This window comes from Paraburkholderia phenazinium (assembly GCF_900100735.1).
Lineage (GTDB): Bacteria > Pseudomonadota > Gammaproteobacteria > Burkholderiales > Burkholderiaceae > Paraburkholderia > Paraburkholderia phenazinia.
Map to the genome: position 1 here is coordinate 162,220 of NZ_FNCJ01000006.1, position 114,707 is coordinate 276,926.

A 114,707-nucleotide genomic window follows, 5' to 3' on the forward strand; every position below is an offset into this window, starting at 1 on the left:
AGCACGCGCTCCTTGCCGACAACGCCCGGACTGTCCAGATCGTCGCTCTCCCGCTTGACCAGGCACCCGAAGAGAGCGCTACGGGCGATGGCGTTGGGGGTCATCCGCTCGTCGTTCGGCCACGGCCGGGTGGTGCTGACCTGACTGTCGTTGACCACGACACCGCTGGTGACGATCGGCGCGACCGTCAGCACGTTCTCGCGCGAGGCACCTTTGGTTTTCGTCGCACCGCTGGGCCCGCGCAACGGCACCACCACGGCCGGTTCAGGATTCGCCGTCCTGGTCAGCACGTTCGAACGATGGGGAAAGACGGGGCGGCTCATGCTGCACCCCGCACCGTCACGGCCTTCGTCGCCCGCCCTTCGAGCCAGGCGTCGCCCAGGGCGTCCCACAACCCGGGGATTCCGTTCATGTTCGCGATCCCAGCGGTCAGCAAGGCGCGCATCACGGCGGCACGCTCCCGACCAAGGGTGACACTCACAGCCCGGAGTGCCTCGTACGCCTCGTCGAGCATCGAGCCGCGCGCGTTCACCCGGTCGATCAGCTTGACCCGGGCGGGTTCGGCGTCGAGCACGGCTTGCCAGGCGCCGCTCAGGGCGGGCGCGGCCAGGACCTGTTCGGCCAGCACGCCGTTGAAGCGGCTGGGGGCCAACTGGTAGTAGGTGGCCAGCTCGTCGAGGCGAGCAGCCATGGCTCCCGTCACGGACGTCTGCACGAACATGCGGGGTGGGCTCATGATGCAGGACATGCGAGACCTCGTGGTGATCTACGCGCCAGGCTGCGGCGCTGCACAACCAGGCTCTCGTACATCCGGGTCCACGTAAAATACGAACGTAATAAAACCGGGGGCAAGCGCGATGATATTTCGCTATAGGCGAGAGGCATCTATAGCCGTGCCTTGGCACGCCGTCGATCAGCGGCGCGAGCGGATCTTGTAGGCCGCGTGCCTGTTGAGATACCACCGGGTGAGCCAGAACGACCACAAGGTGGCGAACGGAAGGTCTTCGCCCCGTTGTCGGGCGATGTCCTTCGCCCAGGTCGCCATGGGACGAGTCGGACGGCGCAGCACGACGATGGCCACGAACAGGGCGAGAACGGCAACGATAGGGGTGGGCAGCACGGTTGAACTCCTGGGTTGGCGCAACGGCGCCACCTTTAGCAGGTCCTGCGCGTCCGTCAACATCCGACGGGGTTCACCGCACGTTCCTGACCCGTGCCCCGATGCCCATCATCAGCCCGGCCACGCGCACCAGCACGGGCCTGCCCTCGCTCGGGAGCGCGACGCCGGAGCCGCTGGCGCCCAGCACCGCGTCCAGGCGACGGTTGACCACGCCGGCGACGCCGTAGCAGCCGTTCGAGATCGCGGAAACGCCCGGAACGGTCGACTCCGGGATCCGGTCGCAGACCATGGTCATGCCCTGGCTGAACGCTGCCAGGGAGGTCGGCAGGGAGATCTCGCCGCCCAGGACCGCGGAGGTCGTGGCGATGGTGGACAGCAGGATCAGGGGTTTGATGACGCGCATCGTGGGGTCTCCTCGGGGTGGTGCCGGTGCGTCCGGCTTCTGCAACGACCTTAGCAGTCGTTGGGGTGGTGTCAAACGGTGGGGCCGTGCGTTGGCACGGGTTGCCCCGGGGTGTGGCACGGTGACCACATCCGGTCGTCCGGAGGTCAAGCGGCGCTCACGTGGTCGCCGTACAATCGTGGCCCATGCCCCGCGCAGCCCCGTCGAAGGACCCTCGAATGAGCACCACCCCAGCCACCATCGCGACGTTTCCGGACCTGTTCACCCCGGCCGAGAGCAAGGCCCTCGCCGACGCCCCGCTCCAGCCCAGCGGCACGCGCCACCCCACCTGGTTCCCGCTGCACAGCCATGAGCCGCGGGTGATCGACATGCTGGTTCGCGAAGCGGTCCCACGGATCGCCCTGGAGGCCGGCGGCGAGGTGTGGCTGCGCGACCTGGCGCCCCGCCTGAGCGATTTCGCCGACGACCGCAACGCCTCGTCCTCGCTCGCGGAGATCCGCGCCTACGGCGGGCTGCTCGAAGCGGGGTTCAACGTCGCGCCGATTCCCCGGACGTCCAGCGCAACGCCGGACTTCACGGTGGACGTCGGCGACGGCCCGGTGACCGTCGAGGTGTTCTCCAAGCACCAGGACGAAGTGCAGGACGCGCTCATGGCCGCGGTGGCCTCGCCGGACGGTGAGCATGAGCTGGGCATCGAGCGCTCCTCCGCCACCCATGGCAACCGGCGCGTGAGCACGGCCATAACGGTGCTGACGCCCGGTGGCCATCCGGACCCGGACAGCAAATGGGACAGCGTGCAGGCCAACCTGATCAGCAAAGTGTGCAGCATGAAGCGCGACGAGACCCAGGTGGACCCGGAGCGTCCGTGCGTGCTGATCGCCGACTTCTGCCATTTTGGCGGCCCGAATGTAGCCGCGCTGCTAGAGCCACGCCAGACCGCCCCGTTGATCAGTGGCCATCACGGCCTGTGCAGCGGCGCCATGTGGTACGGCGTTTACGGTTGGCGTGATGCACGTATTTTCGAAGAACTTCTGCCGGACCCACTCCGCATGGGGCACGACGGGCGGTTCCGGCTCGCCGGAAAAAAGAAGAGCCGCCTGTCGGCGATCCTGTTCATCTTCCACGGTGCCGCCGTGCTGCTTGAGAACCCTTGGGCCGACAAGCCGTTGACACCGCTCACGCGCCTGGCGTTCGGCCGCTATCCGTGGTTCGACCTGGTGCATTCGGTGGCGGACTGGCACCCGGGCGATGCCCTGGCGCTGGTCGCGTTGCAGCGACGGATGGTCGAGGCGTTCGACGTCTGAGCGGTTCCGTTGGGAAGACCCCGGCTTGCCACCGTGGCGGCCGGGTGAGCGCCCATAAAAAAAGCGGCCCACGTGGGGCCGCCAAACACTACACGCGCGCCTTCCGAGGGCCTGCTGCTGCGCGCGATCCTTTGATTCTAACGTGCTGGGCACGGCCTCCTTCAGGGCAGAAATGCGCTCAACATGGCCCCGAGGTTGGATTCCAGGTTCACCCCACCGTCCGAGGTCAGCAGGAGCAGCGGTGCACCGGCGTAGGTGAAACCGGCGGCGTTGAAGGTCTGATCGAACGCGGTGCTCAGCGACGGGCTCACCGTGCCGTTCGGGGACGCGCAGGTGTTGAACTGACCTGCCGGCAGGCCGACCGTGGTGTACGCCGGTTCGGTCACCCCGGTCGGGATCGCCTGCGCGCAGGCGGCCATCGCCTTGGTCTTGAAGGCGTCCACCAGGCTGCGCATCGAGGTCAAGGGAAAGCCCAGTCCTCCCGTGGCCGTGCTGCCGGTCATGAGCGAGATCGTCGCCTCGTACGCGGGGTAGACGTTGCCGTTGGTGTTCAGGTTGGCGTCGCTGATCAGGTCGTTGCTGCTGACGTCGCTCAGGATGGTCGCCTTGGACGGCATCGGAAGCTGGCTCAGGGTGGTGGCCATGCCCTCCTGGAACCAGGTGGGCAAGGCGGTGAAGGGTTCGGTCTCCGCGAAGAGCAGCGCATGTACGGCCTCGTGCCGTGACAGGTCATAAAAGCTGTTCCCGACCGGCAGCTTGTAATCCGTGGCGTCCCAGTTCGGGCTGTCCGCCGAGACCAGTTGCATCACCGGTCCAACGCTGCTTCCGGTCTGCCCCACCACGGACGTGCCGGTTTCGCTGTCGGACGCGCCCAGGGTTGGGTCCACGCAGAGCTGGAGCCGGTTGCCCGACCCGTCGAAGCCCGTGCCGTTGACCGGCCAGTTCAGGGCCGTGCGGTCCTGCGCGATCGCCTGCTCCATCAGGTCGGCCTCAAGCTGCTGCGCTTTCAAGGAAGCCCCCGCCGAGAACACCAGCAGGTCCGGCAGGACGATCACGGTGCTGCTGACCTTCGCGGGATCGCCGCAGTTCGATTGAATCGCCGACGTCCCGACGTTGAACGCTGGTCCGGTGTACGAGGTCTGCGTCGCGGCCGTGATGGACGCCGGAACGGTGTAGGCCGCCAGGAGGGCTGCGCCCCCACTGGTGGTGCTGGTGGTCGTGCCGCTGCCGGTCCCGCTGCTGGTGCCCGACGGTGCGCCGGAGGACCCGCCTCCGCCCCCACCGCATGCGGCCAGGGCCAGGGTCAGGACGGTGAGGCTGAGCGCGGTGAGCGCGCGATGGGTCGTGCGTGTGCGTTTCATGATGGGGTGGTCCCTCGTGCTGTTGGTCTTGTCGTGGTCGTGCGCGGCTTACTGGACGCGCCAGCCGTCGCTCGTCTTTTGCAGCACCGCTTCGTCGGCGGCCGGGGCGGTCATGCCCGCGAGCCGGGGATACTTGTCGCGCTCGACCCAGCCCGGCAGGTCGTCGTATTGCCATGTGTATTTCACGTCGGTCACGTTCTCGTCGCCCTTGCCGGGGATCGTGAACTCGTTCACGTCCTTGACGTGCCGTGTGCCGACGCAGAAGCCCTTCTGCGGGTCCCAAGCGTTGGCGGACTTGCCCTTGTCCGTCAGATCGACGGTCATGACCATCATCGGTATGCCGTTCTGGTTGAACGGGCCGGTGGTGACGGTGGCGATGCCGGAGCGGTTGATCCCGTCGATCACGCCGAGCTGCTCCTGGGTCATGCCGTTCATCGGGACGCGAAGCGGCCAGCTCACGTTGGCGTTGTTGTCCACGGCCCAGCAGGCCTGGACGGGATGCGCCTTGTCCTGGGCCTCGAGCCCGTCCTTGAGGTCGCCCTTGGACGGTCCGCCGTTGCCGCAAGCGGCGAGCAGGACGGTGAGCGACAGGGCCATGCCCGCCGCGATGGTTTTGGTGCGTGTTTGCATGGGAGTTTTCCCCGGTTTCTGCTGTTGTCGTGTGAACTGCGCCAGCGAAAGGCCCGGGGCAGTACCGGGCGACGATGGGTGCCGCCCTGGCCGGAGTTTACGAACAAAGGCAGCGGAACACAACCGTTTGAATCATTCGATGATCCAGAATGCACATGGTCGGATCCTCGTTTGATGCGTTTCGCATCAATGATCTAGGGGTGCGGTGGCACCCTCAAGGTTCTTCCTAACCCGTGCCAACGCACGGATTAACTACAGGTCACGCCGGGCTGAGGCGTCGCGCGGACGCTTGCCCGTAGAAGCCTTCCGCCTGCAGGACTGTTCCCGCCAGGTTCGCGAGCACCGTTGCGTTTGGGCCACTGGGGAAGTCGCACCGCCAGGCGCCCAGGAGGGAGAACGCCACCGGTTCGCTGGGTCGTTCGTAGTCGGCCATCAGGTGGGTGCCCAGGCGTGGGCCGATGAAGGTCCGGCCGGTGACCTCGATCCGGTCGAAGACGTACGGGAGGAGGCAGCGCTGGTAGTCGGTGGCGATGTCGGCGTGGATCATGAGAAAGCTCCTGGGCGTGGATGGGTCCTTCGTGGGCGAGGCCGTGCCCCGCCCGTCGGGTTCAGCGTTGATCCGTGGTGCTGGTGGGTTTGACCGTGGCCTGGGCGGCCTGGGCCTTCACGTACGCCGTGATCGCCCGCTTGGCCCCGAGCAACGTCTTGCGCGGCACGAGGTCGAACCCGCCGTCCGGGTGGCTGAGCTGGACCTTGATCTCCTCCTTGCTGCTGCGATCGGCGATGCTGATGTGGATGGTGTGACCGCGGTATCCAAAGCTGTGAAACATGGTGTTCTCCTGTGTTGAAAGCGAACCGGCTCCTGGTGGCGGCCCGCCGTTGATCTGGCTTGTGGTTCGGTTGAGCCGCTGCGCTTTGGGTTGCTGCGCACCGTTTTCCTCATGTCCGACCCGGGCCTGATGGGGCGACGAACGCACGGGTGATCCAGGGTTGAAGCGGGACGGTGGTGCGGGCCGGAGCGACGCGACCACCCGGCGTCACGCGCCTGGAACAGCAGGACGGTTGGTGCCAAGGTCCCGGTGTTGGTCGGCATGGAAGCGGTGCGCGGAACGGGCGGCGATGCCGAACGCCTCGCGGCGAGCGGGTGGCAGGGGGTGCCTTGGGGGGGGTAGAGCTGGATCCGTGCGTTGGCACGGATGGAGGTGCTGATGGGATGGGTGCCCAAGGTGAGGCTTTACGGGAACCTGCGGGCCACCCAAACGGGCTCACGCCCGCACGCCCCTCCGGGCCATGGCCGCGGGCGGAGGGATCTTGTCCTGAGCCTGTCCGGGCGCTAACGCTCCTGACCAGGCTGGCCCAGGGGCGATCCGTTGGACCCTGGACGGGTGCAGAGCTTTTCCCAGCATGGGTTTTGCCCTTCCCTGCCCGGGTGTCCAGGGTCAATCCTTGATCCTCACGTGAGAGGTAGGGCTGAGCCAGGGCTGAGCCCTCTGTACTAGTACAGCAGGGATCGCTGGCCCGCGGTGCCGTTCGTCGCGCTGCGCTCCACCAGCGCTCATCGGCCCGGACACCTGGACACCCTGGCCACCGGCCCGCCAACGCCCGGACGGGCAAGGGATCTCCGCCCGTGGTCGGTCCAGGCCCAAGCCCGTCGCGCCCTGGACATCCCTTCCCCAGCGCATGGACCGCCCCGCTCCGGCCGTCCGGCGGGTTCTCGGGGCGTGAGGCCCTTGGGCCAGGTGGGGGGTGGTCGCCGCTTCACGGGAGGTCCGAGGCCCCGGCGGGAGGTCACCGGTCCGTGAGTCTCGCCCCCGCCCAGGGAGCGTGCTCCCGATGACTCAACCGACGTCGCCCACGGGGCGACCATTCGTCCTGTGCAGCGCTGCTGGGCCCCGAAGTAAAAGCAGCGACGCTCAACGAAGCGAATGAGAGCAAGGGATCGACGATGGCCTACCAACCGACCAATGGTGTGAAACCGACCGGCACGCGCAAGGCGACGAAGGGGAAGGACTCGGCGGAGCTGTTCTACGCTGAACGGCTTGCCAAGGACCTTGACCTTGCGGTCGGCAGTGGGGAAACGCCCGAGCTGTTCCGTTGGAACAGCGTTTACTGGGAAGCCCAGCGCGACGTTGTGCTGGAGCAGGACGCGCTGGCGCAGCTTGCCCAGATCGACCCGTCGAAGTACAGCGTGCGCAAGGCCCGCTCGATGGTCGAAACGGCCGTGACCCGGTTGTCCGGGCAGAAGGCGCTCCCGGTGCATGCCGCCAAGGCTGGGGTGCTGGTGCCGCTGAAGGACGGCGTGCTCGAAGTGTTGCGATCCGGCATCGTCAAGGCCCACAAGCCCCAGAAGTCGTTCGGCGTGACGCATGCGATCAACGCGACCATCGACTGGACGCGTGTCGGCAACGATGGGGTGTATTCGTTGCTGCCGCTCAAAAGCGACAGCCGGTTCGGCCGCTTCCTCGAACAGGTCCAGCCGAACCCGGCGATGCGCGACTACCTCGCCGAATGCTTCGGCTCGACCCTGAGCACCATGAACGTGCAGAAGGCGATCATTCTGGAAGGGTCCGGGGCCAACGGTAAGAGCTTGTGCCTGCAGGTTCTGTCCGCTTTCCACGCCAACCCGGTGGCGTTCGACCTCTCGAAGCTGGACGGCGAGTTCAACACGGAACCGCTGGTCCATGCCACGCTGATCACCGTGTCGGAAGCGCCGCCGCGCAAGCGCCCGATCAACGAGAACCTGTTCAAGGCGTGGGTCGCCCGTGACCCGGTGTCCGTGAACCGGAAGAACCGCGTGCCGTTGACGATCAAGCCGCGCGCTTCGTGGGTGCTGGCGATGAACGAAGCCATGGGTTTCTCGGACATGTCGCACGGCTTTCTGCGCCGCATCGCCAACGTTCCGTTCAGCCAGACGATCCGTGCCGAAGACCAGATCCCGGACCTCGACCGCCTGATCACGGAGTCCGCGGAGGAAATGGCGATCGCGCTGGACTGGCTGCTTTCCGGGCTCATCGCGCTGACGAAGCGCGGGCGTTTCATGAGCGACGACGAGCAGCCGGAGGAGGTCCGCACGCACAAGGTCTCCCTGCGCAAGTCGAACGATACGGCGCTGGATTGGGCGGAGATCGTGGACGCCGATCAGGCGAACGAATGGGCCGACAAGGTGGTGGTGTACAACGCCTACCGCGACTTTTGTGCGGAATCTGGGCGCCACGCGGTCGAAGCGAACGAGTTCTGGAAGCGCCTGCGCCGTGATCTGCTCGCGTCGAAGGGCTTCGACCTCGGGGCGCCGGAGAACAACCGCCGCGCCCCGAAGGACCGGGACGGCAACCGTGCGCGTCTGGTGCGCATGCGCGCCGACGGGGTGCCGACGGTGCTCGTGACCGGTGGCCCCGCCTCCACCCCGGTCAAGCCGATGCAGCATGCACCGTCCGCGGTGCCCGCGCTGACGGTGGTGGAGGACCTGTCGGAGGTTTTCGGCAAGCCGTCCGACCATGGCCACGGGGCAACGCCCGCGTAACGCGCCCTCCCCCTCGTCCATCAAGCCCGGCCCTGTGCCGGGCTTTTTCATGGTCGCACCAGGGTGGCCCAAGCCCCACTCGGCCATGCCCTCGTGTAGCATTCCGGCAGCACGGCCGGTCCACCGGCCGGCATCGCACACGGGGGCACCATGGCGCGTCAGGCGCAACGCATCAACGACTTTCTGATCCACACGCTGGGCCTGACGGTCACGAACCGCACCTGGTCGTGGGACGCCTACGACCACGACTGGCCCAACGACGTGGTGGTCATGAAGCTCTGGTCCCGGCGGTTCTTCACGGACCCCGACGGCACGCAGCGGATCGAAGTGTGGGCCCCACCGCCTTGGGCGAAGCCGGCGACGAACGCCCGACGGGAGCGCCGCAAAAACATCGCCCGGTTGCAGAACGGCGCCCCGACCTACGCGGTGCTGCGCGACGGCGAAGGGTCGGAGAACCCCCAACCGTATCTGTACGACGCGGACGTGCTCTACAAGCTCAGCGGTGTGGTCACCGACGCGCAGGGCTACGAGTTCGCGATCGTGGAAAGCCGGGTTCCGGTGGCGGAGTTTCTCGCCGGCCGTCCGGGGCTCGAGCAGGACCTCGCCGCGATCGCCGAACGCTACCCCGACAACCCCACGACGCGCGAGCGGCTGGTTCAGGCTCGCCTGGGCCAGGGCAAGTACCGCGCCGCGCTGCTGGCGTTGTGGGACGACGCCTGCGCCGTCACCGGGTGCGGCCTGGCCCCTGTGCTGGTCGCCTCGCACGCGAAGCCGTGGGCGGACTCGACCGACGACGAGCGGCTGGACCCGCACAACGGCCTGCCCCTGGTGGGCACGCTGGACCGGCTGTTCGACACGGGGCTGATCGGCTTCGACCCGGCTACGGGGACCATGCACGTCGCCGACGCGGTGGATGAGCAGGACCAGGTGCTGTTCGGGATCCCCGCACCGCTGCGCCGCAAGCCCGGGCGGAAGCTGGCAGCGTATCTCCAGCACCATCTGGACCACGTGTTCCAGGGCGAACGCGAGGACGACGAAGCGGAGGCTTGAGGAGGTTTGACGGCGGGCGGTCCCGCTCGCCGATCCCGGACGCCCTGCCCTGCGCGGGGCGTTTTCACATCCGCTCTTCGCCGCCTTCCCCGTGCCCTGGCACGTCCGCGATGCCCCGTCGATTTTTATTGGTCCGCCCTGTTGACTGGAGGCCATGCCCTGCTACGGTGGTTCTATGCAGGTTGTGCAAAGCACGGCCGCCCACCACCAGGCACGAGGAGACAAGCCATGCCCGCTCACACGTTCGACGGTCTCGACGACGACGGTCTGCTCACCAAAACCCGGATCCGGCAGCTCGCGGAAGCCTACCGGGTGGAGCGGATGCTGAGGGAGCCCAAGGCGTCACGGACGCGCAACCTGGCGGTGCGGATGGGCGAGCGGGAACAGACGGCGAACCGCCAAGCCTGGCGCAACGAGGCCAGCGCCAAGCGGGACTTTGCCGCGATCGCCGCACGCTGAACAGAATCCTGAGGGGGATTCGCAGCGCTTCCTCGGGGGAGGTGCTGCGGTGTTCGAGGGGGCGCAATGCCCCCTCATTCTCGTCCAACGTTCGAGCCCATCGACCCGTGCCCTGGCACGGTGTAGCTTTTTGTCGCCAGGGGCTTGCACGCCCCGAAAAAGCCGCTAGTGTGGTGGAATCCGGGCCGCGTTGACGTGCCCGCAACCGTTCCGGGAGGGAGACATGGCAGACAATCGGGGAATGTTCGAATCGGTGCAGGAACGGGTGGCGAAGCTGTGGGGCCGGGTGCGGCAGATCCGCCAGGTGGAAGCCACGCGATCGTCCGGCTCTCGGACCTCGAAGCCGAAGGTGGAGCGTTCTCGCGAGGAGGACGTGTTTGAGCTGACGGTCATGTCTGCCACCGACCGTTCGGAGAAAGAGTTGAAGCGGTATATGGATCGCTTTGATGCCTCCCCCACCGCCGAATGGCTGCGCCAGCACCACCCGGACGGCCCGGAGGCGTTTGCCCGGGAGCTGAACGCCGCCGTGAAAACTGCCCAAGCAGATGCGCTTCGGAAGAACCTGATCAGTGATTTCCCAACCGCCGAAACCCTCGACGTCTTTTTGACCAACGACGTCCCGGACCGGTTGCAGGATGCACTCCATCATGCGATCGGTAACAAGTTCGTCGATCCCGTCGCGCAACAACAGGGTCTCGAATCCTTCAGTTCGCAGGCATCGGCCGTGTTCGACCAGTATCGCGTTGACGCACCTGAATCCTGGTCGTCGGAACACTCCTGGGAGATCTCCGAAATCGCAGAGTGGATGCCGGAGTCCCTGTTGGTTGACCTCGCCGACGTCCTGAGCGAGGCTGAGCGTGCACGGTTCGACGAGCACCGTGCCGCTGTCGCTCAAGAGGCGGTGGCCTGGGTGTTCGATGCACGTCCCGTGCCCACGCCGGGTGCGTCGATCTACAGGCAGTTCGAAGATCACGCTGTTGCTGTTATGAAGGATCGCGCGGGTGTTGATCTCGCGCCGCAAATGCACGCGCGGCGTGAAGCCTTTGACGCCCGCGAGGCTCGTCATCGCGAGGTTTGGCCCCGGCAGCAAGAGGTGATGAACAGGTTCGACGAAACGACGACGGGTAAGGCGTTGAGCGACTACAACTACCGCTACAAAAGCAACCCCCGTCACAGTTTTGATGTGATTGAGGCAGCGTTCGAGGGAGCAGAGGACATCATCGCTGCTGGCGTTGTCGTTCCCGAGGGCATGAGCCGCGCCGACCTGTTCGAGCAGCGTTTCAAGGTACGCATGGTCGATGCCCTGGTGCCGTTCCTCGACCAGGTGCCGGCGGACCAGCGTGACGCTGCGCGTGAGCAGGCTGAAAAGGACCTGGCCAGCGCCCTGCGCCCGTCCGACCTGCCCACCCGCCAGGTGGTGGAAGCCGCCGTTGCGAAGGCCTTGGCCCCGCGTGCGGAGCCGGCCGTGGAGCAAGCTGTTCAGACCGAGACCAAGGCTGCGGTTCAGGTCGAAGTCCCGAGCGTCGAGTCCGTGGCGCGTGCTGCGCGTCCGGCCGCTGAGCCGGTTGTTGCCGCCCCGGTTGTTGCTGCCGCTGCGGTGGCCGCGCCTGCTGCGCCAGCCCCGGCCCCTGCCGTTGAGCCGGTCAACAAGGCGCTGTTCGGCGCCTTCCAGAAGCGTGGTGGGTCGTCGACTCCGGCCGATGGCCCGGCGCTCGCCCAAGCCGATGCTTCTGCTGTCGCTGCTGCACCGGCCGCCGGCCAGACCGCGGCGCCCGCCGTTGAGCGTCCGCGCACCGGTCCCTGGGACGACTTCCCCGGCCAGTGGAATCAGAAGCTCTACGAGTCCTGGCGTGCGCGCTACGCCGATGCGGCGAACAACGTGGCCATGAGCCCGCGTGCGGACGCCCCGGATGGGTTCGTGAAGAACGCCAAGGGCGAGCGCAAGGGGCTGTTCGATTCCGAAGCGTTTCTCAAGGGCTTGCCCGACGGGCTGAACCGTGCAGAGCAGTTCAGCGCGCTGGAAAAGGCCTACACCGCCCACCGTGAGGACGTTGCGCACAGCCGGCACGTGAGCCGCACGCAGGGCGACCAGGTGGGCACGGTTCGCCTGGACCTGGTGAAGGGCGCGGAGGACGCATCGTTCCACGCCGAGCGTTCCGCCCTGCTGCGCAGCCGTGAGCCTGGCCTCGTGGCGGAGAACCGCGAGAAGGCCCGTGCAACGTTCGGGGAGCTGTTCTCGTACGACGCGAAGCACGGCCACCCCATCACCGACCCGGACCGGGATCTGAAAACCGGTGGCGCCACCGTCCAGGAGCAGTGGAACTGGCTGGCCCGGAAGGACGTACACAACGACCAGGAGGTGGGTCGCAAACTCCAGGGTACGGAAGCGCTGGGCACGGTCGCCAGCGAGCTGTCCCTGTTCGAAGACCTGATGACCGGTCAGGGCGAGGTCATCGTGGGTCAGCACCGGTCGGCCATCGGCTACAAGCCGTTGCAGGTCACCCCGCTCGAGCGCACCCAGCACGTCGCGCCCCAGGCGATGCGCACCGCGATCGCGACCGAGCACGCCGAGGAGATCGCGGCGAAGAACCAGCTCGCCGCCGAGCTGAAGGACGCCCAGCGTGAGGTCGCTGCCGAGCTTGCAGCGCAGAAGGCCAAGGAAGCTCAGGCCCAGGCCATCCTGCCGTTCACGCCGGAGCCGGACAAGATGCGGACCCGGGACGAGTTTTACGTCCGCGGGACCCTGGTGGAGCACGGTGAGCGTCCGTACCCGAAGCTGGACAATCAGCCCTACCCGTCGGCGACGGTGGCGCTGCGCGACGGCACCACGCACACCCTGTGGGGCAAGGAACTGCCGAACGCCATCCACGCCGGTGGCGTGCAGGCGGGTGATACGGTGGAGCTGCGCGGCCAGACCCCGCAGGCCGGCGACGAGCGCATGAAGCGCGTGAACTGGGTCGCCCAGCACCACGATTTTGCCCAGCACGAGGCCGATCAGCGCACCGCGCACGAGGCCCAGCACGGCAAGGTCCAGGAGGTCGTCTTCAACACCGTTGAAGAGCGCATGGCCTCCTGGCTGGATGTGAACGTCCAGGACCCCGCGCAATACGTGCCCCTGGCGCGGGATCAGCGGGCCCAGCAGGACCAGGCCCAGCCGAAGGTCCTGGCGGACGTGGCCGTGGGTCAGACCAAGACGGTCGCGCACGAGGAAATCACGGGCGAAGCGCAGCGCCAGGCGGACCTGCAGGCGGCGAAGAACGTGCCGCTGTCGAGCCTGAACGCCGACGTGCTGGACGAGGGCATCACCAGCATCCAGGTGAAGGGTTTTACCTCCGACAGCGTGGCGTACAGCTTCACGATGGGCGGCCAGTCGATCGACGGGTTCGCGAAGTGGGACCGTGAGGCCAATGGCCTGGACGGTGCGGCCAGCACCGCGATCGTGAACCTCACCGCCGGGGCTCGTCTGGACCGTGCGATGGGTGGCCCCTTGGGCCTGGACGATCGTGAACTGGTCGATGCCGTGCTGCACGAGCACCTGGAAGCGCAGACCAAACAGTTCGTGCATGAGCACGGGCACCAGGTCGCTCCCATCGAGGTGCTGGCCCCGGACCGCAACATCCTGGCGTCCCGCATCGACGCGCGGGCGCAAGGCCTGCCGCAGGCTGAGCAGGACCAGGGCGAAGCCCAGTCGCAGGGCAAGCAAGGCAAGTCCCAGGGCGGTGCGGGCGCACCGGCTCCCACGGTGCAAGCTGTGGATCCCGGCGCCCCGCGTCCCCTCGCGGGCGGGTTGTCGGACTACCTCGACGAGCGGAGCCGGGCGTTCATGAACGGGGACCCGTCGGTGTCGCGACTCGAGCCGATCTCGGGCAAGCCGGTGCAGACGTTTGCGCAGATCGAGGCGTTGACGGGCCGGCCTGCTGTGGACCGTGCCCCGCGAGCGGAGCGCACCGGCGACGACAAGGCGCTGGACAGCATCACCGCGATGCTGGGTGGTGGCGCCCAGGTCACGGCTGCGCGCAAGGAAATCCTCACCGAGGTCAACCCGGCGCTGCCGCTGGGTCCCCAGGTGCAGGCCCACAACGAGGCGACGCGCAACAGCGACAACAGCATCGAAGCCAAGCGTTTGTGGGAAAGCCTGGGCGTGCGTGGTCCGAAGGCCGACGCGGCGCAACGTGCCCGCCTGGGCCTGCCGGAGGTCGCCACGGCGCAAACCCAAGGGCAGCAGGCGCAGCAGAATGTGCAGGAGCAAAGCCTGGGCCACAGCCTGAGCATCGAGCGCCGCCGCTAATCGAACGACTCCTGCGCCACGCTGCACAGATCCGGCGTGGCGCTCCCCTGACGGGTTACCGTCGGGGGCTTTTTCGTACGTCGTTCGGATCCGCCTGCGGCGACCACCATACCTTGGGCCGCTGCGCGTCCGGGGCGACCCGCTGCGCGCTTGTGCGGCGAGCCGAACCTGTCCTGCTCCCACCGGCGGCAGCGGGTTTCCAGCCCCTGGCTCGGCCAGGAGGTGTTGGTTTCGAGCCGCCCTCGCCCTCCTTTTTAGCCCCAGCTACACGCCCAGGTGTGCGTGCTATGGCACACCTTCAAGATTCTTCCTCTGGAGGCTTGACCTCGCCCAGGGACCTGCTAGATCTGGTGCGTCGGGCCTCCGTTTGGCCCATACCACCTTGGGAGGAACCTGTATGCGAACGCAATCCCTGATCGGCTGGGCCGGTCGTAGTCTCGCCGTTGTCGGTTTGGTCGGGCTGACCGCCTGCTCGACGTTCACCGACATGTCGGAAGGTCTGGGCAACAAAATGGGCATTTCCAACCAGACCGGGGGCGCTGCGGCCGGCGGCGCCGTCCTCGGTTGCCTCGGTGGTGGTGCGGTGGGCGTTGCTATCGGTTTCGCCACCGGTCATGGCCTGGCCGGTGCCGGCATCGGTTGCGCGGGCGGTGCTGTTCTCGGCGGTGGTGGCGCGGCCATCTCGTCCGAAGCCAAACAACTCGCTGAGCAGCGCAAAAACGCTGAGCAGCTCCAGACCCAGCTCCGCCAGACGGACGCCACCGTCCAGGTGCTGGTCGCCACGAAGACCATCCCGGCCCAGCCCGCTGCGAACGGCAAGCCCGCTTCCAAGGAAATGCAGGGATGGGAGAACACCACCGTGGGGCTGACCATGGCTGGCATGCAAACGCACGATCCGAAGGTCGCTGCGTTCATCGCCAAGGCCGGCGAGCTGGCGAGCAAATCCTCCACCCCCGTGATCATCAACGTCTACGTCCTGAAGAAGAACGGGGACTGGGTGCGGGGCATCCTGGACAGCGCGATCCCGGACGGCAACAAGACCGCTGCGTACATCGTGCACACGGTGACGTCGGCTGCGAAGCAGAAGCTGGTGCTGTCGCCGAGCCCGACCTGAGCCGCACGGCTTGACCCCAGGGCGGCGTACGCGTCGCCCTGCCCCCACAACGACACGATACGAGGAGAGAGACATGGACCAGGAAGCGTTGATCGAGGCGGTGGAAAACGCCTGGCACGACCTGTCGAGCCGCATCACGTACGCGGGCAAGGTCGTGAGGGAGTACAACGATCTTGCCGACCGCACGCTGCAGGCGTTCGAAGCGGTCAAGCGCCAGATCGCGTACGTTCAGACGGACGTCAGGATCACCGACGACGAAGCCAGCGCGGTGCTGGCCGAGTTGCGCCGGGAACCCGCGGGGCAGTTGACCGTGGCGTTCCGTGAAAGCAAGGCGCTGGACCAGACTCTGGGTCGGTCCAACGAGGCGGTCAAGCTGTTTGAGGACGCGCGCGACCTCTGGGACGCTGCGAAGTCCGCGGCCAGGGACGCTGGGTGCGACGATTCGTCGGAGACCTTCGAACTGCCCGACGAGTACGTGGAAACGGCCGAGATCATTGATCAGCAAGCGCGTTTCACGCAGCAGATCGACGAGCTTAAGGAGGAGGTCGAAGCGGGGGCCCGGCAGGTGGACGAACGCGTGTCGCGTATGCGTGCGGCCAAGTCCGCTCAGCGGGTTGAGGTAGCGGCCCTGGCTCCGGTGTCCGTCGTGCCGGTGGTGTCGTCTCCGCCGGTCCAGGATGTTACTGACACCGGCGCGGACCCTTACGCGTCGATGCTGGCCGACGTGGCGTCGCCGGCCTCGCCGTCCGAGGATGGTCTGGAACCGGTGGAAAACGATCAGGACGTTCAACCTGCGGCGGGCACGCCCTCCGTTCCGCATCAGGCCGATCCGGTTCTGGCCGGGCCGCCCAAGATTGTCGATGACACCGAGGAGGACGAGAGCCTGGCCCCGCCGGTTCCGCCCAGCGATGGCATGGGCGTGCCGGTGAAACGTGAGGTTCCGGCGAACCCGGGCGCACCCACTTCGAAGCCCCCGGTCGAGGTCACTCCGTTGGCGGCCAAACTGGGGGCGCAGGTCGGGGCCGCCATGGCCGTGGTGATCGAAGGTTACAACGGGCAGGCGCTCGATCCCAATGTGGACCCGGCCGTCCTTGAGGGCTTCGAAAAGGATGTGCTGGCGTTGCAGGCCGCGCTCTACGAGTACGACAAGGAGATTCGCCACCCCGATCCGGAGCTGTGCCGGATCGCTGAAGGCATCGTTCTGGACATGACCGCTAAGATCCAGAAGGCGAAGGACCAGCGGTCGATCAAGTCGGAACTCGATGCCGTCAATGCTGACCTTCACCGGGCGAGCGACGCCATGCATGCGTGGGAAAATGCCGCGGACCCAGCGGCCCGTGCGTCCACGGGCGCGACCTACAAGGCGGCGATCGTAACGTTGATGCAGAGCTTCGCCGCGTTGAAGGAAACGGGCAAAGCCGATCCTGAGTTTCTGACCGGCGTTGCAGAGGCGATCGACGCGGCCGGGTGGCTCCAGGCGAGCATCGCCAACGAAGTGCACGGCGATGTGCACGCCCTCGCTGGGGACGCTGCCCACTACGGTGAGGACGAGCAGCCGTCCAGCGGCTTCAACCCCGCTCACCACGTCAAGGCCATCGGTGGCGGGATCGCCGTCCTGGTGGTCATCGTGGCGGGCCTGTGGATCGGTGTGGGTGGTGGCGGCGATGCGCCGGCCGCTGTGGTGGTCGCACCGCCCAGTGTGTCGGTGCCGTTGACGACGATCCCTGCGCCGGTTCAGCCGGTGGCTCCCGGCCATGCCGGGCCAGCACCCACGCGCGGCGCTTCGCCGACGGCCTCCGGTGCTGCGTCGCATGCGAAGACTCCGGTGGTTCTGCCTGCGGAAGCCGTGGCCCAGGCTCCTGCCCGGGTCGCCCCCCACCCTGCTGCGTCGGTGCATCACGCCGCGCCGGTCCAACGCGTGGTGAGCGAGCAGGCCCAGCTCGACACCGCAAACGCGACGCTCAACGCCTGGGCCAAGGCGCGCGGCGAGCAGTGATCGAAGGGGTGCCGTAGCACCCCTTTTTATGATGATCACGAGGGTTGACTCGCCCCGAAAACCTGTCAAGTTGATCCGACAACGAACGCTCGAGGAGATCCCATGCCCGTCACGCTTCACCCCTTCTGGCTCGGCACCGGTGGCGTGCCCAGCATTCCCGATCCGCAGTTGCTCGCGTTGGCCCTCATGGTCGCCTGTGGCTGGATGGTCCTGCCGTTCATCTGGACGAGCGTTTGATCACGCCCGCCACCCACTACTCACCTTGGAGACCAAGCCTATGACCAGGAACAACGCGAACCCCACCATCACCCCCGTGCGGATCCTCCCGAACGGTGCGCTCTCGGACGAAATCTCCTGGCGCAGCAAGGTGTTCGACAAGATCGGCCGCGTGCTGATCGGTCCGCCCGAAAAGCTGGGGGTGCGGTCGAACTTTTACTTCATCCAGGCGGATCGGGCCCAGTTCTTTAGTCTCGAAACGCTGCGCGAAAACGTGCGCGATCAGTTCGTCCGACGCGAGCTGCGCGCGATGATTTCCCGCCGGATGCTGTTGGTGGGCGCGGTCGTGGTGGTGATCGGGGTTCTCTGCGCGGATGGTGACGCCCTGGCCCTGGCCGGGTCCGTCGCCCACTTCTTGAACTAACTGAACCAACGAAACGGAGGAACGCATGGAGACGAAGGAAACGACCACGTGGAACGTGGGCCCGAAGCTGGACGAAGAGCCGATCGAGAAGGCTACCGCTTTGGCGGTGGCGATGGACCCCACGAAGGTCAAGGCGCCGCCTTACGATCGAAACGCTGCAGCCTTCATCGAAACGTTGGCGGCCGGGATGCGCGCCGACGGGGCGGCAACCCTGGTGTGGAACGGCTCCGTCGATCGCATCCGCAAGAACGTTCTGCGGCAATGCGCCGAGTATTTCGGGCGCAAAGGCGTGAACACCACGGTAGCGCCGTTCGACCTGCAGGATAAGTTGGGCGACTCCGCCGTGTCGAGCAGGGGCGTGCCGCTTGTTCAGGTCATTAAAGTGAACGGTGACGATTGTGAGATCGGACAGGGTGGTTCCAGCATGGCCGAAACCGCCCTGCTCTATGCCCACCCGCTGGTGACCGTCGCGTCTGAAGCCCTTATGGCCGCAGGTCACATGGGCTTGCCCGGTTTCGTGCTGACCCAGGCCTCGTACGCCATCGGCACCCTGGCGTTGCTGGGTCGGAACTGGCGTTACGTGGTCCGCCCGACCGCGCAGTACACCCTGGGTATCACGACGATCCAGACCGCAGCCTCATACTTCCTGGGCGAGTACGCAGGGCCGATCGTCGCCGCGGGCAATGCGTTGATGTTGGCTCGCCCGTTTCTGGAATCGTTCCTCAACAACCGCTCGGGGAAGGAGCGTCAGTTTCAGCTCCCGCCCGGGTACGAGAAGCCCAACGATGCGCCGGACTTGGCGAAGCGTGAAACCCAGGTGCTGAACGCGGCCGATTTCGCGAAGAACGGTCCGGTACTCGTTCTCGCTATCGCCCGTGGGGATATGAAGTTTTTGCATGATCCGCTCGCCCCGGACGCCGGCATGCCGCTCGGCATCTCGGCGCATGAGGATCTCTCGACCCACCTGCTGGTGATCGGTCAGACGGGTTCCGGCAAGACCTACGGGATCATGATCCCTCTGGCCCAGCAGTGGTTGACCATGGGGACGATCCGCAACGGCAAGTTCGAAAACTGCGGTGGCGGGTTTTTCCTGGACGGCAAGGGTCAGCTTCCGGACGTTATCATCGCCGCGCTGATGGAGCAGGGCCTGGACAAGGTGCTGAACATCATTCGGGTCTCCCCGGAGCCGGGCGGCCAGCCGATCGCGTTGCTGCAAGGCATGACGCCCGATGAGGTGACCGCCGCGATGCTCGAGGTCAACAACACGAAGCCCGACGAGCAGGACGATTTCTTCAAGGTCAGCCCGGGTAACTGGCTGAGCCACTCCTCCCTACTCCTGTGGGAGTGCATGCGGCTCGAGCAGCTCCAACTGGAGGCGAAAGCGAAGAAGGCGGGCTTTGCGAACTACCAGGCCTGGTCCGACGCCCTGGACGAGGCTGTGCGCAATAAGAAACCGAAATCCGACGGCTCGTCCTGGGGCTTCACGGGCTGGGAGCAGTACGTGGCGTGGCGTCAGCAGAAGGGCCTGTCCGTGCCCACGCTCTACCAGGACGCCATGCGTCATTTCCGCTGGTATTTTGCCGGTCTGAATGACTTCACCATGTTCTTTATGGAAGATTCGTTGTTCATCAGCGGTATGTCGCCGCCGGCACCGGCCGAAGGTGCCGCGCCGCTGTTGCCGTCCATCGCGCCGCCCGTGCCCGCCGGGAACGGAATCGTGGGCTGGTTGACCACGAACCACCCCGACATGATCGCCGGGAACAGCAACGGCAAGCTCATCCAGCAGTCGTTGACCTTTGCCCGTCGCGAACTCCCTGGTCTGCGCGCCGACTTGCGGTCGGACATCCGTGCCACGCTGTCCTCGTGGTTCACGCCGATCATGCGTTCGACGAAACTCGGGCATTGGGCGTATCTCGAACATGGCTGCGACATCCTCGAGTGCCTGCGCGGTGCCGTGGTTGGTATCTGCCTGCCGGAGACGCTGTACAAGAAGGCTGGGGTGATCATCACCACCTTGGCGAAGAAACGCGTTTTCAATGCGATCCAGGCCCGCCCCGAGGACTGGGAGACGAAGTTCCCTGACCAGCGCCCGTTGCTGTGCATGGCCGACGAAGCTCAACTCCTGGTGTCCGGTGCCAATGCCGACGAGAGAAAAATGTTGTCCATCGCCAGGTCGCTCGGACTGTACTGCGTGTATGCGACCCAAACGGTCAACGAGTTCTCCGGCCGCTTGGGGGATGACAACGCAAAGGCGTTCATGGCGAACTTCGTGTCGTGGGTCACGTTGAAGTCCACCGAGGACTCGAACCGGTGGGCGAACGGCCGCCTGAAAATGCAAAAAGTGTTCAACTACACCTACTACCTCACCGGCGGGTTGAAGACGTTGCTCTCGACCGACTTCCAGCGTCAGCACGAGGCGGCTCTTGACGACCTGGCCACGGGCCAGCGCGAACTGGAACCGGGTAAGCGTCTTGCGCTGTTGAAACGCCTGCGATACGACTTGAGCCGTCCGGCGGACGTCACCCTCTCGAAGAAGGACCGGGAGGCGCTCCACAACGCCGACGACCATTCCGGTCGCCTGCCCATGTCGTTGCTGAAGCTCGCGACGATGTTCACCGTGGGCGCGGTCACGACCAACGTTGTCGAGGCCGTGGTAGGTACCGGGTCGCTGGTGAAGAGCCTGGCCAAGCGCACCGGGAATGCCATGAGCCGGCTGTTCATGGGCGGGACGGTCAAGCACGATGACTACGCACCCCCGTCCTTCAACATCGATAAAAAGAACGGGAAACGGGAGGAGGACATCGATCTGTTCCCCAAAGAGCGATGGGCCCTGCTCGACCAGCCCCGCACCGCCGTCGTCAGCATCAACCGGGGAGGTGTGCCGCGTCGCGACATCGCCACGACGATCGGCAAGCTGTCGATCGCGCAGATCCGTGAGTACGCCCGGTTGCAGGGCATCCCGACGATCTACGACGTCATGGACGCGCGGGCTGCAGCCGAAGCGACGAAACGTGCTGCTTCGGAGGCGAAACGCGGTGGCTCCAACGACCCGACGAAGCAAGCCGCGTAAGCCATGCTGGAGGGCCCGGGTGACCGGGCCTTCCCCGTGCCCTGGCACAGTTTGACATTCACGTCAAACCTGCGAAGGTGGGCGCATCGAAACCTTGGAGGAGGTCCTGCATGAACCCCAACACCCCATCCCGGCACAGCATCCGCTGGCTCGCGCCCTTCCTGTTCGTCGTGCTGCTCGCGGTCGTCCTGCTGGGCGGGTATTTTGTGCTGGGCGCCTGCGCCGTCCTGTTCGTGCTGCTCCTAGCCTCGCTGGCGATCAACGTCCCACCGTACCGACGCGATCAGGATCAGGAGCGCGTCATCACGAAGAACGTCCAGGTCGTCGAGGGGGCGCTCGAGCGGCAGCGCTCGGGGATCGAAAGCGATCGGCCCCGGGGTCAGGACTTCTCGGCCAACGATCTTAAGGAACAGCAGGCCGCTCTCCACGATGTGAAGCAACGGCTGCGTGGCGAGCGGATCGACCTGGGCGTGGTGATCGTTGTGCTGGTGCTCAACGCCTGGCTGTTCAGCGTGGTCCTCGCCGCATGGTGGGCCACCGGCGGCAACGCCTGCCCGTCCCTGACCCTCGCGCGTGCACCGTTCACCGTCATCAGCGCGATGAAGGCCACGGGGTCGCGTGCGGAAAACGCGATGCTCGACGAGACCAAAGCGGCGACATGCTTCTTCGTTCCCAATGCCCAGGGAGGTGCATGATGACCACGATGAAACCTGAATCCCCGATGGCCCAGGCCAAGCCCTACGCCCTGGCCGCCCTCGGGTTCGTGATCCTGTTCGTGCTGGCCATGGCCGTGGGTCGCCACCTGCGGCATGGCCCGGCTGCGCCGACCCCGATCGTGAACAACACGTCGGTGGGCACCACCACGGGGACCCCGGCCACCACCGCATCGCCCGACGGTGGAGCGGTCGAGGCGGACGCGCAGGCGCACCCGGAACGGTACAGGTACAGCCGGACCGAATGCTCGGAGCGGGTCCTGGCGTACGCGATCGCGCGATCGAGCAAGCCGGCCGCCCCCGTTGATGCGTCCGCCCCCACCTCCGGGTGGCAGCAGTACCAGGCGACGCTGCGCGCTGCGCACGACGCCGCGGTGAAAGCGGACCAGGACCTGTGCAACCGGTCGCTCACCCTCACGGACCACCTCGCGATTCTGTGGCTGCGGGTGAACACGTGGGCGTTGCTCCTTCTGATGCCCCACGGGGGCTGAGCGCTCCGTGCCGTGGCCAGGCCACTGAACCGATCAAGCCCAGCTCCACGCTGGGCTTTTTCATGGGCCGCAGAATCTTCTTGCAAAGGGGTTGACGGGTCGGTCGGGTCCACTAAGGTGGTCCTTCAAGGTGAGCGTTTCAGTTCCCCTTGCGCTGCTCCCTTCCAACCGCCCCCGAGGAGATCACCATGACCTGCGTCCGCACCACCAGCCCCGAGCAAGCCCGGCAACGCCTCACCGAACGCATCGCCCAGTTCCAGGCGGAGCGGGCTCAACGCCTGGCCTCACCGCCTGTGCAAGCGCAAGCGGCGCCGTCCGCGCGCTGAGCGGTTCCAACGAACTGGAACAACCTTGGGGGCCTCGCGGCCCCCTTTGCACTCGCTGACGCCCGTTGCCCTGGGCCTGACCTTGGGCTCCAGCCCAACGGCCGGAGGCGCCGTTCCCTGCCTTCTGCTTCCAGGTGTTGGGGTCAGGCGCTCCACCGCGGACCCGTGCCCTGGTCCGGGATCCGCCAGGACTTGCCGTCCCACGACGCGCCCGTCCAGTTCAGGTGCTCCTCGAAAGCCACCCGGGCCGCCAGGTCACGCATGGCTTGCTCGATCGACGACAGTGCGAACAGGTCGGCCATGCCGGCGAAGTTCTCCTGCTCGTTGATGAGCGGCACCACCCGGGCGTTGAACTCCGCCTGGAACCGGGCCAGGGCATCGAGGTCGGCGACCTTGACGGTGCGCTCCACCACGCGCCCGAGCGCCCGCGCCTTGCCCTGGATGTCAGGGTCCGGGAGTTCGGCGACGAACACCTGGTGCTCGTGCTCCCCGATGGTGATGCTCACCAGCACCGACAGCTCCGGGTCGGGCTCCTGCCACGATGCCTCGGGCCGCACGACCTGCACCACCCTGAGGCTGGCCGTGATGCGCTCCAGCGCCCCGGCGAACGTCGCGTCCGCCAACGGCGCCTGGCCCGGGGTGCTGCCCTCACCGGGCGTGACGATTGGCGCGCTGTGCTGCTGGTCGTACGCGTCGCACAACCGTTCGAAGTCGGCCGCGTCGGCCATCGCCTGCGGGTCGTTGGGGGTGATGCTCATGGTCATTTCCTGGGTGGACGCTTGCGAGGATCTTGAGGGAGCGAACGGGCTCGCCGCACGGACGGCCCACCGGGCGCCCCGGCGCGATGCCAGGGTGCCGCCCTTCGTGCGCGCGGCGTGGAGGTGGTTGGGGCGGCACGCGATCATCGGAGCCCGCCCAGGATGCGCTGAATACCCTGCCCCAGTGTGTGCAGACCCGCGGCTTCGGCCGGTTTGTCCTGCAGCGAAAGCTGGCGTTTCACGTCCTCGTGCCGCTCGACGGTGCGGGCGAGCCAGGAGGACAGGGTGAGGCCGTCCAGCCGCGCGACGGCGGTCACCGCACGGTGAACGGCAGGGTCCACACGGCTGGTCATGGCCAGCCGGCCGCGCTTGCGGGTGGGCGATACGGGATCGAGGGTCATGGGGTTCTCCGGTCGGTGGGCAGGTGATCGTCCGTGCCCGGGCACACCTTCCACCCTAGCGATGCTGAGCCGCAATGCAAGAGGGATGAGTACATCCCCTTACGCGTCCAATGGCAAGTTTTTGGCCCGGCTGGGGGCGACGGGCGCCCGATCGATCCCGGATCGTTTGACAAGCCCCAGTAACCTGCGAAGGTGGTTCTGAACCACCCAGCCGGGTGAACCCGTGCCATTGCACGGTATGGACCAACGAGGAGACCGACCCATGGAAAACGAGGAGCACAACGATGCCCTTGACTGCGAGGAAGGGCACTACCCCTACCCGGATGCCTGCGTGAAGCTGGTGATGGGCGTGACGGAGGAGACGGGCTTTCGTTCCGTGCTCGATCCGATGCGATCGATGGTGCTGGTCAGCACGAAGGACGCCGCCGCCGAGGCCTTGTTTAAGCATCGCGTTCCGGGATTCGCACCGCAGGTGGTGTCGTCCCTGGACGATGTGCGCTGGCAGGTCCAGCAGCTTCGCGACATGGAAGCCACCCGGAAGGACGGCTGGTTCCTGCGCAAGCTCCGGGAGCCGCACATGGTGACCTTCCACTGGACCATGGGTGTTCTGCACCGCCGCTTCCTGTTGGCAGGGACGTCGGCCCAGGCCTGCCGCGCCGTGATTCCGCAACCGTACGTGGGCGTTGCCGTGTCCCTGACCGAGCTGGAAGCGCTGCTGGCCCGTATGGAGCGGGCCCGGACCGGCGAGGAGGTGGTTGACTACGCCTGGAGCTACGGCCCCGGTGGGGATTGGCAGCGCAGCGCCGAACGTCGGATCGCGCAATGGACCCCTGAGGAAAAGGCGTGGTCCCACGAACAATACAAGAACTACCTGCGCTATTTCCCCCTAACGGTCAACGAGGAGAAGGTCAACGAGGAGAACCATCATGACTGATCTGACGAACGCTGTCCGCGACGACGAGACGCTCCTCTGCGAAGAAGGCCACTACCCCTACCCGGATGCCTGCGTAAAGGTGGTGATGGCGCTCGAGCTGGGCGGCCATGCCGACATCGCGCGCCTGGCCACTTTGATCCTCGTCAGCACGAAGGACGATGTGGCCGAGTCCTTGTTCAACAATCGCTACCCGGGCTTCTGCGCACACACCGTGTCATCGTTGGACGATGTGCGGTGGCAGGTAAAGCAGCTCCGGGAGCTGGACGCGAAGCGTCGGGACGGCTGGCTCATGCGCAAGCTTCGCAGGCCGTACATGGTCACGTTCCGCTGGACCATGGACGTTCTGCATCGCCGCTTCGTGCTGGCCGTGTCCGCCACGGACGCTCACGACCGCGAGGTCCCCAGGCCCTACGCGGGCATGGCGATGTCGCTGAGCGACCTTGAAACGCTGCTGGCCCGGATGGAGCGCGTCAAAACCGGCGAGGAGTCCGCCGAATACGCCTGGGACTTCAGGAAAGGCGGGGATTTCGATCGCCACGCCAAGCGCCGGTGGACCACGATGCCGCCGGAGGAGAAGGCCTGGTACACCGACGCGATCAAGGCGTTCAAGGAAACGTATCCCGATGAGGTCCGTTCGTCCCACGAGGAGGACCATCATGACTGACCTGACGAACCCTGTGCGTGACGCCCAGGCGCCCCTCTGCGAAGAAGGCGTCTACCCCTACCCCGACGGCTGCGTGAAGCTGGTGATCGGCAACGCTGGCGAGCTTGACGTGCATTCGTCTTTCCAATATGCCCTCCCGATGGTGGTGGTCACCTCGCTGGACGACCTGGCGAATGAAAGGTTCCAAGACCACCACCAGGATGCGCGCCCGCAGACCGTGGACGATCTGAACGACGTGCGTTGGCAGGTCCAGCAGCTCCGTGAGCTGGAGGCCAAACGCACGTCCGGCTGGTTCCTGCGTTGGCTCTTCACCCCGTGCATGGTCGTGCACCGCGGCACCATGGGTTCCATGCACCGCCGTTTCCTGCTGGCCCGTAACGCGGTCCATGCTCGACGCTTGGTCATCCGTAGCCCTTACTCCGGGTACGCCCTGACACTCAAAGAGCTGGAAGCCCTGCTGGCCCGGATGGAGCGCGTGAAGACCGGCGAGGAGCCCGCCGAGTACGCTTGGGATTACAGCGAAGGCGGCGATTTCGATCAGTCCCTGGACCGTTGGTTTGACGAAGGTCCGCCGGAACACCGCGCGTGGGTGCTGCGCAAGCTGGAGGAGCTGAAGCAGTTCGAAGCGGAGGCCGCGAACAACGCCAGCGACGAGCCTCCGCGGTCGGCGTGACGTGACGGAGTTGCATGACGAACGGGGCCCGAGGGCCCCGTTGTGCTTTCCTGGTGCCTCTGCCTGCTCAGCAGAGCTTTCCGCTCAGGAACCCGGAGGCCTGCTGCCACTTTTTGTCGTTGTAGTACGAGAACAGGTAAGCCCCCTTCTTCAGACTGTTGATCATCGGAACGATGACGCCCCGCTGCACCGCGGCGCAGCCCTCGGATTGGGACACGTGGCCCGTAGCCGCCCGCTCGTCGTTCACGTAGTCGGTCCCGTGCAGCCAGATGCCCCGCTCCACCGCGTTGTCGTTCAACCCGTGTTCCAGGCCGACCATCGACATCGCGGGACCGAACTGGCTCTGAAACGGCGTCTGCAGTTCGAAGAGCCCCAGGCTGGACTGGTTGCTGTCGGGCGAGTTGGAGAACGACCGGGCGTAGAGCCCCGTGCCGGATCCCCGCCCGTGCAGGACGTACTCGTTCCAGAGCAGCGTGCCGTTGCGCAGGTCGAAGACCCACAGCCGGCGCGCGGTGCTGGGCAGGCTGTAGTCGATCACCACCAGGCGGTCCTTGTCCCCGTAATGCTTCGCGGCGCAGGCCATCGCCCGCATGGCCAGGTGCAGGGCCTCGGGGTTGAGCGTGGGCGCCAGCGCCTGCAGCCGCTCCTCGCTGACGCGCAACGCGTCGGCGGAGCGCACCGTGACCGGCATGCCGTCCAGGGTGGGACCGAACGCCAGGCTGAGCCGCTGAGGCATGCTCTCGAACCGCGTGAAGCGGGACGACGGATCCACCATGGGTGCCACGGGAGCGACGATCGGCTGCGGGACGTCGAAATCGGTGGGGGCATCGACCAGCGTTTCAGGGCTGGCCATGGGGGCGACGATTGCCCCGGCGTGTGGGTGCCGTGGCACGGCCCCACCGCACGGGGCCTGGATCATCAGGAACGCTGCCGTGCAAGCTGCGGTGAACGCCACCAGACGGTGGGCATGGGTTTTGAGCGTGGGGTTCAATCGATCCTCCAAAGGTGTGGTGGTGCGCCTCCTTGTGGTGTTGTTGGGCGACGGCGGGTGAAGCGAAACGGGCACCGGAGCGACGGTGCCCAGGGTGGTTCAACGGATGCTGAACCGGCGACGCGGGCGGTACTCCTCGAGCCCGTTGTCCTGCTGGTAATCCAGGCTTCCCGGCTTGTTGTGGCGCATGACGCTTGCGGTCGGGCCTGCCCCCGGGCGTTCCGCCAGGTCGAGCCGGCGGATGGTGATCGGTGCTGCGCTGGTGCTGGGCTCGGCCTCGCGTGCTGCGTCGATGCGCTGCCCACGGTTGGCCTGCACGTCCTTCATGCTGAAACGCTTGCGCTCACCGGGAGCGGGCTGCGCCTCGTTCGCGGGATTGACGCGCGGCAGTGGCCGGATCGGGACGATCACCGGGGCGGGCTGCACGGGTCGAGCCATAAGGCTCTCGAGCATGGCGGCCATGAAAACGATCCGCAGAATCTCGTCGATCATGTCCATCATCGATTCGAAGGCGAGCTGAGCCTCGCTTTTCGGCTCGTCGGGGTTCATCTCGGTGGTCCATCGTGCGATGGCGCTGAGCGATTCAAACAGCAGCATGGTCGGTTCCTGGGGGGGTGGGCGTGTGGGGTGTCGGTCTTTTGAGATCTTCTACGTCCACCTTGGCATAACCGACCAGCAAGTCAACCCTCTGAGCCCTTGATTTCCAAGGATTTCCCAGATTTATTTGAAACGGCCTATCCGTGCATTGGCACGGGTTATTTTTCTCGCCCAGATGGGTTGACTGCAGCCAATGCTCTGCTATGGGTGTACGGGTCGGGTCCTCTGAGACCCTTGTCGTCACGGGAGGAGACCCAAATGACGCGAACGAACCGATACCGGTTGAAGCAGCTCGGCGCCCTGTCGCTGGTTGCCCTGACCACCCTCACCGCCCTGCCTGCTTTCGCCCAGAGCGATGCAGAGCGCAACGTTATGGTCAGCAACGGTCAACGCCCGGAAAGTGTGGTGAGCCAACTCGACCAGGACGGGGACATCCCCACGAGCACTTTTCAAGCGCCGGCCGAGTCCAACACGGGTCCGGACATCGCCCCGTCCCAGGAACACCTTCTCGGATCCGTCTCGAGCCCGCTTTTCAACTGGATGGACAACGGGAAGCCGTGGCGCAACTACCTCGCTGTGAACATGGCGTCGATCCACTTCAACCGCGGGGTGCGTGCCGAGTACCACTACAAAGAGTTCAACCCTGGTATCGGCTACGAACGTTCGAACGGGGACTATGGTGTCGCGATTGGTGGTTATCGGAACAGCCTTGGCGTCGAATCGAAGTATGTCCTCTTCATCGCCACGCCGGCGCATCTTGCGGTCGGGTCTGGAAGCAACCAGGTGGTGTTCAGCGCTGGCGGTGCCGTCGGTGGAATCACGGGTTACGTCAAGCGATCGACCTACACACAAAGCTACCGGCAAGTCATCCCGGGCGAGAGCCCTCAGATCGTCCAGCGGACCCGTCAAGTGTCCACCACGAGCCCCCGCCCCATCATTCCCGCCGTCGGTGCGGTCCTGACCGCCGAATGGGGCCTGTGGCGCCTGCGCGCCTTCCTGGTGCCCAGCGTCCACAGCCTCGATGTGGATGGGTTTAGCGGGTTCCAGCTCGAACGCGGGTTCTGATCCGTGCCCTGGCACGACCATGACGGGCCAACCTTGACTTTTCCGGTTGGCCCGTCATGGTGAGCTGCACCAGGTGAACCGCCCAAGGGTGGCCACCAACGGGATGTCCACCCCGCCCCGTGGATCACGTTGTTGCTGAGGAGGATTTCCCGATGAAGACCTTGCCCATGGCCATTCTGGTCACCCTGACCGCCTACGCCGGCTTCGCCAGCCTGGCGATCGCCACGCGGATCACCCCGTTCGCCTACGTTCTCGGTGCTGCCGCCGTACCGGTGGTGCAGGTGCTCCACCTGATGCACTGACGGACCCGGCGGCCCCCCGATCACAACCCACAACCATCCGAGGAGACCACCTTGAAAAGACCATCATGACCGCGGCCCTGCTCGCCTTGTCGCTTTTCGGTGTTGCCCACGGCTCGATGGGACGTACGCGAACGTGTGGGCGTACGAAAAGGCCGCGGTCCCCGTGATCGACGCGCCCTACGTCGCCGGGGCCACGCCGCTTTCGAACGTCGTGCAGTGGTCCCAGGAGGCGCTGTTCGTCCGCTACTGAGCATCCCTGCAGGACCATGCCGCAGGATGCACCAACGCCCCGATCCCGGGGCGTTTCCCATGGCGAGGCCAAGGGCTGTGCGCTCTCCCCCACCCCTGGCCGCTTGCGCGTCCCATCCTCCCGCTGCGCGCTTTGTCGCCAGGGCGGTGCTGCTGTCCCACCGGGCACGGGCCGGAGGCGACCGGATGCCCGGCATCCAGGGTTTTGACGTTCGCATGCGTGCCAGAACCTACTGACAGCCCCGCAAAATCGGGCAGATTCCTCCTTGAATCCACTCGGTTACATGCGTGCTATGGCACGGCTTCAGTGTTTGTCGTTAATCTGCATCTTTTCGTGCTTTCAGGCTTGACAGCCTCGTCCGACCCACTAGGTTGGTCCAGGCACGCCCCACGCCTGCACATCCACAACCATCCTGAGGAGGAGACACCCCATGACGACCGTCGTGAAGCGCAACGCATCCCTGAGCCATCCCCGTCGCAAGGCCCTGAGCCTCGCCGTGATCACCGCCTTGGCGATTGCCGGGCAACCGGCGTACGCCCAGTCCGTGGTCGTGAGCACCTCCACCTCCTCGGTGGACATCGGGGGCGCCACCGGCGCATCGTTTGGACCCGACACCAGCACGGTCATCAACAGCGTGACGAACAGTGGCACCGATGCGGCCACGGGCAGCAACGATGGTGTGGATAGCGCTGCGGCGGTCAACACCTGGGACACCCCCAACGGCTCGAGCATCACGAGCGGGAGCGCCGGTGGCTCGGGCGAGGTCGTGACCGGGAGCGTCGTCACAGAGACGGTCGAAGGGTCCATCAAGGGGCAGGTCAACGGTGTTGTGGTCGGTCCGACCGGATCGATCGAAAGCCTGACCACCAGCAGCACTGGTGTCGTCGCTCCGCAGAGCATGACCGACGCCAACGCTGGACTGTTCAACCAGGGCAACATCAACGAGGTGATCAACCAGGCGGGTGCCTCCATGGGCAGCGCCATGAGCGGGTTGTACGCGATCGAGAACGACGTGAACGCGGACATCCAATCGATCCAGGATTCCGGTGGATTGAAGGTGGGCCTGGGCAACGGCGTCAACCTGGTACTGAACAAAGGCACCGTCGGACTGTTCGAGGAATCGGGCAACGAGTCCGCAACGGCGACGACCATGACGGCGTTGTACGAAAATGCACAAGGCTCCAAGACCGGACAGTTCACGCTGGACGCCGGCGCCTCGATGACGGTCACCGGTTCGAGCGCGATCGGCCTGGACGACCAGGGCGAAGTGGACGGGACGACCATCAATGGGATGATGAAAACGCAGGGCGATGCGATCAAGGTCGGCTCCGCGACGAACACGACGGCTGTTATGGGTCCTCTCGCCATTGGCACGACGGGTACCGTGAGCGGTCAAGGCGGCTCCGGCGGCGGTAACGGCATCAACGTCTTCGGTACGTTCGGTCAGGCGACCGTAGCGGTCGGGGGCATCCTTCAAGGGTCCACAGTCGGCACGGCCGCGTTCAACAACGAAGCGGGTGCCACGGCTGTGGGGCTGAAGGACATGGGCACCTCCACCCAGGAGGGCTACGTCGTACGGAACGCGGGCAATGTGACCGGGACCGTCGAGCTGGGCGGACTCGCCAGCTCGTCGGAGAACAACGCCGTTGCGAATCTCGCCGGGGCCCAGGTGAACGAACTCGACGTCGATCAGGGCGGGACCGTGGAGACGGTTGGCACCGGCAACACCAACTCGACCATCCTCAACGCGCAAGGCGCGACCATCACCACCACCACGATCGCTGGCAACCTCGTGGGCAACAACGTTGCGAACAGCATCGCGTTCGAAAATGAAGGCAATGCGACGACCGTGACGGAAACGAGCACGGGCACGATGTCGGCGAACAACGCCACCGGGGGTGCTTTCGAAAACGGCCCGACCGGCGTCATCCCGACCCTGACGTTGGACGGCGGTGTCTCCAACGCGGCCGGCGACGCTGTGGTGAACAAAGGTCAGATTGTGTCGGCCATCGTCGGCTCCACCGCGTCGATCATCTCCGGCAACGGCAACGCCCTGACGAACGGACTGGGTGCGGACATCGACACCCTGGCCATCGCCGGTCGGGTCGCGTCGAACGGCGGCTCGGGTGCGGGCGTCGCGACCCAAGGCACCATCGGTGCGATGACTGAATCCGGCAGTGACGCACAAATCACGGCGACCACCACCGGCACGGGCGTGTTGATTGGCCCGAGCGGTGAAATCACCAACGGCATCACCGAAACCGGTTCGGCCTCGATCGAGGGCGGTACGGGGATCGACGATGCGGGGATCCTGCCGACGTTGAACATCGGCGTGGGCTCCAACGTCACCGGCACCAGCGTCGCCGGTTTCGTCGGTGAAGCGGATACGACCACGACGCTGAACGTGGCTGGCGCGATCAGCACGGCGAACAACGCGGACGGTGCGGACGTGTACGGGAACGACACGTTCAACCTCACCGGCAACGGTGGGATCTTCGGCGGTGCCACGGGTGGGCCTGGCGCGGGCTTGAACGTCGAGTCCGGTGGGACGGCGACCGCCACGCTGCAAAATAGCAGCGTCATCACGTCGCTGGGGTCGGGCTCCGCTGTGAACGACGAGGGCACGCTGACGATGATCGTTGAGGACAACGCGCAGGTACTGGCTCAAGGCAGCGGCAGCGGGATCAAGTCGTCCGCCGGTTCGACTCTGAACCTGACGATGACGGGGTGGGACGAAGGTTCGCAGCCCACCATCGCTGCTGAAACGCCGGGCGCTTCTGCGATCGACATCGGCGGTGCTGCGACGGTCGTCCTGGACGGTGTGGTTGAGAGCGCCGGTGCGAGCGCGACCGAAGCAGCGATCACGCTGGAAGCGACGTCGAACGTCCCGGTCCTGGCCATGCCCGGCTTCATCATCGGCGAGATCAACAACCTTTCGTCGAATCCGCTGACGATCACCGGCTCGCCGAACTACACGAACGGCAACAGCGCCGCCGGCCAGCAGGGCATCTTGACCGGTGGACCCTCGGGGCAGAGCACGATCAACAACGTGAACTCGGACCTGACGTTCGGTTCGGGCAACATCACGCTCGATGACACCGTGAACGTCGGTACGCACACCGTGCACGTCGCGAGCGGTTCGACCGTGATCGCCTTCGAGCCTGTAGCGGTGAACGGGAACCTCGACGTCGCTGACGGCGGTTCCCTGACCTCGCAGGTGCAAGCGGGGGCCACGACCACAGGGACCTCGAGCGATACGCTCTACGGGCAGTTCAACGTGTCGGGGAACACCACGTTCGACGGGGCGACCCAGATTGCTTTGAAGCCCTTCACCGCGTTTGGTTTTGCAGACGGGCAGCGCTTCCTGGTGGTCTCGACGAGCGGTGTTGCGAACTACAACCTGCCGGGCATCACGGCGACCGTCGCCGGTTACAGCGGGCAGGTCACGACCGCGCAGGTCGGCAACAACCTGGTCGTCGAACTGGGCTCAACCGGTGGCGGTGGCACGACCACCCCGCCGTCGAATCCCGGCGGTGGATCGGGTGGCTCGACCGGACCCACCGGTCCGAGCGGTCCGACGAATCCCACCGGTCCGAGCGGTCCCACGGATCCCTCCAACCCGACGGGCCCCAGCGCGCCGACGAACCCGACAGGTCCGACGTCGCCGTCCAACCCGACGCCGCCTGCGATTCACGTTGGCGTGGCTGGCCTGACGCAGACCTCCGTCGCTGCGACGAACGGGCTGCTGAAATACTCCGGGTGGAACAGCCCGGGCCTGCTGAACGCGGAAAACACGGTCATTGGGATCAAGGCGAACGGTACGGCACGTCAGGTGACGCAAGCCGGTACGCAGCTCGCGCCGATCACGCACGCCCAGGCCGGGGACGCGATCCTGTCGATCAACGACGGCGCGCTGGGCGTGGTCGCCGACCGTGCGCAAGCGCAGCGTGCTGCGACGCAAGCGGGTGCTGCCACCGGCAACGGCTGGCAGTCGTGGGGTCGTGCGTTCGGGGGTTCGGAGCAACGCGGTACGACCTCGGGCGGCACGTTCGGTGAGGTGAGCGGTTCGAACCTGACCTTTGGCGGTCTGGCCGTGGGCGTGGACAAGTCGGTCGGTCCCAACTGGACGGCGGGCGGTGCGTTCTCGTATGCGAACGGTCAAAGCAACGCGAAGGGCGATGCCAGCGGCCAGGACCTGGGCATCAACGCGTTCGGGCTCGCGCTCTACCAGAACTACAACCCGGGCCGCTTCTACGTTGACATCGCAGAAACGGCGAGCATCGACCAGTTCAACTCGAGCCGCTCGGTGAACCTCGCCGGGGTGAACGCCGGCGGTGCCAGCGGCCACTTCTCGGGACAGTCCTACGGTGCCCAGGTGGAAGCCGGTCTGCCGCTGGCGCTGCGTTACGGCTACACCCTGACGCCCTCCGTGCGTCTTGGTGCGCAGCACGTGAACATCGGCAGCTACACGGAGTCGGACGGCGGGTCGGGCGTGGGTCTCGGGGTGAACTCCGCTGCGTACAACTCGGTGCGCACGAGCGTGGGGCTGGAGATCTCGAAGGCTGTGGAGACGAAGGTCGGGACCGTGGTGCCTTACGGGAAGATCGAGTACGAACATGAGTGGGCGGGCAACGTGCCAAACACCACCGCAACGTTCAACGGGGACGCCCTCGGCGCGACCACGTTCACCACCAACAGCGCATCGCCGGTGCGCAACATCGCGGACGTCGTGCTCGGGGCCACGCTCTACCGTGCCAAAGGCCTCTCCCTGGACGCCAACGTGACGGTGCAGGTCGGCAAGGGGTACACCAGTGTTGGTGGTGGCGTGCAGGCGAAGTGGGCGTTCTGATCGCCAACGACAAGCGCTCACTCCGGTGGGCGCTTGCCCGTGCCCTGGCACTGTTTGACAAGCCGGACAGAGCTGCTATGGGTAGTACACGGTCGCCCACCCCGTCGCGTGGGCAACACTGAGGGAGGTAACGTTTATGAAAACGATCGCAATCGCTGGGCTGGTTGTCGTCGGTCTGGCCATCGCAGGGTCGGCAGGCTTTGCGCTGGCCGCTACGCCGACGGTTCATGTTGGGCAGATGACCTTCGCCGATGACACGGTGCACGCGAACGACACCGCACGGTTCGTCGTGCCGGTCACGATGGACCCGAGCAAGGTGGTGCTCAACGGGGTGCCCATCAACACGCCCCTGGCGGCTTTCGCTCCCGAGTGCAAAGGCAAAGGCGATACTACGTCGCCCTGCTGGGTGCCGACGTCGCCGCAAGACGATCCCAAGGCGCCGCAGTTTGTCGAGATCAAGGGACTTCCGGCCGTGAAGGACGCGGACGGCAAGACGGTCGTCTCCCAGACGTTGGCCGTGGTTGACGAGAAGGGCAAGATCAACATCGTCCTGGTGCAGTTCGACCGGCACGAGGTCCTTCAGAACGATTACCGTGCGGTGGCGTCCCTGAGCGAGGCTCTGGGCGCTCCGGCCAAAGCCTCCGCGACCATGGTCGGGTGGATCCAGGCCGGCCACGAGGTGGCGTTGAGGAACGGCACGTTGATCACAGCGAGCAACGTGCCGAAGTGATCGGAAACGCCTGATGTGCAAACGCCCCGGAGGACCGGGGCGTTTCTGTATGCCTGATCTGTATGCCCAGCGTCGGACCTCAGAAGGGCTTGTGGCCCGGGCCTGGGGGCAGCGGTTCGCCCCGCTCCTCCTCCAGCACATCGAACTGCGCCCGGATCTCTGCGTCGTCCTGGCGGACCTGGCTGAGGCGCATGGCCTCCCCCATCACTTCGATGTACGCCTCGTGGAACGGGGTGCGCTCGCGCAGGTTGCGCCAGGGGCGGGTCATGGCCTCGGGCATCGGGAGCCACACCACCTCGAGCGCCCTGTCGTTCAGCCGTGCTTCGAGCATCTCTTCAGAGCCGGTCAGGACGTGCCCCACCAGCTCGTCGGCGCCCCGTTTGACGAACCACGGCTGTTCGTCCAGCAGATCGACCAGCGTCTCGAACTTCAAGGCTTTGCGATCGCGATGCGCTGCCTCCCGTGGGTTGCTGACCTTGTGCGCGTCGCGCCAGGCCCGCAGGTCCTTCATCAGGTACGTGACCCCGGGTCGCCGCCCGGCGTGTTTCGGGCCGCCCTCCTGGACCGCCTGGATGTACTCGGGCCCCCGGCCCTCGCTGCGCATCCGCTCGAGCGTGCTCCTCGATCGACCAAGGAACAGCGCCGCGAGGTCCTCACCGATGCTCTGTTCGTCGTGCAGGCTCGCCACCGCATTGAGCCGCCGAACCAGCACCTCGTCGTCCAACATTTCGATCGTGATCATTCGTCGTCGCCCTCGTCCTCGTCGTCGCTTTCGCCGTCGTCCACCTCCACGACGGCCGTGTTCGGGCCGTTGCGGACCTCAATGCCCGGGCGCGGCTCCGGCCATTTTAGCGGTTCGGGCTCCCACAGGGTCATCGGTGGGTAAGCCGGCGAGGTGGCGATCAGCATGTTGTAAAACGCCGGGTAGGTAGCCAGTATGGTCGACTCCACGGTCTGCATCGCCTCGCGCTTGCGCTCCGCGTCCGGCTCTGTGTACCGGGTCGTGACGTTTGCAAGGTTCTGACGGTTCTGCAACGTGCACGCGACGTTCGGGGTGACCGCATCGGCGGCCTGGATCCGCTGATCGGTTTGCGATCGTGCGTTGGTGAAATGGTTGAGCAGCCGCTTGGTCGTTTCTTCGCTGTAATGGAGGGCGTCGGTAACTCCTGCGAAACCTCTCCGGAGATCATGCATGCCCAACGCCGGCACAGGCACCTGAAAACGCGTGCCGTCCGGATCGGTTTTGATCACCCAGCGGACGATGCCTGCGTCACGGCACAGGTACGAGCGCAACGACTTGCTGTCCTTGTAGTGCGGGGTTTTGCGCAACCGGCTCTCCGATCGCGGGGGGAACACCCAGCGTCGCCGGGAGGCACGGCGCCACGGGTCCGTGTCGGCCGCGGCTTCGTCGTCCCGGATCACCCGCCGTTCTTCCAGGATTTTTCGTGCGCCCACGCAGATGGGCAGGGTGAAATCCAGCCGATTTTTCGTGTCCCGCAACATGACGTAGCCGCTGTCCAGGTCCACGTAGGACACGCGGGTGGCCTCCTCCGGCGTGATGACGTCCAGCCACATAAGGTCGGAAGCTTCCTGCGAACGACACCCCCACAGGGTAGCCAGCAGCAGGTAGTCGCAGCCGGTGCGGTTCTCCTTCCTGCGACCGCAGATCGCGCGAAGCCACGGGCCCAGGCTTGCGTTCAAGGTCAGGGGGCGACGACGGCCCACGGTCTTGTAGTGGTTTTCCAGGTCCTGCCGGGTGCGGTACCGCTCCCGCAAGATGCTGAAGGGGTTGTAGCTCAACACCGGCCGTTCGGAGCGACGTTGCGCCATGCGGGCCTCGGCGTCGATCGCGAACTCGATGGCCGTGCTGGCCCATCGGAAGGTCTGCTCCGCGGTCGTCGGGGTCTTGGCGTTCAGCTCTTCGAATCGCTCGATCACGTCCTCGTCGAGCAGGTCGTTGATCCGCCGGTTCTTCCAGGTTTCCAGTTTTCGCACAGCTTTGTCGTAAGACCTTAAACTGTTGGCTTTCGCCGGGCGTTTTCGATGCACGAGGTCGTGCCGGTAAACGTCCAGCGCCTCGCCCAGCGTGAGGTCCCGTTCATCGCGGTTGCGTTTGTCGGGACCTGGTGCGCGCCCTGTTTCCTCGATGCCGTCCAGCACGTCGTGGGCTTTTTTGCGCGCCTGCTGGACCGTCAGTTCGGTGACACGGCCCAGGGTCGCGCGGATGACCGCGCCAGGCCCTTTCGCGCGCACCCGCTTTTGCACGACGTACGACGCGTTGCCCGCTGTGACCTTGATGCCGAACCCTGTGGGGCCGATGGAGTCGGTCACGAGGTACGGCTGACGTTCAGGGTTGGGCGGCCATTTGTCCGGCGAGAGGCCGGCCACGGGTCGCACGTCGATGTGCAGAGCACCGGCGACGGTTGCGTTGATTTCGATTTTCATGTGTTTGTATGCCCCGATTTGGGCTGTATGCCCAAGAACGACTTCGCAAGCCGATTCTATTACACTGGCATACGCGGGGCATACAAAAATGTGCGGGCTATTGAGGTCTATTGAACCTCAACCAGATCCGTGAAACCGCTTTAGAGGTCCGTGCAGTATGGCTTTGAACGAAATAGACCGCCCGAAACCCAACCTCGGTGAGGGGATAGAATCCCACACGCCGATGATGCAGCAATACCTTCGCATCAAAGCGGATCATCCGGGCACGCTCGTGTTCTACCGGATGGGCGATTTCTATGAGCTGTTTTTCGAGGATGCGGAGAAAGCCGCACGCCTGCTCGATCTGACGCTGACACAGCGCGGCGCGTCGGGCGGCAACCCGATCAAGATGGCGGGCGTGCCGCACCACGCTGTCGAACAGTACCTCGCCAAGCTCGTGAAGCTGGGCGAATCGGTCGCCATCTGCGAACAGATTGGCGATCCGGCCACCTCGAAGGGGCCGGTCGAACGCAAGGTCGTGCGCGTCGTCACGCCGGGCACGCTGACCGATGCCGCCCTGCTGTCGGACAAGAACGACGTGTACCTGCTCGCCGTGTGCGTGGGTCACAACCGGCGCGGCGTCGCCACCAACGTGGGCCTCGCATGGCTCAATCTCGCGAGCGGCGCCTTGCGCCTCGCTGAAGTTGCACCGGACCAGGCCGCCGCAGCACTCGAGCGGATTCGCCCGGCGGAAATTCTGGTCGCCGATGCCCCGTCCGACACCAACACCTGGTCGCCGCCCGCCGGCGCCGGCGCGCTGACGCGCGTCCCCGTGTGGCATTTCGACGTCGCTTCGGGCACCCAGCGCCTGTGCGATCAGATGGACGTGGCAAGCCTCGACGGTTTCGGCGCGCATTCGCTGTCGAGCGCCTGCGGCGCAGCCGGTGCGCTGCTGCTGTACGCCGCAGCGACCCAAGGCCAGCAGTTGCGCCATGTGCGCAGCCTCAAGGTCGAATACGAATCGGAATATATTGGGCTCGACCCCGCCACGCGCCGCAACCTCGAACTCACCGAAACGCTGCGCGGCACCGAAAGCCCGACCCTCTGCTCGCTGCTCGACACCTGCTGCACGACGATGGGCAGCCGCCTGCTGCGCCACTGGCTGCACCATCCACCCCGCGAAGCGGCGATTGCTCAGGCGCGCCAGCAGGCTATCGGCGCACTGCTCGATGCGCCGGCCGGCGCCGGCGTCGACACGCTGCGTGGCGCCCTGCGGCAGATCTCCGATATCGAGCGGATCACCGGGCGTCTCGCCTTGCTATCCGCCCGTCCTCGCGACCTGTCGAGCCTGCGCGACACCTTCATTGCCTTGCCTGAGTTGCGCACGCAACTGGCGGCCGTGACCGGCGCCGCCGATTCGCTTGCACGCATCGACGCCGCGCTCGAACCGCCGGCGCCGTGCGTCGACTTGCTGAAGCTGGCTGTCGCCCCCGAACCGGCGGCGATGGTGCGCGACGGTGGCGTGATCGCACGCGGCTACGATGCCGAGCTCGACGAGCTGCGCGACATCTCCGAGAACTGCGGACAGTTCCTGATCGACCTGGAAACGCGCGAGCGAGCGCGTACCGGTATCGGCAATCTGCGCGTCGAATACAACAAGGTGCATGGCTTCTATATCGAAGTCACGCGCGGCCAGACCGACAAGGTGCCCGACGACTACCGCCGGCGCCAGACGCTGAAAAACGCAGAGCGCTACATCACGCCGGAACTGAAGACCTTCGAAGACAAAGCGCTATCAGCGCAGGAACGGGCACTCGCACGCGAACGCTCGCTTTACGATGCGCTGCTGCAGGCGCTGCTGCCGTTCATCGCCGATTGCCAGCGCGTGGCCGCCGCGCTCGCCGAGCTCGATCTGCTGGCGGCGTTTGCCGAGCGGGCACGTGCACTCGACTGGGTCGCGCCAACGTTTACGGCCACCGCCGGCATCGAAATCGAACAAGGACGCCACCCGGTGGTCGAGGCCCAGGTCGAGCAATTCATCGCCAACGACTGCACGCTCAACCCCGAGCGCAAGCTGCTGTTGATCACCGGTCCGAACATGGGCGGTAAATCGACCTTCATGCGCCAGACCGCCTTGATCGCGCTGATGGCTTACGTGGGCAGCTACGTGCCGGCACGGCGCGCTGCGTTTGGCCCGATCGATCGCATCTTCACGCGCATCGGCGCAGCCGACGATCTGGCAGGCGGCCGCTCGACCTTCATGGTCGAAATGACGGAAGCCGCTGCTATCCTCAACGACGCGACGCCGCAAAGCCTCGTGCTGATGGACGAAATCGGCCGCGGCACCTCGACCTTCGACGGCCTCGCACTCGCCTGGGCGATTGCCCGCCATCTGCTCGCGCACAACGGCTGCCACACGCTGTTCGCCACGCACTACTTTGAGCTGACGCAACTGCCTGCGGAATTTCCGCAAGCCGCCAACGTGCATCTGTCCGCGGTCGAACACGGGCACGGCATCGTGTTCCTGCACGCAGTGAGCGAAGGCCCGGCGAATCAGAGCTACGGTCTGCAGGTCGCGCAACTGGCAGGCGTGCCCGCTGCGGTGATCCGCGCGGCGCGCAAGCACCTCGCACACCTCGAACAGCAATCGGCCGCACAGCCCGCACCGCAGCTCGATCTGTTTGCGGCGCCTCTGATGCTGCAGGACGCCGACGAAGATCACGGCCACACCGCCCCCCCGCCCGCCCCCGCGCTGACGGCGGCCGAGCAGGCGCTCATCGAGCGTTTGCGAGCCATCGATCCGAACGATCTGCGCCCGCGCGAAGCGCTGGACCTGCTGTATGAACTGCATGACATGGCGGCTGCGCCGGATGCGAATCACTGACCGGCGCAGTCACCCGGCGCGTGCGCGCACGACCGTGTGCGCGGCGCTCGCCTGCGCGCTCGTCCTGACTGGCGCCGCGTCGACCTGCGCGCAAGCCGCGCCGATTCGCTACACCTTTGCGGTGATTGCCGGCACGCTGCAAAGCCCCGCCGACGAAGCGCCGACCCAGCGGCTCATCGATGCGATCGGCCGCGAGCGCGACATGTCGTTCATCGTCTATGACGGCAACCTGAAGGGTGGCAAGGAAGCCTGCCGCGACACGTTGTACGAACGCCGCGAGGCACTGCTGGAAGCGGCGCGGCCAGCACTGATCTTTATCCCCGGCCAGCATGACTGGACCGATTGCGGCACAGCCGATGCCGGCGGCTTCGATTCGGTGGAGCGGCTCGATCAGCTCAGGCAGACGCTCTTCGCCGATGCCTCATCGATGGGACAGAACCCGCTTGCGCTGACCCGCGAGAGCGAGGTCTCGCGCTTTCGGCCGTATCGGGAAAATGTGCGCTGGCAACTCGGCGACACCGTGTTCATCGGCCTCAATGCGCCGAGCCCGAACAATCACTATCTGACTGCAGGCGGGCGCAACGGCGAGTTCGAAGATCGGGTGATCGCCAATGCATTCTGGATCGAACACGCAGCCGAGTATGCCAAACGCCGCGAGGCGCGCGCGATTGTGGTGTTCATTCAAGGCGACCCGGACCCGGAACGCTATGAGCGTCCGGACCGCTTCGCGTGGCTGCGCTTTGCACGCAACTCGCGTCGCGACGGGTTTCTGGAGCTCAAGCGCAGCCTCGTCAAAGCGGCGGAGATTTTTCGCGGCCCGATCCTGCTGATCCATAACGACGACCAACGTTCAGCCGGTGGCTTCGTGATCGATCAGCCGCTGCGCAACGACAAGGGAGAGGTGGTGACGAACCTCACGCGCATCGCCTTCGCGCCGCGCGATCGTCTTGACGAGTGGCTGCAGATCGAAGCGGATCTATCACGCCGACCGCCGTTTCGCGTGAGTCTGCGCGAGGTGCCGAAGAACCTGCCGCTGCTGCCGTTCCAACCGGCGCCACAGGTTCAGCCAACGCCAACCCCCGACGAAACCGAGCCCGCGTTGTCCGCGCCGCCGATGCTCAATCCAGCGCCCGGGCAATCGGTGAATCCATCGCTCAACCCGGCCTCGAACCTGCCGCCCTTGCTGCCGACGACACCGCAAGCGGAACCGCCGCTCAACCCGCCGGGCGCAGGCAGCGAGCCACCGGGCATGAATGGCACGCCGGCCGACACACCACCGGCCGGCTCACCCGCCAGCTCAGTGCAGCGTGGGCCCTGACGGCTCTTCGTCGCCTTCGTCGTCATCCTCGTCGAGCACTTCCAGGCCGTCTGCGCCGTGGGCATGCTCGTGCTGGATTTCGTCTTCGGTGGCCGGGCGCACGTCCTTGACGGTCAGCGCGAAACGCAGCGCCATGCCGGCGAGCGGATGGTTGCCGTCGAGCACGACTTTGTCTTCTGCGACATCGGTGACGACATAGACCAGCGAATCGATATCTTCGTCGCCCTCTTCCGGCGTGCCTTCGAATTGCATACCGACTTCGAGCGGCTCGGGGAAGCGAGTGCGCGGCTCGATCTTCACCAGATCGGGATCGTATTCGCCAAACGCGTCTTGCGGTTCCAGCTGGATCTGGGTCTCGAAACCAGCCTCATGGCCGTCGAGCTCTTCCTCGATCTTGGGGAACGTGCCATCATAGCCGCCGTGCAGATAGACCATCGGCTCGTCGCTTTCTTCAATCAGGTTGCCCTGCGCATCCGACAGCTTGTAAGCGACCGACACGACGGTGTTCTTTGCAATTTTCATTCGATTCTCCAGAATACAACTCACATTATACGATGCCCAAGCGGCCCCTTGACCACCCGGCGCACGCAGCTTCTGCGCGGATTTCTGCACCGCTTCTGCCGCCCTCGCCCGACGTGCCGACGCCGCTGCTCGGCAACCTCACTCCAGCGCAATTCATGCGCCGGTACTGGCAAAAAAAGCCGCTGCTGATTCGTCAGGCGATCCCGAACGTGGCCGCGCCGCTCTCGCGCGACGAACTCTTCGAACTCGCCGATCAGGACGAAGTGGAAGCGCGCCTGATCACGCACTTTCGCAACAAATGGCAACTGGAACACGGCCCGTTTGCCGCAGACGAACTGCCAACGCTCAAGCAACGCGCATGGACCCTGCTCGTGCAAGGCGCCGACCTGCACGACGATCGCGCGCGGGCCTTGCTCGACCGCTTCCGCTTCGTGCCGGACGCGCGTCTGGACGACCTGATGATCTCGTACGCCACCGATGGCGGCGGCGTTGGCCCGCATTTCGATTCGTACGACGTATTCCTGCTGCAGGTCCAGGGCAAGCGCCGCTGGCGAATCAGCGCACAGCGCGATCTGTCGCTGCGCCCGGGCGTGCCATTGAAAGTTCTACAAAATTTCGAGCCAGAAGAGGAATGGGTTCTCGAACCGGGCGACATGCTGTATCTTCCGCCGCACATCGCGCATGACGGCGTGGCCGAAGGCGAGTGCATGACCTGTTCGATCGGCTTCAGGGCGCCCTCCTCGAGCGAGCTAACGGCGCAGTTTCTGTATCATCTCGCCGAGCGCGGGGAAAACGCGGCGAGCAGCCAGCATGAGGAGCGCGCGCCGCAGTTGTACCGCGACCCGCACCAACCGGCCGTGGCCCATCCGGCCGAGCTTCCGGCGGCGCTGATCGAGCGTGTAGGCGCGATCCTTGCTCAGGTGAAGTGGAACGAGAAGGACATCGCCTCGTTTCTCGGCGCCTATCTGAGCGAACCGAAGCCGAGTGTGGTATTCGATCCGCCGGAACAGCCGCTCAACGAGGCGCGTTTTATTCAGCGCGCTTCAAAGTTGGGGCTGAGACTCGACCGGAAGACAGTTTTGCTGTACAACAGCCGCTTTTTCTTCTTGAATGGAGAAGAAAACAGGTTTACAGGTCGTAAAAATTGGTTGATTGAATTCGCTGATAGCCGGTGTCTGAGTGCGAAACGCTTTGTAACACTCTCAGACGATTCATCGGTGACAGCATTGCTGCACGAGTGGTATTGTGCGGGCTGGATACAAGTGGGCGAGCTTGTCTAAGCTTGTCTACCTGTTATGAAGTACTGTGAAATTTTGTATGAGAAAGACAACGTATTGACCCCGGATTTGTCGACGGTCGATACGAAAGTGCATATAATTTCCGCCCAAGCCGTAGGGAAGATTCACGCTCTTGTGAAGTGCGTCTCCACCAGCGGCCCAGGTCGGTGTTGGAGCACATTACCGGTATTATTTTGCGCTGTTGCTTACCTTTAACCATAAAAGGACGTGATCATGAAGAAATCCCTCCTCGTAGCATCCCTGTTGGCAGCTGTGGCACTGGCTGCATGCAACAAGAGCAGCGACCAAGCAGCTGCCCCGGCTAGCGATGCAATGGCTGCTTCGGCACCTGCTGCTGCTGCTTCGGATGCAGGCGCTGCTGCTTCGAGCGCTGCTGCTGCGAGCGACGCTGCTGCTTCGGCTACTACCGCTGCTTCGGACGCAACCGCTGCAGCTTCGGACGCTGCTGCTTCGGCTGCTGCTCCGGCTTCGGGCGCAAGCCAGTAAGCTGTCGTACAGGGTTCGCCTCTGGGCGAAAACTACGCGGAAAGATCACTCCGATTTTTCCGCGTGGTAAAGCAAAACGCCACGGATTCACATCCGTGGCGTTTTGCCTTTCTGCGGCCGTTCTTTCTGCGGCTGCTTTTTGTAGCCGTTCCTGTTGCGTTCTTTTGCGGCCGGCTGCCTATTCCACGTCAAATGCGCGGTCGATGTCCAGCAGCCGTGATTCACGGCCGCTCGCCACCCAGAATCAGCTCGCGGACGCCGCGGCGCCCTCCTCAAAGAACTCCCGTACCACATCGATCTCCCGGGTCCGCTTGAAGGGCGGCAGGCTCTGCCATATACGGCGCCCATAGGGTTTGTCGACAAGACGCGTATCGCAGATCATCAGCACACCGCGATCGGTCTCAGCGCGAATCAGACGCCCTGCGCCCTGCTTGAGCGTAATCACCGCCTGCGGCAACTGATGGACCGCAAACGGGCTCAGCCCCTTCTTGGTCAATGCATCGAGCCGGGCCGCCAGTACCGGATCGTCAGGCGGCGCAAACGGCAGCTTGTCGATCACCACGAGCGAGAGCGCATCGCCGCGCACATCCACGCCTTCCCAGAAGCTCTGGCTGCCCACCAGAATCGCGTTGCCATAGCTGCGGAAGCGGTCCAGCAGCTCCGTGCGGCTCGCATCGCCCTGCACCAGCAGCGGATAGTTCCAGCCGCGTGCTTCGATCGTATCGCGCAGCTTCGCGGCAATCCGGTCGACCGCGCGCAAGGTCGTGCAGAGCATGAACACCCCGCCACCCGACGCTTCGATGGCCGGCAACGCGGCCTCAAAGACGGCGTCGGTAAACATTGGCGAGGACGGTTGCGGCAGATTGCGCGGTACGTACAGCAGCCCTTGCGACGGATAGTCGAACGGGCTTGGCAGCGTCATCGAGCGGCGCGCGTTCAGGCCCATCTGCGCCGCATAGTGGGTGAAATCGCCGCGCACCGACAGCGTGGCCGAGGTGAAGATCCACGCCCGCGGCACGCCGGCGCGCTGCTTGGCGAAGATCGGCGCAACCGACAGCGGCGTTTCGTGCAACTGCACGGTATGCGAAAAGACTTCGATCCAGCGCACCTTTTCGTTCGGGTCGGAGGCCTTGGCATCGGCTCCGCCTGCGGCCGCATCGCGCTCCGCTTCGGTGGGCGGCGTGGTCCAGCCCGACAGGATGCCCTGCAACTCGCGCGCGCGGCGCAGACAGGCGCCAATCGATTCGGCGCGCTCCGCCTGGCTCGACAAGGCATCCGCGAGCGCATCCAGCTCCGTTTCGAGCGTTTCGAGCGCAGGAAAGAGCGGATGGTCGTCGGGCAACTGGCCGATCGACAGGCGCACCGAGTCTTCCTTGAAAGCGAGGCGCACGTCGCGCGCCGAGCGTTCGAGCGCCGCACCAAGCTTCACCCAGTCGACCACCTCGCGCGCATGGCCAAGACCCTCGGCCACCGAATCGCGGGCGAGTTCGAGAAACTGTGCAGTCGAGAGCGTCTCGCCGAAAAACAGCGTCGCCGTCTCCGGCAATTGATGCGCTTCGTCGAAGATGATCGTATTGGCGGTGGGCAGCAGTTCGGCCATGCCAGTGTCGCGCAACATGATGTCGGCGAAGAACAGGTGGTGGTTGACCACCACGATGTCGGCCTGCTGCGCCTCACGGCGCGCCTGCATCACAAAGCATTCCTTGTACTGCGGGCACTCCTGGCCGAGGCAATTCTCACGCGTCGAGGTGACCATCGACCACACCGCGGCCGTCTCCGGAACGCTCGCGAGTTCGGCTTTGTCGCCAGTACGCGTGATCTTCGCAAAGCGAATGATGTCCTGCAGATACGAGGTTTCCTGGCGCGACGGCAGTCGGCCATTGTCCGCGGTGCGCTGCAAGTAGTAGTGGCACAGGTAGTTCGCGCGGCCCTTGAGCATCGCCACCGAAACGGGCACCGCGAGAGCGTCGCGCACCGTGGGGATATCGCGCTGGAACAACTGGTCCTGCAAGTGCTTGGTGCCCGTGGAGACGATCACCTTGCCGCCCCATAGCATGGCCGGCACCAGGTACGCATAGGTCTTGCCGGTGCCTGTGCCTGCTTCCACGATCAGCGTGTTCTCGCTGCCGTCGAGACCGCCGGCGGCCTCGCTCATTGCAGCGTCCCCAGACGCGCCCGCCTGCGCCTCGCCTGCGGGCGCCTGCAGGCGCCGGGCCGGCCGCTTCTGCGCCTCGAACATCGCCGGCTCAGGCATCGCACGGCCCGACGCTTCCATCGCAGCGGCAACCGCACGCGCCATCTCGATCTGCGAGGCACGCGAGCGGTAGCCGTCAATCTGGCGCGCCAGCAGGCCATCGGCGGCGAAAATGTCGTCGAGTTCGGTCTTGCGGCGGGGGTTCAGCGCGGCCGCGAGCGCACCCTCAGCGGCGCGTGGCTCGCGCGCGGAAGCTTCGTCATCCGACGAGCTGCGCGAAGAAGAAGAAAGCGGTGAATTCAAGGCAAGCGTTTCCTGCAAAGTCCGGTGCGCGCGTGGCGACCCGGCGCCTGCCAGGTCGCGCGTCTAGGCGCGCGCGTCCGGTTCGAGCTGCAATTGCAGCAAGATGATGGTGTCCTTGACCTTGAGCTTGCGCTTTTTAAGGCGCTGCAATTCAAGGTCGTCGAAGCCGGGCTCATCCGACATTTTGTCGATCAGGCGATCCAGCCCACTGTGTTCCGATTCCAGTTGCAGAATACGGTCCTGAAGTGCGTTCGCGTCGATGACGTGATGGTCGCGCATGCTCGCCTCCTCTCCCTATGCGGCGCAGGCTGCCTCGTGCAGCCCAGACGCCTGAGGTTGCTGTCCGGCTAAAAACGCGTTACGGCTATTGCTGCTGTTGTTGCTGCAGCTTTTGCTGCTCCAGCTGCTGTTGCTGCTGCAACTGCTCCTGCTGTTTCTGCTGCGCCTTCTCGGCCGCCTGCTTCTGGCGCGCCTCGACGTCCTGCCTATGCTGCTCGGCCGTCTGCTGCTTGCGTTCGTAGCTCTGCTGCTTCTCGACGCGCTCCTGCGCCTTTTGCGCCCCCTGCTGACGGGCCTGCTCGAGCTGGGTCTGGAAATTGGCCTGCTTCTGGTCGTACGCCTGCTGGTTCGCGGCCGCCTGCGGCGCGCTGATACCGCGTTGCGCCTGGTCCAGCGCGTGCTGCTGCACCTTCTGCTGATAGGCCTGCTCGTTGGCCGCGCGCTGCGGCGCCTCGGCGGCGCGCTGGGCCTGGTCCAGTTGATGCTGACGCTGCTTCTGTTCGTACGTCTCTACGTTGCTGGCCTCATTCGCTACGCGCTGCGGGGCGTTCGCTTCGTCCTGGGCACGCTGCAACGCCGCCTGCTGGTCGCGCTGCTGCGCGCGCGCCGTACGCTCTTCCGCGTTGAGCGCGAGCTGCTCCTTGCGAATATCGGCCTGCACCACGCGCATCCTGTCGCGCGCCTTGCCGATACAGTAGTTCACGAAAAACTTGCTATAACAGTTATGTTCGTCGACTGCGTAGTTATAGTCGTTCTCCGCGCTGCGGCGGTTCAACACATTCTGGCGCGCATCGAAGCCGTTGTCCGGCGCCTGAGCCCTTCCAGCGTTCGCGCCAGCCGCTCCAGCATCCGACGCGCTCACCGGGCCAACAGCCTTGCCGCCGAGCGTGCTGTCGTCCGGGCGTAGTTCCGTAGCTGAAGCCGCTGAGCCCGCCGAAGCGGCCGACGGCATGGAGGCTGCCAGCTCCGCTCCCGCTGGCTGGTCTTGCGCCAACGCCGGTGCGGACACGGCGAACGAGGTGGCGGCAACGCCGAGCGCAGCGCAAGTGAAAAGCGGCGCGGCAAGCTTGACGGTAAGCGAAGCAAGTGGAAAACGGGAGATCGGCAACGTCGTAGATGGGCAACGGAACATGCCCGAAATTCTATCACCCCGCGGTTGAGCCCTTTGGCATTTATGGCAAAATGCCCCGCTTCAGCAACCCGGTCGCAGCGCGCACGCCTTACGCGTGCGCTCATGCGCGGCCTTAGATTGAGTCCGGCAGGAACACCTAGACCCTATGACGGAAACCGTAGCACTCAAGATCGTACAGCGCATCGCCAGCGAACTCTCCGTCCAGCCGCGCCAGGTCGCGGCGGCGGTGCAACTCCTCGACGAAGGCGCCACCGTTCCGTTTATCGCGCGCTACCGCAAGGAAGTCACCGACAACCTCGACGATACGCAACTGCGTAATCTCGAGGAACGGCTCCTGTATCTGCGCGAACTGGAAGACCGGCGCGCCGCGATCGTCGCTAGCATCGAAGAACAGGGCAAGATGACCGACGAGTTGCGCGTTGCGATCGAAGGCGCGGACAGCAAACAGGTGCTGGAAGACCTCTATCTGCCGTACAAGCCGAAACGCCGCACGCGTGCGCAGATCGCCCGCGAAGCGGGGCTCGAGCCGCTTGCACAGGCGCTGCTGGCCAATCCGCTGCTTGATCCGCAGACCGAAGCCGCGCAATACGTGGACGCCGAAAAGGGCGTGGCCGACGTGAAGGCGGCGTTGGACGGTGCGCGCGACATCCTGTCCGAACAATTCGGCGAAACCGCCGAGCTGCTCGGCAAGCTGCGCGAGTACCTGTTCAACCAGGGCGTGGTGTCGTCGAAAGTGGTGGAAGGCAAGGAAAACGCGGAAGAAGAGAAATTCCGCGATTACTACGACTATTCGGAAACCATCAAGACGGTGCCGTCGCACCGCGCGCTCGCCCTCTTCCGCGGCCGCAACGCCGGCGTGCTAATGGTCAAGCTGGGCCTCGGCGAAGAGCTGGACGCGCAGGTGCCGCATCCGGGCGAGGCGCTGATCGCACGCCACTTCGGCATCGCCAACCAGAACCGCCCGGCCGACAAATGGCTCGCCGATGTATGCCGCTGGTGCTGGCGCGTGAAGGTGCAGCCGCACATCGAAAACGAACTGCTCACCAATCTGCGCGAAGAAGCCGAGCATGAGGCGATCCGCGTGTTTGCGCGCAACCTGAAGGATCTGCTGCTGGCCGCGCCCGCTGGACCGAAGGCCGTGATCGGCCTCGACCCGGGCATGCGTACCGGCGTGAAGGTAGCGGTGGTCGATCGGACCGGCAAGGTACTCACCACGGACGTGATTTATCCGCATGAGCCGCGCCGCGACTGGGACGGCTCGATCGCCAAGCTCGCGCGCATCTGCGCACAGACGCAGGCGGAGCTGATCAGTATCGGCAACGGTACGGCCTCGCGCGAAACCGACAAGCTGGCCAGCGAGCTGATCGCACGCCATCCGGAGTTCAAGCTGCAGAAGATCGTCGTCTCCGAAGCGGGCGCGTCGGTGTATTCGGCCTCGGAACTGGCAGCCAAGGAGTTCCCGGACATGGACGTGTCGCTGCGCGGCGCAGTGTCGATTGCGCGGCGTCTGCAGGACCCGCTCGCCGAACTCGTGAAGATCGAGCCGAAGGCGATCGGCGTCGGCCAGTATCAGCACGACGTGAACCAGCGCGAGCTGGCCCGTTCGCTCGACGCGGTGGTCGAGGACTGCGTGAACGCAGTGGGCGTGGATGCGAATACCGCATCGGTCGCCCTGCTCGCACGCGTCTCCGGGTTGAACGCAACGCTTGCGCGCAATATCGTCGACTTCCGCGATGCCAACGGTCCGTTCCCGTCGCGCGAACATCTGCGCAAGGTGCCGCGTCTGGGCGACAAGACCTTCGAACAGGCCGCCGGCTTCCTGCGCATCAACAACGGCGAGAACCCGCTCGACCGGTCGTCGGTGCACCCGGAAGCGTATCCGGTGGTCGAGCGCATGCTGGCCAGGATCAACAAGCATGTGGGCGAAGTGCTCGGCAATCGTGAGGCGCTGTCGGGCCTGTCGCCGGCTGAGTTCGTCGACGATCGCTTCGGTCTGCCGACCGTGCGCGACATTCTGACCGAACTCGAAAAGCCGGGCCGCGACCCGCGTCCCGAGTTCAAGACCGCTACCTTCCGCGAGGGTGTCGAGAAGATCTCCGACCTGTCGCCGGGCATGGTGCTCGAAGGCGTCGTGACCAACGTGGCGGCCTTCGGCGCGTTTATCGACATCGGCGTGCACCAGGACGGTCTCGTCCACGTGTCGGCCCTGTCGACGAAGTTCATCAAGGACCCGCACGAGGTCGTGAAGGCCGGCCAGATCGTCAAGGTCAAGGTGCTCGAAGTGGACGTGAAGCGTCAGCGTATTTCGCTGACCATGCGCCTCGCCGATGAGTTCGGTGCGACCGGTGCAGCAGGTTCGGCACCGCGCAGCAGCGGCCAGCAGGACCGTGGCGCCGCCCGCTCGGCTGGCAATGGCCGCGGCGCATCGCAGCGCTCGCGTGAGCCGGAACCGGCCGGCGCGATGGCTGCGGCGTTCGCCAAGCTCAAGCGCTAGGACGCGAGGAGCCGGCGGGCGCGCATGCGTTCGCCACCTCGCCGGGCAGCCGGAAGTCGAGCTCAGCGACCCGCACCGCCAACGACGCTCAACAAAAAACCCACGCAATTCACATCTGCGTGGGTTTTTTGTTGGCCGAGGCCCCTTGGTGCCCCGTAGACGGGCACTACCGCCTGAATGCAGCTCAAATCTCGATCTTCGTTCCCAGCTCCACCACACGATTGGCCGGGATGCTGAAGAAATCGGTCGGTTTGGCCGCGTTCTGATGCATCCACGCGAATACCCGCTCGCGCCACACCGACATGCCCGGCAACTGCGTCGGCACCACCGTTTCGCGGGCGAGGAAGAACGATGTATCCATCATCTCGAAGGTCATGTCGTGCGAGCGGCCCACTTCGGCGAGCACCGCCTTCACATCCGGCGTCTCATTGAAGCCATACGCTGCCTTCACGAGGTACAGCCCCCCGCCGATCTCTTTCACGGTGACCCGGTCCGCGTCGTTCACGTATGGAATATCGAGCGTCTTGAAGGTCAGGAAAATGGTGCGCTCGTGCAGCACCTTGTTGTGCTTCAGGTTGTGCAAAAGACTTACCGGCACCAGCACGTCGCTGCCAGTCAGATAAATCGCCGTACCGGACACCCGATGCGGCGGATGCGCAAGCAACCCCTGCAGGAACGGCATCAACGGAATACCGTCGGCCGCCGTGCGCTCCTTGACGATCATCCTGCCCTTGAACCAGGTCATCAGCAGGAAGAACAGTAGCGCGCCGATGCCAAGCGGCAGCCAGCCGCCCTCCTCGACCTTCAGCAGATTGGCGCCAAAGAAGCCCAGATCGACCACCATCAGGCCGCCGATAATCAGCGCGACCAGCAACTTGTTCCACTTCCAGACGTTCACCATCACCACGCAGGCGAGCACAGTGGTGATGACCATGGTGGCCGTCACCGCAATCCCATAGGCAGCCGCGAGATTGTCCGAACTCTTGAAGGCCACCACGATGCACAGGATGATGAACAGCAGCATCCAGTTCACCACCGGCACATAGATCTGTCCGATCGCCAGATCCGAGGTGTGCAGGATCTTCATACGCGGCACGTAGCCGAGCTGGATCGCCTGGCTCGTCAGCGAATACGCGCCGGAAATCACGGCCTGCGAGGCGATCACGGTGGCCACCGTCGACAGCACGACCAGCGGCAGCAGCGCCCAGTCAGGCGCGAGCAGGAAGAAGGGGTTTTCGATGGCCTTCGGGTCGTGCATCAGCAAGGCGCCCTGACCGAAGTAGTTCATCACCAGCGAGGGCATCACGAGGCAATACCAGGCGAGGCGAATCGGCTTGGCGCCGAAGTGGCCCATGTCGGCATACAGCGCTTCGGCGCCGGTCAGCACCAGCACCACCGAACCGAGCACGACATACGCCTGCAGCACGTGCGCCGCCATGAACGAATAGGCGTAGTAGGGATTGAGCGCACGAATCACGGTGGGCGACTGCACGATATGCGCAAGGCCGAGCAGGCCGATCACCACGAACCATAGCACCATGATCGGTCCGAACAGGCGCCCCACCATTGCCGTGCCGTGCCGCTGGATCCAGAACAGCACGATCAGGATCACGATGGTGAGCGGCAGAACCAGATGGGTCAGATTGGGCGCCGCGATCTCCAGCCCTTCGACGGCGGAGATCACCGAGATGGCCGGCGTAATCACCGCATCGCCATAGAACATGCAGGCGCCGAAGATGCCGAGCATCATCAGCAAACCCGCCAGCTTCTTCTTTGGATCGACCGAGCGCAGCGCCAATGCCATCAGCGCCAAGACGCCGCCCTCGCCGTTGTTGTCGGCGCGCATCACGAACAGCACGTACTTGATGCTGACGACGATCACGATCGCCCAGAACAACAGCGAGATCACGCCGAGGATCGATTGTTCGGTGAGCGGGATGCCATGCGCCGGGCTGAACGCCTCTTTCAGCGAATACAGCGGGCTCGTGCCGATATCACCGAACACCACCCCGATCGCAGCCAGTGCGAGGGTGGGCAGAGGCTGTTTGTGCACGTGATGGGTATCTGTCATAAACGCGAGGTATCCGTTCCTGGGCGGAAAAACGAGCGCCATTTTAAACTGACTGTAAGGAATCACCCGGCGTGTTGTGTGCACACCACGTGGGCAGCCCGCGCAGTTTAGCATCGTGCTATGGCCCCGTCAGCCGCTTGTCAGGCGGTGGTCAGGTGTACGGCCAGATTCGTTGTGATCTGCGCCAGACGGGCCGCAACGACCGCCAACACCGGCGTTGCATCGACCATGAACAAACCGCGCGGACGAAAAAAAACGGAGCCCGTAGGCTCCGTTTTTGCGGACGCGCTGCAACGACCCGGACGGGCCGCCACGAATCACTTATCCGAGCGCTCCTGCGCGGTACCGCGCTTGATCCACGCGCCGAGGTTATGCGGGCGCACCGTGTCCCACTCCTCGAACGGCTGATGAATCCACGGATTGGTCGGCAGGAACTGCACGTGGTAGTCAGGCTTGACCTTCGAGCAACCCTTGTACCAGAGCACCGCCGAGCGCACGGCGGTAATCGCCGGATAGCGCTCCTTCAGATGCTGCTGCACCCGTGCCAGCGTCACGCCCGAATCGACCAGGTCGTCGACCAGCAAAACGTTGCCCGACAGCTCGCCGCGCGTCATCGTGATGTACTGCGCAATATCGAGCTCGCCCTGCTCCGTGCCGGCGGCTTCACGGTACGAACTGGTAGCAAGAATCGCCAGCGGCAGATCGTAAATGCGCGAGAGCTGGTCGCCCACGCGCAACCCACCGCGCGCCAGACACAGGATCTTGTCGAACTTCCAGCCCGACTCGTGCACGGACAGCGCCAGCATTTCGATCAGGCGGTGATACTCGTCCCAGCCAACCCACAGGTTCTTGTCGTCATTGCGCGGGTCTTTCATCGCAATCATCGGTACACCCTGCGTCATGAGTTAAACCTTGAACGGGTGGCGAAGCAGAATCGTCTCGTCACGATCCGGACCGGTCGAAACCATGTCGATCGGCACGCCGGCGACTTCCTGCACACGCGTCAGATAGGCGCGTGCATTGGCAGGCAGCTTGTCCCATTCCTTGATGCCGACAGTGCTTTCCTTCCAGCCAGCGAAGGTCTCGTAGACCGGCACGCAACGCGCCACTTCGGTGGCGCCGCGCGGCAGGATATCGCAGTCCTTGCCGTCGACCTTGTAGCCGACGCACAGCTTCACTTCGTCGAGGCCGTCGAGCACGTCGAGTTTGGTCATGCACAGGCCCGAGACGCCGTTGATCTGGATCGAGCGGCGCAGCGCAGCGGCGTCGAGCCAGCCGGTGCGGCGCGGCCTGCCGGTGACCGAGCCGAATTCCTTGCCGACCTTCGCGAGAGTCAGGCCGACTTCTTCCTGGCGATTCGCATTGTCCGCATCGTACAGCTCGCTCGGGAACGGGCCCGAACCGACGCGCGTGCAATACGCCTTGGTGATGCCGAGGATGTAGTTCAGCTTTTGCGGACCGACGCCCGCGCCAGCGGTGGCTGCACCGGCCACGCAGTTGCTTGAGGTGACGTACGGATAGGTACCGTGGTCGATATCGAGCAGCGTGCCTTGTGCGCCTTCGAACAGCAGGTTGTTGCCTGCCGCGTTTTCGTCATACAAACGGCGCGACACGTCGGTCACCATCGGCTTCAGGCGGTCGGCGTAGCTCAGCATCGTGTCGAGCGTTTGCTGGAAGTCGACCGCGTCGACGCCCAGGTACTGGGTCAGCACGAAGTTGTGGTAGTCGAGATTTTCACGCAGGCGTTCGGCGAAGCTTTCCGGCTCGAACAGGTCCTGCACGCGCAAGCCGCGGCGCGCCACCTTGTCTTCATAGGCCGGGCCGATGCCGCGACCGGTGGTGCCGATCTTGGCCGCGCCACGGCGCTTTTCGCGGCCCTGGTCGATGGCGATGTGATACGGCAGGATCAGGGTGGTGGCTTCGGAAATGAAGAGGCGATTCTGAACATCGACCCCGGCGGCTTCGAGTTCGCCAATTTCCTTGAACAGCGCTTCCGGCGACAACACGACGCCATTGCCGATGTAGCACGCGACGCCGGGATGCATGATGCCCGACGGAATCAGACGCAAGATGGTTTTCTTGCCGCCGATGATAAGCGTGTGACCGGCATTGTGACCGCCCTGGAAGCGAACGACGCCTTGAGCGTGGTCCGTCAGCCAGTCGACGATCTTGCCCTTGCCTTCATCACCCCATTGGGTTCCCACGACGACGACGTTGCGTCCGGGGTTCACATTCACAGCGCTGGCAGACATGTTGTTTCGTATGCTGGTTAAAAACGTATTCTACCTATGTTCGCGGAAGCTTCCGAATTTTTCCGTTTCCGCTCAACGGTATGGACGTTATTTTGGGTATAGCGAAATGATGCGGCTGGTCGCCGCACCCATCCTTTTGCAAAGCTCTTGCAATCGTTCTTGGAATGTTCTTACCGCTCAGGCGCGCGCCTCAACCACCCACGCGCCGTTGCGCTCGACCAACACGCGGTCGCAGGCAAACTCGTCGAGCGCATGGTCGTGACCCGGCAGCGCCTGGATCACCACTTCGCCGGCGTCGCGCAACGCGGCCACGCTGGCGCGCAGGGCGTCGTCGTGCTGCCACGGCGCGAGAATCGCGCTGCTGCGCGCTTCGACCGGCGAAATCCGCGCCACCTCGCGCAGGTCCAGCGAAAAGCCGGTCGCCGCACGCGCACGGCCATACGCCTGCCCCACGTGGTCGTAACGGCCGCCGCGGGCCACCGCATTCGGCACGCCATCCACATAGGCCGAGAACATCACGCCGCTGTGGTACGCGTAGCCGCGCAGGTCGGCCAGATCGATCATCACTTCCGCACCGTCCACCTGGCTTGCGAGGAACGCCAGATCGTCGAGCGCGCGGGCGATTTCCGGCGTAGCGGGCAGACGCTTGCGCGCCTCGTCCAGCACCGAGGCATCGCCATACAGCGACGGCAGCGCACGCAGCGCATCCCGGGTCACCGGCGTGAGATTCGCGGTGAGCTCGGCCAGACGCGGCACGTCTTTGCCAGCCAGCGCTTCATACAGCGACTCGCCGAGCGCCGCCGCAGCGGGTTCCGCGTCGATCAACGCCGCCAGCACGCCCGCGTGGCACAGGTCCAGACGCACCTTGGCGAGACCAGCCAGACGCAGCGCATCGAGCATCAGTTGCTGGATCTCGAGGTCGGCTTCAAGACCGGCGTGACCGTAAATTTCTGCGCCAATCTGGATCTGCTCGCGGGTCGCGTGCAGGCCGCGCGGGCGCGTGTGCAGCACGTTGCCGGCGTAGCACAGGCGCGTCACACCTTGACGGTTCAGCAAGTGCGCGTCGATGCGCGCCACCTGCGGTGTCATGTCGGCGCGCAGGCCGAGCGTGCGGCCCGACAACTGGTCGACCAGCTTGAAGGTGCGCAGATTGAGGTCGTGGCCCCCGCCCGTCAGCAGCGACTCGAGGTACTCGAGCAGCGGCGGCATGACCATTTCGTAGCCATAGGCGCGAAAACGGTCCAGCAGATGACGCCGCAATTCTTCGATCTTGCGGGCTTCCGACGGCAGCACGTCGGCAATATTCTCGGGAAGTAACCAGGTCGACATCGATACAGTCCTACGACGGTGAACACGGCGCCTCGCCGCGCCGGTAAATGAGAGTGAAGCTGTGGGCGCCCTGCGTCAGACCGGGCCGCTCGCGCCGTCAGGTCGCGAGAAACAGCAGCACTAGCCCGAGCACCATCACGATCAGCCCGCCAATGCGGATCTGATGCGGCGGACGCTCCGCTATTTTACGAAACGTATCGCGCCAGGCGCTCGGAAAAACGAACGGGAACATTCCCTCGATGATCAGCATCAGTGCGATCGCGAGCAACAACGAGCCGGCTATATCCATGCGAGTGAGGGTGCCGCGATACGTATGCCGCGGCGCTCCGGTAATCAGTGTTTGCGCGGTGCCGCGGCGGCGTCCGGCGACATCTCACCGGTCGGACTACGCATGAAGCGGAAAAACTCGCTGCTCGAATCGACCACAATCACGTCGTTCGGCTTGAAGGTGTTCCGGTAAGCCAGCATGCTCTGGTAGAACTGGTAGAACTGCGGATCGCGTCCATAGGCGTCGGCGGCGATCGATGCAGCCTTGCCGTCGCCCTCGCCCTTGATGGTCTGCGCCTGCATATAGGCGTCCGCGAGCAGCGCCTGCTGCTGGTTGGCCGCATCCGCCTTGATCTGGTCGGCTTCGGCCACGCCCTTGGCGCGCTCTTCAGCAGCCGCCTGCTCACGCGCGGCGGTCATGCGCTTGTACACGGAGTCGGCCATCGCGGCCGGAAAATCGACGCGCGCGAGTTGAATGTCGATCACCTCGACACCGAGCGAGGCAGCCGCCGCGGCCATCGCGCCGCGCGCTTCGTCTGCGATCGCCTGCTGTTTAGCCAACGCGTCCGGCAGCGTCACCTTGGCGAACGCGTCGCCAAGCGCACTGCGCGAAAGCAAGGCGAGCCGGTCCGGCAGCGTCTGTTCGTCGCCCTTGGTCTGCGCGAACAGCTTGAGCGGATCGGTCACTCGGTACTTGATCAGCGGATCGACCAGCAGGTCGGTTTTGTCAGACGTGACGTAGCGGTCTTCATCCGGCGTGTCGAGCGTCTGGATCCGGTTGTCGACCAGCATCACGGTTTGCAAAGGCGGCGGCAGCTTGGCGTGCAGGCCGGGGCCGAGCAGCGTGGGGGCTGAGTCGCCGCGCGCGGACAGCACCGCCATATGACGCTGATCGACCACGAACACCGTCGACGACGCAGCAAACAGCAGCAGCACGATGATTACGACGAGCGCAATGATCCGATTCATGTTCGCGCTCCTCATTGAATGTCGTCTTCGCGGCCGCGGCTGCGGAACGAATCGCGCGAACGCAGCGAATCGCTGGCTGCATCGGCGTCGCTGGCCGGGCCGGAGGCCTGGGCCGCTTGGGCGGCCGGTGCGGCAGAGGCCGGCACAGGCGTGGCGGAACCGCTCGCGGCTTGTGCGCCCGGCGCCGGGCTGAGTACAGCGGAACCCGCCGCCGCGCCCGAAGCTGCGCTCGCTGCGGCCGCCTCGGCCGCGCGCTGACGGGTGGCGTCGATCAGCTTGTCGAGCGGCAGATACAAGACGTTGTTACCCGCCTTGCTGTCGACAAATACCTTCGTCGTATTCGAGTAGATATGCTGCATGGTGTCCAGGTACATGCGCTCGCGGATCACCGCCGGCGCTTTGGAGTACTGCTCGTAGACCTGCTTGAAGCGCGCAGCATCGCCCTGCGCCTGCGCCACCACCTGGTCGCTATAGGTCTTGGCTTCGTCGACGAGACGCGCCGCATCGGCCTGCGCATGCGGCAGCAGGTCGTTCGCATACGCTTGCGCGTCCGCCTTGGCGCGTTCGCGGTCCTGATGCGCCTTGGTTGCGTCGTCGAATGCGCCCTGCACCTGTTCCGGCGCCTGCACACCCTGGATCGTCACACCCGTCACAACGAGGCCCGTCTGCGATTCGTCCAGGGAATGCTGGATCGCATCGGTGAGCTGCTGACGGATTGCTTCGCGATCCTGAAAGAGGATGTCTTCGGTGCTGCGCGCGCCGACGATGCTGCGCACCGCCGCCTGGCCCGCCTGGGTCACACTCTGGTCGGGGTCGACGCTGCGAAACAGATAGTCGGTGGCGCTGCGCACCTGGTACTGCACGGCAAAGCGCACGTTGACGATGTCCGCGTCGTGCGTGAGCATCGACGCATCCTTGACGTTGGCGAGGCGCACCACATTGTTGCGGCCGATTTCCACCGTACGCACGTCGCCAATGTTGACGAGCTCATGCGCTTCGAACGGATACGGCAGGCGCCAGTGCACGCCTTGGGTCGCGGTATAGCGATACTTGCCGAACTGCGTGACGACCCCGGCCTCGCCGTCCTGCACGACGAACACGCCGCTGCCGAGGTAGATGGCGACCAGCACGCCGATCACGATACCCACGCCAATGCGTGCGCCGCGCCCGTTGTCCGGACGGCCAATACCGCCGCCCGTGCCCTTGCGGCCGAATACGCTGCTCAAACGGCGATTGAAATCGCGCCACATCTCGTCGAGATCCGGCGGTCCGTCGCCGTCCTTGCCGTTCTGAGGACGTTTGGGTTCATTCGGCCGTTGCCGGTCGCCATTGCCGTCACCCCGGCCCCAGCGCGGATCGTTCATCGAAAGAATGGCGCGCAGGCGCAGCCAGATACTCCGCTCGTTGTAATCGTTCACCTGTGTTCGTTCACCAGAGTAGACAGCGGGTCAGTGCAATTTGGAACGGGTCAGTGCCCGAGTTCTGGGACCTTGCGATCGTCGCGTGGTTCGGCAAGCCGGCGGTCTTCCTCCGGCGCTACACGCTGCGCGTCGTCAAGAGAGTCGGCAGCCGCGATTTCGGCAATAGCAGCGCGCAGTGTGTCCAGCCCCTGCCCGGTGCGCGCGCTCAAAAAGACGCGCGAAATATTACCATACTCATCCCGCTCAACCGCCTCGCCGCGGGCCGCCAGCTCTGGCACCGCATCGATCTTGTTGAACACCAGCACCTGGCGGATCGTGTCGGCGCCGATTTCGTGCAGCACCTCGTTGACCTGATCGATCTGGTCGAGGCGCACGGCGCTCGAGGCATCCACCACGTGCAGCAGCAAGTCGGCGTGAATGGTTTCTTCGAGGGTGGCCCGGAATGCGGCCACCAGTTGGTGAGGCAATTCGCGGATAAAACCGACCGTATCTGACACCACCACCTGCCCCACCTCGTCGCCCAGGTAGACGCGCCGCGAGGTCGTATCGAGCGTCGCGAACAATTGGTCCGCGGCATACGCCTGGGCCTTGGTCAACGCGTTGAAGAGCGTCGATTTGCCGGCGTTGGTATAGCCGACCAGCGACACCGACATGGTGCGGTTGCGCTCGCGCGCGCGCCGCTGCGTGCCGTGCTGGCGACGCAGTTTTTCGAGCCGGGTCTTGAGCGCCTTGATGCGCTCGCCGATCAGCCGGCGGTCGGTTTCGAGCTGGGTTTCGCCTGGGCCGCGCAGGCCGATACCGCCTTTTTGCCGTTCCAGGTGGGTCCAGGCGCGGATCAGCCGCGTGGACAGGTACTGCAGTTGAGCGAGCTCGACCTGCAGCTTGCCTTCGTGGCTGCGGGCGCGCTGCGCAAAAATATCGAGGATCAGACTCGTGCGATCGATCACGCGCCTGTTAAGCGCTTGCTCCAGATTGCGCTGCTGAGCGGGCGCCAGAGCATGATTGAAGATGACGAGTTCAATGTCGTTCGCCTCGCACGCAAGACGCAGTTCTTCGGCCTTGCCGCTGCCGACAAACATCTTGGCATCGGGGCTGGACCGGCGTCCGGTGAGGGTAACGATGGGATTCGCGCCCGCGCTTTGTGCGAGCAGGCTGAGTTCTTCGAGACTGGCTTCGAAATCGATCTTACCGAAGTCGATACCGACAAGCGCTGCGTTGGTCAAATTGGAGGGTATCAAAGTGAAGCGGCCGGGAGAGATCGCCAACGGGCGACACTGCGCCGGCCGCGACGAGAGGTTAGGACTGTTCGGAATCCGGGTGGAAATTCACCGGACGGGCAGGCACGACAGTGGAAATGGCGTGCTTGTAGACCATCTGGGTGACCGTATTCCGGAGCAACACGACGTACTGGTCGAACGATTCGATGTTCCCTTGAAGCTTGATGCCGTTGACCAGGTAGATCGACACCGGCACATGCTCTTTACGCAGTGCGTTCAAAAACGGGTCTTGTAACAATTGCCCTTTGTTGCTCATAGCAAACTCCGTATTTTTTTGCAGGTTGACTAAATTGACGACGAAGAAAAAGAAATCCGCCGTCAACCGCTACACTATAGCCGATTTTCGTTTTTGCGCGAGTGGCCTGGCCATCCGGCCAAACCCAACACACACGCGGGTTTCAGCCTTTGTCCGCGTAAGGGTTCGTCGACGATCTGAACTCTATGCGCAATGGAGTCCCGGTCAGCCCGAAAGTTTCCCTGAAGCGGTTTTCGAGGTAGCGTTTATACGTTTCCGTAATCGCGTCGAGCGCGTTGCCGTGGATCACGATGATCGGCGGGTTCTGGCCTCCCTGGTGCGCATAGCGCAGCTTCGGGCGCACCGGACCGCGCCGGCGCGGCTGCTGGAATTCCACTGCTTCGATCAGCGCGCGCGTGAGTTTCGGCGTCGGCAGCTTCGACATCGCCGCTGCATACGCATCGTCGACCGAGCGCATCAATGCGCCAATCCCGGTCTTTTCCGCCGCTGAAATAAAGTGAAACTTGGCGAAGTCGAGAAATTTTAGTTTGCGCTCGAGATCGGCTTTGGTGCGTTCGCGCACATGCGAGTCGAGACCATCCCATTTGTTTACGCCAACCACTAGCGCGCGACCCTGCTCCACCACGAAGCCGGCAATGTGCGCGTCCTGATCGGAGATGTCCTGACGGGCGTCGAGCAGCAGGATCACGACGTTCGCATCCGAGATGGATTGCAGCGTCTTCACCACCGAGAACTTCTCGATCGCTTCGAACACCTTGCCGCGGCGGCGCAGGCCGGCCGTGTCGATCAGCGTGTAGGGCTTGCCCTGACGCTCGAAGTCGACGTAGATCGAATCGCGTGTGGTGCCCGGCATGTCGAACGCAATCACGCGCTCCTCGCCGACCAGCGCGTTGATCAGCGTCGACTTGCCGACGTTCGGACGGCCCACGATGGCGATCTTGGTGCCGCGCGCGGCCTTCTCTTCGTCGCTCTCTTCCGGCTGACCCGCATAGGCGACTTCCAGCGCCTCGTTGATCATCTCGGTCACGCCGTCGCCGTGCGCCGCCGAAATGGCGCGCGGGTCGCCCAGACCCAGCTCGTAGAAGTCCGCGGCCACCGCGCTGTACTTCATCCCCTCGGCCTTGTTGACGACGAGGAAAATCGGCCGGCCGGTCTTGCGCAGATAGTCGGCAATCGACTTGTCCTGCGGCGCGAGACCGTTACGGCCGTCGACGATGAATACGACGATGTCCGATTCCTCGACCGCCTGGCGGGTCTGGCGCGCCATTTCATGGAGGATGCCGTCCTTCGCGACCGGCTCGAAGCCGCCGGTATCGACGACCAGGTACGGGCGCTCGCCGGTGCGGCCTTCGCCATAGTGACGATCGCGCGTCAGGCCCGGGAGGTCGGCAACGAGCGCATCACGCGAGCGCGTGAGGCGGTTGAATAGCGTGGATTTCCCCACATTGGGGCGCCCCACAAGGGCAATTACGGGTTTCATCAGATGTTGTTCACGGTGAAACGCGAGGCCGAGATCGACCACCCCGCGCACGACGCCATGCGGCCGCGTCGCGGCTGCGTTTGACGCAAATTATCACGAATTCGGCCGGCCCCGGATGCGCAGCAAATATGCCCATCCAGGCGGACGTTGGGTTGGCTGTATGGGCGGCGCCAGTGCACCGCCGGGTTCCATAGCGCGGACAGCTCCGCTCCAGCACTTGCGGCCAGCCGATGCAGCCGCAGTTTTTCTTTCTACTTGCTCTGTACTTCTTTGCTCGAACTGCCGCAGACGCCCTGCGGCAAAAACGCGCGCGGCCGGCTAAGCCGGCCTGCGCGTGACCGCATCAGCTTCGCGCCGCGCTTAACGCGGACGGAAGCCGTACAGGTCGCCGTCGTTCGTCTGCACCACCAGCGTATCGCCCGCCAGCACAGGCGCAGCGACAATCGCGCTGCCGTCGGTCGGCATGCGTGCGACAAACGTGCCGTCGTCACGCGACAGGAAATGCACGAAGCCCTGGTAGTCGCCCATCACCGCTGCATGGCCGAGCAGGAACGGTACGCTGACCTGACGGTTCTTCAGCTTGTCGTTGCTCCACAACTGGTTGCCGTTGGTTGCGTCAAATGCGCTCACCACCGACCAGTCGTCGCCACCCACCACCGTGTTTTCATCCTGGGCAACGCCGGTCGTGCTCGAGAACGCTTTTTCCCACAGCGGACGGCCCGAATTGGCGTCGAAGCAGCCAATCTGGCCCTGGAACGTCACGGCGCAGGTCTCGGCTCCCACCAGCGTCGGCGGGCCCGTCACGTCATTGATCCGCTCGACTTCCGTCACGCCCTTCGGATACGACACCGGCGTTTCCCAGAAGCTATCGCCGGTCTGCAGGTTGATTGCTGCAAACGAACCACCCGGGAAGCCCGCGAGCACCGCCTGGTCGCCTGCGAATGTCATGCCCGACGAGACGCGCAGGTTGAGCGGCACCGCGCGGTTGCGGTACACCCACTTCTGCTCGCCAGTCTGCGCGTTGAATGCGGTGATCTGCCCGTCGACCGTACGCACGATCACGTAGCCGTTGCCCACCAGCGGCGGCGAGATGATTTCGCCGGGCGCGGTGTTCTTCCACAGCAGCTTGCCGTCCTGGCCGAGCACATAAACTTCGCCCTTGAGCGCGCCGACCGCAGTCAGCGTGCCGTCGGTGCCCACGCCTGCCGACAGGTCGCTGCCGACCTTGATGCGCCAGATGTCCTTGCCCGTCTGAGCGTCGATCTTCGCGACCGAGCCGTTCGCGCCCGCGGCGTAGACCGCGTTGCCGAACGCCACCGGCGAGAACAGGTAGCGACCCGCTTTACCGACGCTGGACTTCCAGGCCTGCTGCACGTTCAGCACGGGTTTGAACTCGGTGAGCGGCGTCGGCTCGCGGCGCTCGTCCTTCGTGGATGAGCAAGCCGTCATGACGAGGACGGTCATCGCACAGGCAACGGGCACAGCGTAGCGTTTCAGCAGATTCATCGGTTGACGTTGCATTTAGGAAGATTAATCAAATAGGACTGGTTGAGCGTCACGCGACGGTCAACCGCCCAACGCGTCCAGCTTGAACTGGATCAACTGACGCGCGGATGTATCGGTTTTCGACAGCGAATCGAGTGCGAGCTGATAGGCGGCACGCGCGTCCGCACGCTTGCCTTGCGCTGCGAGCAGATCGCCGCGGCCATCTGCCACCACACCCTTGAACGCATCGGACTGCGGTTCGGCGAGCAGCGCCAGACCCTGGTCGTAGGCTTTGTCGTCAAGCAGCAGCGAGGCGAGACGCAGCTTTGCGATCTGCTTGAACTCGTCGTCCTTGGCGTGATCGATAGTCCATTGCAATTGGGCCTTGGCACCGGCTTCGTCGCCGGCGGCGTACAGCGCCTTGGCCGCCATCAGCGCTGTCATCTGCGCATAGGCGGTGCCGCCGAACTTGTCTTCCATGTCGCCGGCCACGCGGCTCACCTGAGCCTTGTCGCCGGCAGTGACCGCTTGTTGAACCTGGTCATACAGCACTGCGGCTTCCGCCGCCTGGTGCCGCTGCCAGTAATTCCAGCCGTTCCAGCTTGCGGACGCGACGAGCGCCACGAGCACGATCCATGTGGTGGAATTGCCCCACTGCGCCCACCATGCCTTCAGACCTTCAATCGATTCTTGTTCGTCGTGGTAACTCATCGCCCGGCGATTCCTTCTCTTTTATTACCTTGTATGGGTCGGACCTCACGGCCGACCGCATTGCGCTTCAGTCGTCGCCGTCTTCGGCGGATGCAACCATCGCATTGATTAGATATTCGGTCAAGTCTTCGGCCGGCACGTTCTGTTGCTCGCTCTTACCACCGTCCTGGCTGGCGTTGCGCAGCGGCTTCACGCCCACCGTGCCGTTGGCGATCTCGTCTTCGCCGAGGACGATCGCGAAGGCTGCACCGCTTGCGTCCGCCCGCTTCATCTGCGACTTGAAGCTTGCGGTCTGGCCGTCGGCGCTGCAATGCAGGATGACGTCGAGACCGGTATCGCGCAGCCGCTCGGCAATGATGAAGGCTTGTTCGCGCGCCGCGTCGCCCTGGTGGACCACGTAGACATCGCAACCTTCATCTTCCGGCACGAGGTTCTCTTCCTTCAGCAGTTCCAGGATACGCTCGATACCCATGGCCCAGCCGCAGGCCGCCGTCGGCTTGCCGCCCAGTTGCTCGATCAGCGGATCGTAACGACCGCCGGCCGCCACCGTGCCTTGCGCGCCCAGCTTGTCGGTCACCCATTCGAACACGGTCTGATTGTAATAATCGAGACCGCGCACGAGACGCGGGTTGATCGTGAACGGCAGGTTGTTCGCCTTCAGCAAACGCTGCAGTCCTTCGAAGTGGGCGCGCGATGCCTCGCCGAGGAAATCGATCAGCTTCGGTGCGTTCTGCGCGATCTCCTGCAGCGCCGGGTTCTTCGTATCCAGCACGCGCAGCGGGTTCGTGTAGAGACGGCGCTTCGCGTCTTCGTCCAGCACATCCATGTGCTTTTCCAGATACGCGATCAATTCGACCCGGTGTGCCGCGCGTTCTTCCGCGAGGCCCAGCGAATTGATTTCGAGACGAATGCCGGTCAAGCCGAGGTCGTCCCACAAACGCTGGCACATCATGATGATTTCAGCGTCGGTATCCGGGCCGGCAAAGCCGAGCGCCTCGACACCCACCTGATGGAACTGGCGATAGCGGCCGCGCTGCGGACGCTCGTGGCGGAACATCGGACCGATGTACCACAGACGTTTTGGACCGTCGTACAGCATGTTGTGTTCAATCGAAGCGCGCACAACCGCAGCGGTATTTTCCGGACGCATCGTCAGATTTTCACCGTTCAGCGCATCGGTAAAGCTGTACATCTCCTTCTCGACGATGTCCGTCACTTCACCGATACCGCGCGTGAACAGTTGCGTATGCTCGACGATCGGGGTGCGAATGTTCTGGTATCCGTAAGAACGGAGCATCGACTTGACGGTCGCTTCGAAAAACTCCCACAGCCCTGCTTCCTGCGGGAGGATGTCGTTCATGCCCTTCACACCGGACAATTTCTCGAGCTTTTTCTTCTGTTCAGTCATCTGTGTTCGCTTGATACTTCTCAGTTGAGCGCAGTCGCGCGGCCATAAGTGCGCTCGACATAGTCGCTCACGATTTGCTGGAATTCTTCGGCGATATGCTCGCCGCGCAGCGTCTTCACCTTCTCGCCGTCGATAAACACCGGCGCCGCCGGGTTCTCACCCGAGCCCGGCAGGCTGATGCCGATATTGGCCTGCTTCGATTCGCCCGGACCGTTGACGATGCAGCCCATCACGGCGACGTGCATCTTTTCGACGCCAGGATACTGGTCGCGCCACACCGGCATCTGCAGGCGCAGATAGGTCTGGATCTGCGAGGCGAGTTCCTGGAACAGCGTGCTGGTGGTGCGGCCGCAACCCGGGCACGCGATCACCATCGGCGTGAACGAGCGCAGGCCCATCGTCTGCAGGATTTCCTGACCGACGATCACTTCACCGGTACGCGGGCCACCCGGCTCCGGCGTGAGCGAAATACGGATGGTGTCGCCAATGCCTTGCTGCAGCAGCACCGACAACGCCGCCGTCGACGCGACGATACCTTTCGAACCCATACCGGCTTCGGTCAAACCGAGGTGCAGCGCAAATTCGCAACGGCGCGCGAGTTCGCGGTACACCGCGATCAGATCCTGCACGCCGCTCACCTTGCACGACAGGATGATCTTGTTGCGGCTCAAGCCCAGTTCCACCGCGCGTTCGGCCGAGCCGATCGCCGACTGGATCAGCGCTTCGTACATCACGCTCTGCGCTTCCCACGGCGTGGCACGCGCGGCGTTTTCGTCCATCATCTTCGCCAGAAGGTCCTGGTCGAGACTGCCCCAGTTCACGCCGATGCGCACCGGCTTATCGTACTGGATCGCGGCTTCGATCATCTGCGCGAACTGCGTGTCGCGCTTCGCGCCATGGCCGACGTTGCCCGGATTGATCCGGTACTTCGACAGGGCTTCCGCGCACGCGGGGTAATCACGCAGCAGCAGATGGCCGTTGTAGTGGAAGTCGCCCACCAGCGGCACCGATACGCCCATGCGGTCGAGCTGGTCGCGCACAGCCGGCACAGCCGCCGCAGCTTCCGGCGTATTGACCGTGATGCGTACCAGTTCCGAGCCGGCCTGGGCCAGTTCCTTGATCTGGATCGCGGTACCGATCGCGTCTGCGGTATCGGTATTGGTCATCGACTGCACGCGCACCGGCGCGTCGCCACCGATCGTCACCAGGTTGCCAGCCCAACGGACGTCGACAGCATGCGACTTGCGCCGCGCTGCCTGGCCGCCGAAAACCGGCTCGTTCGAACAAATCTGACTGCTGGATTGGGATTGAGCTTCGGAGTGCATCGAAAAACCCATTTACGCCGCATGCGCCAGGCACCGCGCACGCCGCATGAATTGAAAAAGCGCCGCTGCCCCATGGGCAGCGACGCATACCGTATTAAGGCAGCGTCAAGCGCGCCACATTGCCCTTGGCGGACGCATACTTCGCCGGATCGACCGGCTGGCCGTCGAGCGACATCGACTCGAGTCCCGCCTTGTTGCCGACCGTCACCTTGAAAGGCCCGACGCCGGAAATTTCCTTGCTTTCGCCGGCGTGCACGAGGCCGGAGAACAGTTCCTTGCCGTCATTCTGGCGCACGCTGAACCAGCTATCTTCGCTGACACGCACGGCGACGATCGATTCGCCAGCAGCCGCTTCGGTCGCGTCGGACGCGCCGTTGGCCGTCGTCGCCACGGCCGCCGCACTGGCGGCCTTCGTCGTGGCTGGGGCAGCAGTCTGCGCCGTTGCCTGCGCGTTTGCCTGGACCGCCGCTTGCGAACCCGCCTTCGGAGCCGCTGCAACCGGCGCCGCCGAACTCGCTACGTCAGCCGCCGGCAACGGAGTCGGCAGTTGCACAGCCGAGGCCGCGTTGTCCGTCGCCGCTTGCGTCTGATCCGGCGCCGATGCGCCAGACGCCGCCTCCTCGGCCACCGCTTCCGAGCCACCCGCCGGCGCCTGCGCCACTGCGCCTGACGCACCGCTCTGGTTGCCCGCACCGCTATTGGCGCTGGCTCGCAGGCGCGCCAGCCATGCCGACGAATCGCCGCCGTTGGTATGCCACATGCCCACCGCGATGACCGCCACGACCACCGCCGCGATACCCCACAACCATGAGCGATGCTTCTGAGTACCGCTGCCGCCCAGCGACAGCGAGACCTTGCCGCGCGGCAGATCCTTGCCCGACGATGCGGGCATCGACAGGTCCGGCTCCGGCACACCCTTTTCGCGGCGCAGCGCCTGCGTAAAAGGCGCCGGATCGGCGCCGAGCATCTTGGCGTAGCTACGCACCACGCCGAGCGCAAACGTGGTGTCCGGCAACTGGCTGATATCGCCCGCCTCGAGCGCACGCAGCTTGGCGGACGACACTTTCAAGCGGGCCGACACGTCGTCGACCGACCAGTTTTTCGATTCGCGGAGTTGCGTCAGTCGTGCCCCCACCGCCATCAGCGAGTCCAACCCTCCCTGCACAGCAGGCTGCACCACCGGCCGTGCGGCTGCGGGCGCCGGATGGCTCGTGTCGGTCCCTGTGTCCTGCGGGTGCGGGTGCTGCGGCTCACTCATCCCAAATCCTTTCGCGTCGATTCTTTTTCACTCTTACGAACCGCCGGGCAGCATGCCTCGAGCCGGTTGCGCAGACCGTTTATAACAAAATGTGCGGCCTCATGTGCCGCTTCCGATCGCTTCTGCAAACTTTCTTTTCAATACCGTGCGGCACGGCGGTTTTTTTCGCGCTTCGCTGCTTGACTGCTTCGCGATGCGCACTCCCCGCCGCCGGGCTCACACTGCGCGGACCTCGATCACCTTGGCCGCTTTGCCCATCCGTTCCGCGAGACGGGTGCGATCCTGCACTGCCCCCGCCAGTTGACCGCAGGCCGCGTCGATGTCGTCGCCGCGCGTCTTGCGCACCGTGGTAACAACGCCCGCATCCATCAACACCTGGGCAAACCGCTTGATCTGTTCCGGCTTCGAGCGAATCAGCCCAGACTCCGGGAACGGATTGAACGGGATCAGGTTGAATTTGCACGGTACGTCGCGCGTCACGGCGAGCAGCTCGCGCGCTTGCGCCTCGCTGTCGTTGACGCCGTCGAGCATGCAGTATTCAAACGTAATGAAATCGCGCGGCGCGACCTTCAGATAGCGCTGGCATGCCGCCATCAGTTCGCGCAGCGGATATTTCTTGTTGAGCGGCACCAGCATGTCGCGCAGCGGGTCCGTGGGCGCATGCAGCGAGACCGCCAGCGCCACCGGCAGATCCGCGCCGAGCCGGTCCATCATGGGCACCACACCCGAAGTGGACAGCGTCACGCGCCGGCGCGACAGGCCGTACGCGTTGTCGTCGAGCATCAGGCGCATGGCCGGCACGACCGCGTCGTAATTCAGAAGCGGCTCGCCCATGCCCATCATCACGACGTTCGTGACGACCCGCTCGCCCTTGCCTTCGCCTCCCACCGCCCGGCCGCCTGCGGCGCCACGCGAGGCGCGCAGCGCAAATTCGGCCATGCGGAGCTGACCGATGATTTCGGCCGTGGTGAGATTGCGTGAGAAACCTTGTTTGCCGGTGGAACAGAACCGGCAGTTGACCGCGCACCCGGCCTGCGACGACACGCACAGCGTGCCCCGCGTTTCTTCCGGGATGTAGACGGTTTCAACCGCGTTGCTGTTGCCGACGTCGATCAGCCACTTGCGTGTGCCGTCGCTGGAAATGTGGTCACTGACGATGCCCGGCATCGCGATGGTTGCGCGGCCCTTGAGCTTTTCGCGCAACGACTTCGCCAGATCGGTCATGCCGTCGAAGTCTGCAGCGTTGTACTGGTGAATCCAGCGCTGCAATTGCTTGGCGCGAAACGGTTTCTCGCCCAGGCTGTCGCAATATGCGACGAGCCCCTGGGCGTCCAGATCGAGAAGGTTGACGGTTGGACTGCTCGTCATATCGAATCCTGCCATTTCAGTGCGAGACTTTACGTTCATGCAACAAGCTGCATGAACGTATGTGCCGTTCGCGCCCGTTCCTGCTGCTTTACCTTACTACTTCGCCGAGTGCTTAGCGCGAGTAAACGTTGACTTCCGGGAAGAAGAACGCGATCTCGACCTTGGCGGTTTCCGGCGCGTCCGAACCGTGCACGGCGTTCGCGTCGATGCTGTCAGCGAAGTCAGCGCGGATCGTGCCCTTTTCTGCCTTCTTCGGATCCGTTGCGCCCATCAGGTCGCGATGCTTCAGGATAGCGTTTTCGCCTTCCAGCGCTTGCACGACCACCGGACCCGAGATCATGAAGTCCACGAGGTCCTTGAAGAACGGACGTGCAGCGTGCACAGCGTAGAACTTCTCTGCGTCAGCGCGCGACAGGTGGACCATGCGTGAAGCAATGATCTTCAGGCCAGCGTTTTCGAAACGGCTGTAGATCTGACCGATCACGTTCTTGGCCACTGCGTCCGGCTTGATAATCGACAGGGTGCGTTCGATCGCCATAAAAACTCCAGAAAATTAAGAGGTTACAGATTCAAATGAATCCGCTATTGTAGCATGTTCCGATGTATGATTGCGATTGAACCCTTTCAGCATTGAAAGACTCCAACGAAGAGTCTGTATTTGTCTGTAACAGGGTGCCGCCAGGGATTGAAACTCCTTAAGCCGACTCTAATCTTAGGGTTGTACAGTACAGATCAGATCAAGCGACCGGCGGCAAGTTTGCCGGCCGGCGCTGCATAAACCACGGCGAGTGAAGCGCCTGACGCAAGGAGAAACCATGAACGACCATCCCTATAGCTTCGGCCGCAATGGCGCGGTCAGCACGGCCGAAACCCGCAACCGCGTACTACGCAATACCTACTGGCTGCTGGCGCTTTCCATGGTGCCGACGGTGCTGGGCGCGTGGGTGGGCGTCGCTACGGGTTTCTCGCTGTTCGCCGCCACCAGCCCGGCCATGAGCATGCTGGCGTTCTTCGCCATTGCTTTCGGCTTCATGTTCGCCATCCAGCGCACCAAAGACAGTGCGGTCGGCGTGTTTGTGCTGCTCGGCTTTACGTTCTTCATGGGCCTGATGCTCTCGCGCATGCTGAGCTTCATCCTCGGCTTTTCGAACGGACCGTCGCTGATCATGATGGCGTTCGGCGGCACGGGGGTGATCTTCGCCGCCATGGCCACCATCGCCACGGTCAGCAAGCGTGACTTCTCGGGGCTCGGCAAGTGGCTGTTCATGGGCGTGATCGTGTTGATTCTCGCCTCGGTCGCGAACATCTTCCTGCACCTGCCGGCGCTGATGCTGACGGTGTCGGTGCTCGCCATCGTGATCTTCTCGGCGTACATGCTGTTCGACGTGCAGCGCGTCGTGAACGGCGGCGAAACGAACTACATCACGGCTACGCTGGCCATCTACCTGGACCTGTATAACGTGTTCGTGAACCTGCTGGCCCTGCTCGGCATCTTCGGCGGCAATCGCAACTAAGCGCGAATGCGCCAGCGCAATTCCGCGTGACCGCGCGGGCGCGCCGCCCGCATGAAAAAATGCCCATGACGGATTAACCGTGATGGGCATTTTCTTTTGGGCGCTCGCGACCGCCGCGTCCCGATCAAAACGTCAAAGGTTCAACCAGTCGAAGCCGTCATCCTGCGACGCCACCACCACCTCGGTGGCCGCCGCACCCAGCACGCCCGCCATGGCGGCCCGCGCGAGCTCCGGGGAATTGTTCTGCTGGCTCAAGTGCGCCGCGACCAGATGACGCAAGCGCGAGCGATCGAGTGAAGCCAGGATTTCAGCCGCCGCCTCGTTGTTCAGGTGACCATGGTTACCGCCGATGCGCGCCTTCAGCGATTGCGGATAGCGGCTCGCCGCCAGCATCCGCACGTCGTGATTGCATTCGAGCACAAGCGCGTCGCACCCGCTCAGCACCGCGCTGATGTGCGGCGTCGAAGTGCCGACGTCGGTCAGCACGCCCAGCCGGCTGGCGCCATCGGACATCACATATTGCAAAGGCTCACGGGCGTCGTGCGGGACGGTGTAGGGCAACACGCTCAGGTCGCCGATCGCGACCGCTTCGTCGCCCCACAACACGTGCAGGTCGACGCCGGCCTCGTCGGCGCCCACCGCGCGCGCCGTGCCCCAGCTCATGTACAGCGGAATCGACCACTTGCGCGCCAGCGTCAAGGCGCTGCCGATGTGGTCGCTGTGTTCGTGGGTGATGAGAATGGCGTCGAGACCCTCGACGCCCGAGCCGAGCCGCCCGAGACGGCGTTCGACTTCTTTTGCCGAGAAGCCGCAGTCGAGCAATACGCGCGTGATGGTCGCGCCGCTTTGCACTTCCACGAGCAAAGCATTGCCTTCACTGCCGCTTCCCAGGCTGGCGAACCGCACGGTTCGCCTTAGTTCAACTGCGCGTGCAGCAGCGAAACGATGTGCTGCGCGTCCGACGAGGTATCCACCTGACCGTTGGCGTCGACCACCGCCACCTGGGTCAGCGCGTCGCCCTTCGAGCGCACGTTGACGAGGAATTCCTGCGCCGGCTTCTTCGAGCTGCCGCTGTAGAACAGCTTGCCGAACAGACCTTCCTTCTTCAGCTCTTGCATCGTGTCCGCGTAGCGCACGTAGTAGATGCCCTTCTCGCGATCGCGGTTGTCGACAGCAAAGTTGGTGCGGTCAAGCGCCAGGCCCACGCGCAGCCAGGCACGGTCGAACGATTCCTGCAGGTCGAGCGTCGCGGCACCCGCAGCCATGTCCACCGTAACCGGCGCGGTAGCCGGGGTGGCATCAGTCAGCAGTTGCTTCGCCTGGGCGTCAGTCAGGCCAAACTTCTCCATCAGCTTGGCAAGGAACAGCGCTTCCAGCGCCGGATCGCGCGGACGCTCCACCCAGCGCGACGAGGTCTTGTCCTGGCCCGTCAGCATTTCTTCCATTTGACTATGGGTGATCGAAATGTCAGTGGCGTCGTTCGGACCGCGCGAAACCAGCGTACGGAAGCTGTCACGGGTTCCCGTCGAGTAAGCGAAATCGACCACCTTGCCGATCGTGCGGCGGAACCAGTCATCCGGAATCTTGGCGCGGTTCTCAGCCCAGTCCGTCGACATGATGCCGGTGGTAGGCGCGTCGGTCTTCAGCACAAAGCCGTTGTCCTGCCAGAACTCCTGCAACTGGGGCCACAACTGCTGGGGCGTGCGGCCGTCGACAACTAGCCAGCGGCGGTCGCCGTCGCGTTCGATGTGCATGCCGAGCGGGTCTTGCGCGTTAGGCACGCCTTCGGTTGCGTTGCCGGCGGCCGTAACAGCACGCGTGGGCGAGCCACCCAGGGCCAGGTTAGCCGGCGGAGAGACATACTTCTGCTGGGTCGGCGCAGCTTGCAGGTCGCTCGGCACGTTGAGCGGCGGTGCGATGGCCGTGGCCTTGTAATTGACGCGATCGGGAGCCAACCAGTCGTTCAGCGTGTCACAGCCGGCGAGCGTCACCAAGGCAAGCGCCAGCGCCGCCATGCGGGTTGCGTGGAGGGAGATTGCGGAACGTTTCATGAGGTCCTTCGTGAAGCTGGAACGCGGTGCCTGGTTCAATGCCGGGAACGCGGGCGATATCGACGTCGGTTAAAAAAATGCCGGTGACGGGCTGCTTAGTGCCGAAACCACTCAGCCAAGCAGGCCCGCTTCGCGCAGCGCCGCACGCACCACTTCGTGGTAACGCGCATCGAGCGGGGTGAGCGGCAAGCGGATTCCGCCTTGCACGCGCCCCAGTTGCTGCAATGCCCACTTTGCCGGAATCGGGTTCGACTCGATGAAGAGGTTCTTATGCAGCGACAGGAGTTTCAGGTGAATCTCACGCGCGGTTTTCGCGTCGGCCGCGAGAGCAGCCTTGCACAGCTCGCTCATGGCGCGCGGTGCAACGTTCGCAGTCACGGAAATATTGCCGTGGCCACCCAGCAGCATCAAGGCGATCGCAGTCGGATCGTCGCCGCTGTAAATGCCGAAGTGCGCCGGCGCCGACTTGATCAGGTGCGCCGCGCGGTCGATATTGCCCGTCGCTTCCTTCACGCCCACGATGCCCGGCACCTGCGCGCAGCGCAGGATGGTTTCGTTAGACATATCCGCGACCGTGCGGCCGGGGACGTTGTACAGGATCACCGGCAGATCCACCGTTTCGGCGATCTTGGCGAAATGGCGGTAGATGCCTTCCTGCGTCGGCTTGTTGTAGTACGGCACCACTTGCAGCGTCGCGTCGGCGCCGACCTGCCTGGCCTGCTGGGTCAGCTCGATCGCCTCGGTCGTGGAGTTGCCACCCGAGCCGGCGATCACCGGAATGCGGCCGGCCGTGTGCTCGACGGCGGTCTTGACCATCAGCACGTGCTCTTCAACCGACAAGGTGGCCGATTCGCCGCTGGTGCCGACCACGACGAGCGCGTTCGTACCCTCTTCGATATGCCAGTCGATCAGTTTGCGGAACGCCGGCAGATCGAGGCTGCCGTCTTCGAGCATGGGGGTGATGATGGCAGGCATGCTGCCGCGAAACTGAGGGCCGTTATCGAGGGTGCCGCTTTGAGTACCGTTGGTCATGAAACGCCATGAATTTAATCAGTAAACCGCGATTGTAGCGGATTAGCCAGCCAGTTCGTAACAAGGCGGGGGCGGCACCTGCAAGTCAACCCGCATGTCGCCTCGTACGTCACCGGAGGCTGGCTCCGCCTCCAGAATTGCGCAAATCCGCTGGATGTAAGCCGGGCGCGGCTGCGCAAGAAAACCATTTTGAAATGCGACCACCCGCAGACGCGGGCGTACGACGTCGAGCAACTCCCCCGGCGCCAGCAGGAACGTCGGGTTGGACGGCTTGCCGACGGTTTGGTTGCCGTGCGCGAAGGTTTCGTAAATCAACACGCCGGCAGGCGCAAGCGCCGCGAGCAAGCGCGGGAACAACGGGCGATGCAGGTAGTTCGTCACCACCACCGCGGCGAATTTTGCACCGTCCGGCAGCGGCCAGGGCGCGCCTTCGAGATCGGCCACCTGCGTCGTGATTTGGGGCTCGTCTCGCATAGTGGCGAGCGCTGCCGCATCGCGATCGAGCGCGGTCACCGGATGGCCGTGCGCGGCGAACCAGCGCGCGTGCCGCCCGCCACCTGACGCCACGTCGAGCACCGCGCCGCCGGGCGCCACCAGATGGGTCCAGTGGCGCACCCAGCGCGACGGCTCGCCGAGCGGCGCGTGGCCCGCCGCGGGGACTGTGGCAGCGGTTGAAACGGCGGATGCGGGTTCGCTCATGGCCTGCGCAAAACGGTGCGCGCGGTTCGTGCCGCGCGCGTCAGATACAACGACGCCCTCAATTGTACGAGAGGCCCATCGCCTCGCGCACATCGCGCATCGTTTCGGTGGCGAACTTGCGGGCCTTGTCGCAGCCGTCGGCGGCGATGGCGCGCAGCAGGGACGGATCGTCCATGTACTTCTGGGCGCGCTCGAGCATCGGCTGCTGTTCGCGCAGGATGCCTTCGATCACCGGCTGCTTGCACTCGAGGCAACCAATGCCGGCCGAGCGGCAGCCCTTTTGCACCCACTCATGGGTGGTTTCGTCCGTGTAGACCTGATGCAGCTGCCACACCGGGCACTTGTCCGGATCGCCCGGATCGGTGCGGCGCACGCGCGCCGGGTCGGTCGGCATGGTGCGGACTTTCTTGGTGATGGTCTCCGCGTCTTCGCGCAGGCCGATCGTGTTGCCGTAAGACTTCGACATCTTCTGGCCATCGAGACCCGGCATACGCGACGCTTCGGTCAGCATGGCTTGCGGCTCGACCAGGATGATCTTGCGCGAACCTTCGAGGTAACCGAACAGGCGCTCGCGGTCGTTCAGCGACAGGCTTTGCGACTCCTGCAGCATGGCACGGGCCTGTTCGAGCGCCTCGTCGTCGCCTTCCTGCTGGTAAGCGTTGCGCAGTTCGTGATACAGCTTCGAGCGCTTGCCGCCGAGCTTCTTCGCCGCTTCGTTGGCCTTCTCTTCGAAGCCCGGCTCGCGGCCGTAGAGGTAGTTGAAGCGGCGGGCGATTTCGCGCGTCATCTCGACGTGCGGCACCTGGTCTTCACCGACCGGCACCAGCGAGCCGCGATACAGCAGAATGTCCGCCGCCATCAGCACCGGATAGCCGAGGAAGCCGTAGGTGGACAGGTCCTTGTCCTTCAGCTTCTCCATTTGCTCCTTGTAGGTCGGCACGCGTTCGAGCCAACCCAACGGCGTGCTCATGCCGAGCAGCAGCGCCAGTTCCGCATGTTCCGGCACCTTGCTCTGGATGAAGAGCGTGGCCTGCGCCGGATCGATGCCCGAGGCGAGCCAGTCGATCAGCACTTCCCAGACGTTCTTTTCGATGACCTCGGGCGTTTCGTAGTGGGTCGTGAGCGCGTGCCAGTCGACCACGCAGAAAAAGCACGGATATTCGGACTGCAGCCGGACCCAGTTTTTCAGCACACCGTGATAGTGGCCAAGGTGCAGGGAGCCGGTAGGCCGCATGCCGGAGAAGATACGGTCAGGGAACATGGTTTTATTGAAAGAGCGATGCAAGAGGGGTCAGGATGGCGGTCACAGCGTCATATCCGAGGCTCACGAGCGGGCTCAGCCAGAAGCGGGTCAAGAGGCCGGTCATCACCAGCGCCATCACGATAAAGAAACCATACGGCTCGAGACGCGACAGCGCAATCGCCTGACGCGGCGGCAGCAGCGCGGTCAGGACACGCCCGCCGTCGAGCGGCGGCAACGGAAACAGGTTGATCACGCCCAGCACCAGATTGACGCCCACGCCGGCCACCGCCATGCGCGTGAAGAACGGCTCTTCGACGCCGAGCACCGCCAGCGCGACGCTCACCACGCCCCACACCAGCGCCTGGATAAAATTGCACATCGGGCCGGCGAGCGCCACCCACAGGCTGCCCCAGCGCGGATTACGCAGATTGCCGAACGCCACCGGCACCGGTTTCGCGTAACCGAACATGAATGCGCCGCTGGTGGCGAAGTAGAGCAGCAGCGGAATCGCGATGGTGCCGAGCGGGTCGATATGGCGCATCGGATTGAACGACACGCGGCCAAGCGCGTAAGCGGTATTGTCGCCGAGCAGGCGCGCCACGTAGCCGTGGGCGGCTTCGTGCAGCGTGATGGCGAAAATCACCGGCAAGGCGTAGACCGCGACGGTCTGTATCAGGGAGGAGTCCATAGCCAGCTATTGTAACAACGCCATTGCCTGCGTCTGTCCGCTTTCGCTCGTGCGGGCTCCAATGTGGACTTCGAGATGGGCTCGGACGTCGACCCTCATGCCGGCTGCTCAAGCCCAAACGGCGCCAGGCTGCCGCGCCCTGCCCGCACCAGCACCGGCTGCGGACCGGTCAGATCGATCACCGTCGACGGCTCCCACGGGCATGCGCCGCTATCGATCACCAGATCGACCTGCTTTTCGAGGCGCGCGCGAATTTCTTCCGCGTCGTTCAGCGGCTGGGTCTCGCCCGGCATGATCAGGGTCGAGCCGAGCAGCGGCTGGCCGAGTTCCTCGAGGATCGCAAGCGTGATGGCGTGATCCGGCACCCGCAGTCCGATGGTCTTGCGCGACGGATGCGACAGGCGCCGCGGCACCTCTTTGGTGGCCTCGAGCACGAATACGTACGGACCCGGCGTGACCGATTTGATCAGGCGGTACTGACGGTTGTCGACCATCGCGAAGTTTGCCAGCTCGGACAGGTCGCGCACCAGCAACGACAGCAATTGACGCTCATCGAGTCCGCGAATCCGCCTCAGACGCTCGACCGCGGCCTTGTCGTCGAGATGGCAGGCGAGCGCATAGCTCGAATCGGTCGGCAGCGCGACCACGCCGCCGTCATTGATGATCTGTGCGGCCTGTTTGACGAGGCGCGGCTGCGGGTTATCCGGATGGAGCCGAAAGAATTGGGACATGGTTGTTATTAGGAGAGTCGAAGCGGCCGGAAGGCCTCTTACCGCAACCGCGTCAGGCGCGGCCAACAAGGCAAACGCCAAGGCACACACCAGGCACATGCGGCAGCAAACACTACTTCAAACGCAGCGCACGCGCCACGCGTGCCACCGCGGCGCAGCATGCCCTTACAACCAGCGTTCCCAGACGGGTTTCAAGTCTGACGGCAAGGGCGGCAAGCTACCGAGATCGACCCGGCCCTCGCCCGCCGCATGGAAATCGGAGCCGCGCGAGGCCTCGAAACCGAAGCGGCGCGCGACGTCCGCATATTCGCGGTACTGGTCCGGCGTGTGGCTGCCGGTCACCACTTCGATGGCCTTGCCGCCGAGATCGATGAACTCGCCGAACAACGCGTCGAATTCCAACGGGGTGTAGTCGTAGCGCCCCGGATGGGCGATCACGGCTTCGCCGCCCGCCGCCTGGATCCAGCGGACGGCGTCCGCGAGCCTGGACCAGCGATGCGCGATATACCCCGGCTTGCCGTCACCCAGATAGCGTGTGAACACGTCCTGGGTCGACTTCGCGTAGCCGCTCTCCACCATGAAGCGCGCGAAATGGGTACGCGAGATCATGTCCGGGTTCGATACGTACTTCAGCGCGCCCTCGTAGGCGTTCGGCACGCCGAGCGTTTCGAGCAGTTCGCCGATCGCCTCGGCACGCGCGGCGCGGCCGTTACGGGTACGTGCGAGGCCGTCGATCAGCGTCTGGCAGGCTGGATCGACATGCAAGCCGACGATGTGCACCGTGCGCGCCGCCCACGTCACCGAGATTTCCACGCCGCTCAGGTAGCGCATGCCGAGTTCCTCGGCAGTCTGGCGGGCTTCCGCCTGACCGCCCAGCTCGTCGTGATCGGTCAGCGCCCACAAGGTGACGCCGCCGGCGTGCGCGCGGCGCGCGACGTCAGCAGGAGCAAGCTGGCCATCGGAAACGGTGGAATGACAGTGCAGGTCGGCGTTCATCGGTGTCTTAAAAGGGTTCTGCAGTCATTTTACTGCAATGCAGAAAGCCCAGCAGACGATTCGCTGACACACAACTCTTTGCGAAAAACTGGCCAACTGCAAAATGTTATGCGCAAAACGCCTCGATCAGCGCAGCAACCTGCTCCGGCTGATCGTGGTGGACCATATGCCCTGCGTCGTCGATGATCTTTTCGCGCCAATCGGGAAATGCGCTGAAGCGCGCCTTGAATTCGGCGAGCGGCACTTCACCGGCAATCTGCGCGAGCGTCGGCGAAGCGGCGGCCTCGACGTGCAGCACCTTGGCGCGCACCTGCGACCAGACCGCCATGATTTCGTCGAGGCGGTACAGGAGCGGGCTGCGCAGCTTGTGGGCCGGGTCGGCCAGCAGCATGAAGCCGCCCTCGCCGTCCGGCTTCGACCAGTGCTCGGCCAGAAAGCGTGCACGTTGCGGCGCGAGGCGCGGATTGGTCTTCGTCAGGCGGGCCGCCACCTCGTCGAGCGATCCGTAATGCTTCAGGCGCGGCGGCTCGCGCAGCTCGTCGAGCCAGCTGCGTAGACGCTTCGGCGACTGGCTCGCTTTGGCGGCAGCGAGGCCGAAACCCTCCAGATCCACGACCCGGCGAACCCGCTCCGGACGCGCCCCGGCGTACAGGCACACCACGTTCGCACCCATGCTGTGCCCGACCAGATTCACTTCGCCGCTCGGGGCGTAATGATCGAGCAGCGCATCGAGGTCCGCCACGTACTCCTGAAACCAATAGCTGCCGCCGCCGCGCTCGGCCACCGGCCAGTCGGACAGCCCAAAACCGCGCGCATCCGGGGCGATCACCTGCCAGTCGCCGCCGAGCGCATCGACCACGAACTGAAACGACGCCGCCACGTCCATCCAGCCGTGCAGCATGAACAGCGCCGGAGCGCCCGGATTGCCCCAGCGCCGCACGTGCAGGCGCACACCGCGCACGGAGATGAAATCGGACTCTGAAGTGTTCATAAGCAAGCCGCACCTGAAAAAAGAATGGTCGTTCGATTATAACGAGATAGTCAGCGCGCATCGAGCGACAGTTCAAACGGCGGCGGGGGTGGCGGCTCTCGCGGCGGCTCAGGCACTAACTCAAGCAGTAACTCGAGCGGCAGTTCTAGCGACAACTCAAGCAGCCGGCGGCTCCGACTCGGCTGCGGCGAGTCCGGCGAGCGCGGCCAGTTCAGCCTCGTCGAAACCGACGTCGCGGCGGGCCTCGAAATTGAACGGACCACGCAATTTCGGCGCGTGATACTGATCGGCGAGTTGCGTGTACGTGGTGTGCGGATCGAGACCGCCCTGCTCGCACAGATAGCGAAACCAGCGGTTACCGATCAACACGTGGCCGATCTCGTCGCGCAGGATCACGTCGAGAATTGCTGCCGAGGCGTGATCGCCGGCCTGCTGCAGGCGTGCACGGATCGGCGGCGAGGCGTCGAGACCGCGCGCCTCCAGCGTGCGCGGCACCAAGGCCATACGCGCCAGCACGTCGCCGCGGGTACGTTCGCACATATCCCATAGGCCGTCGTGGGCAGGAAAATCGCCGTACGCATGACCGAATTCGGCGAGCCGCACGACCAGTAGCGAGAAATGGTGGGCTTCCTCCGCCGCCACTTTGAGCCAGTCGGCGTAGAACGCGGTAGGCATGCCGCTAAAGCGCCAGACCGCGTCGAGGGCGAGATTGATTGCGTTGAACTCGATATGCGCCAGCGCGTGCAACAGCACCGCACGCCCTTCTGCGGACTGCATGCCGCGGCGGCCGAGTTTGCGCGGCTCCACCAACTCCGGCCGCTCCGGGCGTCCCGGCAAATCGGCCGGCTCCTGGATCGGCGCGGCCGGCGCGTAAACTGCGTTACCGTGCAGTGCGTCTGCGTACAAGGCTCGCACGGCGGCGGCCTTAGTCAGCGGATCGCGCTCGCGCAGCGCTTCCAGCGCCTCGGTGCGGGCGCAGCGCGATGGGTGGGAAACAACGGGAACGGCGGAATTCATTGTGTCGAAATGGGCAAGCAACGGGGAAAGGATCGAAAGCCGGGACGCGAAACAGCGCAACCCAGGCAGCAGGTTAACCAGCACGCATACGCAGGACCTGTAGTGGCAGGGCAACCTGCGCAGCGCGCCACGCGGCGCGTTCGAGCGGCCCCGCTACACAACCGTTTACAATACGCCATTCAAGCATACGGCGCGGCGTCTGCGCTGCCGTCACGCCCGCCAGCGGCGGCGCGGCGACCGATCAGCAACCATCTTGCGTAGGACCGGAGACACAGTGGCAATCTACAAACTTGGCGATGCAGCCCCGACCATCCATGAAAGCGTGTTCGTGGCCGATACCGCGACCATCATCGGCAAAGTCACCCTCGAGGAAAATTCGAGTGTCTGGTTTGGCGCGGCGATCCGCGGCGACAACGAACTGATTTCGGTCGGCGCCGGCAGTAATGTTCAGGAAGGCGCTGTGTTGCACACCGATCCCGGCTACCCGCTGACGATCGAAGCCAACGTCACCATCGGCCATCAGGCCATGCTGCACGGTTGCACCATCAAGGAAGGCGCACTCGTCGGAATTCAGGCGGTGGTCTTGAATGGTGCGGTCATCGGCCGCAACTGTCTGGTCGGAGCAGGCGCCGTCGTCACCGAGGGCAAGGTATTTCCTGACAATTCGCTGATTCTGGGCGCGCCGGCCAAGGTCGTGCGCGAACTGACGGAAACCGACATCGCCGGCATGCACCGTAACGCGGCCAATTATGCCGAGCGGCGAGCCTATTTCAAGGCGCAACTCGTGCGTATCGGCTAACCAGCCTTTGCGCACAGCGCGCACGCGCAGCAACACGCTGCGCCATTCGACCGAGGAAAAGTTGTGAACGACCAGTTGCAAAAATTCATGTTCAGCGCGGCGCCGGTGCGCGGCGAAATCGTTTCGCTGCGCAACACGTGGCAAGAAGTGCTGACCCGCCGCGACTATCCGGCGCCGGTGCGCACGATACTCGGCGAAATGATGGCCGCCTGCGCGCTGCTGTCGGCGAACCTGAAGTTCGACGGCACGCTCATCATGCAGATTTTCGGCGACGGTCCGGTCAAGATGCTGGTGGTGCAATGCAGCTCGGACCTGTCGATGCGCGCCACTGCCAAGTTTTCCGGTGAAGCGGACACTACGATCGGCGACGACACCACGCTGATCGAACTCGTCAACGCCAGTGGCCACGGCCGCTGCGTGATCACGCTCGACCCGCGCGTCAAGCAGCCGGGCCAGCAGCCCTACCAGGGCATCGTGCCGCTGTCGGGCCTCGACGGCCCGCTCAAGTCGATGTCGGAAGTGCTCGAGCACTACATGCACCATTCCGAGCAGCTCGACACGCGCCTGTGGCTCGCCGCCAATACCGAACGCGCCGTCGGCATGCTGCTGCAGAAGCTGCCCGGCGACGGCGGCATCGTCCCGCATCCGGGCGAGCTCGACGTGGATACATGGGAGCGCGTGTGCACGCTCGGCGGCACGCTGTCGCAAGACGAACTGCTTAAGGAAGAGCCGGAAACCGTATTCCGGCGCCTGTTCTGGCAGGAAAACGTGCAGCATTTCGAACCGGCGCAGGCGCGTTTCGAATGTACCTGCTCGCGCGAAAAGGTCGGCGCGATGCTGAAAATGCTGGGCCGCGAGGAAGTGGACGGCGTGCTCGAAGAGCGCGGCCATGTCGAGATTCATTGCGAGTTCTGCAACCAGCGCTATGAGTTCGATCCGGTCGATGTGGCGCAACTTTTCGTCGCCAGCGCGCTCTCAGAAGGAGTCTCTCCCGCTGCCGACCAGCGGCATTAAGAAGCGCTGCGATCGCCGCCTGCAAAGTTGTTCAGACGGCGGGCGGCGCGATATCGTTGAACATTGGCCGCGCCCGCTGTTTCTGTTTGCTTAGGCATGCGACCGATGGAGGTCAGAAAAATGAACAACCCTACTCTGTTCCCTTTGCTGCATGGCCTTCGTGCCGCTGTCGCGCTGTCGCTGGTGGCGGGCAGCGTCATGCTGACCGGTTGCGTGATGGATCCGCCGGGCCCGTCGCCGATCTACAGCCGGCTGCCGGCCGACCAGTCCGGCCTGCCTAACGGCGCCCGCCCGCTGACTGAGGAAGAGCGTCAGCGCTACGATGCGATCGACAAGCAGGTCATGGCCGAGCAGAACCAGGCCATCGCCGCGGATAATGCCGCGCAGGCGTGGGCGCGCTATTACACGCCGCCGGTCACGGTGTACGGCGGCTACTATGGCGGCGGCTGGGGACCGGGCTGGGGCGGCGGTGTCGGCTACGGCTATGCGCCCGGCTGGGGATGGGGTTGGTAAGTCGAGGGATGCGTGCCAACGCGGCACTGGACGTCTCGCTCAAAACCACGGCCAATACCTTGCAGGCTTAGCCGTTAAGGCAAGCTCCGGACGAAAAAAAGCGCGGTTCTCACCGCGCTTTTTTGTCGTCTATAGCATCCTCGGACCTTGCAGGAAACCCGGTTCTTGCAGCCCGAAGGCTGCCCGGCTCAATGCGCCGGCTTCTTCTCTTTCGAACCCTTATCCTTGCCGCCGTGCTTGCGATCCGGCTTCGCGCGCGACTCCGGATTCGGCACTACACGCACCGGCGCGGCCGAAACCTCGCCGCGCGTCGAGGTGGTCGCCGACGCGTTATTCGGCATAGGCAACGGTGCATTGGGCGAGACGAACTGCACGAACACTTCGCCGTCCTTAACCATGCCCATCTCGTAACGCGCACGCTCTTCCACCGCGGCCGTGCCGTTCTGCAAATCCTGAACTTCGCCCGCAATGCGTTCGTTGCGCAGCTTCTCGTCGGCGTTCTTCTGCATCTGCTGCGCCAGTTCACCTTGCAGCTCATGCACGCGCAGCCAGCCGCCATGCCCCCACCAGAGCGGGTACTGGATCAACGCCAGCAGTACGATCAGGACAGCAGTGACAAGCCGCATGAAGTAAGCACAATAAATACACGCCGCCCTGCGCTATACGCAGGGCGGCGTGCTGAATCAGAAACGAAAGAGAACCGGCTCAATGGTCAAAACCGTGTCAAGCCTGACGGTCAAGTCTGGTTACCAACGCACAATCAACGCAGATTGTAGAACGCCGACTTGCCCGGGTAGCTGGCGATATCGCCCAGATCCTCTTCAATACGCAGCAACTGGTTGTACTTCGAGATACGGTCGCTACGCGACAGCGAACCCGTCTTGATCTGACCGGCGTTCAGGCCAACGGCGATATCGGCAATCGTCGAATCTTCCGTTTCGCCCGAGCGGTGCGAGATCACAGCCGTGTAGCCGGCGCGCTTGGCCATTTCGATCGCGGCGAAGGTTTCCGTCAGCGTACCGATCTGGTTGATCTTGATCAGGATCGAGTTGGCGATGCCCTTCTCGATGCCTTCCTTCAGGATGCGCGTGTTGGTGACGAACAGGTCGTCGCCCACCAGTTGGATCTTCTTGCCGAGCTTGTCGGTGAGGATCTTCCAGCCGGCCCAGTCGCTTTCGTGCATGCCGTCTTCGATCGAGACGATCGGGAACTTGTCGGCCAGCGCGCCCAGGTAATCGGCGAATTCGCTCGACGACAGTTGCAGGCCTTCGCCCGCCAACTGGTACTTGCCGTCGTGGTAGAACTCGCTAGCGGCGCAGTCCAGCGCGAGCAGCACGTCTTCACCAGCGCGGTAGCCCGCCTTTTCGATGGCTTGCAGGATGGTCGACAGGCATTCGTCGTTGCTGCCGAAGTTCGGCGCGAAGCCGCCTTCGTCGCCCACAGCCGTGCTCATGCCACGGTCGCTCAGGATCTTCTTCAGCGCGTGGAACACTTCGGCGCCGCAGCGCAGCGCTTCGCGGAAGGTCGGCTGGCTGACCGGCACAATCATGAATTCCTGGATGTCCAGGCTGTTGTTGGCGTGCGCGCCACCGTTGACGATGTTCATCATCGGCACCGGCAGTTGCATTGCACCCGAGCCGCCGAAGTAACGGTACAGCGGCAGGCCGGCTTCTTCAGCCGCAGCCTTCGCAACCGCCATCGAGACGGCCAGCATCGCGTTCGCGCCGAGACGCGACTTGTTGTCTGTGCCGTCGAGTTCGAGCAGGGTCTTGTCGAGGAAAGCTTGCTCGGAAGCGTCGAGGCCCATGATCGCTTCGGAGATTTCGGTGTTGATGTGCTCAACAGCCTTCAGCACGCCCTTGCCGCCGTAGCGGCCGGTTTCGCCGTCGCGCAGTTCGATCGCTTCGCGCGAACCCGTCGATGCACCCGACGGGACCGCAGCGCGGCCCATCGTGCCCGACTCGAGCAGCACGTCGCATTCGACGGTGGGGTTGCCTCGCGAATCGAGAATCTCTCGACCGATGATATCTACGATAGCACTCATGGTTTCCTCAAGAAATGACGTTGAATTCTGACGGTGAAACGGTGTCTGGCGTGCGAGGCGCCGCCTCTAAGCAGACACTTTGGACGACCATTGGGTTCAAATCGGGGTTCAAAACGGATTCGGACGCGCCGCATCGGCTCGGGAGTCGACACAGCGCGCAGACCAGCATCAGTTGAAATCGCTTTCGAGGAACGGCGTGCGCTTCACGGCCTGATCGAGTGTTACCAAGGTCTCGAGCAGATCCGCCATGCGATGCAGCGGCACGGCGTTCGGGCCGTCCGACTTCGCTTCCGAAGGCTTCGGATGGGTTTCCATGAAGAGCCCCGCCACACCCGTCGCGACAGCGGCACGTGCGAGCACCGGCACGAATTCGCGCTGGCCGCCCGAACTGGTGCCCTGCCCGCCCGGCAATTGCACCGAGTGAGTCGCGTCGAACACAACCGGCGCGCCGGTTTCACGCATGATCGCAAGCGAGCGCATGTCCGAGACGAGGTTGTTATAACCGAACGACACGCCACGCTCGCAGGCCATGAAGCGGTCTTCCGACAGACCCGCTTCACGCGCGGCCGCACGCGCCTTGTCGATCACGTTCTTCATGTCGTGCGGCGCGAGAAACTGGCCCTTCTTGATATTGACCGGTTTGCCCGAACGCGCGCAAGCGTGGATGAAGTCCGTCTGACGGCACAGGAACGCCGGCGTCTGCAGCACGTCGACCACCGAAGCGACCTGCTCGATCTCGTGTTCCGCATGCACGTCGGTCAGCACCGGCAGACCGAGCTGGCGCTTCACTTCCGACAGGATGCGCAGGCCTTCGTCCATGCCCAGACCGCGGAAGGACGTGCCGCTGCTGCGGTTAGCCTTGTCGTACGACGATTTGTAGATGAACGGGATGTTCAGCTTCGCGCAGATTTCCTTGAGCCGGCCGGCCGTGTCGATCGTCATCTGTTCGGATTCGACGACACAGGTGCCCGCGATCAGGAAAAACGGCTTGTCCAGCCCGATTTCGAAATCGCCCAGTTTCATGCTTTCTCCTCGACGAACGACTGCTGGTGCGCCAGCGCCGCTTCGACGAACGATTTGAACAGCGGATGCCCATCGCGCGGCGTGGACGTGAATTCCGGGTGGAACTGCACGCCAACGAACCACGGGTGCATCTCGCGCGGCAATTCCATCATTTCCGGCAGATCTTCACTCGGGGTACGGGCGCTGATGATAAGGCCGCCGGCTTCGAGCTGGGGCACGAAGCGGTTATTGACTTCATAACGGTGGCGATGACGTTCGTTCACGTCCTTGCCATAGATCTCTTCGGCCATCGTGCCGGGCTTGATCGGGCAACGCTGCGAACCGAGACGCATCGTGCCGCCGAGGTCCGACTCTTCAGTGCGCTTTTCGACGCGGCCGTCACGGTCGTACCACTCGGTGATCAGCGCGACCACGCGATTCGGCGTGTTCTGGTCGAACTCGGTGCTGTTCGCATCCTTCAGGCCGACCACATCGCGCGCGAACTCGATCACGGCGAGCTGCATGCCGAGGCAAATGCCGAGGTACGGCACCTTGGCTTCACGCGCGTAACGGATCGCGGCGATCTTGCCTTCGGTACCGCGCCGGCCGAAGCCGCCCGGCACGAGCACGGCGTCCAGATGCTTGAGGCTTTCGACGCCTTGCGTTTCGATCTCTTCCGAATCGATGTATTCGATGTTGACCTTGGTCGACGTGTGAATCGACGCATGGCGCAGCGCTTCGATCAGCGACTTGTACGACTCCGTCAGATCGACGTACTTGCCGACCATGCCGATCGTGACTTCGTGCTTCGGGTGTTCGAGCTTCTGCACCATCTCCGACCACATGGACAGGTCGGCGGGCTTCGGCGTGAGCTTGAGCTCTTCGCAGACGATCGCGTCCATGCCCTGGTCGTGCAGCATTTGCGGAATCTTGTAGATGCTGTCCGCGTCCCACACCGAGATCACCGCATCTTCCGGCACGTTCGAGAACATCGAGATCTTCGCGCGTTCGTCGTCCGGGATGCGGCGGTCGGCACGGCACAGCAGCACGTGCGGCGAGATACCGATTTCGCGCAGCTTCTGCACGCTGTGCTGGGTGGGCTTGGTCTTCAGTTCACCGGCCGTGGCGACCCAAGGCACCAGCGTCAGGTGCACGAAGCACGCGCTGTTGCGGCCGAGGCGCAGGCTCATCTGACGAGCGGCTTCGAGGAACGGCAGCGATTCGATATCGCCCACCGTACCGCCGACTTCGACGATGGCGACATCCGGCTCGCCGCACGTCGCAGACGCGGCGCCGCGTTCGACGAAAGCCTGGATTTCGTTCGTGATGTGCGGGATCACCTGCACCGTCTTGCCCAGATAGTCGCCGCGGCGTTCCTTGCGGATCACCGATTCGTAAATCTGGCCCGTGGTGAAGTTGTTGGCCTTGCGCATCTTCGTGCTGATGAAGCGCTCATAGTGGCCGAGGTCGAGGTCAGTCTCCGCTCCATCTTCCGTCACGAACACTTCGCCGTGTTGAAACGGGCTCATCGTGCCGGGGTCGACATTGATGTAGGGATCGAGCTTGAGGAGGGTGACTTTCAGACCGCGCGATTCGAGGATCGCGGCGAGGGAAGCGGCGGCAATACCCTTGCCGAGGGAAGATACTACGCCGCCGGTGACGAAAACATATTTGGTCATCGCTGGATGCTCGCGGGAAAAACGGATTATACCGTAAAGCAGGGTCTCAACCCAGCGAAATGCGCGACGTCTGCGCCGATCCCGCACCGTTTTACGTGCCGCCTGTGACTACCGCATGAATCCCTTCGCGCATGGTAGCGTCTGCGCCGCCGTCTGTGCAGTTTCAATTGTTAAGCGGACCGGCAGTCGGGATGGCGCGGCGGGCATCGGTCCGCGCCGCGTCACATCAGGTGCGCCGCTCCAGTTCGCGCAACATGCGCTGCACCGCCCGCGCGGTTTCCAGCGGTTTTTCCATTGGATACAGATGACTGCCCTCGATCCATTCGAGGTGGCCGCCAGTCGCCCGGCGGGTTGCATCCAGCCCGGCCTGGCGGACTTCCTTCGAATGGGTCCCCGCGATGAAGCCCACCGGCACCGGCGCGCCGCGCGCAAGGCGCGAGCCGAGCGTGTGCGGCAAGGTCTTATAGATCTTGTATTCAGTGCGCCGGTCGAATGCCAGTGTGCGCGTGCCGTCGGGCGAGGTCTGCGGAATGCCGAAGTCGATATAGTCCGACAGCATCCGTTCGTCCCAGCGCGCGAAGGCCGGCTTCGAATGGAAGTGGCGCCACGCCTCCTCGCGGTTCGCCCATTGGGTACGGCGTGTGCGGGTGGCGGCGGCGGGCGAGATACGTTCGTCGAGACCGGTCCATTGCGACACCCGCAAGATGCTGCTGCGCCAGCCCGCCACCACCGGCGAGTCGAGCATTACCACGCCCCTCACCCATTGCGGTTTCTTGAGCGCGGCCATCAGCGACAGATAGCCGCCGAGCGAATGGCCGACGAGCCAGACGGGCTGCTCATAGGAACGGCTGATGTCGTCGATCAGTTGTTCCACCAGATGCGGCCAGTCCTGCGTCACCGGAAAGCGCGTGTCGTGGCCGATCCGCTCGATGAAACGCACGTCGTAGTCGTCTGCGAGCTCGGCGAAGATGGTCCGGTAGATCGACGCGGGGAAGCCATTCGCGTGCGAAAAGTGAATGATGTTTTTCAAGTGCTGCTGTCTCCGTTCCTGATTCTGTTGCGCGAGGCGCCCGGCCGGGTGCGGCTCGCGCGGCCTTCACTGATCCATCCAGTACCGGTGATGCGCCGTGCGATAGCGTTCGAGCGTGAGCGTCGCAGGCGGTGCGGCGGCGGGCGGCGCGTCAGTGACCTGCGCGAGGTTGCCGTCCGCTGGGGTGCCCTGCGCCAGGGTGCCCTGCGCAAGGATTTGCACCGCGCCGTCCTCGTCGCTGCGCGCAAGCTCGATATGCCGCGCCTGATAGCGCTCGAACACCCCCGGATTCGGATGATGAAAACGGTTGCGATAGCCTACCTGAAATACCGAGATAAGCGGCTCGATAGAGTCGAGGAACGGCTCGGTCGACGAGGTCTTGCTGCCGTGATGCGGCACGACAAGGATCTGCGCAGGCAGCACGGAGCGATCCCGCGCCAGCAGGATGCGCTCGACCGGTGCCTCGATGTCAGCGGCTAGCAGCGCGGCAAGACGAGGCGCGGCTGGGTTGCCGGCTGGGTTGCCGGCTGGGCTACCGCCAGGGTTCTCCGGTGGGTTGCCCGCTGCGCTGTCGGCAGGCTGCCCGACGCCCGCGATACTGACCCGCAGCACGCAGCAATGCGCATTGGGATTGCCTTGCAACGGCCCGGGATCGGGCCAGAGCATGCGGAAATCGACACCATCCCATTGCCAATGCTGGCCCGCGGCACACCGTACCGTATCGGCGCCGACGGCCCGGGCTTGCTCCCACAGCGCGTTCGACGGCACCAGCCCGGCCAGCAACTGGCGCACCTCGACGCCTTGCAGGACCGCAGGCGCACCGCCCGAGTGATCGGAATCGGCATGGCTGATCACCATCGTGTCGAGCGTGTAGACGCCGTTGGCCTGCAGATACGGCACTACCACCCGCTCGCCGGCGTGAGTCGACTCCGGCCCGGGGCCCGCGTCGAACAGCAAGGCGTGATGGGTGGTTTCGATCAGGATCGACGAGCCCTGGCCAATATCGAGTGCGGTCAGTCTGAACGAGCCCGGCGGCGGCCCGGGCGGAGGCGGCAGCAGGAGCGGCAGCCAGGTCAATGGCGCCGCCCAGCGCAGCGGCCAGCCGCGCGGCGCGAGACACCAGACGACGCCGAGCGCCGCGGCGGCAAGCGTCCAGCCACCCGGTTGCGGCAAACGCCAAAGCGCCCAGGCGGGACCGGATAGAATCTGCAGGCCCGCCGCAAGCAGTTCGAGCAACGAGTGGGCCGCGCGGAAAGCAAACGCATCGAACGGAGCGGGCAAGGCAACACCGGCCAATACCGCTGGTGTCACGAAGAGACTCACCCAGGGTATCGCGAACGCATTGGCGACTGGGCCGATCAAGGGAATCTGCGAGAACCAGTAGACGGTCAGCGGCGCCAGCGCGACCGTCACGGCAAACTGGACATGCGCCGCACTGCGCATCCGCTCGACCAAAGCCCGGCGACGAGCAAGCAATGCGGCAAGCATGCGTTCGGCCAGGCGCCTGACAGGCGAGCCGCCGAGCGGCGCGGCTGGCGCCGTGTCCGGATCCAGATCCGCCTCATCGCGCACACGCGGCCTGCCCGACACCGCAAACAGGATCGCCGCCACTGCGCAAAACGACAGCCAGAACCCGGCCGAAACCGGCGCCCAAGGATCGAGCAACAGCACGAGGCCGAGCGCCCAGGCTAGCACCCACGAGGGCGCCACGCTGCGTCCGCTGACGAACGCAAGCGCCACCACGCCGGCCATCCACAGCGCCCGCTGCGCCGGCACGTTGAAGCCGGCGAGCGCCGCGTGCAGCGCGGCAAACAACGCTCCCGCAATGACAGCAACCCGTTGCGCGGGAATCCGCAGCGGCCAGTCACGGCCGATATAACAAGAGCGCCGCCACAGCGCACCGGCCAGCCATGCCGCGAGGCCAGCGACGAAACCGATGTGCAAACCGGAAATCGCGACCAGGTGGCTCGTACCGGTCGAACGCATGAGCGTCCAGTCGGCGGCGCTGACCTCGTCCTGCGCGCCGACCGCGAGCGCCACCACGATCCCGCGATGCGGCGCATCGGCCAGCACGGCATCGATACGCGCACGCAACGCTGCGCGCCAACGATCCACACTAACGCCCAAACCGCTCGCATAACCTTCGAGACGCCGAGCAGTGGCGGGCGTACTGACATAGCCGGTCCCCCGGACATTGCGTGCCAGCATGGCAGCTTGCGCATCGCGCACGCCGTAGTTGGCGTTACTGTGCGGACGCTTGAGCCGCACGGTGAGACGCCAGCGCGCGCCTGGCTCCAGCAACGGCGGCGGTGGCCCCTTCTGATCGATCCATGACAGTTGGATCGTGCGGGGAAAACGGGCGATCGGCGCAGCGACAGATGCGACGTCGAACAGGAAACGTGCGCCCTTTTCGTCGCGCGCCGGCAAGCCTCGAATGGCGCCCTCGACTTCGAGGTCGCGTCCCTCCCACGCGGTCGGCAGGCTCACGGCCAGACGCAGTTCGGCCCGCCACGCCGCATAGCCGAAGCCCGCACACGCAGCGGCCAGCCACACCGCGCACCAGCCGCTAGCCACACGCGCGTCGAGCCCGGCCGCAAACCGGGAACTGCGCATACGGCGGTCTCGCTTCCCGCGCAAACGCCATAAGCCCCGCAAGCCCCCGAAACTCCAGGTAGCCCAGCCAAGCGCGGCAACCAACCCCAGCAACAGCGCCAGCCATTCAAGCCGCATAGGCAACCCTGCTTGCTGCTGCAAGACGATCACGCCTAACGCAAAACCACACCACACCGCTCGCATACACCCTCCGCCCTGCTCGCCGCCAACCACTGAAGCCGATTATGCAGACGAAAGCGCGAGCCGCGGCAGCGCGGCGTGAGCGTTAGCCGTTGTGCCTATGGAAAGCTCATCTACGCCGATGCCGCGCAGTTGCGCGAGCCCCGAGCCGATGGCGGGGATTTGATCGGGCGTGTTGCGTTGGCGGTAAAGCCATGAGGGGGGAATATCCGGCGCATCGGTCTCGACGACGAGTGCATCGAGTGGCAACTGCGCCGCGAGACGCCGGATCTGCAAGGCGCGCTCGAACGTCAGGTTGCCGCCAAAGCCGAGATGCATGCCCTGATCGAGAAACGCCTGAGCCTGCTGGAAACTGCCGTTGAAGGCGTGGGCGATGCCACGATGCACGCCATGCTTGCGCAAACCTTTGAGCACCTGATCCTGCGATTTGCGCACGTGGCAAATCACCGGCAGGTCGAACTCATGCGCGAGCTTCAACTGTTCGTTATAGAAGAACTGCTGGCGCGCGTCGTCGAGGCCCGCCACGAAATAGTCGAGGCCGATTTCGCCCAGTCCGACAAAGAGCGGATCGTCGAGACTCGCTTCGATCTCCATGCGCAGTGCCTCCAGATCGGCGTCCTGCGCGCCCGGCGTGAAAAGCGGATGAATCCCGAGCGCGTACGCCCCGCCCTTCACGCGATGCGCAAGCTCACGCACCGTCGCGAAGTTCTCGCGCGCCACGCCCGGAATCACGATACGCCCCACCCCCGCCGCGCCGGCAGCCGCCGCGACTGCCTCGCGATCCGCGTCGAATTCCGCCGCGTCGAGATGGCAGTGCGTATCGATCCACATGCTGGCGCCCCGGCGGTAAGCGATGCTTAGACCGGAACCGTCGGCTCTTCGTACAGCACGCCGTCACGCAGGCGCATGGTACGGTCGCAGCGCGCCGCCAGATCCGGATCGTGCGTGACGATGACGAAGCTGGTGTCGAAAGTCTGCGAGAGTTCGAGCATCAGGTTGAACACCGTGTCGGCGGTGCCGCCGTCGAGGTTGCCGGTGGGCTCGTCGGCGAGCACGCAGGCCGGGTTCGTGACAAGCGCACGCGCAATCGCGACACGCTGGCGCTCGCCACCCGACAGCTCGCCCGGACGGTGCTTCGCGCGGTGCGCAAGGCCCACTCGCTCCAGCGTCTGCAGCGCAGTGCGGCGCGCGTCCTCGGTCGACATGCGGCGAATCCGCAGCGGCATTGCGACGTTGTCGAGCGCGGTGAATTCCGCCAGCAGATGGTGGAACTGATAGACGAAACCAAGCGCGCGATTGCGCAGGTCGTTGCGCTCGCGCTCCGAGAGTTTCGTGAACGGCTTGCCGAGCACCGATACTTCGCCGGCACTCGGATCGTCGAGGCCACCCAGCACGTGCAGCAGCGTGCTCTTACCCGAGCCCGACGCACCGACGATCGCCAGCTTCTCGCCACGCCGCACCGAGAGTTGCGTGTTGTTGAGCACCTGCACGTTCAGGCCGCCCTGCACGAACGACTTCGAGATGCCTTTCGCTTCGAGGACGTACGGGTGCAAGGCGCTGTCTGGAGTCATGGATTGGGCAACAGAACGATCATTCATAGCGCAGCGCCTCCGCCGGACGGACCTTGGCACCACGCCAGCTCGGATACAGCGTCGCCAGCGACGCCAGAACGAATGCGATCAAGCCGATCTTGGCCACGTCGCCGGGCACCAGTTCGGACGGCAACTCGCTGATGAAATACACCGACGGCGGCAGGAACTGCACGCCGAGCACATGCTCGATCATCGGCACGAGCCATGGAATGCTCCAGGCAATCAGACAGCCGAGCGCCACACCGGTGGCCGTGCCGATAAAGCCGATCGTCACGCCCTGCACCACGAAGATTTTCATGATCGAAACGGGCTGCGCACCAAGCGTGCGCAGAATCGCGATATCCGCCTGCTTGTTGGTCACCGTCATCACCAGCGACGACACCAGGTTAAACGCCGCCACCGCAATGATCAGCGTCAGGATGATGAACATCATGCGCTTTTCGATCTGCACGGCTGAGAACCACGTCTTGTTCTGCTGGGTCCAGTCACGGATATAGAGGTCGCCCGAGAGCGTGCGCGCCAGTTGGTGCGCCACCTCCGGCGCACGTTGCATGTCTTTCAACCGTAGCCGCACGCCGGTAGGCGCAGGTACCCGGAACAGCACCTGCGCGTCCTGAATGTTGATCAGTGCGAGCGTGCTGTCGTATTCGTAGTGCCCCGACTCGAAGAGGCCGACCACCGTGAACTGCTTGAGTCGCGGCAGCATCCCGGCCGGCGTGATCGTGCCTTCAGGCGCCACCAGGGTGATCTTGTCGCCGACCATCACGCCGAGGTTGGCCGCGAGATCCGCACCGAGCACGATGCCGAAATCGCCCGGCTTCAGATCGGACAGCTGGCCGCCCTTCATTTCCTTATAGATATCGGACACCTGCGGCTCGAGCGCCGGGTCGACGCCACGCAGTGCCACGCCGCTCACCGCGTCCTGGCGCGTCAGGAGCGCCTGGGCGTCGACGTACGGTGCCGCGCCGATCACTTCCTTGTTCTGCCGGGCTTCCTGGGCGGTCAGTTGCCAGTTCGGCATCGAGCCGGTTGGCGAAAAGATCTCGACGTGCGCCAGCACCGACAACATGCGGTCGCGCACCTCTTTCTGGAAGCCGTTCATCACCGACAGCACCACGATCAGCGCCGCGACGCCAAGCGCGATGCCCGACATCGAGACGAGCGCGATGAACGAAATAAAGCCGTTACCGGTCGTGCGTTTGCCGGCGCGGGTGTAGCGCCAGCCAATCTGCCATTCGTAGGGAAATTTCAAGCGAATCCTTTTCTGCGTTCTTCAACCTCGTGCTGCGGCCTCGTAGTTCGACCGTTTGTGCAGCGCATGACGGCGGGAATTGCGCGCCTCATGCAGTCAGAGGGTCGTGACCGTTGGTGTCGGATCGGAGCGGATGGTTCCGGGGTGGCGCGCAAACTGCTGGCGCTGCCGGGCTGGCACCGCTTCCAGTCGCGGAACCGGCGCCGCTGCTCGTCTACCATCGGTCAAGCGCGAAGTTTGCCATATAACGCGGGGAACCTCCGCAACGTGTTGCCAGCACTTACGCGTGTGCCGGGGTGGCGTGCAGTTCGAGACCGAGTGCCCGGATCACCTTGATGATCGTCGCGAAGCTGGGGTTGCCGTCTTCGGAGAGCGCCTTGTAAAGCCCCTCGCGCGAGATGCCGGTGTCGCGGGCGAGCTGCGCCATGCCGCGCGAACGCGCAATCACGCCGAGCGCATGCGCGAGATAGGCCGGGTCATCGCCGCCCTCCAGCAGGCAGGCTTCGAAATATTCGGCCCTGTCAGCCTCGGTCTTCAGGTGTTCGGCCGAGTCCCACGACCGTGTTTTGATCTTTTCCATCTGTCACTCAATATCGAGATTGTTGAGCATCATACCGTCAGCCATGGTTCACACTCAACGATCGGCTATGGACATCCCCACGCCACTGTGCGCATTCACATACGAACCATGTGAGTCGAAGAGAATGCCGTTGGCGCCCGGAATCGAAAGACCCGCATCGTTTGCCATACAATGCCGAGCATCATGCACGCCAACCGTCTTCACCTTCTTCTGCCCTTCGCGCTGCCTGCCGCAGCCGACGCCTCCACCGCACTGCACAACATCCAAAGTCCGGCCCTCGACAAGCTGGTCGCCCGGGCGACGCTGGTCGAGCGGGTAGTCGGCGAGGATTTCCAGCGCACGCTGCCGCATGAGCGCTGGGTGGCCCGCCAGTTCGGCACGGTCGCCAGCGGCGCCGGAGCGGCCGACGAGGCGCCGCTCGCGCCCTACATGTTGCGCGCCGACGGCGGCGAGCCCGGCACCTCCACCTGGGCCTGCGTGCAACCGGTGCACGTGCGCATCGCGCACGACCACCTGGTGCTGATCGACCCGGCCTCACTCGCGCTGACCGACGTCGAAGCCGCCACCCTGCTCGAAGTCGCCCGGCCCTTGATCGAAGAACTCGGCGTGCGTATCGAAGCACCCCAGCCGTCGCGCTGGTACCTGGCGAGCGACGCCTTCGGCACGCTGGCGGGCGCTTCGCCGCTGCGCGCCAGCGGCCGCAACATTGAGATCTGGCTGCCGCACGAGGCCCACACCGGCCAGCGCTCGCGGGCCTGGATGAAGCTGCAGAACGAAGTGCAGATGGCGTGGTTCGAGCATCCGGTCAACGAGGCGCGCGAAGCGCGCGGGCTGCCCGCGGTCAATTCCATCTGGTTTCATGCGCAAGGCGCCGCGCAACCGGTCAGCAGTCCGTTCAGCCGCGTGCTATCGGATGCAGCGGCCACGCGCGGCCTCGCGCTCACCGCCGGCGTCGAGATCGGCGCGCCGCCGGCTTCGTTTGCGGCGCTGGCGTCGAATGGGCTGGGAGCCAATGGTGCAAGCAGTGCCACGGGCGGCAACGGCGCGAACGACGTCAAGGGAACCACAGCAACGACACTCGTCGAGCTTGACCCGTTTTCCGCACCCTACATCGAGCAGGACTGGGGCCGTTGGAACGAGGCGTTCGCCGCGCTCGAAACCGACTGGTTCGCCCCAGCCCTCGCCGCCCTGCAGTCAGGTCAGATCAGCGAGCTGGGCCTCACGCTGTGCGGCGACACCGGCTCGGTGACGCTCGCCATTACGCGCGGCGACCTGCGCAAGTTCTGGCGCCGCCGCGTGCTCGCTTCGCTCTTTATCGAATGATCCATCCCATGACCCAGCGACCGTTCCACCGCTTGTTTTCCGGCCTTTCCGCATGACTCGAATCGTTACGCGCGCCTGTTCCCCCGTCGACGCCGAAGTGTTGACCCGTCATGGCCTGCATCCGGTGCTAGCCCGTCTGTACGCGGCGCGCGGCGTGTGCCAGCCGGATGAAATCGAAACCGGCCTCGCGCGTCTGGTGCCGCCCGCCCAGTTGAAGGGTTGCGAAGACGCGGCCGCGTTGCTGGCCGATTCGATTGAAGGCAAACGCCGCATGCTGGTGGTGGCCGACTACGACTGCGACGGCGCCACCGCCTGTGCCGTAGCGGTGCGCGGCCTGCGGATGTTCGGCGCGCAGATCGAGTACCTGGTGCCGAACCGCTTCGAATATGGCTACGGCCTGACGCCGGAAATCGTCGCGCTGGCGGCGCGCAATCCGTCCGGCAAGCCGGATCTGCTGATTACTGTCGATAACGGCATCGCCAGCGTCGACGGTGTGGAAGCGGCCAACGCGCTCGGCATCGACGTGCTCGTCACCGACCACCACTTGCCGGGCGACGACCTCCCCGCCGCGCGTGCGATCGTCAACCCGAACCAGCCGGGCTGCGGCTTCCCGAGCAAATGCATCGCCGGCGTCGGTGTGATGTTCTACGTGCTGCTCGCACTGCGCGCCGAACTGCGCCGGCGTGGCGCATTCGACGACGCTCGGCCTGAGCCGCGTCTGGATGGCCTGCTCGATCTGGTCGCACTCGGCACGGTGGCCGACGTCGTCAAGCTCGACGGCAACAATCGCGTACTGGTCGCGCAAGGTTTGCAGCGGATTCGCAAAGGCAAGATGCAGCCGGGCATCGCTGCCCTCTTTCGCGCCGCGGCCCGCGATGCGCGCAGCGCCTCCGGCTTCGATCTCGGCTTTGCGCTCGGCCCACGGCTGAACGCGGCGGGACGGCTCTCGGATATGTCGCTCGGAATCGAATGCTTGACCACCGACGACATCGGCCGCGCCTGGGAACTCGCGCAGCAGCTCGACTCGATCAACCGCGAGCGGCGCGAGATCGAAGCCGGCATGCAGCAACAGGCGCTCGAAGACCTGTCGACGGTCGATCCGGCCGGCTCGGCCACGATCACGCTGTTCAATCCGAGCTGGCATCAGGGCGTGATCGGCATTGTCGCGGGACGGCTCAAGGAGAAATTCCATCGGCCCGCCTTCACCTTCGCGCCAGCCGACGAGAGCGGCGTGCTCGTCAAAGGCTCGGGCCGCTCGATTGCGGGCTTTCATCTGCGCGATGCGCTCGATCTGATCTCGAAACGCGAACCCGGCCTGATCGTCAAGTTCGGCGGCCACGCCATGGCGGCGGGCATGACGCTCGCCGCCGCCGATGTGCCGCGTTTCACCGCGGCCTTTGAAGCAGTGGGCCGCGAGTGGCTCTCCGAAGACGCGCTCGCCCGTGTGGTCGAAACCGACGGCGATCTGGAAGAAGCCTATTTCACGCCCCAATTCGTCGAGATGCTCGACGCCGCGGTCTGGGGTCAGGGCTTTCCGGCGCCGGTATTTTCGGGCGAATTCGAGGTGGCGTCGCAGGCGCTGGTGAAGGACAAGCACCTGAAGCTGCAACTGCTGCGCGGCCGGCAACGTTTTAACGCGATCTGGTTCAACCACACGGATTCGCTGCCCGCCCGCACGACGATTGCCTACCGTCTCGCGAGCGACACCTGGAATGGCGTCTCACGCGTGCAGTTGATCGTCGAGCATGCGCTGAGTTGAGCGGCCGCGGCTTCGCCTGAGCCTCGCCCCGGGCCGCGCCGAAGCCGCAAAAACCGCTCAAAATCCCCACAAAACCGCCCCAAACACCCGCCACAAACGCGCATTAGCCTCCGGCGGGCAGCCTCGATCGGCTATAATTTCCCCTTTTTACGAAGCTATAAAAGATCGACATGGAAGCGGAACGTCTCAACGCGATCGAAGCCTCTCTGGCCGACCTGCGCCGTCGCGCGGGCGAGCTACGGGGGTATCTTTGACTACGACGACAAAGCACTGCGTCTAATCGAAGTCAACCGGGAACTCGAAGACCCGAACGTCTGGAACGACTCGAAGCACGCCCAGGCCCTTGGCCGGGAAAAGAAACTGCTTGACGACGTCGTCGGCAAGCTCACCTCGCTCGACAACGACCTGCGCGATGCGCAGGACCTGTTCGAGATGGCGCGCGAAGAAAATGACGAGGACACCCTCCTCGCCTGCGAAAGCGACGCAGCCGGTCTGGAAAGCCGCGTGGCCGACATGGAATTCCGCCGGATGTTCTCGAATCCGGCCGACCCGAACAACGCGTTCCTCGACATCCAGGCAGGCGCCGGCGGCACCGAAGCGTGCGACTGGGCCTCGATGCTGCTGCGTCAGTACCTGCGCTACTGCGAGCGCAAGGGCTTCAAGACCGAAATCCTGGAACAGAGCGACGGCGACGTCGCGGGCATCAAGAACGCCACCATCAAGATCGAAGGCGAATACGCCTACGGCTTCCTGCGCACCGAAACCGGCGTGCACCGCCTCGTGCGCAAGTCGCCGTTCGATTCGTCGGGTGGCCGTCATACGTCGTTCTCGTCGGTGTTCGTGTACCCAGAGATCGACGACTCGATCGAAGTGGACATCAACCCGGCCGATCTGCGCATCGACACGTATCGCGCATCCGGCGCGGGCGGTCAGCACATCAACAAGACCGACTCCGCGGTGCGGATTACGCACATGCCCTCGGGCATCGTCGTGCAGTGCCAGAACGACCGTTCGCAGCACCGCAACCGCGCCGAAGCGATGGCCATGTTGAAATCGCGCCTGTACGAAGCGGAAATCCGCAAACGTCAGGCCGAGCAGGACAAGCTCGAAGCCGGCAAGACCGATGTGGGCTGGGGTCACCAGATCCGTTCGTACGTGCTGGACAACAGCCGTATCAAGGATCTGCGTACCAACGTCGAAATCAGCAATACCAAGAGCGTGCTCGATGGCGACCTCGATCCGTTCATCAGCGCCAGCCTGAAACAGGGCATCTAAAAGCGCTGCAAGCAATAGACGCAACTTAGAGACGCACTTAGCGCGACCGGCGCGGCAAGGTTTGCCGCGCCGTATCTTTCAAGCGCCTGCCGCACGCAGGCCACCCCGAATACCGACCCATCATGACCGAACCGATCCAGACGAACGCTGCGCCCGAGGGGGACGAAAACAAGATCATCGCCGAGCGCCGCGAAAAGCTGCGCGAGCTGCGTGAACAGGGCGTTGCCTATCCGAACGACTTCCGCCCCACGCACCACGCGGAAGACCTGCAGACGCAATACGCCGAAGCCGACAAGGAAGCGCTCGAAGCGAATCCGCTCGAAGTCGCGGTGGCCGGCCGGATGATGCTGAAGCGCGTGATGGGCAAGGCGAGCTTTGCGACCGTGCGCGACGGTTCGGGTCAGATCCAGTTCTTCATCACGCCGGCCGACGTCGGTCAGGAAACCTACGACGCGTTCAAGAAGTGGGACATGGGCGACATCGTCGCTGCGCGTGGCGTGCTGTTCCGTACCAACAAGGGTGAACTGTCGGTGCGTTGTACCGAGTTGCGTCTGCTGTCGAAGTCGCTGCGTCCGCTGCCGGACAAGTTTCACGGCCTCGCCGACCAGGAAATGAAGTACCGCCAGCGCTATGTCGACCTGATCGTCACGCCGGAAACGCGCAAGACCTTCGTGGCGCGCGCCAAGGCAATGTCGTCGATCCGCAAGTTCATGGCCGAAGCCGATTTCATGGAAGTCGAAACGCCGATGCTGCACCCGATCCCGGGCGGCGCGGCGGCCAAGCCCTTCGTCACGCACCACAACGCGCTCGATATGCAGATGTTCCTGCGCATCGCGCCTGAGCTGTATCTGAAGCGCCTGGTGGTGGGCGGCTTCGAGCGCGTGTTCGAGATCAACCGGAATTTCCGTAACGAGGGCGTCTCGGTGCGCCACAATCCGGAATTCACGATGATCGAGTTCTACGCGGCGTACACCGATTATCAGTGGGTGATGGACTTCACCGAACAGTTGATCCGTCAGGCCGCAATCGACGCGCTCGGCACGGCGACCATCAGCTACCAGGGCCGCGAACTGGATCTGGCGAAGCCCTTCCATCGTCTGACGATCACGCAGGCGATCCAGAAGTACGCGCCGCAGTACACGAACGAACAACTGGCCGACGCTGCGTTTCTGCGCCCCGAACTGAAGAAGTTCGGCGTCGACGCCTCGCAGCCGCAGTTCCTCAATGCGGGCGTGGGCGCGCTGCAACTGGCGCTCTTCGAAGAGACGGCTGAATCGCAACTGTGGGAGCCGACCTACATCATCGACTACCCGGTCGAAGTGTCGCCGCTCGCACGCGCATCGGACACAGTGGCAGGCATCACCGAGCGTTTCGAGCTGTTCATCACAGGCCGTGAAATCGCCAACGGCTTCTCGGAGCTGAACGATCCGGAAGATCAGGCAGCACGCTTCAAGAAGCAAGTGGACCAGAAGGACGCGGGCGACGAAGAAGCGATGTTCTACGACGCCGACTATATCCGCGCACTCGAGTACGGCATGCCGCCGGCCGGCGGTTGCGGCATCGGCATCGACCGTCTGGTCATGCTGCTCACGGACAGCCCCAGCATCCGCGACGTGATCCTGTTCCCGCATCTGCGTCGCGAAGACTGAGCGTACGCACGGATCACGCTGATCCGTAGCTCCGTTCGCCAGCAGGACACCACGCCCGGCTTACCGCCGGGCGTTTTTCATTCTGGCGGCCAACCAAGACCCGCAAAAGGTCCACATAAGCCCCGCATTCGCATGGGTCGCGCTAGCTGACAGTTTGTAACTATCGGTAAAAGGTTCACGGGGTCGGATGTCCGGTGCTGGCTTCAGACACCGCGCCAGCCCCACGAAATCAGGCGCGAGAGCATCCTCTGCACCTTCCGGCCACCCGCATCTCAGTGAACGCTACAGAAATGGTTACAAATTGAAACCCGGCGCCAATCCAACTGTCAGACACTCTGTCTTGAAAAAAACAATTCGACTCTGCTCCAGACGGAGGTCAATATGAACAATTCAGACAACACGCAAACACGCCGGCTTCACCCGCTTGTCGCAACCGCGGCAGGCGCAGTTATCATCGCCAGCCTCGCGGCTACAGCAGCCGTCACGGGCCTGTTCCCGAAGGCGTCGAGCAGCGGCGCGCAAACGGATCAAACCCAGGCCGCGCAAGTCGCCTCGCAACCGGCGGTGGTCGATTCCTCGGCCCCGGCCAATCCGAACACCTACGCGCAGCAACAGCAGCCGCAGGCGCCTCAGGCACCCGCCCAGGCACAAGCGCAGGCACAGCCCGCCCCGACAGCGCCGGTGCCCTCGCCTTCGCAGCCGCAGTACGCCCAGCAGCCACCGGCTCAATCAGCCCAGTACGCGCAGCAACCGGCGCCCCAGCCCGCCTATTGCGCTAGCTGCGGCACTGTAGTGGCGATCTCGGAAGTCCGTCAGGAAGGTCATGGCACGGGTATCGGTGCAGTCGGCGGCGCAGTGGCCGGCGGTCTGGTCGGCAATCAGTTCGGCGCCGGCACAGGCCGGGCCGCCATGACGGTGCTGGGCGCAGTCGGTGGCGGCTTCGCCGGTAATTCGGTCGAAAAGCATCTGCGCAGCACGACCGCCTACTCGGTCCACGTGCGCATGGAAAGCGGCAAGAACCGTTACTTCACGTATCACGAAGCGCCGCCGTTCCAGCAAGGCGAACGCGTGCACGTCGAGAACGGTACGCTCGTCGCGGGTTAATTCCCAGGTCAAGCGAAGCACCAAGCAAAAAGCAAAAAGGCGATTCCACTGGAATCGCCTTTTTGCTTTCAGAGCCACTCAAATGAGCCGCTCAAACCCGGCCCGGCTCAATAATCCGCATCCTCGATCCATGCCGTCTGGATCGCTTCGAGAATCTTCTCGTTCGAACGGTTCGGATCGTCGTCGAAGCCTTCCAGCTCCGTCACCCAACGGTGCAGATCGGTGAAGCGGATCTGCTGCGGGTCCACTTCCGGGTGCTTGTCGGTGAGGGCCATCGCGATGTCTTGCGTGTCGGTCCACTTCATGGCTGCGCGCTCCTGTTAGTGATTTTCCTTCGCGTGGTTGATCGAGTAACGCGGGATTTCAACAACCAGATCCTGATCCGCCGGCACCATCGCCTGGCACGACAGACGCGACTCGGGTTCCAGACCCCACGCCTTGTCGAGCAGATCGTCCTCGTCTTCTTCAGACGGCGTGAGCGTATTGAAACCTTCGCGCACGATCACGTGGCAGGTCGTGCACGCACACGATTTCTCGCAAGCATGCTCGATTTCAATGCCGTGTTCCAGCAGATTGTCGCAGATGCTCTTGCCCGGCACAGCATCGATCACCGCGCCTTCTGGGCACAGTTCGATATGGGGCAGCACAACGATTTGAGGCATACGATTTCCGTTTGGTCTGGGGCACGGCCGCCGGCGAACTGGCTCCGTACCATTTTACTGGTGACGCGTGCGTTTTTGACACGCGTCACGTGATTCGTTGAAAGGCAAGACAGGCCGAGTGGGCGCTGTGACCCAGCGCGCCCGGCTCGATCGAGAGACCATCGGCGCCGGCTCGCGGCCGCCTGCTCAGATATCGTCGAGCTTGCGGCCAGCCAGCGCGCGGCGAATGCCCTTGTTCATGCGACGGGCGGCAAACTCGTCGGTGCCTTCGGCAACCGTCCTGGTCGCCGCTTCGATCGCGTCGACGTCGTCGCTTTGCGCCACCTTGCGCAAGGCATCCAGCAAACCGTCGAGTTCAGCGCGCTCGGCTTCGTCGAGCAATTCGGCATCGGCCGCGAGCGCCGCATCCGTTGCTTCGATCAGGCGTTGCGCTTCGACCTGCGCCTCGCGCAGCGCACGGGCGCGCATGTCGACTTCGGCGGTATTGAAGCTGTCTTCGAGCATCCTGGCGATGTCGTCGTCGGCGAGTCCATACGACGGCTTCACCACCACCGACGCTTCAACGCCCGAAAGCTGCTCGCGGGCGAACACCGACAACAGGCCGTCCGCGTCGACCTGATAGGTCACCCGAATGCGCGCCGCACCGGCTGCCATCGGCGGGATGCCGCGCAACTCGAAGCGCGCGAGCGAGCGGCAATCCGCCACCAGTTCGCGTTCGCCCTGCACGACGTGAATCGCCATCGCCGTCTGGCCGTCCTTGAAGGTCGTGAAGTCCTGCGCGCGGGCGACCGGAATGGTCGAATTGCGCGGGATGATCTTCTCGGTCAGGCCTCCCATCGTCTCAACGCCAAGCGACAGAGGAATGACGTCGAGCAGCAGCCAGTCGTCGCCGTCAGCGCTGCGGTTGCCGGCCAGCAGGTCGGCCTGGATCGCCGCGCCGAGCGCGACCACCTGGTCCGGGTTGAGATTGGTGAGCGGCGGCTGGCCGAAGAACGTTTCGACCGCGCGGCGGATCACCGGCATGCGGGTCGCGCCGCCCACCAGCACCACGCCCTTGATTTCCTTGGTGGTCACCTTGGCGTCGCGCAGCGCTTTCCTGGTCGGCCCAAGCGTGCGTTGCACCAGTGCCTGCGTGATCGCTTCGAAAGTGCCCTCGTCGATCGTCAGATCGATCCTGGTGCCGTTGGAGAGCGTCGCCTGCAAGCTTGCCAAGGGCGCGTCCGAAAGCGCCTCCTTGGTCACTCGCACGCTGTCGAGCAGCATCCGCACGTCTTCCGCGGCGAGCGTTTGCGGCGCAATGCCGGCTTGCTCGAGCACATGACGGTAAAGTGCGTGATCGAAATCGTCGCCGCCGAGCGCGGAGTCGCCACCCGCGGCGAGCACTTCGAAGACGCCCTTGGTGAGCTTGAGGATCGACAGATCGAAGGTGCCGCCGCCGAGGTCATACACCGCGTAGAGGCCTTCGGAGCCGTTGTCGAGGCCATAGGCGATCGCCGCCGCAGTCGGTTCGTTAAGCAGGCGCAGCACGTTCAGGCCAGCCAGACGCGCCGCGTCCTTGGTGGCCTGGCGCTGGGCTTCGTCGAAATACGCCGGCACGGTGATCACGGCGCCGACCAGATCGTCGCCGAGTGTGTCTTCCGCGCGCTGGCGCAAGGTGGCGAGAATTTCCGCCGACACTTCGACCGGGCTCTTCACACCGTCGACCGTGCGGATCTGCACCATGCCCGGCGCGTCGACGAAATCGTAGGGGGCGTTTTCGGCGCCTTCGACTTCGCTTTTGCCGCGGCCCATGAAGCGCTTGACCGAGACGATCGTATTGCGCGGATCGCTCGCCGCTTCGGCTTTGGCGGTACGGCCAATCCGGCGGCCGCCCTTCTCCAGATAGCGGACCACCGACGGCAGCAGCACATGGCCGTCCTCGTCGGGCAGCACGTCGGGCACGCCGCTACGGACGGCAGCAACGAGGGAATTGGTAGTGCCGAGATCGATACCGACCGCGAGACGCCGCTGATGCGGCGCGGGCGCCATGCCGGGTTCGGAGATTTGCAGTAAAGCCATCTGAGATCTTCTTCGGGGATCGTTCGGCCCCGTCCTGAATGATTCGCGTTGCTGGGTTGAATGCTACGGCTTGCGGTCGTGGCGTCCGGGTTGCGTTCGCGGGTTAAGCCCGGGTTAGGTTCGGGTCAGGTTCGCTCGCTTCAGTTATCGAGCCGTTCGATCTGCGTGCCGATTTCCGCCGCCACGCGCTCGATAAACATCAACTGACGCACCGCCTCGCCTGCCGCCTGGTTCGCGCCGCTATCGAGCAGCGCGCCGAGCTTGGTAAAGCGCACCCGCTCCTCGTCGCGCAGTTCGGCGAGCAAGGCATCGAGCGCATCGAGATTCTTCGCCGCTGCAGCGTCTTCGATACCTTCGCGCCATTCCATCTGCTGCATCAGGAACGCCGGCTCCATCGCCGTGTTGTTCTCCGCGCCGACATCGATGCCGCGCAGCGACAACAGATAAGTCGCGCGCTTTAACGGATCGCGTAGCGTCTGATAGGCCTCGTTCGTGCGCGTCGCCCATTGCATGGCAATGCGCTTTTGCGCGTCGCCCGCGGCCGCGAAACGGTCGGGGTGGACCTGCGACTGCACCGTGCGATACGCATGATCGAGCGCACTGGCGTCGAGCGCGTATTGCGCAGGCAGATCGAAGAGGTCGAAGTGGCTGTCGTTCAGCGAGGCCATCGAATCATGTGGTCCGTTCAAAAAGCGCGTCCGGTTTGCAATTTCAGAAGCAGCGCAAAGTACGACATAAGGTACGACAAATTAAAAAGGCGGCCCGCGCCGCCTTTTTTCCGCTTCACGCGGACTCAACCTACTCAGACGCGGAACGATTCGCCGCAGCCGCACTCGTCCTTCACGTTCGGGTTGTTGAACTTGAAGCCTTCGTTCAGCCCTTCACGTGCGAAGTCGAGTTCCGTGCCGTCGATATAGGCGAGGCTCTTCGGGTCGACAATGATCTTGACGCCGTTGCACTCGAATACCTGATCTTCAGGCGCGAGTTCGTCCACGTATTCGAGCTTGTAGGCCAAACCCGAGCATCCGGTCGTGCGCACGCCAAGCCGCAGCCCGACACCCTTGCCGCGTCGGACCAGAAATTTCTGGACGTGCTTTGCTGCCTTCTCGGTCAACGTAATTGCCATAGCGTTTCTCATTGGGCAGCGCCGCATGTTTCATGCGCGCTGCCACCCTGCCTGCATCCAATATCGCTCATGCCGGGCCACGCGCTTGTGCTGCGTCGCCCGCTGCCCTGCTTGATTTGCGCCTTAAGTTGCGCTTCAAGCAACCTGCTGCTTTTCGCCCGCTTCCGCGGCTTCGCCGTGACGCTGCTTGTAGTCAGCCACCGCTGCCTTGATCGCGTCTTCCGCGAGGATCGAGCAGTGGATCTTGACCGGCGGCAGCGCCAGTTCTTCGGCGATGTGGGTGTTCTTGATTTCCATGGCCTGATCGAGCGTCTTGCCCTTCACCCATTCGGTGACGAGCGAGCTCGAAGCAATCGCCGAACCGCAGCCATAGGTCTTGAACTTCGCGTCTTCAATGATGCCGTCCGCGCCCACGCGGATCTGCAGCTTCATCACGTCGCCGCAAGCCGGCGCGCCGACCATGCCGGTACCGACTGCATCGTCGTCCTTGGCGAAGGAACCGACGTTGCGCGGATTTTCGTAATGGTCCAGAACCTTGTCGCTATAAGCCATGATTACACTCCTTGATTCGTTTCAACCTGCATTCGGTGCGATGTTTCGCCCAGCGTAGTGTCGCAGTAAGACTGCTTAGTGCGCCGCCCACTGGATCGTCGAAATATCGATCCCGTCCTTGTACATTTCCCACAGCGGCGACAGATCGCGCAGCTTCGAAATCTTGGTCTTCAGCAGGTTGATGACGTAATCGACGTCCTGCTCCGTCGTGAAGCGGCCCACCGTGAAGCGGATCGAGCTGTGCGCCAGTTCGTCGTTGCGGCCAAGGGCGCGCAGCACGTACGACGGCTCGAGCGAGGCCGAGGTGCAAGCCGAACCGGACGACACGGCGACATCCTTGACTGCCATGATCAGCGATTCGCCTTCGACGAAATTGAAGCTGATATTCAGGTTGTGCGGCACACGCTTTTCCATGTCGCCGTTCACATAGGTTTCTTCCATGTCCTGCAGGCCGCGCAGCAAACGGTCGCGCAGCATGCGGATGCGCTCGTTTTCCGTGGCCATTTCTTCGCGTGCGATACGGAACGCTTCACCCATGCCGACGATCTGGTGCGTGGCCAGCGTGCCCGAACGCATGCCGCGCTCGTGACCGCCGCCGTGCATCTGCGCTTCGATACGGATACGCGGCTTGCGACGCACGTACAGCGCGCCGATACCCTTCGGACCATACGTCTTGTGGGCCGAGAACGACATCAGGTCGACCTTCAGCTTTTGCAGGTCGATCTCGATCTTGCCGGTAGCCTGAGCAGCGTCGACGTGGAAAATGATGCCCTTTTCACGGGTGATCTCGCCGATCGCCTCGATGTCCTGGATCACGCCGATCTCGTTGTTCACCGACATCACCGAGACCAGAATCGTGTCCGGGCGCAGCGCGGCCTTGAACACGTCGAGGTCGATCAGGCCGTCTTCCTTGACGTCCAGATACGTAACTTCGAAGCCTTCGCGCTCGAGCTCGCGGCAGGTGTCGAGCACAGCCTTGTGCTCGGTCTTCACCGTGATGATGTGCTTGCCCTTGCTCTTGTAGAAGTGCGCGGCACCCTTGATGGCCAGGTTGTCCGACTCCGTAGCGCCCGAGGTCCAGATGATTTCGCGCGGATCGGCATTCACCAGCGCTGCGACGTTCTCGCGCGCTTCTTCGACCGCACGTTCCGCGTCCCAGCCATACGAGTGGCTGCGCGATGCGGGGTTGCCGAACTGCTCGCGCAGGTACGGAATCATCTTGTCCACCACGCGCGGATCGACCGGGGTCGTGGCGCTGTAGTCCATGTAAATGGGCAGGTGGGGAATGTCGTTATTCATGAATCGCTCCGGGGGACATCATTGCTCTGGCTTCTGGGTTCTGAGTTCGCTGGCTTCGCGGCGCTCTATGAACCGGCCATGTTGAAAACGGAATTCGGTCCGCGCGGCGCGACCCGGGCGGGTTCGACCGCCGGCGCCTCGTTGCGGCGATCGCGCAGCACGGCAGGCGCGCCTTCGCGCGAGCGTTGCTGATCGACCAGATCCTTAAGCGACACCGAATCCAGGTACTCGACCATTTTCTGGTTCAAGGTAGACCACAGTTCGTGCGTCATGCAGTGGCCGTCGTGCTGCTTGGTGCCTTCGCAGGTGCCTTTGCCGCCGCATTGGGTGGCGTCGAGCGGCTCGTCGACAGCGATGATGATGTCTGCGACGGTCACGTCTTCAGCGCGGCGGGCCAGATTGTAGCCACCGCCCGGCCCGCGTACGGACTCGACGATCTCATGGCGACGCAGCTTGCCGAACAACTGCTCGAGGTAGGACAGGGAAATGTGTTGGCGCTGGCTGATACCCGCAAGCGTCACCGGGCCCTGCTCCTGGCGCAGTGCCAGGTCAATCATCGCCGTGACGGCGAAACGGCCTTTCGTGGTGAGTCTCATGATGTTGGGGATCGCAATTCTCGACAAGTTTGCTCAAGTATAAATACATGAGCAAATTAGTCAAGTATCCCTATCGCGATTTGGGTCATTTGCTTAATTAATCGGCAGGCCTGGAAGCCCGTCGGACGGGCCTTGCAGGCTGCCGCTCTGTACCATTAAGGCACCAGTTGCGGGTGCAACGCGGCGATCAGTCCCCGGCAAGCCGCCTCGCACTGGTCGAGCACCTGCTCAAAACCAGCGGCGCCGCCGAAATAGGGATCGGTCACTTCCCGCTCGCCCACCCAACGGCCGTCGTTCTCCGGCACGAACTCCATCAGCAGCCGGATCTTGTCGCGCTGGGCCGGCGGGCAGATCCGGCGCAACGCGGCGACATTGGCGTCGTCCATCGCGATCAGCAGATCGAAGCGCTCGAAGTCCATCGCATCGATCTGCCGGCAGCGCAGCCCGGACAGGTCGTAGCCGCGCTGCCCGGCGGCACGCTGCGCGCGCTCGTCAGGCGCGGCGCCGATATGCCAGTCGCCGGTGCCGGCCGAATCGACCGTAATGCGCTCATCCAGCTTCGCCTCGCCTACCTGATGCCGCATCACCCCTTCTGCAGTCGGGGAACGGCAGATGTTCCCTAGACAGACAAAACAGATGGAGATGGTTTTCATCAGAAGCTCTGGATGCTGGGCATCCGCACAGGGTTAGCCAGCGGTGCCGGGATTATACAAAGATAGGGAAAATCTCGCCGGGCACGCGCCCCGCCTTCAGGACGCTTCGGCCGGTTGCAGCGAGGCAACCGCACGCATGGGCTTGCCCGGCAACACGCGATCGTCGCCAACCAGGCCATACGAAACGGTTCGCGCCAGTTCCGCCGTGAGCTGATCCGCGCCAAGCGGAGCCTGGGTGGCGCGCGACGACGCGGCCTCGCCACTGACATACAGATAGGCGGCCGCTGCGAGCGGCACAAACACGGCCAACGGCCAATACATCGATATTGTCTTTTTCATGATGTCGTTCTCTTCCGATTGAGGCACGCGGAGCTTGTGACCCACTATGCCCAGTCGAAATGGTATAGAACGAATCAATCGGGAAAAACCCACCCCAGCGAGATACAGCGTTGCTTGGGAGAGAACAGTGTCTCGAAAAGACCCATCGCACGCTCAACCTATATGACTGCGCTGCGCCGCGTACAACTCGCGGAACGTGCGCCCGACCGGCGCCGGCATGTCGCGCGTATTGGTCCAGCCGGCCGCGAGCGGCAGCCGGGCAATCGCGCGATGGCGCCCACCCATTCGCTCGAGGATGCGCACCGCCAGCCTGGTGAAGAGCGCGTAGGCATCCGGGTGTAGCGCAAGGAAGCCCCACATCGCCAGGCCCGCCCGTTCGCGCCATGGCCGCAAGCGCCGCTCGACCTGCTTCTCGCGCAGCTTGCGCAGCAGGTCCGACAAGGGAATGCCGACCGGACAGACGCTATTGCATTCGCCGCACAGCGTGGCGGCCTGCGGCAAATCGAGCGCGTTGTCGATCCCGACATAGCTCGGCGTCAGCACCGAGCCCATCGGCCCCGGATAGACCCAGCCATAGGTATGGCCGCCGACCTTCTGATACACCGGGCAGTGGTTCATGCAGGCGCCGCAGCGGATACAGCGCAGCATCTCCTGGAAGTCGCCGCCGATCAGCCCGGTACGCCCGCCATCGACCAGCACCACATACATATGCTCAGGGCCGTCCTGATCGCCGGATCCGCGCGGACCGGTCAGCACCGAGAAATAGTTCGAGGTCGTCTGGCCGGTCGCCGATCGCGGCAACAGGCGCATCGCGGTCGCGAGGTCTTCGAGCGTCGGCAGCACCTTCTCGATGCCCGTCACCGCCACGTGCACCCGCGGCATCACCGTGCACATGCCCTCGTTGCCCTCGTTGGTCACGAGCGCAACCGATCCGGTCTGGGCCACCACGAAGTTGCCGCCCGTCACGCCCATGTCGGCCGTCATGAAATGCGGGCGCAGCACCTCGCGCGCCTCGCGGGTCATCTCCGTAATCTCGGTGAGGCGCGGACGGTGGTGCGTCTTCGCAAACAGGTCGGCGATCTCGTCCTTGTCCTTGTGGACGACCGGCGCGATGATGTGGCTCGGCGGCTCGTTGTCGTTGATCTGCAGGATGTATTCGCCGAGATCGGTTTCGATCGACTGCACGCCCATCTGCCCGAGCACTTCGTTCAGGCGCATTTCCTCGGTGACCATCGACTTGGTCTTGATCACCTTCTTCACGTCATGCCGGCGCGCGATATCCGCGACAAGCCGGGCCGCTTCCTGAGTGGTCTCCGCGTACAGCACCGTCACGCCGCGCCGCGTCGCCTCGCGCTCGAAGGTCTCGAGCCAGACATCGAGGTTCTCCAGCGCGCGATTGCGACGCTCCTTGAGCGCGGCGCGGGTCGCGGCGAAATCGATCGCCGTGATCGCGGCTGCGCGGGCCGAGACAAACTTGGTCGACAGCTTGGTGAGGTTCTGCTGCAGACGCTGGTCGGCGAGCTTCTGGCCCGCGCGCGCCTTGAACTGCATCGTTTGAACTTGCATGGCGGCCTTTGGGATTCGCTTGGCGGTTCAATGAATGACGGTACGACGCGGCATGGTGTGCGGCAGACAGCGCCGCTTGCTGCAATCGCTTCTACGACGGGTGACGCACCACCTTATGCGTCGCCGGCCAGCACCTGCGCGATATGCAGCACGCGCGTCGTGGTGTCGCCCTTGCGGCGCAAGCGGCCTTCAATATTGAGCATGCAGCCGAGGTCGCCAAGCACTACCGTACCCGCTCCGCTCGCGCCGATGTTCGCGCATTTTTCATCGACGATCGCCGTCGAGATATCGCCGTACTTGACCGCGAACGTACCGCCAAAACCGCAGCAGTGTTCGCAATCCTTCATCTCGGTGACCGTCACGCCGGCCTGCGCCAGCAACGCGCGCGGCTGCGTCTTGACGCCCAGTTCGCGCAACCCCGAACACGAGTCGTGGTACGTCACCGGTCCGGCGAACTCGCCCGGCGGCAACTGCACCTTGGCGACGTTGACGAGAAAATCGGTCAGCTCGTACACCTTCGGACGCAGGCGCCCGAAGCGCGTCATCATTTCCGGGTCGCTGCCGAACAGGTCGCCGTAATGCACGCGGATCATGCCGCCGCACGAACCCGACGGCACCACGATGTAGTCGAACTGCTCGAATTCGCGCAGGGTCTTCTCGGCCAGATCGCGCGCAAGTCTGCGCTCGCCGGAGTTGTAGGCGGGCTGTCCACAGCAGGTTTGCGCGGGGGGCACGATCACCTCGAAGCCGGCGCCCTCGATCAGCTTGATCACCGAAAAACCGATTTCGGGACGCATCAGGTCAATCAGGCAGGTGACGAATAATCCGACTCGCATGGGCGCTCCTCCGGGAAAACGTCCCTGATTATCCGCTGTTTGCCGAACAATACCAACGCTAAAGCCACGCAGACCGCATGGCGCCAGGACACTGCAAGCGGATTCGAAGCTAGCCTCCAACAGCGTTCGCTTTTTTCACAATACGATATACAATCAATTCTCCGCTGTTTGACGCGTCAACCGATTTCTCCCCATGAGCGATACGAACCCGGATCCCAAGACTTCGATCCAGGTGATCGAGCGCATGATGCGCCTGCTCGACGCCCTTGCTGCGCATAGCGACCCGGTCAGCCTGAAGGAGCTCTCTCTACGCACTGAGCTGCACCCCTCCACCGCACACCGTATCCTGAACGACATGGTGACGTGCCGTCTCGTCGACCGGTCGGATCCTGGCACCTATCGCCTCGGCATGCGTCTGCTGGAACTGGGGAATCTGGTCAAGGCACGCTTGTCGGTACGCGACGCCGCGCTGATGCCGATGCGCGAACTGCATCGGCTCACCGGGCAAACGGTGAATCTGTCGGTGCGCCAGGGCGATGAGATCGTCTATATCGAACGCGCCTACTCCGAGCGCTCCGGCATGCAGGTGGTGCGAGCCATCGGCGGGCGGGCGCCGCTGCATCTCACTTCGGTCGGCAAGCTGTTCCTCGCGGCGGACGAATCGACCCGCGTGCGCGCCTACGCGACCCGCACAGGCCTCTCCGGGCATACCCAGAACAGCATTACCGATCTCGCCAAGCTCGAACGCGAGCTGTCGCATGTGCGCCAGCAATCCTGCGCGCGCGATAACGAAGAACTGGAACTCGGCGTACGCTGCATCGCGGCGGGCATCTATGACGATACCGGCAAGCTGGTCGCCGGCCTGTCGTTGTCGGCGCCGGCTGACCGGTTGCAGGATTCGTGGCTGGGGCAGTTGAGCAAGACGGCGCTGGTGATTTCGGCGTCGCTCGGCTATCAGCCCGAGACGCCGCCCGCCAATGCGCATCATCAGCATGCCTGAGTGGGTAGGCACCTGAGCGCTCAGGCGCTGGTGCGCCTGGCCATCCAGGCTGAGACCAGGACTGAGGCACACATCGGGCACTCAGCCCAAGGCCGCCCCAAGCCCCGGTTCGCGACACGCCTCAAAGCAAAAGCCCCGCAATCGCGGGGCTTTTGCTTTGCGCGGTCTCGACAACATCAAGACCGCGGCCTTGCCAGCATCCTGGCGTATCAGGTACCCGGACCGCCAGCGTCGGCGCTAGTGATGTGCTGCTCACCACCGTTGTCGAGCCACGTGCGCAAACGCGTTGCGTCGGCGAAGCGCGAGTACTTGCCCGACGAATCGAGCAGCACCACGATCATCGGACGGCCATGAATGGTGGTCTGCATCACCATGCACTCACCCGCCTCGTTGATGAAGCCGGTTTTTTGCAGGCCGATATCCCACGTCGGGTTGCGCACCAGCGCGTTCGTGCTGTTATAGGCGATCGAGCGCTTGCCGGTGTACACCTCGTAGCTACGATCCGTCGAGAACTCGCGGATCATCGGATACTGATAAGCCGCGTTGACCATCTTCACCAGATCGCGCGCGCTCGACACGTTCTCGCTCGTCAGGCCCGAGGGACTTTCGAAATGCGTGTCGGTCATGCCGAGTTGCTTCGCCTTGGCGTTCATCGCCGCGATGAACGCCGGGCGGCCACCCGGGAAGTAACGCGACAGCGCTGCGGCCGCGCGGTTTTCCGAGGCCATCAGCGCGATGTGCAGCATATCTTCACGCGAGAGCACCGAGCCGACTGCGAGGCGCGAACCGGTGTTCTTGATGTAGTCGCGGTCTTCGTCCGTGACTTCAATCTGCTCGGTCAGCGGCGCCTTCGAGTCCAGCACCACCATCGAGGTCATCAGCTTGGTGATCGATGCGATCGGCACCACGGCGCGCGAGTTCTTGTCGAACAGCGCCTCGCCGGTGTTCTGGTCGACCACGTAGGCGACGCTCGAACGCAAGGCCAGCGCGTCCGGCGTGTCGTGCAGGCCGAAGGCCTGGCCGACTGTAGGCTGACGCGGTTGGTATGCGACCTGGCGCACGACCGTATGGCGGCGACCGTTCATCGTGTACGAAACGCGGCGCTTACGGGTTTCGGCGCGCGGCGCATCATCCGTCGCGGCCGCAGTCTTCGCGGCTTTGGACGACTTCGCAGCAACGGCGGAACCCGGCTTCTTGGCCGATTTCGCGGTTTTGACGGTCTTCTTACTGGTTTTGGCGGGCGCGGTGGCCGTAGCCGCCGCGGCGAAAGCGTCGACAGGCGCAGCAAACGCGGCTGCGATGACCACCGAGGCGGCCACCGACACAGCGGTGCTGAGGGCCACGCCGTGGATCACTTTTAGCGACGAAAACATGTCGGTTTTCATTGGTGTTCTGTCAGGGGCGGCGAGGATTTTACGCAAGTGTAGTAAAACCACGAAAAATTAGCAATATTAAGCACTTATCGACGCTCCTTAAACCGGCTTGTCAGATCCGATTGTAGAAAGCCTATAAGCTTCGCGAACTCGATCGAAAAAAACGATCCAGTCCGCGGACGTTCGTTGGGGCCGTGATGCGCCGGATTCCGGCTATTCCATCAGCATAACGGCAATTTAGAGACAACCTTGATCAGGGGAAATACGGTCGTTCTGGAAGCGCCGCGAAACGCCGCTGGCCATTGCCCAGCGGGCGCTCCTCCAGACCAACGATCGATGCGCCGACAGCAGGTAGTTAAGCACCCACTGCGGATTGAACCATCGCGCATTCGACCGATATGCTGGATTAACGTTCCGTGACAGATTCCGGTTTACATCGAATGTTGTTTTGCCGCATCTTGCTTCGAAATTTTTCTTCCGGATCGTCCTGCGCCCGCCTCCCAGGATCACGTCAATCGCTCGGTTCGAGCAGCAAGAACTACCGCTCAAACACGCACCAGCACTGTGCAGCGGTCATTCCGACCTCTGTCGTGCATATGTCATACGCGCTTCATAACGTATTGTTTTACTGAGAAATTATCGAGATTGTGCGACGCACAAAAAGTGCTTGACATCCGCCGCGACCATCCTAAAATAGGTGTCATTGCTGCGATGCACAATACATCGCAGCCTGGTGTCTGATCCCGGGTAGTACCCCGTTTTTGTCGTAACTGTTTTTGCCAGTTTTGCCATTAACCCAACACGGTCCGCACCAGACGGATCGTCCATCCAGGAGCGTAAACATGTCTCTGCTGACCCCTGAGCAAATCGCCGCAGCACAGAAAGCCAACCTCGAAACCCTGTTCGGCCTGACGACCAAAGCATTTGAAGGCGTCGAAAAGCTGGTTGAGCTGAACCTGCAAGTCGTGAAGTCGACGCTCGCGGAAAGCCAGGAAAATGCACAACGGGCGCTGTCGGTGAAGGATGCGCAAGAATTTTTCGCGCTGCAGGCTGGCCTCACGCAGCCGATCTCGGAAAAGGCGCTGTCGTATGGCCGTCACGTGTATGAAATCGTGTCCGCCACGCAAGCCGAATTCGCCCGCGTTGCAGAAGCCCAGTACGAAGAGCAAAACCGTAAGGTGCAGTCGCTGGTCGAGAACGTCGCCAAGAATGCCCCGGCCGGTTCGGAAACCGCTGTCGCCGTGCTGAAGTCGGCTATCACTGCCGCCAACACCACGTACGAAACGGTTCACAAGGCAACCAAGCAAGCGGTGGAAATCGCTGAAAGCAACTTCAACGCAGCCGCCACGGCAGCGTCGAAGGCCGCT

Annotated in this window: 104 protein-coding genes (2 of these 104 only partly in view); 36 read left to right on the forward strand and 68 right to left on the reverse strand. The window is 64.2% G+C overall.

Features of this window, described 5'->3' with window-relative positions:
* The 4 genes from trfA to BLQ92_RS15815 all read right to left on the reverse strand — a co-directional run.
* Positions 1–323, reverse strand: the start of a protein-coding gene (gene trfA, locus BLQ92_RS15800; protein ID WP_090685474.1) for a plasmid replication initiator TrfA. It extends 844 nt beyond the left edge of the window; the window shows 323 of its 1,167 coding nt (coding positions 1–323); its start codon is at positions 321–323; the stop codon falls past the left edge of the window.
* Entirely contained in the window at positions 320–748 is a 429-nt protein-coding gene (locus tag BLQ92_RS15805) for a hypothetical protein (RefSeq protein WP_143016594.1), read from the reverse strand. Before BLQ92_RS15805 ends, trfA begins: the two co-directional genes overlap by 4 nt.
* 165 nt (positions 749–913) lie before the next feature.
* Positions 914–1,120 carry a hypothetical protein gene (locus BLQ92_RS15810; RefSeq protein ID WP_143016595.1) on the reverse strand — a complete coding sequence of 69 codons (207 nt, stop codon included), beginning with the start codon at positions 1,118–1,120 and terminating at the stop codon, positions 914–916.
* A 73-nt stretch (positions 1,121–1,193) separates the two neighbouring features.
* Positions 1,194–1,523 (reverse strand): hypothetical protein, encoded by a 330-nt coding sequence (locus BLQ92_RS15815; protein ID WP_090685477.1) that lies wholly within the window; start codon positions 1,521–1,523, stop codon positions 1,194–1,196.
* 218 nt (positions 1,524–1,741) lie between these two features.
* Between BLQ92_RS15815 and BLQ92_RS15820 the strand changes: the two genes are divergently transcribed.
* Positions 1,742–2,827 carry a hypothetical protein gene (locus tag BLQ92_RS15820; RefSeq protein ID WP_090685478.1) on the forward strand — a complete coding sequence of 362 codons (1,086 nt, stop codon included), beginning with the start codon at positions 1,742–1,744 and terminating at the stop codon, positions 2,825–2,827.
* Between the two features lie 161 nt (positions 2,828–2,988).
* On the opposite strand, the gene BLQ92_RS15825 is transcribed toward BLQ92_RS15820, so the two are convergent.
* From BLQ92_RS15825 to BLQ92_RS15840, 4 genes are all read right to left on the reverse strand, one after another.
* Complete coding sequence (locus tag BLQ92_RS15825; RefSeq protein ID WP_090685479.1) at positions 2,989–4,188, reverse strand: hypothetical protein; 1,200 nt, start codon at positions 4,186–4,188, stop codon at positions 2,989–2,991.
* A 48-nt stretch (positions 4,189–4,236) separates the two neighbouring features.
* A complete protein-coding gene (locus BLQ92_RS15830; protein ID WP_090685480.1) occupies positions 4,237–4,818 on the reverse strand; it encodes a hypothetical protein in 582 nt (193 codons plus the stop codon).
* Positions 4,819–5,077: 259 nt separating this feature from the next.
* Positions 5,078–5,365 carry a hypothetical protein gene (locus BLQ92_RS15835; RefSeq protein WP_090685481.1) on the reverse strand — a complete coding sequence of 96 codons (288 nt, stop codon included), beginning with the start codon at positions 5,363–5,365 and terminating at the stop codon, positions 5,078–5,080.
* A 61-nt stretch (positions 5,366–5,426) separates the two neighbouring features.
* Positions 5,427–5,648, reverse strand: coding sequence for a hypothetical protein (locus BLQ92_RS15840; RefSeq protein ID WP_090685482.1), 222 nt, complete (start codon positions 5,646–5,648; stop codon positions 5,427–5,429).
* 1,139 nt (positions 5,649–6,787) lie between these two features.
* Here BLQ92_RS15840 and BLQ92_RS15845 point away from each other — a divergent pair.
* From BLQ92_RS15845 to BLQ92_RS40000, 12 genes are all read left to right on the forward strand, one after another.
* Positions 6,788–8,338: a DNA primase family protein gene (locus tag BLQ92_RS15845; protein WP_143016596.1), complete on the forward strand. Its 1,551-nt coding sequence runs from the start codon at positions 6,788–6,790 to the stop codon at positions 8,336–8,338.
* 150 nt (positions 8,339–8,488) lie between these two features.
* Positions 8,489–9,388 (forward strand): HNH endonuclease, encoded by a 900-nt coding sequence (locus BLQ92_RS15850; protein WP_090685484.1) that lies wholly within the window; start codon positions 8,489–8,491, stop codon positions 9,386–9,388.
* A 228-nt stretch (positions 9,389–9,616) separates the two neighbouring features.
* Positions 9,617–9,847: a hypothetical protein gene (locus BLQ92_RS15855; RefSeq protein ID WP_090685485.1), complete on the forward strand. Its 231-nt coding sequence runs from the start codon at positions 9,617–9,619 to the stop codon at positions 9,845–9,847.
* 223 nt (positions 9,848–10,070) lie between these two features.
* Positions 10,071–14,135, forward strand: a complete 4,065-nt coding sequence (locus BLQ92_RS15860; protein WP_143016597.1) for a hypothetical protein — start codon at positions 10,071–10,073, stop codon at positions 14,133–14,135.
* Positions 14,136–14,532: 397 nt separating this feature from the next.
* Positions 14,533–15,249: a hypothetical protein gene (locus BLQ92_RS15865; RefSeq protein ID WP_090685487.1), complete on the forward strand. Its 717-nt coding sequence runs from the start codon at positions 14,533–14,535 to the stop codon at positions 15,247–15,249.
* A 73-nt stretch (positions 15,250–15,322) separates the two neighbouring features.
* On the forward strand, positions 15,323–17,245 hold the full coding sequence (locus tag BLQ92_RS15870) for a hypothetical protein (RefSeq protein WP_090685488.1): 1,923 nt from the start codon (positions 15,323–15,325) through the stop codon (positions 17,243–17,245).
* A gap of 102 nt (positions 17,246–17,347) precedes the next feature.
* Positions 17,348–17,482 (forward strand): hypothetical protein, encoded by a 135-nt coding sequence (locus tag BLQ92_RS41085; RefSeq protein ID WP_280517445.1) that lies wholly within the window; start codon positions 17,348–17,350, stop codon positions 17,480–17,482.
* A 40-nt stretch (positions 17,483–17,522) separates the two neighbouring features.
* Positions 17,523–17,885, forward strand: a complete 363-nt coding sequence (locus tag BLQ92_RS15875; protein ID WP_090685489.1) for a hypothetical protein — start codon at positions 17,523–17,525, stop codon at positions 17,883–17,885.
* 25 nt (positions 17,886–17,910) lie between these two features.
* Positions 17,911–20,955, forward strand: coding sequence for a type IV secretory system conjugative DNA transfer family protein (locus tag BLQ92_RS15880; protein ID WP_090685490.1), 3,045 nt, complete (start codon positions 17,911–17,913; stop codon positions 20,953–20,955).
* Positions 20,956–21,065: 110 nt separating this feature from the next.
* Positions 21,066–21,650: a hypothetical protein gene (locus tag BLQ92_RS15885; RefSeq protein ID WP_090685491.1), complete on the forward strand. Its 585-nt coding sequence runs from the start codon at positions 21,066–21,068 to the stop codon at positions 21,648–21,650.
* Positions 21,650–22,159 carry a hypothetical protein gene (locus BLQ92_RS15890; RefSeq protein WP_090685492.1) on the forward strand — a complete coding sequence of 170 codons (510 nt, stop codon included), beginning with the start codon at positions 21,650–21,652 and terminating at the stop codon, positions 22,157–22,159. The genes BLQ92_RS15885 and BLQ92_RS15890 overlap by 1 nt, the downstream gene beginning before the upstream one ends.
* A 188-nt stretch (positions 22,160–22,347) precedes the next feature.
* A complete protein-coding gene (locus BLQ92_RS40000; protein WP_176860755.1) occupies positions 22,348–22,485 on the forward strand; it encodes a hypothetical protein in 138 nt (45 codons plus the stop codon).
* A gap of 143 nt (positions 22,486–22,628) precedes the next feature.
* On the opposite strand, the gene BLQ92_RS15895 is transcribed toward BLQ92_RS40000, so the two are convergent.
* Both BLQ92_RS15895 and BLQ92_RS15900 read right to left on the reverse strand, forming a co-directional pair.
* Positions 22,629–23,243: a hypothetical protein gene (locus tag BLQ92_RS15895; RefSeq protein WP_090685493.1), complete on the reverse strand. Its 615-nt coding sequence runs from the start codon at positions 23,241–23,243 to the stop codon at positions 22,629–22,631.
* Between the two features lie 143 nt (positions 23,244–23,386).
* The gene (locus tag BLQ92_RS15900; protein ID WP_090685494.1) at positions 23,387–23,644 is read right to left on the reverse strand and encodes a hypothetical protein; all 258 of its coding nucleotides are present in this window, start codon (positions 23,642–23,644) and stop codon (positions 23,387–23,389) included.
* A gap of 262 nt (positions 23,645–23,906) precedes the next feature.
* Here BLQ92_RS15900 and BLQ92_RS15905 point away from each other — a divergent pair, with 262 nt between their 5' ends.
* The 3 genes from BLQ92_RS15905 to BLQ92_RS15915 are packed head-to-tail and all read left to right on the forward strand — an operon-like array spanning position 23,907 to position 25,915.
* Positions 23,907–24,578: a hypothetical protein gene (locus BLQ92_RS15905; protein ID WP_090685495.1), complete on the forward strand. Its 672-nt coding sequence runs from the start codon at positions 23,907–23,909 to the stop codon at positions 24,576–24,578.
* Entirely contained in the window at positions 24,571–25,242 is a 672-nt protein-coding gene (locus BLQ92_RS15910) for a hypothetical protein (RefSeq protein WP_090685496.1), read from the forward strand. The genes BLQ92_RS15905 and BLQ92_RS15910 overlap by 8 nt, the downstream gene beginning before the upstream one ends.
* Positions 25,235–25,915 (forward strand): hypothetical protein, encoded by a 681-nt coding sequence (locus BLQ92_RS15915; protein WP_090685497.1) that lies wholly within the window; start codon positions 25,235–25,237, stop codon positions 25,913–25,915. The genes BLQ92_RS15910 and BLQ92_RS15915 overlap by 8 nt, the downstream gene beginning before the upstream one ends.
* A gap of 67 nt (positions 25,916–25,982) precedes the next feature.
* On the opposite strand, the gene BLQ92_RS15920 is transcribed toward BLQ92_RS15915, so the two are convergent.
* Both BLQ92_RS15920 and BLQ92_RS15925 read right to left on the reverse strand, forming a co-directional pair.
* Positions 25,983–26,906 (reverse strand): murein L,D-transpeptidase catalytic domain family protein, encoded by a 924-nt coding sequence (locus tag BLQ92_RS15920; protein ID WP_090685498.1) that lies wholly within the window; start codon positions 26,904–26,906, stop codon positions 25,983–25,985.
* 99 nt (positions 26,907–27,005) lie between these two features.
* Positions 27,006–27,503, reverse strand: coding sequence for a hypothetical protein (locus tag BLQ92_RS15925; RefSeq protein WP_090685499.1), 498 nt, complete (start codon positions 27,501–27,503; stop codon positions 27,006–27,008).
* A 258-nt stretch (positions 27,504–27,761) separates the two neighbouring features.
* On the opposite strand from BLQ92_RS15925, the gene BLQ92_RS15930 reads away from it, so the two are divergent.
* From BLQ92_RS15930 to BLQ92_RS15940, 4 genes are all read left to right on the forward strand, one after another.
* The gene (locus BLQ92_RS15930) at positions 27,762–28,568 is read left to right on the forward strand and encodes a hypothetical protein (protein ID WP_090685500.1); all 807 of its coding nucleotides are present in this window, start codon (positions 27,762–27,764) and stop codon (positions 28,566–28,568) included.
* A 152-nt stretch (positions 28,569–28,720) separates the two neighbouring features.
* Positions 28,721–28,870 (forward strand): hypothetical protein, encoded by a 150-nt coding sequence (locus BLQ92_RS40005; protein ID WP_176860756.1) that lies wholly within the window; start codon positions 28,721–28,723, stop codon positions 28,868–28,870.
* A gap of 680 nt (positions 28,871–29,550) precedes the next feature.
* Complete coding sequence (locus tag BLQ92_RS41090; RefSeq protein WP_090685501.1) at positions 29,551–33,969, forward strand: autotransporter outer membrane beta-barrel domain-containing protein; 4,419 nt, start codon at positions 29,551–29,553, stop codon at positions 33,967–33,969.
* A 136-nt stretch (positions 33,970–34,105) separates the two neighbouring features.
* The gene (locus BLQ92_RS15940) at positions 34,106–34,699 is read left to right on the forward strand and encodes a hypothetical protein (protein WP_090685502.1); all 594 of its coding nucleotides are present in this window, start codon (positions 34,106–34,108) and stop codon (positions 34,697–34,699) included.
* Positions 34,700–34,778: 79 nt separating this feature from the next.
* Here BLQ92_RS15940 and BLQ92_RS15945 read toward each other — a convergent pair whose 3' ends face one another.
* Together BLQ92_RS15945 and BLQ92_RS15950 are read right to left on the reverse strand one after the other, a co-directional pair.
* A complete protein-coding gene (locus tag BLQ92_RS15945; RefSeq protein ID WP_090685503.1) occupies positions 34,779–35,441 on the reverse strand; it encodes a hypothetical protein in 663 nt (220 codons plus the stop codon).
* Complete coding sequence (locus BLQ92_RS15950; protein WP_090685504.1) at positions 35,438–37,144, reverse strand: tyrosine-type recombinase/integrase; 1,707 nt, start codon at positions 37,142–37,144, stop codon at positions 35,438–35,440. Before BLQ92_RS15950 ends, BLQ92_RS15945 begins: the two co-directional genes overlap by 4 nt.
* A 157-nt stretch (positions 37,145–37,301) precedes the next feature.
* Here BLQ92_RS15950 and mutS point away from each other — a divergent pair, with 157 nt between their 5' ends.
* Positions 37,302–40,007: a DNA mismatch repair protein MutS gene (gene mutS / locus BLQ92_RS15955; RefSeq protein WP_090685505.1), complete on the forward strand. Its 2,706-nt coding sequence runs from the start codon at positions 37,302–37,304 to the stop codon at positions 40,005–40,007.
* On the forward strand, positions 39,994–41,325 hold the full coding sequence (locus BLQ92_RS15960; RefSeq protein ID WP_244896649.1) for a hypothetical protein: 1,332 nt from the start codon (positions 39,994–39,996) through the stop codon (positions 41,323–41,325). The genes mutS and BLQ92_RS15960 overlap by 14 nt, the downstream gene beginning before the upstream one ends.
* Here BLQ92_RS15960 and BLQ92_RS15965 read toward each other — a convergent pair.
* A complete protein-coding gene (locus tag BLQ92_RS15965) occupies positions 41,305–41,847 on the reverse strand; it encodes an FKBP-type peptidyl-prolyl cis-trans isomerase (protein ID WP_074264206.1) in 543 nt (180 codons plus the stop codon). The two genes, BLQ92_RS15960 and BLQ92_RS15965, sit on opposite strands and share 21 nt — an antisense overlap.
* A gap of 32 nt (positions 41,848–41,879) precedes the next feature.
* Here BLQ92_RS15965 and BLQ92_RS15970 point away from each other — a divergent pair, with 32 nt between their 5' ends.
* Positions 41,880–43,127 (forward strand): cupin domain-containing protein, encoded by a 1,248-nt coding sequence (locus tag BLQ92_RS15970; protein ID WP_090685507.1) that lies wholly within the window; start codon positions 41,880–41,882, stop codon positions 43,125–43,127.
* Positions 43,128–43,358: 231 nt separating this feature from the next.
* Entirely contained in the window at positions 43,359–43,631 is a 273-nt protein-coding gene (locus tag BLQ92_RS15980; protein WP_090685508.1) for a hypothetical protein, read from the forward strand.
* Positions 43,632–43,875: 244 nt separating this feature from the next.
* Here the strand turns inward: BLQ92_RS15980 and yoaA are convergent, their stop codons facing one another.
* The 3 genes from yoaA to BLQ92_RS15995 all read right to left on the reverse strand — a co-directional run bounded on the left by yoaA (position 43,876) and on the right by BLQ92_RS15995 (position 47,539).
* Entirely contained in the window at positions 43,876–46,128 is a 2,253-nt protein-coding gene (gene yoaA / locus BLQ92_RS15985) for a DNA repair helicase YoaA (protein ID WP_090685662.1), read from the reverse strand.
* Between the two features lie 63 nt (positions 46,129–46,191).
* Complete coding sequence (locus BLQ92_RS15990; RefSeq protein WP_090685509.1) at positions 46,192–46,407, reverse strand: DUF465 domain-containing protein; 216 nt, start codon at positions 46,405–46,407, stop codon at positions 46,192–46,194.
* 85 nt (positions 46,408–46,492) lie between these two features.
* Positions 46,493–47,539 carry a hypothetical protein gene (locus tag BLQ92_RS15995; RefSeq protein ID WP_143016599.1) on the reverse strand — a complete coding sequence of 349 codons (1,047 nt, stop codon included), beginning with the start codon at positions 47,537–47,539 and terminating at the stop codon, positions 46,493–46,495.
* Between the two features lie 145 nt (positions 47,540–47,684).
* Between BLQ92_RS15995 and BLQ92_RS16000 the strand changes: the two genes are divergently transcribed.
* A complete protein-coding gene (locus tag BLQ92_RS16000; protein WP_090685510.1) occupies positions 47,685–50,033 on the forward strand; it encodes a Tex family protein in 2,349 nt (782 codons plus the stop codon).
* Positions 50,034–50,217: 184 nt separating this feature from the next.
* On the opposite strand, the gene BLQ92_RS16005 is transcribed toward BLQ92_RS16000, so the two are convergent.
* The 17 genes from BLQ92_RS16005 to ndk all read right to left on the reverse strand — a co-directional run bounded on the left by BLQ92_RS16005 (position 50,218) and on the right by ndk (position 69,448).
* Positions 50,218–52,104, reverse strand: coding sequence for a potassium transporter Kup (locus BLQ92_RS16005; protein ID WP_090685511.1), 1,887 nt, complete (start codon positions 52,102–52,104; stop codon positions 50,218–50,220).
* A gap of 317 nt (positions 52,105–52,421) precedes the next feature.
* Entirely contained in the window at positions 52,422–53,006 is a 585-nt protein-coding gene (locus BLQ92_RS16010) for a phosphoribosyltransferase (protein WP_090685512.1), read from the reverse strand.
* 3 nt (positions 53,007–53,009) lie between these two features.
* Complete coding sequence (locus BLQ92_RS16015; RefSeq protein WP_090685513.1) at positions 53,010–54,356, reverse strand: adenylosuccinate synthase; 1,347 nt, start codon at positions 54,354–54,356, stop codon at positions 53,010–53,012.
* Between the two features lie 177 nt (positions 54,357–54,533).
* The gene (locus BLQ92_RS16020) at positions 54,534–55,685 is read right to left on the reverse strand and encodes an ATP phosphoribosyltransferase regulatory subunit (protein WP_090685514.1); all 1,152 of its coding nucleotides are present in this window, start codon (positions 55,683–55,685) and stop codon (positions 54,534–54,536) included.
* A 97-nt stretch (positions 55,686–55,782) separates the two neighbouring features.
* The gene (locus tag BLQ92_RS16025) at positions 55,783–55,974 is read right to left on the reverse strand and encodes a DUF2065 domain-containing protein (RefSeq protein WP_090685515.1); all 192 of its coding nucleotides are present in this window, start codon (positions 55,972–55,974) and stop codon (positions 55,783–55,785) included.
* Between the two features lie 44 nt (positions 55,975–56,018).
* Positions 56,019–56,921: a protease modulator HflC gene (gene hflC, locus BLQ92_RS16030; protein WP_090685516.1), complete on the reverse strand. Its 903-nt coding sequence runs from the start codon at positions 56,919–56,921 to the stop codon at positions 56,019–56,021.
* An 11-nt stretch (positions 56,922–56,932) separates the two neighbouring features.
* Positions 56,933–58,339 carry an FtsH protease activity modulator HflK gene (gene hflK, locus BLQ92_RS16035; RefSeq protein ID WP_090685517.1) on the reverse strand — a complete coding sequence of 469 codons (1,407 nt, stop codon included), beginning with the start codon at positions 58,337–58,339 and terminating at the stop codon, positions 56,933–56,935.
* 50 nt (positions 58,340–58,389) lie between these two features.
* A complete protein-coding gene (gene hflX, locus BLQ92_RS16040; RefSeq protein WP_090685518.1) occupies positions 58,390–59,607 on the reverse strand; it encodes a GTPase HflX in 1,218 nt (405 codons plus the stop codon).
* 31 nt (positions 59,608–59,638) lie between these two features.
* Positions 59,639–59,875 carry an RNA chaperone Hfq gene (hfq, locus tag BLQ92_RS16045; protein ID WP_006051315.1) on the reverse strand — a complete coding sequence of 79 codons (237 nt, stop codon included), beginning with the start codon at positions 59,873–59,875 and terminating at the stop codon, positions 59,639–59,641.
* A gap of 142 nt (positions 59,876–60,017) precedes the next feature.
* The gene (gene der / locus BLQ92_RS16050) at positions 60,018–61,355 is read right to left on the reverse strand and encodes a ribosome biogenesis GTPase Der (protein ID WP_090685664.1); all 1,338 of its coding nucleotides are present in this window, start codon (positions 61,353–61,355) and stop codon (positions 60,018–60,020) included.
* 360 nt (positions 61,356–61,715) lie between these two features.
* On the reverse strand, positions 61,716–62,861 hold the full coding sequence (bamB, locus tag BLQ92_RS16055; RefSeq protein ID WP_090685519.1) for an outer membrane protein assembly factor BamB: 1,146 nt from the start codon (positions 62,859–62,861) through the stop codon (positions 61,716–61,718).
* Positions 62,862–62,921: 60 nt separating this feature from the next.
* Positions 62,922–63,551: a tetratricopeptide repeat protein gene (locus BLQ92_RS16060; protein ID WP_090685520.1), complete on the reverse strand. Its 630-nt coding sequence runs from the start codon at positions 63,549–63,551 to the stop codon at positions 62,922–62,924.
* 67 nt (positions 63,552–63,618) lie between these two features.
* Complete coding sequence (hisS, locus tag BLQ92_RS16065) at positions 63,619–64,959, reverse strand: histidine--tRNA ligase (protein ID WP_090685521.1); 1,341 nt, start codon at positions 64,957–64,959, stop codon at positions 63,619–63,621.
* A 20-nt stretch (positions 64,960–64,979) separates the two neighbouring features.
* Entirely contained in the window at positions 64,980–66,296 is a 1,317-nt protein-coding gene (ispG, locus tag BLQ92_RS16070; protein ID WP_090685522.1) for a flavodoxin-dependent (E)-4-hydroxy-3-methylbut-2-enyl-diphosphate synthase, read from the reverse strand.
* Positions 66,297–66,378: 82 nt separating this feature from the next.
* Positions 66,379–67,542, reverse strand: coding sequence for a helix-turn-helix domain-containing protein (locus BLQ92_RS16075; protein WP_090685523.1), 1,164 nt, complete (start codon positions 67,540–67,542; stop codon positions 66,379–66,381).
* A 216-nt stretch (positions 67,543–67,758) separates the two neighbouring features.
* On the reverse strand, positions 67,759–68,910 hold the full coding sequence (rlmN, locus tag BLQ92_RS16080) for a dual-specificity RNA methyltransferase RlmN (protein ID WP_090685665.1): 1,152 nt from the start codon (positions 68,908–68,910) through the stop codon (positions 67,759–67,761).
* A 112-nt stretch (positions 68,911–69,022) separates the two neighbouring features.
* Positions 69,023–69,448, reverse strand: a complete 426-nt coding sequence (ndk, locus tag BLQ92_RS16085; RefSeq protein ID WP_074264186.1) for a nucleoside-diphosphate kinase — start codon at positions 69,446–69,448, stop codon at positions 69,023–69,025.
* 277 nt (positions 69,449–69,725) lie between these two features.
* On the opposite strand from ndk, the gene BLQ92_RS16090 reads away from it, so the two are divergent.
* Complete coding sequence (locus BLQ92_RS16090) at positions 69,726–70,424, forward strand: Bax inhibitor-1/YccA family protein (RefSeq protein ID WP_090685524.1); 699 nt, start codon at positions 69,726–69,728, stop codon at positions 70,422–70,424.
* Positions 70,425–70,556: 132 nt separating this feature from the next.
* On the opposite strand, the gene BLQ92_RS16095 is transcribed toward BLQ92_RS16090, so the two are convergent.
* From BLQ92_RS16095 to BLQ92_RS16140, 10 genes are all read right to left on the reverse strand, one after another.
* Complete coding sequence (locus BLQ92_RS16095) at positions 70,557–71,330, reverse strand: MBL fold metallo-hydrolase (protein WP_090685525.1); 774 nt, start codon at positions 71,328–71,330, stop codon at positions 70,557–70,559.
* 8 nt (positions 71,331–71,338) lie between these two features.
* On the reverse strand, positions 71,339–72,475 hold the full coding sequence (gene bamC / locus BLQ92_RS16100) for an outer membrane protein assembly factor BamC (protein WP_090685526.1): 1,137 nt from the start codon (positions 72,473–72,475) through the stop codon (positions 71,339–71,341).
* Between the two features lie 111 nt (positions 72,476–72,586).
* Entirely contained in the window at positions 72,587–73,507 is a 921-nt protein-coding gene (dapA, locus tag BLQ92_RS16105) for a 4-hydroxy-tetrahydrodipicolinate synthase (protein ID WP_090685527.1), read from the reverse strand.
* Between the two features lie 42 nt (positions 73,508–73,549).
* Entirely contained in the window at positions 73,550–74,206 is a 657-nt protein-coding gene (locus BLQ92_RS16110; protein WP_090685528.1) for a class I SAM-dependent methyltransferase, read from the reverse strand.
* 58 nt (positions 74,207–74,264) lie between these two features.
* Positions 74,265–75,467 (reverse strand): tryptophan--tRNA ligase, encoded by a 1,203-nt coding sequence (locus BLQ92_RS16115; protein WP_090685529.1) that lies wholly within the window; start codon positions 75,465–75,467, stop codon positions 74,265–74,267.
* A 4-nt stretch (positions 75,468–75,471) separates the two neighbouring features.
* The gene (locus tag BLQ92_RS16120; protein ID WP_090685530.1) at positions 75,472–76,137 is read right to left on the reverse strand and encodes a site-2 protease family protein; all 666 of its coding nucleotides are present in this window, start codon (positions 76,135–76,137) and stop codon (positions 75,472–75,474) included.
* 95 nt (positions 76,138–76,232) lie between these two features.
* Complete coding sequence (locus BLQ92_RS16125; RefSeq protein WP_090685531.1) at positions 76,233–76,868, reverse strand: L-threonylcarbamoyladenylate synthase; 636 nt, start codon at positions 76,866–76,868, stop codon at positions 76,233–76,235.
* 165 nt (positions 76,869–77,033) lie between these two features.
* Positions 77,034–77,864: a 3',5'-nucleoside bisphosphate phosphatase gene (locus BLQ92_RS16130; protein WP_090685532.1), complete on the reverse strand. Its 831-nt coding sequence runs from the start codon at positions 77,862–77,864 to the stop codon at positions 77,034–77,036.
* 106 nt (positions 77,865–77,970) lie between these two features.
* Positions 77,971–78,855 carry an alpha/beta fold hydrolase gene (locus tag BLQ92_RS16135; protein WP_090685533.1) on the reverse strand — a complete coding sequence of 295 codons (885 nt, stop codon included), beginning with the start codon at positions 78,853–78,855 and terminating at the stop codon, positions 77,971–77,973.
* 156 nt (positions 78,856–79,011) lie between these two features.
* On the reverse strand, positions 79,012–79,872 hold the full coding sequence (locus BLQ92_RS16140; protein WP_090685534.1) for a ferritin-like domain-containing protein: 861 nt from the start codon (positions 79,870–79,872) through the stop codon (positions 79,012–79,014).
* Positions 79,873–80,146: 274 nt separating this feature from the next.
* Here BLQ92_RS16140 and BLQ92_RS16145 point away from each other — a divergent pair, with 274 nt between their 5' ends.
* The 3 genes from BLQ92_RS16145 (at position 80,147) to BLQ92_RS16155 (ending at position 82,198) form a co-directional block, all read left to right on the forward strand.
* The gene (locus BLQ92_RS16145; RefSeq protein ID WP_090685535.1) at positions 80,147–80,671 is read left to right on the forward strand and encodes a gamma carbonic anhydrase family protein; all 525 of its coding nucleotides are present in this window, start codon (positions 80,147–80,149) and stop codon (positions 80,669–80,671) included.
* A gap of 63 nt (positions 80,672–80,734) precedes the next feature.
* Complete coding sequence (gene hslO, locus BLQ92_RS16150; RefSeq protein WP_090685536.1) at positions 80,735–81,685, forward strand: Hsp33 family molecular chaperone HslO; 951 nt, start codon at positions 80,735–80,737, stop codon at positions 81,683–81,685.
* Positions 81,686–81,805: 120 nt separating this feature from the next.
* On the forward strand, positions 81,806–82,198 hold the full coding sequence (locus BLQ92_RS16155; protein ID WP_090685537.1) for a hypothetical protein: 393 nt from the start codon (positions 81,806–81,808) through the stop codon (positions 82,196–82,198).
* A gap of 188 nt (positions 82,199–82,386) precedes the next feature.
* On the opposite strand, the gene ftsB is transcribed toward BLQ92_RS16155, so the two are convergent.
* From ftsB to BLQ92_RS16205, 10 genes are all read right to left on the reverse strand, one after another.
* Positions 82,387–82,824 (reverse strand): cell division protein FtsB, encoded by a 438-nt coding sequence (gene ftsB, locus BLQ92_RS16160; RefSeq protein ID WP_090685538.1) that lies wholly within the window; start codon positions 82,822–82,824, stop codon positions 82,387–82,389.
* 134 nt (positions 82,825–82,958) lie between these two features.
* The gene (gene eno, locus BLQ92_RS16165) at positions 82,959–84,242 is read right to left on the reverse strand and encodes a phosphopyruvate hydratase (RefSeq protein WP_090685539.1); all 1,284 of its coding nucleotides are present in this window, start codon (positions 84,240–84,242) and stop codon (positions 82,959–82,961) included.
* Between the two features lie 168 nt (positions 84,243–84,410).
* On the reverse strand, positions 84,411–85,265 hold the full coding sequence (kdsA, locus tag BLQ92_RS16170) for a 3-deoxy-8-phosphooctulonate synthase (protein ID WP_090685540.1): 855 nt from the start codon (positions 85,263–85,265) through the stop codon (positions 84,411–84,413).
* Positions 85,262–86,923 (reverse strand): CTP synthase, encoded by a 1,662-nt coding sequence (locus BLQ92_RS16175; protein WP_090685541.1) that lies wholly within the window; start codon positions 86,921–86,923, stop codon positions 85,262–85,264. Before BLQ92_RS16175 ends, kdsA begins: the two co-directional genes overlap by 4 nt.
* Positions 86,924–87,149: 226 nt before the next feature.
* On the reverse strand, positions 87,150–87,953 hold the full coding sequence (locus BLQ92_RS16180; protein WP_090685542.1) for an alpha/beta fold hydrolase: 804 nt from the start codon (positions 87,951–87,953) through the stop codon (positions 87,150–87,152).
* A gap of 66 nt (positions 87,954–88,019) precedes the next feature.
* Positions 88,020–90,749 carry a DNA internalization-related competence protein ComEC/Rec2 gene (locus BLQ92_RS16185; RefSeq protein WP_090685543.1) on the reverse strand — a complete coding sequence of 910 codons (2,730 nt, stop codon included), beginning with the start codon at positions 90,747–90,749 and terminating at the stop codon, positions 88,020–88,022.
* 39 nt (positions 90,750–90,788) lie between these two features.
* Positions 90,789–91,577, reverse strand: a complete 789-nt coding sequence (locus BLQ92_RS16190) for a TatD family hydrolase (RefSeq protein ID WP_090685544.1) — start codon at positions 91,575–91,577, stop codon at positions 90,789–90,791.
* Between the two features lie 26 nt (positions 91,578–91,603).
* Positions 91,604–92,344, reverse strand: a complete 741-nt coding sequence (gene lolD, locus BLQ92_RS16195) for a lipoprotein-releasing ABC transporter ATP-binding protein LolD (RefSeq protein ID WP_090685545.1) — start codon at positions 92,342–92,344, stop codon at positions 91,604–91,606.
* On the reverse strand, positions 92,337–93,590 hold the full coding sequence (locus BLQ92_RS16200) for a lipoprotein-releasing ABC transporter permease subunit (protein WP_090685546.1): 1,254 nt from the start codon (positions 93,588–93,590) through the stop codon (positions 92,337–92,339). Before BLQ92_RS16200 ends, lolD begins: the two co-directional genes overlap by 8 nt.
* A gap of 280 nt (positions 93,591–93,870) precedes the next feature.
* Positions 93,871–94,170: an addiction module antidote protein gene (locus BLQ92_RS16205; RefSeq protein ID WP_090685547.1), complete on the reverse strand. Its 300-nt coding sequence runs from the start codon at positions 94,168–94,170 to the stop codon at positions 93,871–93,873.
* 171 nt (positions 94,171–94,341) lie between these two features.
* On the opposite strand from BLQ92_RS16205, the gene BLQ92_RS16210 reads away from it, so the two are divergent.
* From BLQ92_RS16210 to BLQ92_RS16230, 5 genes are all read left to right on the forward strand, one after another.
* The gene (locus BLQ92_RS16210) at positions 94,342–95,493 is read left to right on the forward strand and encodes a regulator (RefSeq protein WP_090685548.1); all 1,152 of its coding nucleotides are present in this window, start codon (positions 94,342–94,344) and stop codon (positions 95,491–95,493) included.
* Positions 95,494–95,545: 52 nt separating this feature from the next.
* The gene (gene recJ / locus BLQ92_RS16215) at positions 95,546–97,252 is read left to right on the forward strand and encodes a single-stranded-DNA-specific exonuclease RecJ (protein ID WP_090685549.1); all 1,707 of its coding nucleotides are present in this window, start codon (positions 95,546–95,548) and stop codon (positions 97,250–97,252) included.
* 170 nt (positions 97,253–97,422) lie between these two features.
* Positions 97,423–98,527, forward strand: a protein-coding gene (gene prfB, locus BLQ92_RS16220; RefSeq protein ID WP_143016600.1) for a peptide chain release factor 2 whose coding sequence is annotated in 2 segments (ribosomal slippage) — positions 97,423–97,503 and positions 97,505–98,527 — 1,104 coding nt in all. Because the reading frame shifts where the segments join, the coding sequence is not laid out codon by codon here.
* A gap of 122 nt (positions 98,528–98,649) precedes the next feature.
* A complete protein-coding gene (gene lysS, locus BLQ92_RS16225; RefSeq protein ID WP_090685550.1) occupies positions 98,650–100,176 on the forward strand; it encodes a lysine--tRNA ligase in 1,527 nt (508 codons plus the stop codon).
* A gap of 381 nt (positions 100,177–100,557) precedes the next feature.
* Positions 100,558–101,280, forward strand: a complete 723-nt coding sequence (locus tag BLQ92_RS16230) for an outer membrane lipoprotein (RefSeq protein WP_090685551.1) — start codon at positions 100,558–100,560, stop codon at positions 101,278–101,280.
* Between the two features lie 107 nt (positions 101,281–101,387).
* On the opposite strand, the gene iscX is transcribed toward BLQ92_RS16230, so the two are convergent.
* From iscX to BLQ92_RS16290, 12 genes are all read right to left on the reverse strand, one after another.
* A complete protein-coding gene (gene iscX / locus BLQ92_RS16235; protein ID WP_090685552.1) occupies positions 101,388–101,585 on the reverse strand; it encodes a Fe-S cluster assembly protein IscX in 198 nt (65 codons plus the stop codon).
* Between the two features lie 15 nt (positions 101,586–101,600).
* A complete protein-coding gene (fdx, locus tag BLQ92_RS16240) occupies positions 101,601–101,942 on the reverse strand; it encodes an ISC system 2Fe-2S type ferredoxin (RefSeq protein WP_090685553.1) in 342 nt (113 codons plus the stop codon).
* Positions 101,943–102,128: 186 nt separating this feature from the next.
* Entirely contained in the window at positions 102,129–104,000 is a 1,872-nt protein-coding gene (hscA, locus tag BLQ92_RS16245; protein WP_090685554.1) for a Fe-S protein assembly chaperone HscA, read from the reverse strand.
* A gap of 140 nt (positions 104,001–104,140) precedes the next feature.
* Positions 104,141–104,668 carry a Fe-S protein assembly co-chaperone HscB gene (hscB, locus tag BLQ92_RS16250; RefSeq protein ID WP_090685555.1) on the reverse strand — a complete coding sequence of 176 codons (528 nt, stop codon included), beginning with the start codon at positions 104,666–104,668 and terminating at the stop codon, positions 104,141–104,143.
* Between the two features lie 134 nt (positions 104,669–104,802).
* Positions 104,803–105,126 (reverse strand): iron-sulfur cluster assembly protein IscA, encoded by a 324-nt coding sequence (gene iscA, locus BLQ92_RS16255; protein WP_090685556.1) that lies wholly within the window; start codon positions 105,124–105,126, stop codon positions 104,803–104,805.
* 135 nt (positions 105,127–105,261) lie between these two features.
* On the reverse strand, positions 105,262–105,678 hold the full coding sequence (gene iscU, locus BLQ92_RS16260; RefSeq protein WP_090685557.1) for a Fe-S cluster assembly scaffold IscU: 417 nt from the start codon (positions 105,676–105,678) through the stop codon (positions 105,262–105,264).
* A 75-nt stretch (positions 105,679–105,753) separates the two neighbouring features.
* Complete coding sequence (locus BLQ92_RS16265; RefSeq protein WP_090685558.1) at positions 105,754–106,977, reverse strand: IscS subfamily cysteine desulfurase; 1,224 nt, start codon at positions 106,975–106,977, stop codon at positions 105,754–105,756.
* A gap of 65 nt (positions 106,978–107,042) precedes the next feature.
* The gene (gene iscR / locus BLQ92_RS16270) at positions 107,043–107,573 is read right to left on the reverse strand and encodes a Fe-S cluster assembly transcriptional regulator IscR (protein WP_090685559.1); all 531 of its coding nucleotides are present in this window, start codon (positions 107,571–107,573) and stop codon (positions 107,043–107,045) included.
* 155 nt (positions 107,574–107,728) lie between these two features.
* Positions 107,729–108,226: a low molecular weight protein-tyrosine-phosphatase gene (locus tag BLQ92_RS16275; protein WP_090685560.1), complete on the reverse strand. Its 498-nt coding sequence runs from the start codon at positions 108,224–108,226 to the stop codon at positions 107,729–107,731.
* Positions 108,227–108,322: 96 nt separating this feature from the next.
* Entirely contained in the window at positions 108,323–108,565 is a 243-nt protein-coding gene (locus BLQ92_RS16280) for a hypothetical protein (RefSeq protein ID WP_090685666.1), read from the reverse strand.
* Positions 108,566–108,718: 153 nt separating this feature from the next.
* Positions 108,719–110,131 (reverse strand): lactate utilization protein B, encoded by a 1,413-nt coding sequence (locus tag BLQ92_RS16285; RefSeq protein WP_090685561.1) that lies wholly within the window; start codon positions 110,129–110,131, stop codon positions 108,719–108,721.
* A gap of 113 nt (positions 110,132–110,244) precedes the next feature.
* The gene (locus BLQ92_RS16290) at positions 110,245–110,967 is read right to left on the reverse strand and encodes a (Fe-S)-binding protein (protein ID WP_090685562.1); all 723 of its coding nucleotides are present in this window, start codon (positions 110,965–110,967) and stop codon (positions 110,245–110,247) included.
* 193 nt (positions 110,968–111,160) lie between these two features.
* Here BLQ92_RS16290 and BLQ92_RS16295 point away from each other — a divergent pair, with 193 nt between their 5' ends.
* Positions 111,161–111,967 (forward strand): IclR family transcriptional regulator, encoded by an 807-nt coding sequence (locus tag BLQ92_RS16295; RefSeq protein WP_090685563.1) that lies wholly within the window; start codon positions 111,161–111,163, stop codon positions 111,965–111,967.
* A 209-nt stretch (positions 111,968–112,176) separates the two neighbouring features.
* On the opposite strand, the gene pbpG is transcribed toward BLQ92_RS16295, so the two are convergent.
* A complete protein-coding gene (gene pbpG / locus BLQ92_RS16300) occupies positions 112,177–113,352 on the reverse strand; it encodes a D-alanyl-D-alanine endopeptidase (protein WP_090685564.1) in 1,176 nt (391 codons plus the stop codon).
* Positions 113,353–114,182: 830 nt separating this feature from the next.
* Here pbpG and BLQ92_RS16305 point away from each other — a divergent pair.
* Positions 114,183–114,707 carry the 5' portion of a phasin family protein gene (locus tag BLQ92_RS16305; protein WP_090685565.1) on the forward strand. The gene runs 48 nt beyond the window's last position, so the window shows 525 of its 573 coding nt (coding positions 1–525); the start codon lies at positions 114,183–114,185; its stop codon lies beyond the right edge, outside the window.

Excerpts from the sequence above, each read along its gene's own strand:
- BLQ92_RS15885 (WP_090685491.1), top strand. The coding sequence starts at position 21,066 with ATGAACCCCAACACCCCATCCCGGCACAGCATCCGCTGGCTCGCGCCC.
- BLQ92_RS15830 (WP_090685480.1), bottom strand. The coding sequence starts at position 4,818 with ATGCAAACACGCACCAAAACCATCGCGGCGGGCATGGCCCTGTCGCTC.
- BLQ92_RS16020 (WP_090685514.1), bottom strand. The coding sequence starts at position 55,685 with ATGTCGACCTGGTTACTTCCCGAGAATATTGCCGACGTGCTGCCGTCG.
- BLQ92_RS15970 (WP_090685507.1), top strand. The coding sequence starts at position 41,880 with ATGCCCAAGCGGCCCCTTGACCACCCGGCGCACGCAGCTTCTGCGCGG.
- BLQ92_RS16075 (WP_090685523.1), bottom strand. The coding sequence starts at position 67,542 with ATGAGTGAGCCGCAGCACCCGCACCCGCAGGACACAGGGACCGACACG.
- BLQ92_RS16120 (WP_090685530.1), bottom strand. The coding sequence starts at position 76,137 with ATGGACTCCTCCCTGATACAGACCGTCGCGGTCTACGCCTTGCCGGTG.
- BLQ92_RS40005 (WP_176860756.1), top strand. The coding sequence starts at position 28,721 with ATGAAGACCTTGCCCATGGCCATTCTGGTCACCCTGACCGCCTACGCC.
- BLQ92_RS16015 (WP_090685513.1), bottom strand. The coding sequence starts at position 54,356 with ATGTCTGCCAGCGCTGTGAATGTGAACCCCGGACGCAACGTCGTCGTC.
- kdsA (WP_090685540.1), bottom strand. The coding sequence starts at position 85,265 with ATGAAACTGGGCGATTTCGAAATCGGGCTGGACAAGCCGTTTTTCCTG.
- BLQ92_RS15995 (WP_143016599.1), bottom strand. The coding sequence starts at position 47,539 with ATGTTCCGTTGCCCATCTACGACGTTGCCGATCTCCCGTTTTCCACTT.
- BLQ92_RS15925 (WP_090685499.1), bottom strand. The coding sequence starts at position 27,503 with ATGCTGCTGTTTGAATCGCTCAGCGCCATCGCACGATGGACCACCGAG.
- eno (WP_090685539.1), bottom strand. The coding sequence starts at position 84,242 with ATGAGTGCTATCGTAGATATCATCGGTCGAGAGATTCTCGATTCGCGA.
- BLQ92_RS16005 (WP_090685511.1), bottom strand. The coding sequence starts at position 52,104 with ATGACAGATACCCATCACGTGCACAAACAGCCTCTGCCCACCCTCGCA.
- BLQ92_RS15805 (WP_143016594.1), bottom strand. The coding sequence starts at position 748 with ATGTCCTGCATCATGAGCCCACCCCGCATGTTCGTGCAGACGTCCGTG.
- hisS (WP_090685521.1), bottom strand. The coding sequence starts at position 64,959 with ATGACTGAACAGAAGAAAAAGCTCGAGAAATTGTCCGGTGTGAAGGGC.
- BLQ92_RS15855 (WP_090685485.1), top strand. The coding sequence starts at position 9,617 with ATGCCCGCTCACACGTTCGACGGTCTCGACGACGACGGTCTGCTCACC.
- BLQ92_RS15875 (WP_090685489.1), top strand. The coding sequence starts at position 17,523 with ATGACCAGGAACAACGCGAACCCCACCATCACCCCCGTGCGGATCCTC.
- BLQ92_RS16130 (WP_090685532.1), bottom strand. The coding sequence starts at position 77,864 with ATGAACGCCGACCTGCACTGTCATTCCACCGTTTCCGATGGCCAGCTT.
- BLQ92_RS16280 (WP_090685666.1), bottom strand. The coding sequence starts at position 108,565 with ATGAAAAAGACAATATCGATGTATTGGCCGTTGGCCGTGTTTGTGCCG.
- BLQ92_RS16010 (WP_090685512.1), bottom strand. The coding sequence starts at position 53,006 with ATGACGCAGGGTGTACCGATGATTGCGATGAAAGACCCGCGCAATGAC.
- BLQ92_RS16135 (WP_090685533.1), bottom strand. The coding sequence starts at position 78,855 with ATGAACACTTCAGAGTCCGATTTCATCTCCGTGCGCGGTGTGCGCCTG.
- hflC (WP_090685516.1), bottom strand. The coding sequence starts at position 56,921 with ATGAATCGGATCATTGCGCTCGTCGTAATCATCGTGCTGCTGCTGTTT.
- mutS (WP_090685505.1), top strand. The coding sequence starts at position 37,302 with ATGGCTTTGAACGAAATAGACCGCCCGAAACCCAACCTCGGTGAGGGG.
- BLQ92_RS15905 (WP_090685495.1), top strand. The coding sequence starts at position 23,907 with ATGGAAAACGAGGAGCACAACGATGCCCTTGACTGCGAGGAAGGGCAC.
- BLQ92_RS15880 (WP_090685490.1), top strand. The coding sequence starts at position 17,911 with ATGGAGACGAAGGAAACGACCACGTGGAACGTGGGCCCGAAGCTGGAC.
- BLQ92_RS15980 (WP_090685508.1), top strand. The coding sequence starts at position 43,359 with ATGAAGAAATCCCTCCTCGTAGCATCCCTGTTGGCAGCTGTGGCACTG.
- BLQ92_RS16265 (WP_090685558.1), bottom strand. The coding sequence starts at position 106,977 with ATGAATAACGACATTCCCCACCTGCCCATTTACATGGACTACAGCGCC.
- recJ (WP_090685549.1), top strand. The coding sequence starts at position 95,546 with ATGACTCGAATCGTTACGCGCGCCTGTTCCCCCGTCGACGCCGAAGTG.
- BLQ92_RS15815 (WP_090685477.1), bottom strand. The coding sequence starts at position 1,523 with ATGCGCGTCATCAAACCCCTGATCCTGCTGTCCACCATCGCCACGACC.
- BLQ92_RS41090 (WP_090685501.1), top strand. The coding sequence starts at position 29,551 with ATGACGACCGTCGTGAAGCGCAACGCATCCCTGAGCCATCCCCGTCGC.
- BLQ92_RS16140 (WP_090685534.1), bottom strand. The coding sequence starts at position 79,872 with ATGAATTCCGCCGTTCCCGTTGTTTCCCACCCATCGCGCTGCGCCCGC.
- bamB (WP_090685519.1), bottom strand. The coding sequence starts at position 62,861 with ATGAATCTGCTGAAACGCTACGCTGTGCCCGTTGCCTGTGCGATGACC.
- BLQ92_RS15915 (WP_090685497.1), top strand. The coding sequence starts at position 25,235 with ATGACTGACCTGACGAACCCTGTGCGTGACGCCCAGGCGCCCCTCTGC.
- BLQ92_RS15825 (WP_090685479.1), bottom strand. The coding sequence starts at position 4,188 with ATGAAACGCACACGCACGACCCATCGCGCGCTCACCGCGCTCAGCCTC.
- BLQ92_RS16275 (WP_090685560.1), bottom strand. The coding sequence starts at position 108,226 with ATGAAAACCATCTCCATCTGTTTTGTCTGTCTAGGGAACATCTGCCGT.
- BLQ92_RS15865 (WP_090685487.1), top strand. The coding sequence starts at position 14,533 with ATGCGAACGCAATCCCTGATCGGCTGGGCCGGTCGTAGTCTCGCCGTT.
- BLQ92_RS16090 (WP_090685524.1), top strand. The coding sequence starts at position 69,726 with ATGAACGACCATCCCTATAGCTTCGGCCGCAATGGCGCGGTCAGCACG.
- BLQ92_RS15990 (WP_090685509.1), bottom strand. The coding sequence starts at position 46,407 with ATGCGCGACCATCACGTCATCGACGCGAACGCACTTCAGGACCGTATT.
- BLQ92_RS16000 (WP_090685510.1), top strand. The coding sequence starts at position 47,685 with ATGACGGAAACCGTAGCACTCAAGATCGTACAGCGCATCGCCAGCGAA.
- BLQ92_RS41085 (WP_280517445.1), top strand. The coding sequence starts at position 17,348 with ATGCCCGTCACGCTTCACCCCTTCTGGCTCGGCACCGGTGGCGTGCCC.
- BLQ92_RS16190 (WP_090685544.1), bottom strand. The coding sequence starts at position 91,577 with ATGTGGATCGATACGCACTGCCATCTCGACGCGGCGGAATTCGACGCG.
- BLQ92_RS16175 (WP_090685541.1), bottom strand. The coding sequence starts at position 86,923 with ATGACCAAATATGTTTTCGTCACCGGCGGCGTAGTATCTTCCCTCGGC.
- lysS (WP_090685550.1), top strand. The coding sequence starts at position 98,650 with ATGACCGAACCGATCCAGACGAACGCTGCGCCCGAGGGGGACGAAAAC.
- hscA (WP_090685554.1), bottom strand. The coding sequence starts at position 104,000 with ATGGCTTTACTGCAAATCTCCGAACCCGGCATGGCGCCCGCGCCGCAT.
- BLQ92_RS16205 (WP_090685547.1), bottom strand. The coding sequence starts at position 94,170 with ATGGAAAAGATCAAAACACGGTCGTGGGACTCGGCCGAACACCTGAAG.
- BLQ92_RS15890 (WP_090685492.1), top strand. The coding sequence starts at position 21,650 with ATGACCACGATGAAACCTGAATCCCCGATGGCCCAGGCCAAGCCCTAC.
- BLQ92_RS40000 (WP_176860755.1), top strand. The coding sequence starts at position 22,348 with ATGACCTGCGTCCGCACCACCAGCCCCGAGCAAGCCCGGCAACGCCTC.
- BLQ92_RS15960 (WP_244896649.1), top strand. The coding sequence starts at position 39,994 with ATGCGAATCACTGACCGGCGCAGTCACCCGGCGCGTGCGCGCACGACC.
- der (WP_090685664.1), bottom strand. The coding sequence starts at position 61,355 with ATGAAACCCGTAATTGCCCTTGTGGGGCGCCCCAATGTGGGGAAATCC.
- BLQ92_RS16060 (WP_090685520.1), bottom strand. The coding sequence starts at position 63,551 with ATGAGTTACCACGACGAACAAGAATCGATTGAAGGTCTGAAGGCATGG.
- lolD (WP_090685545.1), bottom strand. The coding sequence starts at position 92,344 with ATGAATGATCGTTCTGTTGCCCAATCCATGACTCCAGACAGCGCCTTG.
- BLQ92_RS15870 (WP_090685488.1), top strand. The coding sequence starts at position 15,323 with ATGGACCAGGAAGCGTTGATCGAGGCGGTGGAAAACGCCTGGCACGAC.
- pbpG (WP_090685564.1), bottom strand. The coding sequence starts at position 113,352 with ATGAAAACCGACATGTTTTCGTCGCTAAAAGTGATCCACGGCGTGGCC.
- BLQ92_RS16115 (WP_090685529.1), bottom strand. The coding sequence starts at position 75,467 with ATGTTCCCTGACCGTATCTTCTCCGGCATGCGGCCTACCGGCTCCCTG.
- iscX (WP_090685552.1), bottom strand. The coding sequence starts at position 101,585 with ATGAAGTGGACCGACACGCAAGACATCGCGATGGCCCTCACCGACAAG.
- BLQ92_RS16285 (WP_090685561.1), bottom strand. The coding sequence starts at position 110,131 with ATGCAAGTTCAAACGATGCAGTTCAAGGCGCGCGCGGGCCAGAAGCTC.
- ftsB (WP_090685538.1), bottom strand. The coding sequence starts at position 82,824 with ATGCGGCTTGTCACTGCTGTCCTGATCGTACTGCTGGCGTTGATCCAG.
- rlmN (WP_090685665.1), bottom strand. The coding sequence starts at position 68,910 with ATGACGAGCAGTCCAACCGTCAACCTTCTCGATCTGGACGCCCAGGGG.
- hscB (WP_090685555.1), bottom strand. The coding sequence starts at position 104,668 with ATGGCCTCGCTGAACGACAGCCACTTCGACCTCTTCGATCTGCCTGCG.
- BLQ92_RS16125 (WP_090685531.1), bottom strand. The coding sequence starts at position 76,868 with ATGTCCCAATTCTTTCGGCTCCATCCGGATAACCCGCAGCCGCGCCTC.
- BLQ92_RS15945 (WP_090685503.1), bottom strand. The coding sequence starts at position 35,441 with ATGATCACGATCGAAATGTTGGACGACGAGGTGCTGGTTCGGCGGCTC.
- BLQ92_RS15850 (WP_090685484.1), top strand. The coding sequence starts at position 8,489 with ATGGCGCGTCAGGCGCAACGCATCAACGACTTTCTGATCCACACGCTG.
- iscA (WP_090685556.1), bottom strand. The coding sequence starts at position 105,126 with ATGGCAATTACGTTGACCGAGAAGGCAGCAAAGCACGTCCAGAAATTT.
- bamC (WP_090685526.1), bottom strand. The coding sequence starts at position 72,475 with ATGAAACGTTCCGCAATCTCCCTCCACGCAACCCGCATGGCGGCGCTG.
- BLQ92_RS16155 (WP_090685537.1), top strand. The coding sequence starts at position 81,806 with ATGAACAACCCTACTCTGTTCCCTTTGCTGCATGGCCTTCGTGCCGCT.
- BLQ92_RS15835 (WP_090685481.1), bottom strand. The coding sequence starts at position 5,365 with ATGATCCACGCCGACATCGCCACCGACTACCAGCGCTGCCTCCTCCCG.
- BLQ92_RS16230 (WP_090685551.1), top strand. The coding sequence starts at position 100,558 with ATGAACAATTCAGACAACACGCAAACACGCCGGCTTCACCCGCTTGTC.
- ispG (WP_090685522.1), bottom strand. The coding sequence starts at position 66,296 with ATGGGTTTTTCGATGCACTCCGAAGCTCAATCCCAATCCAGCAGTCAG.
- hfq (WP_006051315.1), bottom strand. The coding sequence starts at position 59,875 with ATGAGCAACAAAGGGCAATTGTTACAAGACCCGTTTTTGAACGCACTG.
- BLQ92_RS15910 (WP_090685496.1), top strand. The coding sequence starts at position 24,571 with ATGACTGATCTGACGAACGCTGTCCGCGACGACGAGACGCTCCTCTGC.
- BLQ92_RS15900 (WP_090685494.1), bottom strand. The coding sequence starts at position 23,644 with ATGACCCTCGATCCCGTATCGCCCACCCGCAAGCGCGGCCGGCTGGCC.
- BLQ92_RS15965 (WP_074264206.1), bottom strand. The coding sequence starts at position 41,847 with ATGAAAATTGCAAAGAACACCGTCGTGTCGGTCGCTTACAAGCTGTCG.
- BLQ92_RS15840 (WP_090685482.1), bottom strand. The coding sequence starts at position 5,648 with ATGTTTCACAGCTTTGGATACCGCGGTCACACCATCCACATCAGCATC.
- fdx (WP_090685553.1), bottom strand. The coding sequence starts at position 101,942 with ATGCCTCAAATCGTTGTGCTGCCCCATATCGAACTGTGCCCAGAAGGC.
- BLQ92_RS16295 (WP_090685563.1), top strand. The coding sequence starts at position 111,161 with ATGAGCGATACGAACCCGGATCCCAAGACTTCGATCCAGGTGATCGAG.
- iscR (WP_090685559.1), bottom strand. The coding sequence starts at position 107,573 with ATGAGACTCACCACGAAAGGCCGTTTCGCCGTCACGGCGATGATTGAC.
- BLQ92_RS15930 (WP_090685500.1), top strand. The coding sequence starts at position 27,762 with ATGACGCGAACGAACCGATACCGGTTGAAGCAGCTCGGCGCCCTGTCG.
- ndk (WP_074264186.1), bottom strand. The coding sequence starts at position 69,448 with ATGGCGATCGAACGCACCCTGTCGATTATCAAGCCGGACGCAGTGGCC.
- BLQ92_RS15950 (WP_090685504.1), bottom strand. The coding sequence starts at position 37,144 with ATGAAAATCGAAATCAACGCAACCGTCGCCGGTGCTCTGCACATCGAC.
- dapA (WP_090685527.1), bottom strand. The coding sequence starts at position 73,507 with ATGACCAACGGTACTCAAAGCGGCACCCTCGATAACGGCCCTCAGTTT.
- BLQ92_RS16210 (WP_090685548.1), top strand. The coding sequence starts at position 94,342 with ATGCCGAGCATCATGCACGCCAACCGTCTTCACCTTCTTCTGCCCTTC.
- BLQ92_RS16290 (WP_090685562.1), bottom strand. The coding sequence starts at position 110,967 with ATGCGAGTCGGATTATTCGTCACCTGCCTGATTGACCTGATGCGTCCC.
- BLQ92_RS15895 (WP_090685493.1), bottom strand. The coding sequence starts at position 23,243 with ATGAGCATCACCCCCAACGACCCGCAGGCGATGGCCGACGCGGCCGAC.
- iscU (WP_090685557.1), bottom strand. The coding sequence starts at position 105,678 with ATGGCTTATAGCGACAAGGTTCTGGACCATTACGAAAATCCGCGCAAC.
- BLQ92_RS15860 (WP_143016597.1), top strand. The coding sequence starts at position 10,071 with ATGGCAGACAATCGGGGAATGTTCGAATCGGTGCAGGAACGGGTGGCG.
- BLQ92_RS16185 (WP_090685543.1), bottom strand. The coding sequence starts at position 90,749 with ATGCGAGCGGTGTGGTGTGGTTTTGCGTTAGGCGTGATCGTCTTGCAG.
- BLQ92_RS15940 (WP_090685502.1), top strand. The coding sequence starts at position 34,106 with ATGAAAACGATCGCAATCGCTGGGCTGGTTGTCGTCGGTCTGGCCATC.
- BLQ92_RS15820 (WP_090685478.1), top strand. The coding sequence starts at position 1,742 with ATGAGCACCACCCCAGCCACCATCGCGACGTTTCCGGACCTGTTCACC.
- BLQ92_RS16025 (WP_090685515.1), bottom strand. The coding sequence starts at position 55,974 with ATGGATATAGCCGGCTCGTTGTTGCTCGCGATCGCACTGATGCTGATC.
- BLQ92_RS16110 (WP_090685528.1), bottom strand. The coding sequence starts at position 74,206 with ATGAGCGAACCCGCATCCGCCGTTTCAACCGCTGCCACAGTCCCCGCG.